Source organism: Chryseobacterium sp. ON_d1, assembly GCF_006829085.1.
In the GTDB taxonomy this organism is placed as follows: domain Bacteria; phylum Bacteroidota; class Bacteroidia; order Flavobacteriales; family Weeksellaceae; genus Chryseobacterium.
In genome coordinates this window covers 1-115,343 of the sequence record NZ_BJTC01000002.1, presented here as the reverse complement: position 1 = coordinate 115,343, position 115,343 = coordinate 1, and the positions used below count along the sequence as shown (strand labels likewise).

The window sequence follows — 115,343 nt, the reverse complement described above, 5'->3', positions numbered from 1 at the left end:
ATATTGCAGCGTTAAAATTATTGTCCCTGAGCATATCAAGCATACTGATTGCCTCTGCTTTCTGCTGCTCTACTGTAAGATCGTTTCTTGAAGGCCAGTTGATATTCGCAACACTCGCAATCCAGGCACCACGGAATTCTCTTTTGATTTCCGGAAGATTGGTCCTGAAACTTTCTTCAGTTGATGCTGTTCCTGTTACTGGTTTTGTCGTTACAGGATTTACTTTTGGTGGGTTTGTATTGTTGGTTGGTTTTGTCGGGTTCTTCGTGGAAGGTGTTTTTACAACATTGTTCTGAACGGAACATGAGGTGGTGTAAGAAGCAAAAACACCCAATAAAACGATAAGTTTTAATTTATTCATTCTCATAGTCACAAAACTACTTTAAAATTTATTTTTTATTTCTCAGAGATTATTATGCCAAAATAAGCATTTTAATGAGTTGGTATAGAAAAAAAGCCTCGAAAATCGAGGCTTTGATTTTATATATAAAATTTTTATTATGCTTTTGCAGATCTCTCTACTCTTTTTCTCTCTTCTTCAGAAAGGATTTTCTTTCTCATTCTGATAAAGTTCGGAGTAACCTCGATCGCTTCATCAGCCTGAATATATTCCATACATTCTTCCAGTGAGAATAAGATTTTCGGAGCAACCCCTGTATCTTTATCTTTTCCAGCCGCACGCATGTTGTTCAACTGTTTTGCTTCCACGATATTCACAACCAGATCTCCAGGTTTGTTTTGTTCTCCAACGATCATTCCAGTGTAGATTTCCTCACCCGGATCAACGAAGAATTTACCTCTATCCTGCAGTTTGTTGATTGAATATTCTGTCGCAGGACCTGTAGTTTTACTGATCAGTACTCCGTTGTTTCTTCCCGGAATAGCTCCTTTGAAAGGCTTGTATTCTGTGAAACGGTGTGCCATGATAGCTTCACCAGCAGTAGCGGTCAACATCTGAGAACGCAATCCGATCAATCCTCTTGAAGGAATTTCGAACTCCATGTGCTGCATTTCTCCTTTAGTTTCCATAATGTGAAGATCTCCTTTTCTTTGTGTAGCCAGGTCGATAACTCTTGAAGCATATTCTTCAGGAACATCTACTACTAAAGATTCGTAAGGCTCACAGCTTACACCATCTATTTCTTTCAGGATAACCTGTGGCTGACCAATGGTCATCTCGTATCCTTCTCTTCTCATAGTTTCGATCAAAACTGACAAGTGAAGAATACCTCTACCGAATACTAAGAAAGTGTTAGCATCATCAGTCTGCTGAACTCTTAAGGCTAAGTTTTTCTCTAATTCTTTTGTTAATCTTTCTTTCAGGTGGTTAGATGTAACATATTTACCATCTTTACCGAAGAAAGGTGAATTGTTGATAGAGAATGTCATGTTCAGGGTAGGCTCATCGATAGCCGTTCTTTCCAATGGTTCAGGATTTTCAAGATCTACGAATGAATCACCGATCTGGAATGCATCGAAACCTACTACAGCACAGATGTCTCCTGCCTGTACTTCAGTTACTTTTTTCTTTCCCAGTCCTTCAAAAACGTAAAGTTCTTTTACTTTTCCTTTTACTATTTTACCATCTGCCTGAGCAAGACCGATCCACTGGGATTCTTTGATCTCTCCTCTTGTCACTTTTCCGATCGCAATTCTTCCTAAGAAAGAAGAGTAATCAAGGGAAGTGATCTGCATCTGAAGGTTTCCTTCCGTTACAGTAGGAGCCGGAACATATTGTAAGATCCCATCTAATAATGGTAAAATATCTTCAGTTTGTTCTAATGAAGTGTTGAACCAACCTTGTTTAGAAGAACCGTAGAATGTTGGAAAATCCAGCTGTTCTTCAGTAGCCTCAAGATTGAAGAATAAATCAAATACCTGATCATGAACTTCGTCTGGACGGCAGTTGGGTTTATCTACTTTATTGATAACGACTAATGGTCTTAATCCTAATTCTAAAGCTTTCTGAAGTACGAATCTTGTTTGTGGCATTGGTCCTTCAAACGCATCCACCAACAAAATAACCCCATCAGCCATTTTCAATACTCTTTCTACTTCTCCACCAAAATCGGCGTGACCAGGAGTATCAATTACGTTAATTTTTGTGTCTTTATAAGTAACAGAAATATTCTTGGATAAGATCGTGATCCCTCTTTCTCTTTCAAGATCGTTATTATCCATAATTAACTCCCCACTCTCCTGATTTTCTCTGAAAATGTTGGTAGCGTGAATGATCTTGTCAACCAAAGTCGTCTTTCCGTGGTCAACGTGTGCGATAATCGCAATATTTCTAATGTTTTGCATAAAAGATTTTTACGGGTGCAAAAGTAGTGATTTTTAATGAAAAAATATTTAGTTATCCAAATATTTAATATTTTGTTTAAAATACGATTGACAAGACCATAAAAAAGAGTGCCCCAAAAGCACTCTCTAAATTATTTATACGCAAGCCTGTATTTCGCATGGATCTACTGCAGGCGGTTCTCCACATATGATGTCAAATGCCGCACAGTTACTGGATGACCCGGTGGCCCATCCCCATCTTACGACACACGTGTCTGCATCTTTACATCTTACCATTCCTTTTACGATTCCTCCCTGAACTGATTTCATTTCGGTTCTGGAGATTTTTCTAAGATTTCTCATGTTGTTTTGTTGTATTTGTTATTAGCATGATAAATTTATAAAAAATACCTAACAAAAACTATTTCATTTCAATATTTAACATTTGAAAACAACATGGTAGTTATGCATATATCAATGCCTCATCAATCGGTAAAACAATACCAGGTCAATCAATACCACCAGTATAAATTTTACCAGAAACGGTTTTTTGGAAACTTTATGATTGAAAATAATCATTCCGGAAGCAGCTCCTAAAATTCCACCCAGAAGAGAAATTCCTAAAAGAGTATTCTCTGAAATTCTCCATTGATGTTTTTTGGCCTGCCATTTATCAAAGCCAAAAGCTCCAAATGTAATCAGATTTGTGATGAACAGAAAAGGTAGCATTCAAAATTAATTTGCTGCAAAAGTAAAATTTAATTTATAAGGTTGTTTAAACTTTTATAATCATTATTTTAACCATAAAAGTCACAAAAGTTTTAGACACTTAAGTCTTTTCAGAACCAGGCCTTGTGCTTTAAGCACACCTAAGTTTTGTGAAAATCTTTGATTTTCATTTTATGTGAACTTTTCTGCGGTATCATTTTAAACTTACTTAAGTGAACTAAAGTATTTTAAAGTGAAACCTTTTGTGACTTTTGTGCTGGGTAAAGTTTAAACAACTTTTTCACATGAAAAATTCCAAAGTTTAATTTGTAGCGCTATCAGAACAGATTTCATAAATTTGCCGTTCCTAAAAAATAAAATCAATGACAGTACAGGACCTGGCAGGAAGCTACTCTATTGAAGGAAGTAACCAGGAAGAGTCTTCCCTGCCCACTTATCACGGTATATTAACCCTAACCATTGATGAAAACAACCGTATCATTGCTCAATGGATGATCGGTGATCATATACAAAATGGCACCGGATTCTACAAAGACCAGATTTTAGTCATTAACTTCAGCTACGAAGGGGAAGATCATAAAATCTATAAAGGCGTTGCCGTATACCGATGTCTAAGCAAGGATATCCTTGATGGATTCTGGTCTGAAAAGCACGGTAATCCTTTGTATCTTGGAAGTGAATATGGTGTAAGGATTCAGACTTCAAAAATTTTGAACTGATTTTTTTGACGTAAAATAAAAAAGCTGCCTTGTATTTAGGCAGCCCAGAGGTATTGAAATTTAAATACCTTATTTTTTAGCTTTCACATCAATAGCAATCTCAATATCCTTGCTGATCATCCATTCTGCAGGATCTGCTTCTGAAGTACCGAATTTGATTCCCCAATCTGCTCTGTTTACAGTGAATTTAGCCTGAATAGCTGCTGAGTTTTCAGTAACATCTACTTTAGCAGGGAAAGTAACATTCATTGTTTTTCCTGATAATGTAAGGTTTCCGCTTACTGTTTTGTTAGCTCCTGCTACAGCATCTTTTGGTGCTTCTTTCAGATCAGTAACACTTGTAATTTTGAAATCTGAAGTAGGGTTTTTCGCTACATCAAAGAAATCTGGGTTTTTAAGGTGAGCCTCAAGATCTGCCGGTTTTTTATCTTTCTCCGTTACTGAAGCCGGATCTACTTTAATAGAATTCATATCGATAATAAAGTTTCCTGCTGCAACCTGACCTGCATCAACACTGATATCTCCTGATTTTACTGTAAGCGTTCCCCAACGAGGTGCCATACCTCCTTTATGGAATGCCTTCCAGTTTACTACAGACCCTGCTGTATCTACAGCAAGTGTTTCACCTTTGCTCTCTGCTACTTTCTGCTCCTGAGCAGTAGCTGCAGATTCTGCCGATTTTTCTTTATTACATGATGCTAAAAGCAATCCTACTCCTACTAATGCAATTACGCTAATTTTTTTCATATTGAACTGTTTAAAAAAGTTTGAATTTTGTCGTTTTCGGGTACAAAAATAGAAAATCCTATCGGGAGGCACCTTACCATACATCAATAAATGTGGTATTTTTATATAAATTATAAATCTTTTTGCAGGGATATTCTTATCTTCGTGATTAGTCACAGCCTATGAAGCCAGGATAGAAGGGTGGTGGCAGTTGTGAATTGCTTTCAAAAATTATTATCTTCGTGATTAGTCACAGCGTCTTTAAAATTCAAAACTCTCGAAGTCCTGTTGTGAATTGCTTTCAAAAATTATTATCTTCGTGATTAGTCACAGCGATCTAGATGAAAATACAATCACACCTGTCGTTGTGAATTGCTTTCAAAAATTATTATCTTCGTGATTAGTCACAGCTTGTATAATTATTAATTAATTAAAGTATTTGTTGTGAATTGCTTTCAAAAATTATTATCTTCGTGATTAGTCACAGCCAATAGCATTTAATGGATCCATCGCTTTAGGTTGTGAATTGCTTTCAAAAATTATTATCTTCGTGATTAGTCACAGCGGCGTTGTAATGGAAAAGGTTTGGATAGCTGTTGTGAATTGCTTTCAAAAATTATTATCTTCGTGATTAGTCACAGCCAGGGTTAGGATTGTTAGTAAATATAAAGGGTTGTGAATTGCTTTCAAAAATTATTATCTTCGTGATTAGTCACAGCGAAGAAGTTCCATCTATGGTTATACCTGTAGTTGTGAATTGCTTTCAAAAATTATTATCTTCGTGATTAGTCACAGCAAAATGAAGATATGCCTAATAGAATATTACGTTGTGAATTGCTTTCAAAAATTATTATCTTCGTGATTAGTCACAGCGTCTTTCCTTCATTAGCTAACGCCATAGTGGTTGTGAATTGCTTTCAAAAATTATTATCTTCGTGATTAGTCACAGCCACGCCACATTCTATCGTACTGCTCTCGTGGTTGTGAATTGCTTTCAAAAATTATTATCTTCGTGATTAGTCACAGCCACCTCCATCACCTTTACGTATCTGCTCTAGTTGTGAATTGCTTTCAAAAATTATTATCTTCGTGATTAGTCACAGCAATACGGCTTGGCAACAATATTACGCCCCGGTTGTGAATTGCTTTCAAAAATTATTATCTTCGTGATTAGTCACAGCTTTCACTTGTAACATCCTCACCTACATGGAGTTGTGAATTGCTTTCAAAAATTATTATCTTCGTGATTAGTCACAGCACTCCTTATTGGATAGTTTGTAAAAACAGGGTTGTGAATTGCTTTCAAAAATTATTATCTTCGTGATTAGTCACAGCTGCAACCCCCTAAATAATATTCCGCTTCCTGTTGTGAATTGCTTTCAAAAATTATTATCTTCGTGATTAGTCACAGCCATTCACTGGTAGGAATACTATACGCCTTAGTTGTGAATTGCTTTCAAAAATTATTATCTTCGTGATTAGTCACAGCTCCAACCATTATTGTTTTCAATTCCATGCAGTTGTGAATTGCTTTCAAAAATTATTATCTTCGTGATTAGTCACAGCTAAAACCCCGGGCGACTGAAATGATCGAGTGTTGTGAATTGCTTTCAAAAATTATTATCTTCGTGATTAGTCACAGCATTTAGCACCACCCGCTGCACCACCATAAAGTTGTGAATTGCTTTCAAAAATTATTATCTTCGTGATTAGTCACAGCCTTCCGTAAGTGGTAGCGCAGTAATAGTGTGTTGTGAATTGCTTTCAAAAATTATTATCTTCGTGATTAGTCACAGCTCAGCCAAATTGCTGACACACGACACGATAGTTGTGAATTGCTTTCAAAAATTATTATCTTCGTGATTAGTCACAGCGAATAGTATTAGCAGGAGCACCTGCAGACTGTTGTGAATTGCTTTCAAAAATTATTATCTTCGTGATTAGTCACAGCTTATTGAAGCTTTACCATAACAGCCGGAGTGTTGTGAATTGCTTTCAAAAATTATTATCTTCGTGATTAGTCACAGCTTACTATGAAAATCTCTTACCTAAGGTTGCGTTGTGAATTGCTTTCAAAAATTATTATCTTCGTGATTAGTCACAGCCTCAAAATTTAATCCACTGAATTTCAGTGGATTTATTATCTAATCAGGATTTAAAAATCAGAATAATTCAAGCTGTTGAAAGGTCGGATGCGGCTCTTCTTTATTCCTGGCAAAGAAGATTTCAATATCTCCAAATTGTTTGTCCGTGATACACATAATGGCGACCTTCCCGGCTTTCGGCAGCATAAATTTCACTCTTTTGATATGAACCTCAGCATTTTCACGACTTGGACAATGACGGACATACATAGAAAACTGAAACAAGGTAAATCCGTCATCAATCAAACTCTTGCGAAAACGATTGGCATCTTTCACATTCGCTTTAGTTTCAGTCGGCAAGTCATATAATACTAAAACCCACATAATTCGGTATGCATTAAACCTTTCGGCGTTCATAACAGTTCAGGATAAGAAATCAATCTTTTTTCGCCGGTATAGCATTTATAAAGCGACGAAGCTGTTGTTTTAACAGCAACCAGCAATGGTCTTGTTTTATCATCAATACTCACATCTTTGGTTGCAATCTGTAAAATATGAGCTTTAAATTCTTTCGTTAACTCTTCTGTATCGGGATGAATCTTTAACCATTGCATTACCAATAAATCAATGAAAGGACGATAAGGTTCCATTATATCGTCTGCCAGGCAATAGGGATTGTATTTATTTTTATGAAAAATTCCAAGAACAGGCAGCAATCCTGTTTCCACTATAGCTCTGGCGACAATACTTCTGAGCACTGCATATCCAAAATTAAAAAACTGATTGGGTGATTCTCCGAAACGCTGTCTCAGGAAATCCAGACTGATCAGATATTTCCAGTAATGCTGAGCTGCAATCCCTTCCATATTGGTTATATCTCCAGACTTTACGTTTCTTTGATAATCAATCATAGGTTCGTAATAGTTTCCCAACTTCATCAGTACATTTTTCTGATTTTCAATTTTACATTCCACCGTTTGTTTCCAAAGCTGTTTTTTAAGCGGCTCACTGGCTTCCAGCTGATCTTTTACCCTGTTGGAATGTTCCGTATGACCATACAGCGGAAGCATTACGCCGTGGGGTAAATGATGTGCATCACAACTAATGACCACCACATTATTCCCCATCATCTTCTGAATCAGATTGTGCGAAATGGTAATCTGGTAATGGTCCAGCATGAGTAAGCCCAAATCTTCCACAGGAACACTTCCCTTTTCCGTTTTGGTTTCCGGACAGAGGATTTTCATCTGCTCATCTTTGAGTTTGAGATAAGCGGGATTACCGATGTAGATGGAACGGGTGATCATGGTTTTAAGTTTGAATTATTTAACTATAATATTCATTAAAAATATACTCCATATCATCAGCGAAACCATAGCCACAATATTCTGACCATTTAACACATTGTTCAGCTCTTGCTTTAAAAGATTGTAAAAGATTATTTCTCTTTAAAAATTCCAGTGCTGCTTTTGACATAATACATTTTTAATCAATTGAAAATATAAATCAAATTCAATACTCTCCTATTTGAATTATTTTTCCCAGATGATTCAAACGGACTTTTAAAATACCTTTTAAACCGCTCAACCCTTCTCTTCTCCAAGTAACATTCTTTAAAGTAGAATTATCTTCGACGGTAGTTTCTAAATGATGTCTAAAAAAATAATCTCTAATTGTAAATTTCTGTACCCTGAAAAGATTTTTTGAAATCAAAATCAGATTTTTACCATCAAATAAATCTACTTCTTTCGGATCAAAATCTTCTGAAGGAAATAAAAACATTTCATTCTGTTTCATTGTAAATAAGAATTTCCAACCTAGCTCAGAATTATATTCTTTGTTAATTATTGGTAAATTTTGATTTACTCTTTCCACGGCTTCATAAAAACTCACAACTTTCTCCTGTAGATTGCCTTTTTCATCTTCATAAATTGCAACGTGATGATTATTTCCTGTACTCACGAAATCAACAGCTATTCTTTGACCGTTTTCATCTAAAATTTCTTTTCCTAAATGATTTTTTTTATAATGTAAAGCTTCGGCATTATTAATTCCTGTAATAGTAACCGTCTTTATTGAAATTCCTTTTGATTTGTTAAGCCAGATCGGATTCTTTTCCAAATCAGAAAAAGCTTCTTTTGAGTTTCCGTTAAATTCTTTTAATCTTTCAGTTAGAATATCACGAATTCCTTTATCAATAACCTTTTCAATATTTTTGAAATCTTTAAAATTATCAGGATTAACAGCTTTTCTAATCGTATAACCTTTTTCATACCAGGCTAAAGTTACGGTTTCAGGTAATTGCTCCTTTTTTTCAGTAGTAAGAAATATTGGATTTTTAGAAATAACATTTTTTCCGGTGAATGCTTTTTTAGAATCTCCGCTAAACTCCTTCAATCTTTTTAGCAGAGCATTTCTATATTTTTCATTTTGAACCTTCTGAATTGTTTCTACATCAAATTTTCCAGATATTTTTTCTTCTTTTGTTTTTAAGAATTGAGCACTTCCGTAAATTGTTTCTTTATGAAGCTGTCCTCTCGGAGTGAGTTCTGTTTTTGCAATTACACTTCCTTTTTTCTTAATTTTATTGATGTTTTTGGTAACTACTTTATTTTTAGCTTTATGAGAAATCAGAACTTCTTCCAATTGTTTTTTGGCTTCAGTACGGAAATTTTGAATCGGTAATTTGAATCTTCTTTCTTTTGATCCATTTTTCTTTTCTACAATTTCTGTAATTGCATTTTCAATAGCAAAGATATTCTGATGTTCTTTATGTTTTTCATCTTTTCTTGCATTCAAATAATTCAGATATTGGATGTGACTGTGGGTGGTAAAAGCAACCGTTAAAGCATCCATTGCGTGATGACGATGGTCGTTCCTTTTTGTCCAGTCTATGATTCTCTGCTTCTCCTCTCCTTTTGAATTGATCACTGTTTCTGTAAGCCTAATTTTCTGTATTTTTCCAGATTAAGTTCCTTCATTGTGTTGACAAGATTCCAGTCTTCTCTAAGCTTATCGGTAATTCTTCCTGAAGTGGAAACAACAGAATTAGTGATTCCAAAAAGTATTTCCTTCGATTTTTTCGCAATATACTGCGTATTTCGTAAATCCCTTTCAATGAACCCCTCTCCTATTTCAGAGCCTTTTTTCTGTAGCTTTTCATATTTTGCTTTGGTAATCGCTCCTTTATCATAAAGATCTTTTATGATATTAAGAAATTTCTCTGATTTTTCCTTTCCTTCATTCTCAAGATAATCGAAAGCCGTAAAATTTCCTTTTTTTAGATTAGCATTTCTTGGAGCTAAAACTTTATTGGAAAAACTGTCATCAAAAAATCGGGATTGTGGAATAATGTGGTCGATATCATATTTATCGGTAAATAAATTTTCCCTTTCAATTTTCGCATCTGTGTATAAATCTTTAAAACCGTTATTTGCCAACTCTAAATATAATTTATAGCGAATGATATCATTTCTTGAAGGACTTTTTATGCCAAATTCTCTTTGCAAAACTTCCACATATTTCTGATGCTGTATGGTAGCTTTGTTAATTTCAGAAGTCATCGTAGCGCGTTCTTCTGCATTAAGTTTGAGTTCTCGCGCCAATTCTATTCTTATTTCATCAGGTTTTCCGTATTCCCTTGAAACTTCATTCACAAGATTAATCATTTGATTTAAAATCTTTTCAACTACAGGATTTCGTAAAGAGTTTTTCGGAAGAATTTCTAAACGCTCCTTTAAAGTGCGGTTTTCTAACTGCTCTCTGGTCAATGAATTTTTAGAATGGTTGTACCCTGCATAGCTACACGCTACACTGTATTTATGCTCTTTAATATAGGGATAAATCTTTCGCATTGCCTTAGAACTCAAACTTCCATAATCCTGAGCAAACCCAATTTCCGCTAATATTTGGGAATGTTCTTTTCTGAAACCAAATTTCTTTTGCAACAATTCATACAATTTTTCGTTTCCTGAAGGAGAATCATCTCCTTCATAGGAATATAGCAAATGCCACAGTTGATAAGAAGCCTGTTTTTCAAAATCACTTCCTTCCAGCTCCGGATTAAAATCCAAAATAGATGTATCAATTCCTAATCCTGAAAACTTTTCTCTAACGAATAATTTTATAATTTCTGCAGAAGCATTTATTTTAGAAACCTTAATTTCGTCATCAATGGTCAATTTAAATTCTTTTAGAAATTCTATTCCTTCATTGGCAATAATCTTTAGAAAAGCAGTATATAAATTTTCATTGGTATAATTTCCTTCAATCTCTTTGAAATTCGTCTTCCATTCTTTTCCTGAATACCCAACAAGATCTAAAACCTCTTTTGCAGAAAGTTTTCCTTTGATATTAACTTCATTAAAAATGGATTGTTTGAAATCTAAATCAATAGGGAAAACTTCTTTTGTTTCTAGATTTTGAAACTGTAAATTATTCAGAACCTGCCAGATTTTAAATTCCTGAAACAAGGGAGAGGATTTCGGTGCTACTTTTAGCCCAACTGTCTTCTTTTTTGTTTTTCCGTTTTCTGTAACTTCAATTTCCCTGTTTTCAAACTCACAGATACTGATTAAACCTTTCTGTGATTTGAGCTTTCTTTGATAGAAAATAACAATATCCCGAATTTCTTCCTTTAATTCTCTTGTCAGTTCTTTATAATACTTTGATTGAGTTTCCCATATATTCTCAAACTCATCTAAATAATCCTGCCTGTAGAAAACCTGATTTTTAAGCTTTGTATGTGGACTCTTTTCTAATTGTTGAAATAAATATTCTCCAACCGTTTGATTATGAAAATAAAGTTCCTTGCTTCGATCGCTAATTGCTCCTAAATAGCCGCTCGAATTATTCAGATTGCTATTGATCTCCTGAAATACAGCAGCCAGACTTTCAAAATCCAATTGTTTCTTTACCGCTTCGCTTCTCCAAAAGTATCTTTCAACTTTCTTTTCCTGCATTGTTCCGGTTTGCTTGATTCCAACGAGAGAAAATGGTTCTTTCAGAATTGTCCAAGTTGCATTTTTATTTTTGCCTTGTAGTTCTTTATAAAGGTCATCGGTTAAGATTTCTGAATAATATTGTTTTTGAAAATTCCATACTTTATCAAATTCAGCCTGTAAATCTGAACGGTAAAAATCAGGCAATTGTTTTTTGCCCTGCTGTAAAAGTTGATATGAGTATTCTCCAGGTGTTGCATTCTCTTCATACAATTTTTTAGCAACAGCCATTCCGTCTACTATCTGTCCTTCATCTTCATTTTTAGCTTTACGGCTGCTTTTATATCCTCTTTTCTTATTGATAAGAAGCAGAACTCTGGCCAATTCAGAAAGTTCTATTTTTTCTTTTGTTGCCTTTGCTCTTAACTCCTGCGTTTGAAATGTTGAATTTTTGCCAACTTCGGCAAGTAAGTCAGATTCTTTAAGAATATTGTTTTTCTTTAAAACATCAATAAGATTGGCTCTTCTTAATTTAAACCTCTGAAGATTTCTTCTCGCACTTCTGGCTAAAGTTCTTCCTGCATTAGTTGTAATGGGTTTTCCTTTTTCAAAATTCAACTGTTCATCAACAGTTAATGGATTTACCCGAACTCCTAATTTGATAATTTTACTGTTTTCTAAATTCTCAGGATTTTCCTGAACGTAAGCCCAGCCAATTGAGGAAACCCCCAAATCCAGTCCAAGTATATTTTTAGTCATCGTTATTAATTTTTGATACCACATAAAAATAGAAAGAAAAAATTTATTAAAAATGAGGTTTCCCGTAAATCAACTTAAGCACTTTTCTTCTATATTTGTATCAATAATTTTGAAAAGCAATTCACAATAAGGATTATTCCGTTGTGAAAACATTCAAGGCGGGGCAACTCGCCTTTTTTCGTTTTAAAACCCTATTTTAGCTATCCGAAAACCGAACAATGACGACCGTAGAATTTATACAGAAGCAGCTCAATATTTCAGAAAAGAGCATCAACAATACATTACAACTATTGGCAGAAGACTGCACTATTCCTTTTATTTCCCGTTACCGGAAAGACAGAACCGGAAATCTTGATGAAACACAGATTGAGCAGATTTCCAAGATCAGCAAACAGTTTGAAGAAATCGTCAAAAGAAAAGAATCTATTTTAAAATCAATAGAAGAACAGAATTCCTTAACGCCTGAACTTCAGCAGAGAATAGAAGAAAGCTTTGATCTCCAGGAACTCGAAGACCTTTACCTGCCTTTCAAGAAGCGCAAGAAAACCAAAGCTGATGCAGCCAAAGAAAAAGGACTGGAACCTTTGGCCAGAATTATCATGAGCCAGAAAAATAATGATGTGCAGTTTCTGGCATCAAAATACCTCAACAGTGAGGTTGCTTCCGAAGAAGAAGCACTTCAGGGAGCCAGAGATATTATGGCGGAGTGGATCAATGAAAACATGTATGTCCGCAAAAACCTCCGCAGGCTGTTCCAGCGTAAAGCAGTGATTACGTCCAAAGTGGTAAAAGCTAAAAAAGAGGAAGAAGATGCACAGAAATTCTCCCAGTATTTTGAATGGGAAGAAAGCCTCAGCAGAACACCATCCCACCGACTTCTGGCTATGTTAAGAGCAGAAGCCGAAGGTTTTGTCAAAACAAATGTAGGAATAGACAAGGAAGAAGCGATTGATTTTATTGAAAAAGCGATTATTAAATCCCGAAATGAAAGCTCAGAGCAAATTGCACTGGCCATAAAAGACAGTTACAAAAGACTTCTGGAACCTGCTATTTCAAATGAAACATTACAGGAGGCCAAAGAAAAAGCAGATAAAAAAGCGATTGAAATTTTCTCTGAGAACCTAAGCCAGCTTCTTCTGGCTCCTCCTTTGGGAGAGAAACGAATCCTGGCAATAGATCCCGGATACCGAAGCGGCTGCAAAGTAGTCTGTCTGGATGAAAAAGGAGACTTACTGCACAATGAAACCCTCTACCCTCACGCTCCACAGAATGAAAGCGGAATGGCCATGAAAAAGATCCGTTCTATGGTGAATGCCTATAATATTGAAGCCATTTCTATCGGGAATGGAACGGCAAGCCGTGAAACAGAATTCTTTATCAAAAAGATTGCTTTTGATAAGCCTTTACAGGTTTTCGTGGTTTCGGAGGCCGGAGCATCAGTTTATTCTGCAAGTAAGATTGCAAGGGATGAGTTTCCTTCCTATGATGTAACGGTACGTGGGGCTGTTTCTATTGGAAGAAGACTTTCTGATCCGTTGGCAGAACTCGTGAAAATTGATGCCAAATCTATTGGTGTGGGCCAGTATCAGCATGATGTAGATCAGACTCAGCTAAAAAACGAACTGGATTCTACTGTGATGAAATGTGTCAACTCTGTGGGAATTAATCTCAATACAGCCAGCAAATCCCTTTTAAGTTATGTTTCAGGAATCGGGGAGAAAATGGCTGAAAATATTGTCAGTTACCGTACTGAAAATGGAGCTTTTGAGGACAGGAAACAGCTTAAAAAAGTTCCAAGACTTGGAGAAAAAGCTTTTCAGCAGGCAGCAGCCTTTGTAAGAATTGCAAATGCCAAAAACCCGCTGGATAACTCGGCTGTACATCCTGAAGCATATGGAATTGTTGAGAAAATGGCAAAAGACCTCGGAATAAAAACTGACGAACTGATTGCCAATAAAGAAAAAATAGCGCTGATAAAACCGGAAAACTACATTACAGGAGAGATTGGGATGCTGGGCATTCAAGATATTTTAAAAGAGCTTGAAAAACCGGGGCTTGATCCAAGAAAAGCCGCAAAAGTATTTGAATTTGACCCCAATGTAAAAAGCATTAAAGATTTAAAAGCAGGCATGATCCTTCCGGGAATTGTCAACAATATTACAGCCTTCGGATGTTTTGTGGATCTGGGAATCAAAGAAAGCGGGCTGGTTCATATTTCCCAGCTCAAAGACGGATTTGTTTCCGATGTCAACGAAGTGGTAAAGCTCCACCAGCATGTCCGTGTGAAGGTAACTGAAGTAGATGAAGCTAGAAAAAGAGTACAGCTGAGCATGATTTTGTAAAATAACTGCTGTAAATTAAAATATAAACACAAAATATTGATTTTGAACACAAAGAATTTAATTTTCGATCTGGACGGAACATTATGGGATTCCAGAGCGACCATCATTAAAATATGGAATGAAGTACTGAGCAGACATCAGTTAATCCAAAGAGAGCTTAAGCCTGAAGATATGAATCAATATATGGGATTATTGGCTCATGATATTATAAAAGATATTATTCCGGATATTTCAGACCTACAGGCTCAGGAACTTCTTTCTGAAATTGTAGCCGAAGAAAATAAAATACTGCACATACAGGGTGGAATTTTATATGAGGGTGTAGAAGAAACTTTAAAGAATCTTGCCAACACCCACTCTCTTTTCATTGTAAGCAATTGCCAGGACGGTTATATAGAATCATTTTTAGACTATTATCAGTTTAATGATCTGTTTGTTGATTTTGAATCTCATGGACGGACCCAAAAGCCAAAAGCTGAGAATATACAGCTCCTTATGGAAAGAAATCAGCTGTCTGTTGAAGATTCTTTTTACATTGGTGACACTCAAACCGATTATAATTCAGCAGATACTAATGGATTGCCCTTTATTTTCTGTAAATACGGATTTGGAAAACTGGCCGATCCACTTTACGAACCAGCAATTCTTACATTTCCTGATTTAAAGGTTCATATTTCTGATAGTGTAAAATAAGATAAGATTGTATATCAAAATCAAGGCTGCCTGTTAGGCAGCCTTGATTTTTTCAAAGAAGAAAAATTATTATTTATAATCCTTAGAACTTCTTCTGGGTTCTTTTACTTCCGGCCATTTTACCGTCTCCCCTTTGTCGTCCTGAGGCATTGCTCTCTTCTCTCTGCTGGTGAATTCCGGATCTTCAGAAGCCATATACGCTAATGCCGCCGTTAAGATCACATTATTTTTTACCTCATCAAAAACAATTTTGTCATAGGTATCTTTTGTCGTGTGCCATGTATATCCGAAATATCCCCAGTTCAGGGAGCCTAAAGAAAATCCCGGTACTCCGGCTGCCACAAAAGAAGCATGGTCCGATCCACCACCGCCAGGCATTCCTGGGAAGTCGGTTTTAATGTGGCCCTTTACTGCTTTAGGAACACCGTCAAGCCATCTTCCGATATAATCATAAGCTTTTACAAATCCCTGACCGCTGATGTTTACCACACGACCGGTTCCGTTATCCTGATTAAAAGCAGCCTGTACTCCTTTTATGATTTGAGGGTTATCTGCTACAAAGCCTCTTGAACCATTCAATCCCTGCTCTTCACTTCCCCAAAGTCCGATGACAATCGTTCTCTTATTATTTGGATAGTATTTTTTCAGGATTCTCATCGCTTCAAGCATTGTGATAGTTCCCGTCCCATTATCTGTAGCTCCCTGAGCGCCGTCCCATGAATCAAGGTGAGCGGAAAGAATAACATATTCATCAGGCTTTTCTTTTCCTTTGATCATACCGATCGTATTAAAGCTTTTAGCTTCAGGAAGTATTTTCGACTGGGCATCAATCTTTATTTTAGGCTTCCCTCCTTTTTCTGCCATTCGGTAAAGCATTCCATAATCTTCCAAATCAATATCAATCATTGGGATTTTATTGGTCTTTGCCCCGAATATTCTGTTAGCCCCCATAATACCCGTCCAGTTTGAGATGGCAATACCAGCCGCTCCTGCTTTTTCCAGCGCATCCGGTAAAGTATTGTTATCATACCCAATATTTTTCACATATGCTGTAAAATCTTTCGCAGCCTGATCTCTTTCAGCTTTCAGTTTTTCATATAATTCCGGGGTAGCAAATTCTTTGATCTGCTCATCAGAACGTCCTATTTTCTGGTATTGTGCCATCAGCACTATTTTTCCTTTCACGGAAGGCAGCCATTGATCAAAATCTGCTTTAGAAGATACTTTTGGGAGAATAATAACTTCCGCCTCAACTGCTTTTTTAGTAGCCGGGCTCCAGGCCAGCTGTGTTGCTGAAAGAGATTTTACGCGTGGATACGTCATATCAACATGCGTAGTACCTCTCTGCCATCCTTTCCAGGTTCCAAACTGCTGAAGATTGGCATCCACTCCCCAGGAACGAAGCTTACCCACACTCCATTCATTGGCGGCAAGCATTTCCGGACTTCCTACAAGACGGGGCCCTATACCATCCAACAATTCATACGCCAGATTTTCCAGCTGGGAATTATTATTGACTTCATCTACAAAACTTTTTACGATAGGGTCTAACCTTTCCTTTGGGTCAACCTTCACCTGAGCCCAGTAAAACTGAGCAGCCAGCAATACTGCAGGCACTGCAAAAAATCTATTTATCCTCATAATATATATTGATTGGTTTAAAGATAACAGAAATTGGGGAAATGATGAAGGATTAGTCCTAAAAAAGAGGTATTCACATGATATTATAAAACATTTTTGTTTAAAAACAATAACAGAAATTGACTAATATCAGTATTTACAGAAAAGATCATCCATAGAATATGATCTTCAGATAAGTTGTATAAAAAAACAATTCAAAAATATATTGTAATCAGACATAAAAAAACCGGCTTCAAAAGCCGGCTAAAGGTGAATTATTTCTTAGCTTCTTCTACAGAAACTTTTCTGAATTCCTTGAACAATTTGCTTAGTTCTAAAGCTGCTTTACGAGCTCTTGTACCAGCTGCCTTGTTTCCTTTTTCCGCTTGTTGGTTTGCCTCAGTTGTGAACGCTTCAAATTCTGCGTTGATTTTTTCAATTAGTTCTTTCATTTATTTAAAAATTTAGGCTGCAAATATAGGTTTTATGGTGATTCCAGCCTAATTGTGTTGAAAAAAAATAGTGGATTTAATTATTTTTTTTAGTCTTTCTTACATTCATTTTAATTTTTAAATTAAAATTGAATTACTGCCGCAAATTAGCCATAGAATTAAACCAAAAACAAAGAACACACTAAATCATTAATTATCAACAAGAAATGAATAAAAAAACAGAAATAGTCTTTTTTAAAAAAACTGTTTACTCAGTGATGTAATGGCATTGATCATCCTGCCGCTACTTTTTATTATTAATGGGTTAAAACAACAGTTCCTGTGCTTTTCTTCCTGCATCTTCCAATAAAGCCATACTTTCAGAAGTAATTCTTTCAGTAAAAATAATCCTGAAATGATAATGGTATTTATCAGTAAACGAAAAGGTATCTCCAGGGGTAAATAAAATCCGGTGCTGATCACAATACTGGTAAAACCTTTTCATATCAATATTTTCCGGAAGCTGCCCCCAAATACTGTAACCTCCCTGCGGCCTGTGAAAATAAGAACCTTCAGGAAAAGAATTTTTTAAAGTGTCTAGGACCTGAGCAGCCTGTTGGTTGAGCTTTTTCCTGAATGACCGAAGATGTCTTTCGTAACTGCTTCCCTGCAGCAGTTTCAGTACCAGTTCCTGGTAGAAAGGAGAAACAGTTCGCCCTAAGACAAACCTTACTCTTTCAGATTGGGCATAGAAATCGCCGGCATACAGCCAGCCCAAGCGGATTCCAGGTGCCAGTGTTTTTGAAAATGACGAATAGATCATCACCCGACCGCTGGCATCAAAACTTTTTATACTGCGGGGCTTTTGTCCTCCAAAATAAAGGTCAGAATACATGTCATTTTCAATAACACATACCTGATAGGCTTCTGAAATGTTCAGAATTTCTTTTTTTGTGTCATCATTCATCAGTATTCCTGTAGGATTGTGAAAATTCGGAGTAGTGACTAAAGCACGGATATTGTTTTCCTGACAGGCTTTCCGGAAATACTCAGTATCGAAACCGCTTTTATAATGGACAGGAATCTCAATGACTTTAAGCTCCAGGTGAGCAATCACTTCCAGTATAGAAAATACACATGGACTATCAACTGCCACCACATCACCTGATTTTGTTACTGATTTTAAAGCAATGGTAAGGGCCTGGAGTGCGCCGTCAGTGATTATTATTTTGTCAGGATTTAAGAAAGAGCCGTAAGCTCCCATCTGCCTGGCAATATGCTTCCTTAATTCTTCCGAACCGTTGGAAGGGTAATACCTGAGAAGTGATGCCCCTTTTTCACGAATAACCTCCTGCATCGTTCTTAGGATAAGCTTCTGCGGAATCAGCAGATCTCCGGGGGCTGCTGCATTGAAAGAGCTGGATTCGGAAGTCCTTTTGGAAGTCAGTATTATATTTTTCATGAATACCTCATCTCTCACGACAGCGGGAAGCTTTGTTCTTGGTTTCGGAATATTTTTCGCCTGAATTCCTGCAACGAAATATCCTGACCGTGGATTACTTCTGACAAGCCCTTTGATCATAAGGTATTCAAATCCGCTTTGTACAGAACTTGTACTCAGTTTGTATTTTTCTTTTATCTCACGAACAGATGGAAGCCTGTCATTTTCCTTCAAAATTCCATTGCGGATCTGTTCCTCTATTGTTTCTGTAAAAACTTCGTACTTATAAGGTTTCATCATATCGTCAACTGTACCGAACAAATTTACAAAAATACCATTCTGTACCGATGATATTTTAACGAACTGTATCCATTTTGAATAGATTAATCTTATAATTTTGAATAAAAAAATTACATGGATATTATTTCAAAATTTACAGTAGGTTCTGAAGAGGGTATTTCTGATCTTATAGCCATTATTGATTCTTCCATTTACAGCTTACATAAAGATTTTGTCAGTGAGGAAGATATCAGAAAATATATTCATAACGGAATAGATCCTAGAAAAATGATCAATGACCTGAATGATCTTTCTAACCAGCTGATCATGACCTATGCAGATCAGAAACCTGTTGGATACAGCATCATCAAAAGCGGCTCTCTGCATCCCGGAATTCCTGAGGGAAAAAGAGCAACAGAAATAAGCTTTGTGATTCTTTCTGAGTTTGATTTCCCGGAAACAAGGCAGTCACTTTGGAAAAAATGCAGATCAGCAGTAAGCTTCACCGATATCATATGGATCAATATGCCGGATCATGATCCCCTTGCAGCGTTTTTAAAAGACTCTGGATTTATTGCTGTAGCTGATTCAAAGGCAGGACCTTTTCAGCTTCCGTCTCATATTTTGGAACTGGAGATTAATAAAAGTTAATTCTTACCACAGGTTTACATAGATGTCTGCACCTGTTAATATAGTTATTGAGTTCTTTTAATGTTGGTGTTATTGAGTCAAACTATCATACTTATTTTTATTATTTCACACAAAATCATCATGATTGAGCAGCAGTTTGCTTATCTTTGATTTTTATAATTTTTCATTATGAGCGATCAGCTGGAAACCATAGAAGATTACTACAGACGTGTCCGAAAAAATCAGATCAAAATGTTTGATTCTGAGGATTTTGAAACCGGAAAATCCCATTTCAATATTTCCATGCGGAGATATTGCAGCTTCAAGAGTCCTTACAACCGACGTGATTATTATAAAATCAGCTTTATCATTGGAAAAGGCACTATTCATTATGGGGCCCACCAGCTGTATATTGACCGTCCTGTTTTATTTTTTCCATCTCCAAGCATCCCTTATTCCTGGGAGTGTGAGAGCGATATACAGGAAGGCTATTTCTGTTTGTTTAATCAGGAATTTTTTAATGGAAATTCTGAATTCAGTCTGTTTAAAAAAACATCAATGTTCAAGGAATGGAGTAAGCCGGTTGTTTTTCTGACAGAGGAACAAACCCAACTCGCAACTCTTTATTTCGAGCAGATTTACAGAATGAATAATTCTGCTTATCCTTTCCGCTGCAGCAGCATCAAAAGCAACCTGGCTTCCGTGATGCATCTGGCTCTTGAAAACCGTGTAGAGGACATCAATCCTAATGAACTTCCTGCAAATGTGCGTCTGTACAAACTATTTGATGAACTGCTCAACAAACAGTTTCCCCTGGACTCTCCCGCTTATCCACTGGCATTAAAGACACCTTCCGACTTTGCAGAACATCTGAATGTACATGTCAATCATTTAAATTCTTCAGTAAAATCCGTCACCAATCTTACAACCACCCAGATCATCAAGGAAAAGATGTTTGAAGAATCCAAAAATCTGCTGAAATATACCAACTGGGATATTGCACAGATAGGTTATACCCTAGGGTTCGATCAGCCTGCCCACTTTAATAACTTCTTTAAAAAGCACGCCCAGACTTCACCGTTGAAATTTAAGAATTTATCTTAATATTTGATTTTTGTAATTTTTACTTTGTCTTTTAAAATTCATTTTTATATTTCCTGACTTATTTTTGCATTGTAAAAAATGTATGAATATGTTGAGAGAAGCATCTGAGCAACGAATCAGATTAATTACCATAATGGCTTTCGTGTCAATCCCGCTTTCGGGGTTTGTCACAGATATTTATCTGCCATCATTCCCCTCTATGGCCAAAGAAATGATGGTTTCTGAAAAAGATATCCAGATTACTTTAACGTCATATCTCCTGAGCTACGGAATTTCACAATTGTTTGTGGGAGGAATCCTGGACAGCATCGGCCGTTACCGCCCCAAACTAATCGCATTATTTCTGCTAATCCTGACGAGTATCTTAATTACCATGACAAACAGCATTTTACTGATCTGTTTGCTCCGTATTCTCCAGGGAGCAGCTGTTTCAGTCCTGGTAGTGGCTACCCGTGCCATTTTCGTGGATATTTATGACGCAGAAAAAGTGAAGCACTATCTGAGCTATTTTACCATTGTATGGTCGTGCGGCCCCATCCTGGCACCTTTCCTCGGAGGATATCTTGAAAAAATGTTTAACTGGCATGCTAACTTTTATTTTCTGGCAGGGTACGCCGGATTTCTTTTCCTTTTTGAATGGTTCTTCAGTGGAGAGAGTCTTCCTCAAAAAAAGAAACTGGATCTTTCAGAGAATATCAGCCTGTACAAAATGATGCTTAAAAACAGAATTTTCATGCTGGGCATCTTTATTCTGGGACTCAGCTATTCGATTGTTATGCTGTTTAATATTACCGGACCTTTTATCATTGAAAATACTTTCCATTTTACACCGGTAGTCATTGGATACTGTACCCTGATCTTAGGATTTTCCTGGATGATCGGAGGCTTTATCGGAAAGCGCAGACTGACCCTTGATTTTAAACCAAGAATTTTACAGCCGATTCTTCTTCAGCTGATCCTTATCGCAGGACTGATTATCACAAGCTATTTTGCAGAAAGTCTTTTCATCATGATACCTTTTGCCTTTTTCATTCATATCTGTTCCGGAATTTTATTTACCTCTTTCTTTACGACAAGTATGCTTTACTTTCCTAAAAATGCAGGTACGGCCGGCGGACTGATGGGAGGATTGGTCTATGTAATCACTTCTATAACAAGTTTTATCATTTCTGTAAGCGGAACCGTAAGTGAACAGAAAGATCTTTCCTGGCGTTATCTGATCATCGCATGTTTCCTTTTCGGAATTATTCTCATCATGAATCAGGCTGTAAAAAAAGAAAAAGCAGAGAACTAACCAGTCTCTGCTTTTTTATTAACGTTATCTTTTTCAGAATAAAAATAAAGTATCAAGGCAGTAAATCCGTGAAGTGGCCTCTCAATGTACTTTTTTTTTCAGCTGTTATTTTTTATCCTATTAGTTTTAATTAAAACTAATTTTCCGTATATTTGTTAGGGTAAGTTATGATTAAAACCGATTCAGAAATACCCTGTTATCTTACGCTATTATAAAATATGCCTGCAAAACAGAATAACATATCAGAACTGGCTCTGGAACTTGGCCTTGCGATGAGTGAAATGAAAAGCCGTCTCCGGCAGAAGATTCATGCTGCCGTTAATGAGTATGATCCGGATCTGTCTTTTGAACTGATTGAAATTCTGGGATTGCTTTCACGTAGTAATGGGATTAACCAGCAGGAAATAGGAAATAAAGTAAGCAAAGACAAATCAAGTATTACCTACCTCATCAACAGTCTTGTAAAAAGGGATCTGGTGGAAAGGGTTGCTTATAAAAATGACAGGAGGAATAAACAGATCTTTTTAACCCCGAAAGGTAAACAGATTGTAGAAACCGTTTATCCCTGGGCACTGGATCTTTATAAGAAGGCTGCTGACGGCATTGATGAAATAGAGATCAGCAAAGCACTGCTATTAGTAAAAAAAATGACAGCAAACCTGGAAGAATCAGGACCAAAACATAATACAATATGAGAACAATCCTTGTACCTGTTGATTTTACATCAACTACAGAAAATGCAGTAAGAGTTGCCGCAGACTGGGCAAAAACCTACGAATATCAAAACATTATCCTGCTGAAAACTGCCGGAGAGTCTGAATTTGATTATCTGCATATTGCAGAAGGGCATTCATTTGTAAATGAAGAAAGTGTCAATAGCTTACTACAGAGAACGGAATCTTTATTTGATCAGCTGAGCAGTATTGTAACCGATAAGTTTCCGGATATTAAGGTTTCCAGAATATTAAGTGACTGGGCGCTTACCAGGAGCATCAATGAACTTTTAAAAGACGAGCCGTCTGTAGAACTGATCGTTCTTGGAAGTGACGACAGGAATTCTTCTACAGAAAGTTTTGTTTCTGATAATATCATCAGCATTGCAAGAACAAGTCCTGTAAAGACCTTAATTGTTCCAAACAGCTATCATTATACTCCTGTTAAGAACATATTTATCCCTTGTGATATAAAAGGAATTAAAAGACTGGAAAGGCTTTTCCATCACAAATCTGTTATTCATAATCAGGATGTACATCTGTCATTTTTAAATATCAATACCAGAGAAACAGAGGATGAGAACAAAAAAAGAGAACTGGAAAACTATATCCGTGAACATTTAACGGAAATCCCAAGCAGCATTCATTACTCTCATGACGAAAATATCATTAATGGGATTCTGACCTTTGCAGCCTCTAATGAAGCTGATCTTATTATTGCTTTACCGGGCAGGCACAGCTTTCTATATTATCTGGCCAGCAGAAGTATTTCCGAAGGAATTTACCAGAATACCCATCAGCCAGTATTAATCCTAAAATAGCAGATCCTGAAAATTAATAGTAAATTTTGGAGCTTTCAATCTTAACCAGTTTCTGTTCCTGCATTTTTTTGACATATCTGATTACCGTTTCCACCCGAAGACCGGTGAGGGTTGCTATCTGCTGCCTGGTATAGGGGATCAGGAATGAATAAGCGTCCTCAAATCCAAAATATTTCTTAAGATGGTCAAAAAGCTTCACCAGCTTTACAATAGGATCTGAAATGGCCAGAAAACTGGAGATCATATACCTGAAATGCAGCCTGTCTGCTGTATATTTATTTATTTCAAGCATTAATTCAGGTTTTTCCAGTAATATTTCAAGAAATCTGGTTTTGGAAATCCTGATAATTTCACAATTGGTGACCGCAACGGCGTTGACCGCGTAATGATGGCTGGTAAATAAGTAACTTTCCCCAAAGCAATGACCATCAAAAGGAAGGCCGTGGACAAATTCCTTTCCGTCTTCTAATAAAGTATTCAGCTTCACAGTACCATATCTGATCTGAAAATAATATTTTGCAGCGGTTCCTTCCTGAAAAATAGTCTCTCCTGCTTCATAACTTTCCAGACTTGCTCCACGGGAAAATAATAACTCTTCACATATGATCATCTTGCCATTATTAATTTGAGTAAAAATACTTAAAGTATAAGCAATGTTGCAACTTATCAAATACCACAGAAAAAGTAATATTTCAATACCAACACGGCTCTTCTTTTATTATGCTGTAATTTTCTTTTTATGTTTTGTTCCCCAATCAGCCAGCGCAGCAATGACATCCTTCAGAGACTCACTATATTCTGTGGGCATATATTCTACCAATACCGGCTTCTGATCTGTAATAACGGTTCTTTCCACCAGGTGATTGACTTCCAGTTTTTTTAATTCGCTGGATAGTACCCTGGCAGATATTCCCTTAATGGTCCTCTGCAATTCATTAAAACGTGTATGGCCTCCCAAAATCGCAATCATTACACGAATGGTCCATCTGCCCCCAAGAACATACAAAGCATCCTCTGTAGCAGACAGGTGATTACTGCATTGCGGCCGTGAATATGTTATTTTTTCTTCTTCCATTGTCTCGTATTTATTGGTTACTAACCTAAATGTTATTACTAACCTTTTGGTAACTACTATATTTTTATTAGTAAATATAAATAATTTTGAAACATCAATTTTAAAAAAAATAAAAAAATGAAACGAGTACTTCATATTATTTCAAGTCCAAGAAGCGAATCATCCATCAGCAAAAAACTGGGCAATGCAATTGTAGAAAAAATTACAGACAAATATCCTGACCGTATATTAAAAAAGCGTGACCTGGCCAATCCTCTTTTCCCTCATTTGGAAGAAGCCCATATCAATGCATTTTTTACCCCGGCTGAACACCGTACTTCAGAACAGATTGAAACTGTAAAATTATCTGACACAGTAGTGGATGAGCTGCATGAAGCGGATATTATTGTTATTGAGGCTCCTCTATACAATTTCAACATCACCTCTACCCTGAAATCATGGCTTGACCATATTGCCAGAGCCGGAAAAACATTCAGCTACAGCGAAAACGGACCGGAAGGTCTGGTGAAAAACAAGAAAGTATATCTTGCTTTTTCAAGTGGCGGTATTTATTCTGAAGGGGAGAGGCAGGCATATGATTTCGTGATTCCTTATCTTCAAAAAACATTAGGATTTATGGGCATGACAGATATTTCTGTTGTCCGCGCAGAAGGGCTTTCTGTTCCCGTTATTCAGGAGACGGCCCTGCAAAAAGGAATCGAGAGTATTGTTGTAGAGTAAAATCTTAAAAATGCTGTTCTTATGAGCAGCATTTTTTACATTCAACCTTATCATTTTCGTAATTTATTACTTAAAAACAGTATTCGTCTCAACATATGTAAAGGTTTTTCCAGTTTTTATCTCTCAATTTTACATCATTAAAAAGAAAAAATTATGGAAATCCACCAACATCCAACACTGATCAATCCTTCAGAATTATTTGATCCTTCTCCTTATGGTTTTTCCCACAGCATTTCTGTAGAATCACCCTTCAGAATGTGTTTTATATCGGGGCAGAGCGGCGGCCAGGGAATTGCCCATGCATTAGCAGATGACTTCAGATCTCAGGTACAGCAGGCTTTGAAAAATGTAAAAACTGTTTTACAAAGTCATTCGATGAGATTTGAGGATATTGTTAAAATCACTTTGCTCATCGTAGATCATAACGAGGAAAAACTCGAGATATGGACAGAGGAAGCTAATAAAGTATGGAAACAGTCATTCCTTCCTACCAGTACTCTTATCCCTGTAACTAAGCTGGCTTTACCCGGAATGTTGTTTGAGATTGATGCCATTGCCGTGAAAAGCTAATTGCTGGTAAGCCGTTCAATAATCAATGATGAAAAGCTTTTTACTCCGGTTCTGATGCTTTCTTCATCCACCTGAAAATTGGGAGCATGATTCATAGCAATCACTCCTTTTTCAAAGTTAGATCCACCCAGGAAAAAATATACTCCTGGAATTTTTTGTTGAAAATAAGAAAAATCATCATTGAAAAAAGGAACTTGCCCATAATCTGCAGCCACAGTATTTTTTCCATAAATATTCTGAAGAATTTCTGTTGCAGACTGGGTAAGCTTTTCGTCATTGATCACTGTTGGATTTCCCTGCACAAATGAAACAGAAAAGAGCTCATTTTTATATCCACTGTCTTCAATAACATTCTGAACTCCAGGAATTATTTTATCTAAATTCGAAGGGTTTGTTTCATACAGGTAGGTTTCAAGAAAAAACTCATTATTTTTAGAATAAGCATTGAATTTTCCGTCTGTAAAAAGATAATCTTTGAAAATGGTATCAGGATTTGTTAATCCGATTGTAGGATCAACGATGGATTGTATTTCCCAAGGTTTACCTTCAGCATGAAGACGGATCAGAAAATTACTGATCTTTTTAGTCAGTCTATTGGTTTCATCTTCAGGTAATCTATTTTTTAACTGAACCCTTATTTTTTTCTGATAAGCAAACATTTCATGGGACTTCACCATGATCTGCCCCACAGGAGTGGCCGTTACATGCAGCCCATATATTTCATCAGGGTGTATGGCGGTAAGCAATCCATTATTCAGCATTTCTTTTGCTCCTTTGAAAGTTTCTTCTTCAGGTTGGAATATAAAATATACGGTTCCTCTCAGGGATTTTTTATTTTTTGCAAGAACCTCTGCAATTCCCAGTCCAACAGCCATATGGATATCATGACCACAACCATGCTGAACTCCTTTTACTTTTGACCTGAAAGCTTCGGGGTCGGCATAATCACTCGGAAGAGCATCCATGTCAGACCTCCAAGCGATCTTTTTCCCCTTTTTTTCTCCTTTCAGAATTCCTATGACACCATAACCATATATATCCGTATTAACTTCCAGTCCAAGATCAAGTAGATATTTTTTAATTTTTTCCTGAGTCTGTTTTTCATTCCCTGCAAGTTCCGGATTTTCATGAAAACTTCTCCTGAGAGCAACCAACTTATCAAATATCCTGTCTGTGTCCTGCTGAACAGATCGATGTACCTGTTGTACTTTTATATTTTGGGAAGAAATGGCTTCTTTTTTACTGTTCAGTCCCTGTGCGGACAATAAAGTGGAAGCGAAGCATAATAAAGTGACTGTAAATCGTTTCATGTTCAATGGTTTTGAGTTTTATCTCGGGTTATGAGTGTATCAAAAGCTTACTCATAATGATAAGACAGTTGCAGGTTCAGTTTCGTTACATCCTGATCATCAGTTTATTTTTTTAAAGATCACTGAAACTGTCCGGCTTTCAGATATCAGTACCACATTATTTAAAATAATTCTAAACAAAGTGAAAACAATATTCACTGAAACTATTATATACAAAGGGTTTATTACAAAAAATTAAAATTGCATCAATATAAATTACGTAGAAATACTGAATCGTATCTGCCGGGATCTGATTAATTTCGGATGAATAAAACTGATAACTATGGATCGCTTGGCATACATTCAATCATTTCAGAAAAAATGTGGTATCTGAAAGCCCGGCAGCTATAGGACAATTGGTGTGATCAACCTCTGTTGAAAGAAATTGAAGATCTCTAATCCAAATTTTAATGTAATGAATATTATTAACAAAATCCTCAACGTCGATGATTATTATTTCGATGTGTTTATGTCTATCTCGGAAGCGCTTGCAGGGTTTACTGTAAACGAATTACAGTCTACCGGCCTGGCAGAAACCTATTACACGTATGTTCTCAAAAGTATTGATGCAGCTACTTTTGCAGAGTTTCTTACTATTTCTAAAAATATACTTGAAAAATCTTCCGGTGAAGAGGAACTGAAAAAGGCCATACAAGCCGAAATTATTGAAAATCCAGGAATGAATGCCATGGCCGGAAAGGTTATGACCATGTGGTACATGGGAACATGGGAAAGTGCCTATGTGAATGATCTTTCTTACAAAGAAGGTCTTGTGTGGAACCTGATGTATTCCCATCCGCCTGGAGCAAAACAACCTGGCTACAAATCATGGAATATCAAACCTGTAAACACCCACTCATGAATCAGACTTCAAACAAAAAAGATGTGATCATCGTAGGAACGGGGATCGCAGGATCATTAATTGCAAAACTGCTGTCCGATCATGTATTTGATGTAGCCAAAGGGAAAATGATCCATCGTGCAGATGCAGGAAAATCCGATCATATCAGGGAAGTATCAATCCTTATGTACGAAGCCGGTCTGGAAGCCGGTGTGGAGCTGGATTCCGTCTCTTCAATGACCACCTATAATGAGTATATACGTACTTTTTACAGGGAAGAAGCCAAAGTTCCCAACTCACCTTATCCGAATCTGAAGCAGGCACCTTCCCCGAATGTCCTTGATATGGAACATATTGTTCAGCCTTATCCTGATAAAAAGGGGTATCTTGTACAGTTTGGACCCATGCCATTTGCCAGCGATGCGATCAGAGTGGGAGGCGGAACTACCCTTCACTGGCTGGGAACCACACCAAGAATGCTTCCGAATGATTTCAGGCTTACTGAAAAGTATAACATTACAACTGAAAAACCTGATACGAAAGAAAAAATATCAATCAACTGGCCAATTGATTATGATGAGCTAAAGCCTTATTATGAAATGGCTGAATTCGAAATCGGGGTTTCGGGAGAAGTTTCCAGACAGGAATATCCTATTTCTGAAAGCAGGGAAAAATATTATGGAGATTATGTTTTCCCGATGGAAGAAATTCCCCAGAGCTATATGGATCACAAAATTATTGAAGGGCTCAAAGGAACGAGCGTAACGCTAAGCTCAGGAGATATTCCTCTGCTGCTGGTACCCTCTCCACAGGGAAGAAACTCCGTTCCGAATCCAAAATACGGGAAAACAAAGATCATTAAAGCTGAATCAAAAGAATCCGGATATAAACTGGTTTTGGACAGTTCTGAAAAAGAAGAATATAAAGCACTTGGTTCAGTCTGGAATCCTTACATGGGAGAACGATGTGAGGGAAATGCTTCCTGCGTTCCGATATGCCCTGTACAGGCGAAATACAACGCTTTAAAAACACTGAAAAAAGCTTTATATAAATTGAATGATAACGAAAACCTCATCCGGAATCCTTACATGCAGGTTCAGGCTCAGAGCGTTGTGTACAGATTAAGTGTTGATCAGAATGATAAGGATAAAATTTCCAGAGTTCATCTGAGAAGATACACTTCAAAAGAAAAAACAGACTTTGTTGAAGAATCAATTGATACGTCGGATGCCATTGTCATTCTTGCTGCTAATGCTTTTGAAAACCCAAAGATTCTACTGAATTCCCAATATACTACCAGCAATGGTGTAAAAACGGTTGCCAACAGCAGTGATCAGGTAGGGAGAAACCTGATGGACCATATGGTAATGCTTACCTGGGGGCTTTTCCCTGAACCGGTTTATCCATACAGAGGTCCGGGGTCTACTACAAACATTTCGTCCTTCCGCGACGGAAGTTTCAGAAGTGAGTTTTCAGCATGGATTTCCCCGCTTGACAATTGGGGTTGGGGCTGGCCTGCATTTTCTCCGGGATCTGATGTTGCAGAATTCATCGGCAAAGGTCTTTTCGGAGCAGAATTAAGAAAAGCACTTACCAACAGGCTTTCGAAACAGGTTTTATTCCATTTTGAAATTGAACAGCTGCCTAATCCCAATAACAGGGTGACCATTAATGACCAATATCTGGATGCCTTGGGTATTCCTCGGCCGGTCATTCATTATGAGCTGACGGAATATGAAATGAAAGCTATGGAACAGGCTAAAAAAGCTTCAGACCAGATGTTTGAAAGATTACATATCGAAGATTTTACAAAATACACCGAAGCAGACAAAAACTCTGTGATCTACAACCATAAGAGATATTCTTATAACGGAGCAGGTCATATTGTAGGAACCCACAGAATGGGGTCCAAAGCAGAAGAATCTGTAACCAACAGCTATTGTAAAGCCTGGGATCATCCTAATTTATACATCGTAGGAGCAGGAAATATGACTACACTGGGCACTTCAAACCCTACTTTAACATTATCAGCATTTACAATCCGTTCTGTGGAGTCTATTCTTGCTGATCTTGAAATTCAATTAAAAAAATAATCACATGAGACAAAGACTTATCCATAAAACAGAACAACCGCAGGAAACATTATCAAAATCTGCAAAAAGAGCCGCAATAGCAGGCAGAAGTGCGGTAGCCATTGCAGACAGTGTTTCGTTACCTTCTTTGCTATTTGATCCATCACTGAGCAAAGAGGACTGGACAGAAGGATTGAAGCATCACAGTACAGTCCTGACAGGCTTTTTGCTGAATGATCAGATCAAAGAGTTCAATGCTTATCTCGAATCACAGTTGGGTTCAGGAATTCCAGAAATTAAAAAAGGGTTGACAGAAATTGATTATAAACCGGTTTTAAAAGATCTTTTACAGACCGCTATTCTTATTGAACATTCTACCATTCCACCCTATCTTACTGCTTTATATTCAATCAAGGACGGAACCAATGCCCTGGCTTCACAAATTATACGAAGCGTTGCTGTGGAGGAAATGCTTCACCTGATCATGGTTTGCAATGTCCTGAATGCAATTGATATCAGGCCTTCTGTCAACCAACAGGAGAACTATCCTACATACCCGATGAAACTGCCGATGAATGTTGATTTCTATGTGGGTCTGGAAACATTCTCTACCAACAGTATTGCAACATTTATTGCAATTGAAAGTCCAAGCAAGCCTTTGGTAAAGGCACCGAAATATGATCATGAAACAGATTCTTCAGCATTATATTCCCAAAGAGCAGCTGTGCAGGAAAATAACTTCTGGACTCTTGAAAATATGAAAGGTTTCATCATGGAAAACGTACATACTATCGGTGAATACTATGATGTCTTATTCTTTTATATCGTTATTTTTCAAATCATTGCTTACTACAAAAAACATGGAACACTTCCGAAGAACTTTGAAGAATTGAATACCGGAGGAATTTTCACAGGAGATTCTGCAAAACAGATCCGTCCCGAGCAATACTATGGAAGCGGCGGTAAACTGCATTCTGTAGAAGCTTTAACAGGAGTAATCGCTGTTTTCCAGGAAATCAAGGGACAGGGCGAAGGTGCTGACGATTCTATTTTTGATATTGATCCCTCACAGTTTGAAGAAGGTGTGGAGCTGGCACACTATTTCAGGTTCAAAGAAGTATTTCATGAGCATTTCTATCTGGGAGGAAACTATGAACCTTTTATGGATGAAAACGGAATGATGCCCGTTACAACGCCACCTACCGGAAAAGAATTGCCTGTAGACTGGAGCCAGGCATATCCTATGAAGCCGAATCCCAAACTGGAAGATTATATCAAAAATAAGGAATTACACGCACAGGCTACTGAGTTTAATAAAACCTACAAACGTTTGTTAGATGCTATTCAAAGTGCAGTGGAAGGAAACCAGAGAGAGCTCGAAAAATCGATCATGTATATGTATGCTCTGAAAGAACAGGCCGTAGGATTAATGAAACAGCCTTATGATGCTCAGTATAATGCAGGCCCTACATTTGAATTTATCAATTTATAACCATAAAAATCAGATATCATGCTTAAAAGAAAAAAAGAGAGTCCCGAATTGGGGGGAGAACAGCTGTTCCGTAAAATGCCAGGCCAAAATGAAGTCAATCTGGCTCAATTAATGGATGGATATTCAAAACTTCTTATTGATGATCCGGTAAGACCCTTCAGAGAAGAGAACCTGCAGGCTATTGAGAATAATGTAGACTACGGAGTTCTTGCTGCTTTAGATGGAACATGGGTAAGCTATAATGTGAATTATAATAAGAATATTACCCAACCTTCATTAGCAAGTGGCATACATACTACGATTATGCCTTCCCCCGGAACTAATCCAGGGACAATACCAGGAAAATTCGCTTTTGACAGTGAAGAATATATCGAAAAATTAACATTTTCAATTGTTCCCGGTGGAGTACGTAACCGTGGTGGAGCCAGTGAGCTTTTCTGTGGAGCCGTTAAATATGAACAAAGTATCAAAAGTGTGAATACTGTAAAGGGTCAGGAAACTTTAAAATACACTCCTATTCATGAAGAAAACGGAATGTATCTATGGCTGAGTGATGTGTATAATCATGCAGCCACGAAGGAATCTATTGAAAGAGACCGAGGTATTCATGCTGTTTCAACCGAAGATGCTGAAAAGTATGGATATACCGGTGAATACAGAGACGAACCTCTTGTAAGAATAACACCGGATGGCGAGGAAAATCCTAAATATATTCTTTTAAGTCAGTTGCAGCCAGGACAGGAATATTATGAAATTATCCCCGCACAGGAAATAAAGCCGGGAGCTGGAGTTGACGGGCCTTATTTTATTCCGGACTATTCTATTTCCCGAAGCGGTGTTATTCCTCATGGGAGTACCATTACTCTACTTGGTGATATTGTTCCTCAGAATATTGCTGATAAAACCTATTATTTAATTAATGGTTCCCCCAAATTTCCTTATGGTAAAGAGGCATGGGATACTAATCATCTTTCGATTTCCCGTACGATGGGAAATGCAGGAGTAACACCTGACAATATTATTGATCTTGACCAACCTGCACCGGCCTGGGTTCATGAGACTTTAGATGATAAAAATGATCAGGGCTCAAACAAAATCTATACCCAGAGAATACTGGCCGATGATTTATATCCTTACTCTGTACGTCCTGATCTGAGGCTCAGGGATACATTGAGAGGCCAGGAGGTCAGCAATTATGTTCATGTAAGAATGTCTTCCAAGATGAAAACCGGGGCACAGGGCGGAATTTTGAATGTTCCTTTTGTCAACCGTTTTGTTCCGACTGTAGAAGTGGACATGAATATGTGGATTGAAACGGTAATTGAGAATGGAAAAGAGATTCTTCAGCTGCAATATGAGCAGATTGTATTCTTTGAGTTTGATTTCGGAAATGACGGAGGTACTACAAGCTGGCCGCATATCCAGGTCAATACCCTTCGTAAATTAGAAGATATCCCTGAGGATCAGAGAAAAGTGATTGAAGAGCAATTTTTTAATTCTGCAGGAAATACTGGTACGGCTTCAGCATGCCCATACCATAAAGGATAATATTCCCTTTCGATTAAACACAAAAAGAGGCATTCATTTGCCTCTTTTTTATACCTTCAACCCTGATCTTTAAATTACAGGTTTTCGTACGTCTGATCTACAATAAAGGATATTGCTTTTTTGATCTTCTCCCGTCCTTCAGGAGTGTTGGTGTCTATACCGCAGAAAAGACTTCCGTTCAGGGAGGCAAACATATTCAGGTAATAGAGCCCTGAAACCATAATGGCCATAATAGAGCGGTACGTATCCATTTTATCTTTGAAACGGGATTCCATCAGTCTCTTAAAAATATATTCCCCATTTTCCTCCTGGGTATCGATCAGTTTTTTTAATGATTTACGAGGTTCAGAAATGGTCCATAACAACAGTTTCTGGGCTTCCTTATTGGTATAGACATAATCAAATTGTGACAGAAGCATTTGTTCAATAAACTCTCTTCCTCCATCTTCAAAATTAGGGTTTGCCTTTTCAACCTCTTCACTTGTTACCTTCACCCAGTAATCCTGTGTACGAACATATTCATCCATCAAACCGTCCATTCCGCCAAAATAGGTATAGATCATTTTTTTATCCACTCCGGCAACAGCAGCAATATCATTAATCTTCAATCCTGCATGCCCTTTTGTTTTCAGAATTTTTCCAACGGCATCCAAAAACTTCTTTTTACTGCGTTCCTTATTCCTAATACTACCTGATGCTGACTTTCTTTCCATGACTAAACATTCAATATACAAGTTTATGAATTTTTTTTATCATTTTAGACACTACTTAGTGTTTAAAATTATCTGTTTGTATATATTTGCACTAATTAAGACGCTTTGATACATAAAGCCCGGTCTGAAGCTGAAAAATTAAAGTGAGCAGATTGTTTTGCTATTTTCCTCATTTTAAAACATTTCGGCTGTCTATAGCTTGTGTAAAAAAATACAACCGACAGGATTATTTAACATAATGATACTGTTTTGATTAAAAAAAATGTTCCAAAAATTAAATAAAATACTTTTCAATAGATATTTTATATAAAAGGATAAAATTTTTACAATAAAAAAATAATATAATGATATACAGCAACTTAAACAAAAACAAAGAAATTTTTATTATTTTACACACTTTGTAGTGTCTTATTTTATATATTTGTACAAACTAAAACCATCTATATATTTTAAAACACTTTTAGGTTGAAAATAAGACAATTCAGATTGTATTATTTTAGTTCCCTCACTTTAAGATAATTTCGAACACGAAACAACTAAGGTAGAAACACAACTTACAGACAGGCCATTAGATTCTAATGGTCTGTTTTTAATATCAGGAGTCTGCATAACCTATAGCTTTTCATAAGTCTGACGTAATAGAAAAGAGATTGCTTTTTTGATTTTATCCCGTCCCTGGGGCGTATTGACATCTATTCCACAAAAAATACTTCCGTTCATGGCTGCATACAGATTCAGATAATAAAGACCAGACACCATAATGGCCATGACAGAGCGGTAGGTATCTATTTTATCTTTGAAACGCGAATCCATCAGTCGGTTAAAAATATATTCTCCGTTTTCCTCCTGGGTATCGGTTAATTTTTTTAATGATCTCCTAGATTCTGACAAACGCCATAGAAGTAATTTTTGTGCTTCCCTGTTGGTATAGACATAGTCAAATTGTAAAAGCAGTATATTTTCTATAAAAGATCTTTCCTCATCCTCTGATTGAGTTTGTATTTTTTTAACATCATCAATGTTTACTTTACTCCAGTAATCCTGTGACTGGATATATTCATCAATCAAACCATCAAATCCTCCAAAATAAGAATAGATCATTTTCTTGTCCACTCCAGCCGTGGCAGCAATACTACTCACTTTCAATGCAGTATAACCTTTTGTCCTCAATATTTTTCCAACTGCATCCAAAAATTTTTTTCTACTGCGTTCTGTGTTGCGGATACTTCCTGCTGCAGGCTTTCTTTCCATGGTAAACTTTCAATCGTACAAGTTTATGAATTTTTTTTCATTTTAGACACTTTTTAGTGTCTAAATTTATATATTTGCATAAACTAATAACCATTTTATATCAACAGACAATCAAAGCTGTGAGAGTTAGAGAGATCAGATTGCACCGTTAGTTCCCTCAGCCTGATTGCTTTATATGCAATGACTGAGGTAAATCATTACCCAAACAGCATCATTATATAATGTTGCTGTTTTTTGTTGATAAAAACATTTTTGACCTCAACCAGACAATAAAAAGCAAATAATTCAGTTTATTTTAAAGTTAAACATCATTTTTCGATTTAAATTTTCGCCTTAAAAAGCTCTTTAGAATAAGGTTTTCATTACTTGAACAAATTTTTATTAATAAATTTTTTATTTTTTTTCAATATTAGACACTTCATAGTGTCTTATTTTGTATATTTGCTTCAAACTAATAACCATTTTATATAGAAGCACTATTGTATTGGAAAATTAAAAATTTCGAAAACAAGCAACTAAGGTAAAAACACTAAATGCAACAGTATCATTAAATCTCTAGTGATACTGTTTTTAAATTAGAGGTGTTTTTGATGTACAGAAAATTGCAGATGCCGACGGTTCGGTATCAAAATAGTTGATATGAAGAGAGACTGTCCAAGGACAGTCTCTAATATTTTAAAAGATCAACCTCTGTTAACCTTTTGCTTTCTGGTCTGTATAAAACTGAAAGCCTGCCTTTTTTTCAATAAGCTGTAAAGGATATAATGCAGGATTATATTCACCGTTCAGCACTTCATTCAAAGCATGCTTTTTAGATTCTCCAAAGGCAATCACCAGAATATTTTCGGCATTATTGATCACAGGTGCCGTCAGCGTAATCCTGAACATTTCCTGAGGTTTCAGATAATAGGCAGATACCCATTTTTCTTTTTCGTCCAACACTGCTTCACCAGGAAACAGAGAGGCAGTATGACCATCATCTCCCATCCCTAAAAGGATAAAATCAAAAATCCCATCCTTACCTAAAACGTTCCTGATCTGTTGTTCATAAGTCTTTGCATAATCCTCAGGAGCTACTCCATCAGCATACATAGGGAAAATATGATTTTTATCAACAGGAACCTGGCTGAGAAGTGTTTCATCCGTCATCCGGAAATTGCTTTTATCATCATGTAAAGGAACCCAACGCTCATCTACCCAAAAAAAGTATACTTTATTCCATTCAACTTTTCCTTTATACTCTGGAGTGGACAATAGTTTGAAAATAGCTTTGGGAGAAGATCCTCCACTCAGGGCCACTACAAAACGGTCATTCTTTTGAATGGACTTTTTGGAAAGATCAACAAATGTGTCTGCTGCTTTTGTATACAGTTTTTCCAGATCGTCAAATACTGTAATATTCATTTTATCTGTTTATATTAATATTATTTTTATACCCAGCTGTGCCCCTGTCTTTCAACCAGGGCATTGCTGTCTTCCGGACCCCAGCTTCCTGCTTTATAATTCGGAAATGACAGATCTTTATTATTTTCCCATGCTTCCTGTATGGTAGTGACAACATCCCATGCTTCTTCTACCTGATCGGAACGCATAAATAGAGTAAGATCTCCTAAAAGGGCATCCTGAAGCAGAGTTTCATACGCTTCCGGAGTATCTTCCTGACAGGCAAAATAATCAAAAATCATTTCTACCGGTTTCAGATCCAGGGTAAGTCCCGGCTTTTTCGTCATAAACTGCAGCCTGATATCCATCATCGGCTGGATATTAATGATCAATCTGTTGGCCGATAAATGGTGCGGCGTATCTGAGAATGTTGAATGCGGAAGCGGTTTAAACTGAATGGTAATATAAGAGTGCTTTTCTTTCATTTTCTTTCCTGTACGAACATAGAAAGGAACTCCCTGCCATCTCTCATTATCCAGATAGAATTTTATTGCTGCGAAAGTTTCTGTATTGGAATCTGCGGCAATACCGTCTTCCTGGCGGTACCCTTTCACCTCAATTCCGTTTATTGTACTTTTTGCATACTGCCCTCTTACGGCATAATGATCCACCTGATCCGGTGATATTCTGCGGATTGACTTCAGGACATCTACTTTACGGTCTCTGATCTCACCGGACTCTACTGAAGCCGGCGGTTCCATGGCTACCATACAGAGAATCTGAAGCAGGTGATTCTGGATCATATCTCTCAGCGCTCCTGTCTGTTCGTAAAAAGCACCTCTTGTTTCAACCCCCACCTCTTCGGCTACCGTAATCTGTACAGATTCTATGTACTTATGATCCCACAAAGGTTCAAAGATTGAATTTCCGAATCTGAATGCCAAAATATTCTGTACGGTTTCTTTTCCAAGATAGTGGTCAATACGGTAGATCTGCTCTTCTTCAAATGTTTTTGCCAAAAGGCTGTTCAGTTCAATGGCAGACTGTTTATTGTGACCAAAAGGCTTTTCAATAATGATCCGGTCTTTTTTCGGATCGGAAGCCAGTGATGTCGTTTTAATATGATTGGATATTGTGGAGATAAAATTAGGGCCGATAGATAAGTAAAATAACCTGTTTGCTCTCATTCCGTAAACAGCATCAAAATCCTGAAGCTTCTGCTGCAGCTTCTGATAAGAATCTTCCTCATCCAGCTGATGCTGAAAGTAAGTAATATGGGCCTGAAAACCTGCCCAATCTTCAGATGTCACTTTCTTTCGGGAGAAACTTTCAAGATTTTCTTTAATGTAGTTTCTGAAATTTTCATCAGTATTTTCTGCTCTTCCTAACGCTATAATATTGAAGCCTTTAGGCATTCTGCCATCGATGTATAAGTTATAAAAAGCCGGAAAAAGTTTTCTTTTTGCCAGATCGCCTGTTGCACCAAAAATAACAATAGTTGTTGGCTGCAAGACTCTATTTTGATTCATTTTTTTCCGAATTTTAATTGTTTGCACTTTGCCAAGAAGTGTGGAAAACACCTTCTCTGTCAATACGTTGATAAGTGTGGGCCCCGAAATAATCACGCTGAGCCTGAATAAGATTTACAGGAAGAGATTCTGTAGTATAAGCATCGAAATACCCCAACGCTGTCTGAATTCCTAAGCTGGAAATTCCGTTTGACACGGCATATCCTGCTGTCTTTCTCAGGGCTTTGATTTTTGATTTTACCAGCTCAGAAATCTCCTGATCCAGAAGAATATTAGAAAGATTAGGATCTTTAGTATAGGCAGAATAGAATTTTTCCAGCAATACGGAACGGATAATACATCCTCCTCTCCAGATCTTCACCACATCTTTCAGCGGAATTTCAAAACCATATTCTTCAGAGGCCTTTACCAGTAAAGATAAACCTTGTGCATAGCTGATCAATGTTGAAAGGAAAAGGGCATCCCCTACTTCTTTAATGAAAAGTTCCGTATCTTCCGGTTTTGTGATCTCATTATCAGCATAGAGCTTGGAAGCCTGGACTCTCTCATTTTTATATGCGGATAAAATTCTAGAGGTTACTGCAATATCGATAGTGGGTATAGAGACCCCGATTTCCATGGCCTGCTCTGAGGTCCATTTGCCGGTGCCTTTTGCTCCCGCTTTATCTAAGATCTGATCAACAAGATAGTTATCAGTCAAAGAGTCTCTTTGAGTGAAAATATCTCTTGTAATTTCAATAAGGAATGAATTCATTTCGCCGTTATTCCATTCTTTAAAGACATGGTACAGCTGATCATTATTTAAGCCGGCTCCTCTTTTTAAAAGATCGTATGCCTCACTGATAAGCTGCATGATTGCATATTCAATACCATTGTGCACCATTTTCACATAGTTTCCGGCAGATCCTTTTCCCATATAGGCCGTACAGGCTTCATGATCAACTTTTGCTGCAATAGCTTCAAGCATTGGCTTCAAAAGTTTAAAAGCTTCAAGATCTCCTCCCGGCATAATGCTGGGTCCCGTTCTGGCTCCTTTTTCACCTCCTGAAACTCCCATTCCCATAAAATGCAGTTTTTTGGATGCCAGATCAGCAACACGTCTGTTGGTGTCTTCGAAATAAGAATTCCCTGCATCAATGACAATATCACCTTCACTTAAAAGCGGGGTAATATTTTCCAGTACTGCATCTACAGGTTTTCCTGCAGGAACCATAAGAATAATTTTTCTCGGAACTTCCAACGCTGATACGAAATCTTCCAAAGAGCCTATCCCTTTTACTTTCATCGCTGCAGCAGCTCCTTCCTCCAATTCTTTAACTTTTTCCTGATCAAGGTCGAATCCTGCGATTGAAAAACCATTGTCAGCGATATTATAAAGCAGATTTCGCCCCATTACTCCAAGGCCAACCATTCCATAACTATATCTTTCCATTATATTGGTATTAATATGAATTTTGTTATACAGAGAATAAAATTACGCAAATGCCTATAAGGAAAAAAATAAAAGGAAAGAAAAAGTTCTTTGGTATGATGTTTTGTACTTATCGATGAGTTGCTAATATTCACATTTTCACATGATTTTGGGCTTAAAGAATAAAATTCAATCATTATTATGGTAATGATCTATTAAAACAGTCTGTTTTTTGGCATAATTAAACTTATATTTGCCAAAATTTATAAAGTAATGAACTATAAACTTGAACTCAACACTCAGGAGCCTAATTCTAAAATCGTTTTTAATAATATCATATTTGATTCGTTCAAGATTAATATAGTTGAAAGATATATCGGGTCCATGAAGGCCCGCCCTACATTATGTGAAGTTTTGTTTAAGGTAAGAACTTTAGATGATGTTATTATCAACAGGAAGGATGGCAATATAAGAGTAAAGATCAAAGGTGATGATTTTGAAACCTATCAGAAATTATCCAGAGATCTGAATTCTTACGAGTACAAAAACAAATTGATTAACAGAAAAGAAGTAGAACAGAATTATGTTCATTTCATTCTGAGTTTAGTCATTGCAAATTATCAGCTTAATTAAGCTGTTCAGGGGATCGTCCCTCTATTGTCGTGGAGGGACAATTCTCAGGAAACAACTATACCAACACCATTTGGTATTTTATGTCAAAAAACACTGCGTTATTAATAAAGGAATTTTGTAGCTCTAGGTGTTACAAGTATATCCATCAATTTTCCTTACTTCAGGAAATTATTTATAATCCTTTTTAATACAGCCACTCTATATCCAATAGACTTTTGATCTTTAGAATATCTGATATCAACAGTTTAAACCTTACAGACTTTAACCGCCAGCTACATCTATTATTACTCATGAGAATTGAGTGACTGGAGTTTTGTAAATTGATTTAAACATATCTTATCTCTGCTCTGCATTGCCATATACAGTATATCAGCTTTAGCTTTTTCATCGTAAAAAACCGTTAAGTTTTCTACATTTGGGGCTTATTCTATTTTACTTGATAAAAAAATATGAAATTTCTTTTGCTTTTATGACCAATCGGTCATATATTTGTATCCTAATTTTTACTCATCATGACAAAAGGTGAAGAAACCAGACAGTTCATTATAGAAAAAGCGGCTCCTATCTTTAATACAAAAGGAATTGCTGCCACTTCTATGAGTGATATTATGGAGGCAACCCAATTGTCAAAAGGCAGCATGTATGTTCATTTTGAGAATAAGGAAGTTCTCGCCTGCGCAGCTGTTGAACATAATATGAAAATGCTGAATGATAAGCTTCAGAAGCACTTAAGCAGATTCAAAACTGCTAAAGAACAATTATTTGCCTATATCGATTTTTTCAGTGATCCCAATCATCCTCCGATAGTCGGAGGCTGTCCGCTGTTAAATTTTGGGACGGAAGCTGACGACACCAATCCTATTGTAAAAGAAAGAGTAAACCGGGGGATCAGACAAGGGGAAGAATTGCTTTCCGGCATTATAGAAAAAGGAATTGTCAATAAAGAATTCAGGGCAGACTGGAATGCTTCAGATTTTGCAACCGTTCTCTTTGCAATGCTTGAAGGTGGACATCTCATGGCAAGAATGTCCGGGAAGAATGCCAAAATAGAAGTTATTGGCCATAATCTTAAAAAAATTATACAGGAGAACAGCCTGTAATTTTTTTAAATAAAAAATGACCGATCGGTCACAATATAAAATACTATCACAACAATTAATTAAAAAACAAAAAAATGTCAAAAACAGTTTTAATTACAGGAGCATCAAAAGGTTTTGGAAAAGCCTGGGCAGAAGCCTTTTTAGCAAAAGGATACAAAGTGGCAGCCACTGCCAGAAATGTAGAAACACTGAATGAACTAAAAGAAAAATACGGAGATTCTGTACTCCCGTTGACTTTAGATGTTGACAAACGGGAAGAATCTTTAGCTGTAGTTCAGAAAGTACATCAATACTTCGGCAGCATTGATATTCTGATCAATAATGCGGGATATGCATTAACAGGTGCTATTGAAGAAACGAACGAGCAGGAAGCCAGAGCACAGTTTGAAACCAATTTCTTCGGAACTTTATGGCTTACCCAGGCAGTACTTCCCATTATGAGAGATCAGAAAAGCGGCCATATTATTCAGGTTTCTTCAATCCTAGGATTGGCGACTTTACCTACCATGGGACTTTACAATGCTTCTAAATTTGCTATTGAAGGCTTGAGTGAAACGCTGGCGGCAGAAGTAAAAGGATTTGGAATTCATGTGACCTTGGTAGAACCTAACGGTTATGCATCCAATATCTGGCATACAGGAATCAATACCCAAAGCAACCCTGTTTATGATGGTGTTAAAAAGGCTTTCGCAGAATCTGAAACTTCTTTTGGAAATGTCGACGCTACAGTTCCCGCAATTATAAAATTAGCAGAAACGGAACATCCTCCATTGCGTTTATTATTGGGAAAAGTAGCTCTTCCATTTGTAAAACACAACTATGAGCAACGGTTAAAAATTTGGGAAGAATGGAACGATGTATCCGTAGAAGCTCACGGATAATTCAAAAATATATTGATAAAAAATAAGCTCTGTTTGTTATAAACAGAGCTTATTTTTTATCTTTTCTGAAACCAGCAGCCAGATTCCTTTCTCAGTTTTCTATTTCATCATTGATCATTTTCCTGTTCACCTCCCTGAATGTCTATTTCGTCATGAAATATGACTGTTCCAGGAAATTACTTATTTCTCAGGATTTTTCCAGAGCATAATTTTGTCTCATCAAAAAAGAAAACAGATTTAAACTCTAATACTACAACGCAATGAAAACAACAATTTCAACAATCCTGTTAGCAGCAACTTTTATCTTAGGAACCCCTGCTATTTCTAAAGCGCAAAATAATAAGGCTGCTGCTCTATCATCAAAACCAGATATCAGTATCCGTCCTTTTCACATCAGTATTCCGCAATCCCAGCTGGATGATCTTAAAAAACGTATTTCAGAAACCCGTTTTCCAGATAAAGAGACCGTAAAAGACGCTTCTCAGGGAATTCAGCTTGAGCAGTTAAAAGAGCTGATGACCTATTGGGCTAATGGATATGACTGGAGAAAAGTGGAAAACAGACTGAATGCTCTCCCGCAGTTTGTAACCAATATCGATGGACTTGATATTCAGTTTATCCATGTACGTTCAAAAGAGCCCAATGCAATGCCGGTGATCCTTACTCATGGCTGGCCAGGGTCTCCTCTGGAATTTATTGATGCTATAGGTCCGTTAACTGATCCGGTAAAATACGGAGGTAAAGCAAGTGATGCATTTGATGTGATCATACCTGCCATCCCGGGATATGGCTTTTCAGAAATTCCCAGAGAACAGGGCTGGAACCCCGACCGTGTTGCCTTTGCCTGGGATGTACTCATGAAAAGGCTTGGTTACAGAAAGTATGTTTCTGAAGGCGGTGACCATGGATCCGTAATATCTGATGCACTGGCCAAACAGGCTCCTTCAGGACTTCTGGGTATCCATCTTACAATGCCGGCTACTATTCCTGCTGAACTCGTAAAACCTATCAATGCCGGTGACCCTGCCCCATCCGGACTTTCAGCTTCGGAAACAAAGGCTTATAATGCCATGAGTACTTTCTTTGGAAGAAATGCAGCGTATGGAGGAATGATGGTAACGCGTCCACAGACAACAGGATATTTACTTTCCGATTCTCCAGGTGCTCTGGCAGCATTCCTATATGAGAAGATCGCCGAATGGAGTGAAAGTGACCTTCATCCTGAAAATGTAATAGGACGTGATGCTATCCTTGATGATATTACCCTTTACTGGCTTACCAATACAGGAGCATCTTCTTCACGTTTCTATTGGGAAAATAATAAAAACAACTTCAGCGCAGAAGCACAAAAGACAAAAGATATTAAGGTTCCTGTAGCCATTTCGGTATTTCCTCATGAAATTTATCAGGCTCCGGAAAGCTGGTCAAAAAGTGCCTATCCAACCTTATATTATTACCATAAAGCACCTAAGGGCGGACATTTTGCAGCCTGGGAGCAGCCACAGATCTTTACGGAAGAGCTTAGGGCCGCTTTCAAAGAGGTAAGAAAAAAGCTTTAATAAAAGTATCAATAAATATCATTCAATCTAAATAATAAAAATATGGAATTAAATACCATTCAGGAAGTAGAAAATACAACCGTAGTGAACATCAGCAAAGTTTTATACTCCGGTAATGTTATTGTAACAGGAGGCCGCAACGGACAGGCAAAAAGCAGTGATGACAAACTGGATATTGAACTGACTTCTCCAGGTTCAAAGGGAAACGGAACCAATCCGGAACAGTTACTAGCAGCCGGATGGTCAGCATGTTTTATCGGAGCTATGCATTTGGGAGCTGTTAAACTGGGAGTCAATCTTCCTTCAGATCTGTCTGTCAATGCCACAATAGATCTGGCAACCCATGATGACGGATTTTTTCTGCAGGCACATTTGCAGATTGTTTTACCTGGTCTGCCGATAGATGAAGCCAGAAAAGTAGTGGAAACTGCCCATGCAACATGTCCTTATTCAAAAGCGACGCGGGGTAATATCAATGTGAAGATTGATGTGGTGGTGTAATGTTCAGAATATTATAATAACATTCTGATTGAAAATCTTCCCTGCCTTTGGGTAAGGAAGGTTTTTTATTTACAGAAGAAAAAGTTTTTGATCCGTTTAATCTGATATCATTAATTTCCAAAATTCACAAAATGCGGAATATCCGTTGCAAAACTGTTCATCGGTAACAGGTTATTCCGGTTACTGTTAAAATCAAAGACTGAATTATTATCAAAAGGAACGCTAGGATAATACATGAAAGAAATCTGAATCCTGTTGAACACCAGATAGGGATTATTGATTAAAACACCGATTCCGATTTTTGTGTTGGTCTTTGTTTTAAATAATTTATCATCAGGCATTCCCAACCATCCGACAGCGGTTGTCAGATAAGGGCTGAAATGGAAATTCTTCCAGGTTTTATTAATAAATAATTGAAGCTGATATCTTAGAACAAGCTTTTTAGTTCCGATATAATCTGAACTGTAAACCGGAAATTCGTCCGGGGATGAAAGGTTTATCCTATCTTTATAAGAGTAATTATGCTGTGGGTTTCCCAGTGCTAACGTTGGGGAAAAGAAATGTCTGGCTTTGGCGAATTTCCAATCCATAAGATTTGTAAAATAAGTTCCGTCAAAGCGGAAAGACTCCCTGTTCTGGCTGTCTTCATTAAAAAACCTTCCAAACTGAGCTTTTACTGTGAAGTATCCCATCTTAGTAAAACGGCCGTAAGATGCAGAAATCCCAACGTATGGATTCACTTCTTTATTTCTTGATAAACCTCCTGCAATAATATTGACCGAGTTACCGTAGGCAACGTCTTCCGGCAAATCATACTGGAAAATATTCTTCTGAACTGAAAAGTTTCTCTGAATAAACCCTATAGACATCAGAAAACTGTTATAGGAACTAAAATATTTATACTGATCGATACCGGGACTGTCCTTGTACTGATAGTTCTGAAACCTTCCTATTATTGCAATATTGCTGGATACTTTTTCACTGGGATCAGAAGAAACGGGAATCTGGTATCCCCCCCATAAATCCTGATTATACACTTTGATCTGAACTTCCGGAAAAGCGGTGTCAGTTTCTATCGGAAGCAAAACATGCCGCATAAAGTATTCAAATGTAAAACCACCTGCCCACCTGGTAAGTGGAGAGAAGAAGTCTCTTCTGAGATTGAAATTAATTCTTTCATTTCTGAAAAAATCTCTTTCTCCCAAAACCTGGGCATTTATATAAGACCCAAAAAGATTATAGGCAGTATAGCTTCCCAAAACGTAATTCTGTTTTTCTTTGGAATCATTTCTGTAAAGGAAATCAAAAGTATGGCCCAGTCCCAGTACATTTTCTTCAGTAACTCCCAAACCCAGCTTGCTTCCGGAATAGCTTAATCTGGGCTTCAGGCTCCAGGAATCCAGAACTTTTACCACCACATCGACAGAATCCTTTCCCGAAGTACTGTCAGAAACACTGATATTCACCCTGTTTATAAAAGGCATTGCTCTCAGCAAACGTTCAGATTCATAAAGTTTCTGGGCATTGTATTCCTCTCCTTTCTGAAAAAGTAAATAATTACTGACTGTGGAAACTTTTGTAACAGCATGCAGGTGATCCGTTACCCAATCATACCATCGGGATATTTCTTTATTATCTTTGGATCCATATCCGAAAGGGTCTATTGTTTCAATCCGGATATTTCGGATATATTTTTTATTATAAGTTTCCTGTGAGAGTTTTTCTGTTCTGGATTTAACAGAAGTGGAATCCGGCTCTCTCCGGAATATAAAACGATGAAGGAATTTGGTAACTTTTCTCTGGTCCGAAAATTTCTCTATTTTGTAATACAGTGAATCTTTCTTTTCCTGTGCGTTTAAAAAGAAAAAGCCACATAAAAAGAAAAGTAAAGTTGCAGTCGATCTAGTCATTAGTCATCAAAATTCAGTACATTTTGTAGTATCAATTTGCAAGCCAACAGTGCACGAAATATACCAGGATCTGAAAATTTTATGCTGCATATTCTGATCTTTCATAGATAAGTTTTCATAATAAAATCAGGACCAGGAGCTATACGGCTTTCAAATCTCTTTAATAACACATTGATTATCAATTATATTTCACTTACAGCTTCATATTGCATATTTCCCAACCTTTCATATTATTTATCAGGCAATTCTTAACATTCCAATTAAATTGAGACATAAAGAAAATAACAGTAATACAAACAATTCTTTTGAAAAAGCACTCTTCTTTTGATACCTGCAATGTATCCAAAAAGATAAACCTAAAAAGAATAATCCTGTTACGCCCCCAAAAACAGTTCTGGTGATAAGAGCCGGAATAAATTCATTTTTTACCATAGTATTCCAACTTTCTTCAGATCCGATCCAAAACTTTGAAACCAGTATCAAACTTAGTAATCCTGATGTATAAATTACAGTTTTCAATAAAAAAAATATCTTTCTTTTATTTGCTTCATTCATATTGATCCTCTATTATACAGCTGGCAATTTAGGAAAATAGGAATTAAAAATTGAATTCATTCTGGTAAATCTTATTATATAATAAAAAAGCATTTTAGCTGCACGGTTTAGAAATATCTGTAGCAGAATAGATACCCGGATTCAGCAGATATCAGTGATAAAAAAAGTCTCCATCAAATTGGGAGACTTTAAAATAGTATAGTGAATTTGTGTTTAGTGTTATCGGAAATTCAGATTATTTTTTATATTCCAACAATCTGGTATTTGCATATAAAAATTATCATTTAAAAATAGCAGTTGTGAAGTAATGACTTCACAACTGCTTATGAGCTTTTATTGCTAAAAATATAGCGCTAAAAAAATGTGATTAGTTTTTAATTATTTTTACAGTGCTTTGTTTTTCTCCGTTATCTAATGTAATGATGTATGCACCAGGAAGTAAAGAGCTTATTTTAATAGATTTAGCCTCTGTATTTCCGGATAATACTACTTTTCCTAAAGCATCCGTAATTTGGTATTTAAACTCCGAACGGGAAGATGACTTAATGCTAATAACGTCTTTTGCCGGATTCGGATACACACTTATATTACTGCTCTCTGCTAATGAAGAATCAACCAATGAAGTAACAGCTGCAGCCGGAGCTATTCTTAGTGTATAATCTTCAACTTGCCCATAATCAAATGTTCCGCAAGAAGAAGCCGGTAATGAGTTGTATTTCAGGATTACTCTCATTCTTACATCTCCGGTAGTAGAAGTCGTTGGAATGGTTATATTTCCGGAGACAGAAGAGGCTATCGTTGCTGCCTGTGACCACGCTAATTCACCCGAATCAGCAAAATCACCGTCACCATTATAATCAATATAAACAGCATAGGCTTCTCCATACGTATAGGTTGGCCAATATGGCGTCACCGTTATAGGATATGTTTTCCCTTTTGTTACGTTGCCGATGACAGAAGTAAAGTTTTCATATCCTGATGTACCCGTTGATGATTTATTAATATTGGCAAATTTAACATTACTGATAGACTCATCCGAAGCAGAGTTTGAAGATGATGTACAATATGATGTATTTCCTCCTCCGGACAGAGTGGTTACGTTTACACTATTACTTGCCGGGGAAATATTTCCTGCCGCATCTTTAGCCTTTACAGTAAAATTATATGATGTTGCCGGCGATAATCCTGTTACAGAATAGGTAGTTGATGTGGTTGAATTTAAAAGCGTATTGTCTTTATACACATCATATCCGGTTACTGCAACATTATCCGCAGCCCCACTCCATGATAATACAGTAGCGTTTTGTGTAGTGGAAGATGCAGACAATTGAGGAGCAGTAGGAGCCTGATTATCAGTGGAATTTCCACCGCCAGAATATGCCTGCCCCAGACCTACTGCATAAAATGCATTTTGAACAGCCTGATGTTCAGCTGAGTCTGCTCCAAAAAGATCTTTTGCTGCCTGAATACCATATGTCAAAGTATTATTGTACGTAGAGTTAGAGGTCAGATAAGAAGTTTCCAGGCGGTATACGATTTTAGCGGCCTTTTCAAACCCTATTCCGCTCACATTAAAACTGTTTCCAATATCATTCGTTCCGGATCCTCCTTTTACTACCAGATAGAACCAATAGTTGATTACACCACTATTCGTGTGAACTCCGCAATAATCATTGTTATCATTAGGGGAACAGTTGCTGCTTGCGTCTTTCCAATAAGTTCCTTTATAAGTATCCGGCTGTTTGGATAACCCTGAATTTGGATTACTCATTGATCTCAGATAGTTAGGAGATACCTTTACAATATCTTCTCCCATCAAAAAGTTTTGTTTTTCGGGCGCATAAGCATTTTCCACTACCGCTCCCCAAATATCAGAAAGACCTTCGTTAAGAGCCCCTGATTCTTTTTGGTATGCCAGGTTAGCTGTTGACTGGCATACTGCATGTCCCAGTTCGTGTGCAGTCACATCAAATGCTCCAAGCGGTTTGAAGGTACTTCCACCATCACCATATACCATTTCACTTCCGGACCAAAAGGCATTTTCGAATGAATTTCCGGCATGAACATAGCTATTAAGTACCGCACCCTGATTATCATAACTGTTTCTGTTGAATGTATCTTTGAAATAGTCATATGTTTTTTCTACCCCCCAATGCACATCCAGTCCGATTTCATTGCTCCAGTTATTATCCGCATCCGTAATATTGTTTTTCACAAGATTGTTTTCACTTCCGTTATTGTTGGTATAGGTATTAACTCCTCCTCCTCTGGTAGCATCTTTCAGCACATATTTTCCATTTACAAGGGTCGTTTCAATAGTCTTTGTTCCACTGTAAAGCGTTTGGGCACTTCCAGAAACAAAAGGCATAAAGCTTTTTTGCGCCTGATTTTCAGCCCCTATAAAAGCCTTTTTACCCAATGTTATCCCGTGTGCATTGTCTCCGGCATGCTTCATAATCAGATCATTAAGCAGAACAGCACCTGATTTGGCATCTACATAGACATGAGATCTTAAAAAAGGTTCTGCTGAGAAAATATCAAATTTATAAGACAGCAAAAGTCTGAATTTTCCGTTGGAAGATTTTACAGGAAGTAAAACCAGTTCCCCTTTAGGCTGATACCCCAGTTCTTTTCCATGTTCTGTAGTATTCATCAAAACTTTTGCCCCTACATACTTTGTGGCAATCTTAAGCGCTGCAGCTTCTGAAAGGTCCGGGTGGATGTTTGTATCATTTGTATCATACACTTCCCCATTCATACTTACAAGATTACCTTTTATATAATGCAGTACATAATTGGCAAACTCCACTTTGATCCCATCATGATAAAGCTGATACTTTTCATCAGAAAAGTCACTGAATAATTTTGCAGATTCAGTTTTCACCAACTTAGATCCCGCAGGAAGATTTAAAATTTCTGAAAAGAATTTTCCCTGATCAGATAACGCCAGATTTTTGGCATCTGTTCCTTTGTTAAATGTAACAAAGATTGACCTGCCATCATCATTGGTAATTTTTTGCTCAATGAATCTTTGAGCGTTGATTGAAATACCACTTACCAAAAGCGGTATAAAAATTGCGAAAGTTAGTTTGTTTTTCATAAAAATATATCTATTTAGTTAGACAGTTAATAGTTATTAAATACTGGACAGAATAAAAGATCTTACTCTGTTTATACTGATTAAAATTGTTATTAACATCCACTTTTTTCTGTAAGCTTAAAAATTAACTTATTGCTCTCTGAATAAAGAAGCTGATGTTGTCAATCAGTTTTAATAATGTTCATTGGTTGTCCAAAAATAGAAAGGCAGATTTGTAATCCGCAATAATTGCTTACGTATAGATACGCTCACAGGAAAAAAAGTGTTTTTTGAATGAATTACAACAGGAATATGTTGCTTTTTAACTTGAAAATACAGATCTTTAGATCTCCTTTATTTCTTTAAAAATTAAAGAAAATTATAAGCTGTATTAAATTGGTAAGATGAATAAAAAACTATACATCTTGAATAGTAATTAAATTTTCTATCAAAAAAAACAGTCAAAATGACAAACCCACCGGCAGGGCTTTAAAACCCTGATGGAAACAGGAATTTTCCATATAATTTTTCTACCATCTGTCAAATATTTAAAACTTAGGATAATCATAAAACCTTATTTCTGATTTAATCATTTGCATCCATTCAATTTTTGATATTCTGATTAAAACGTATTTAATAATTGTCTTAAACATGTGAATTATTTATAAACGAATTTAAATATTAACTTATATTTTTGCGCGAAATAAAGCCATATCCTACGGCTAACAGAAGGATTTACTTATGGATTAAATGCATTGATTCAACAACATTGTATTTGATCATCCGATATTTAATCACTTGCCAATAACCTTTTTGATTTATCATTTTTTTGAAAACATTTCTGCTGCAATGAATTTAGAAGATTACTATTTAAAATTTGTAAAAAGATATCTATTGTTTCTTTTTAGCTTATTTATGTTTTATTCAATTTTTATCCTTTTATATTTTAAAGATATTGTCATATCAATATTTTTAATTTTTCTCAGTTTGCTTTATCTTCTGATAATAAGTGTGGAAAAAATCACGGTATTATTTATAAAGCATCTGAAATCAATGACCTTAGTTTCTTTTCTTTTATTAACATTCACAACAAGTTTCCTTTTTCTTTATACGTATAAACGTGCCGGAGTAGAATACTTTTATCTGTGTTTATTATTCACTATTCCTCTGTTCTTTAACTTAAAGAAGGATTTCTTACTGATATTCTTTATATCTTTTATAATATGTATTAATTTTTCGGTCTGTCTTTTCTGTGACTGTGGGTTTATAATAACAAGCCGTTTTTTAAAAAACTATTATGATTTTAAGCTTCTGAAGCTCATTAATTTTTTCTTTTTACTGGCCATTTTTTTTATAGATATGCTTTTTATTTCTCAAAAAGATATTCTGATTTCAAGTTTAAAAGAAAGCAGACAGGATATGTACGCCGATCTTAAAATGCTTACGAAAGCAAATAAAAAACTTAATAATCAGATAAGTAATATTGCAATTAAGGAAGATGATTTTCACGGTGTTTATAATTTGGCCAAAGACAATTCCCCCTTATTTATGGACAAATTTGATGCGCTATTTCCTCACTTCAGATCTGAATTATTAGCTATATGTCCTTCTCTTATCGATTCTGAACTGCATTTTTGCGCATTGATCAAACTGGGATTGGATGGACAAAAAATCTCTATGTATACCAAAAGTTCTATAAGAGCTGTTGATAGCAGAAAGTACAGAATCCGGAAGAAGCTTAATATTCCTCCCAAAACAAGCCTTAAGGAATTTATAGAAGAACTGCAGAATATGGCAAGTGAAAGTGTTGTATAATTCGTTGAGACAAACTCAATATTACCGAAAACTTATCTTTGTCATTGTAAAACAGGAATCTCAATAAAACTGTCATTAAACCAATGAATAACCAACGGTTCTTTTGCATCGGCAATGGTTTCGGCAGTTACTGTTTTTCCACTTCCATAATTCAGTTCTGAAAAAGGATTTTTATTGACATTGAGTACAACTACCAGCCGGCTTCCCTTCTGCAATTGTTTGCTGATCAGATGAGTATTTTCAAAAGTGATCATCTCTTTTTTACCAGGGGTCAATAATTGTCTTTTAGTATTGTCTTTGGCATAGCTTGCGCGGCCGATGTAGTACGAAAGATGAAAATATTTACCTTCCGGGGTGAGTTCGTAAAGGGTTACTCCAAGATCTACGTCTTTTTTATTAATACTCAGTCTGATATTTCCCAGGAATGATTCGTTTACCAGCATAGCCTTCAGGGGTTCACTTATGAAAATATAACCGTTACCGGATACACTTTCCCGAATGATAGGGTCCGGATAATAATCATTATTGCTGACAGTACGGTCTGCAAAATCTACTTTCTGAACTAAATATGTACTGGATTCAGGTTTATTTTGACTTAGCAGGTATCCTTCATCACTCACTTTAGCTGAGCTTAGATAGAATTTCAAATAGCGGTTGTGCATAGCCTCCAGTGAAGAAGCACTTCGCCATTCATCTGTTCCCATAACCTGATAGTTTATTTTATCTTTCAAAAAAGCTGGTTTTTCAGCTCCTTTCAGTATGTAATTCAGCCATTGGTAGGTATATTCCTTGATCGGAAATAAAGCCTTTTTACTGACTGTATATCCGTTAATGGTCTCCTGTCCTCCCATTTGTGTTCCGAAATGTCCGTAAGGACCAATTACCAGATAAGCCGGTGTCTTGGGACTGTATTTATTGAGCTCGCGCAGATAGTAAATTCCCGAATTCTGAGAATCATTATAATAGCCGTCAAATGCCAGCACAGGAATATTAATCCTGGCAAAATCCTCTTTATAGGGAGCCATATTCTGCCAGTAAGAATCAAAATCGGGATGGCTGATCCAACGCTGAAAAAGGCGGTTCGGTGTACCATCAATACTATCCATCTTATGATAGGCTGCTCCAGCTTCCCACCATTTGAACATCATATTCCGGAATCTTTTCCGGTCATCACCTGTCTTGTTATCCAGATATTTATTGTTGCCTATATAAAAGGACCATTCGTAATTGGGATTGATAAAGATATTATTTTCCATAGGGAGCCCCATCCCCGGGCGATTGGCAACATAAGGAACAATCGTTTTCAACGCAGGATGCAGCTTTTTAGCGGCTGCCCATTGCGTGAAGCCATTGTAGCTTCCTCCATACATTCCTATTTTACCATTACACCATGGCTGTCTGCTGATCCAGTCAATAACATCATAGGCATCATTTCCATCGGTTTCGTACGGATAAATCTCAGATTTGCTGAAGCGCTTCCCTCTTGTATAAGCCATAACTCCTACATATCCTTTATCTGCAGCTTCCTTAAGCGACTGTATATCCCGTCCCTGATCTCTTACATAGATTGTAAACTGCAATATTACAGGTCGTGGAATATTGTCATTTTTTTTTCGCACTACCATTGCGGAAATTTCTGCTCCATCTCCTGTACGGATCATCACACTGTCCTGAATACTGTATATACCCTCTTTTTCCTGCTGACTTCCCCACAATGTTTGCTGAGCATGCACTGGTGATGTCAGCAAAAGATTCAATATAATGAGAATAACTGTATATACTTTCATGAGGTTATTTTGAACAATTACAATTAATACTGTTTTCTGTAAACATATTCATGTCTTTTAATCCATCTCTTTTCTCCGGAAAAAAGTATATCTTTTCGTGTAGAAAATAATGTTTTCCCTAATGTATAAGTCTGCCTGATGGTGGCTTCTTTGCCTTCGTTTCCATCCTTACCTTTTCTCTCAGTGGTGATTTTCATATCTCCATTGGGCAGTTTTATTCTGGAAACCAGCTTTTCCTTACCTATATATTGTCCATCTTTTGAGATGGTAACGGTATCCGTTTTATTCGCACTTTTTTCTTTGGGATAAGTATGAACGAAAAGAAACGTATGGGTTTCCGGAATTCTTTTTATTTCAATATCGGCAGACATTGTATAAGGTTTTCCTGAACTGTAGTCCAGATAGGTTAATTGTCCTGTCCAGTTTCCTTCCACTTTCATAAAATCATTGATAAGCCGGTTCGATTTTTTCTGAGCCTGACAAAGGGATGTGATTAACAGGCAGAAACTCATGATTAGAATATTGGTCAATTGCTTCATATTTTTTTGATTCATCATAGCTTTCAACATTTTTCTGTCTTCAGATAAGAAAACGGGTTATGTGGATACATTTACAGGTAAGACAATTGTCTTTTCAGAAGTATTACATTTTGTTTTTTTAAAGGCTTTTACAGCATAAATACTCCTAATGAACTGAAATTTAAACAGCAGCTTTATAATTTCTTTTATACCAGATCATGAACCCTATCCAGATTGCCAATAATATGGTAATTAAAATCAATTCCTTTTCATGGAGTCCATTTCTGAAAAAATTATTCAGCGAATGAAAACCGGCTACTGCCAGCAATGAATAGGTGCTGCTGTATACTTTTCCAATCCCCCAGGTTCCCAAAAACAGGACACCGAGAAAAATCATATTGGAACCGGTGAATTCAAAGTTCAGGTGCCAGATAAACCATAAAACAGCGATAATAGTTATGCTTTGAAGCTTTGGCAGATCTTTCAGCTGTTCCTGCAAAAATCCACGCCAACCGATCTCTTCCAGTAATCCATACACCAAAACAGTGAAAAGCAGCAAAAAAGGAAATTCAGCTTCCTGAATATAGGTTACTGTTCCAATAAGTACTATTGGAAATATCCAGAAAATGAGCAATGGCAAAAGTATATTCTGATAGTTTCCTTTTAAAGAGAGTTTTAACGGGATATTGAATACCATAGCAGAAGCAAAGGCGCCTAAAGCCGGACCAATTCCACGGAGTAAAATCTGTATCAACTGATTATCAGTAAAATGAAACAGGTTGTTTTTAACAGCCAAATAGCGGAACAAAATGGCGATGGCATAAAAAACAGAGATACTCAGGAATCGTTTTTTCTCTTTCATAAAAGTTTTTATTTGAATATTAGAATATTCAAAACTAGCAATAAGAAAGCGAAATAAAATTGACGATGGGTAAGTTTTACTTTTTTGTAACTCTTTTTCTGAGGCGGCTCAGACTTTCTGCTGTCAATCCAAGGTAAGATGCTATTATTTTCAGAGGTGTACGCTGAAAAATTTCCGGACGCTGGCTGATAAGATTGAGATAACGCTCCTTTGGGCTAAGTGTCAGGAGGTTGATCTGATCCTGTTGTTTTCGTAAGAATAGTATTTCAGGGATCGCTTTACCAATCCTCAATCCTGTTTCATTCCGGGAATACAGCTCATTAAGATCCGGATAGCTGATGGACCATAATGTACAGTCTTCCAATGCCTGTGTTTTTATGCCTGAAGGCTGCTGTTTAAGGAAAGAGAAGTAATCGCTCATAAAGCTCTGCTCATATAAAAGATTGATGCAAATATCCTTTTTCCCATTCCATACAAATAAACCAACAGAACCAGCGGCAACAATATTCAAATATCTTTCTACCCCATCATAATCTTTTATAACATTATTTTTCTCAAATTCTCTGACTGTTATTTTTTCTGAAAAACGCTCCCAAATATTGGTTTCAGCATTATAGTAAGGTGCAAATATTTGCTGGATTTGTTGCGGAGTGGGCATATTAAGCTTTTAATTTCGGTAAAAATAATAAATATATATGGAAGATATTATTCAGATTATAAATATAGGCTACATGCGCTGAAGTATTCGATGGCTGTGATGTTGAAAATAAATAAAAGGACAAATCATAAATGATCTGCCCTTTTTGAATGATTCAGAGATTTGCAAATTCCGATCATCCTTCCTTTTAAAAAAACTCAAATTATTAATCTGCTTTAAGTGTATATTCTTTTATTGTGAATTTTTTCAGTTTTAATACATTTTATTTTCTGCATATTTATAGACGGTCTTTTCATCCCATGCAAATAACTGGACAGAGGTATAGGGAGGGATATCATATTTATAACCAGTCTTTTCTATAATAAACAATTGCGGTTTCTCATAGTGGGTATTTAATATCAGTATTCTTTGTCCCCGGAAACATTCTTTTAATATAAAAGGTTCCGACGGATCCGTACACCTAATAACTAACATTCTATTTTCGGAATCATAAGACTGGACCCCTGGCTGCTGATCAATCATCCCATGGGATAATCTTATTCTGTCGTCTTCATGGGTAATCTCATCATTAAGAAAGGCTAAACTTCCATCCGCAATAAACAACGTATTAGGGTCTTCTTTTTCAGATTTAAAGTTTCCGCTAGCCTTCACTGAACCTTCTACGGTTAACTTATCGGTATCATTGGATGGTCTGCCTATACCAATCCTGTGATCCTTTCTGTTAAAATTAATACCTTCCCAATCATCATAGCCACTTGAATATTTATAATACTCGTCTTTTAACGCTGCTAAATATAATTTATCATTTTCATTATATATACCGGATTCTCCCCCCTGATAGTCGTCAACGATAATTAATCCGTTACCTGTATAATTCGTAAATTGCTGATTTAATATAACAGCATTGGTCAGGTTATTCCAGGTGTTAACATTAGACTGACTGAAATCTTTAGATGTCCATATTTTTCTTTCAGTCATCCATTGCCCATTGTCTGATCTTGTCTGGCTTAAATAAAAATCCTGTTCCGTATTATTATTGTCAGCGGGCCCCATTATTTTCCACGCTTTGTAGGAATCAGTCCAACCCTTAAAAATTAAAGAAGAACTCCAGCCTAATTGCTTTGTAGAATGGAATAATGGCAAGACTTTATGATTAAGTGCCGATATTCCTGAGTTGGGTAAATCAGGTGAACCATTTCCACCCAATCCATTACCCTGTACCCTGGAATCTATTATCCCCATCCCCATTCTTAGTCTGTCGAATGCACTTCCATCCTGTCTATAGAACCTTGTCCAGTCTCCATTCGTGTCATTGAAGTTTAATACATCCGCTAAAGTAAAATTATAAGCCAGATCCCAAAGAGCTATATGTGAAGGGGTTAAATTCTCTTTATCCCATACCTGAATCCAGCCGTAATCACCTCCGGCTTCTACTCTTTTATATCTGAATGAGTTGCCTCCGGTCATTTGAACGGCCATTTCTCCGTAATAGCCGGCAGAATTAGCATGAAGCATTTTAAATCTATACCACCAGTCATCCGTAGGGCACCCTTGTGCTTTTCCGTTCGTATTTATATACCCCGCTACCTGACCGTAAGTGGCATTTGCCAAATCACTTTGTCCTCCTGAATTTGCCATTTTACCAATAATGGTAGGGTTACTCTGCAAACCATTTGATGAATCTATCCAGGTATTCGTTGCATTATTTCCGTTTTTATTTGCTTTGAGATCCAGACTATCATCAAGAGTGGTATTATTCCTTAAATCAAGTACAGGTGTAGATGCATCTTCTCTAAAAAATACAGAATTATCTGTAAGATTGTTTGAAAAGCTTCTTAAAGTGACATCAATATAAATTGGGTTGGATGCCGGATTAAATTTATGTACATTAATATAAGGTCTGCTTTCTGCTGAATCATAAAAAATCTTTGGTTCAACATAGATCCATTGTCTTATGTTACCAAATACCTGGGTTATTTTAGGTTCAAATCCCCAAACCCCTCCGGTATTAATTCCATAAGTAAATTGCATTTCAATGACTCCTATTGCATAACCATCATGGTAAGATGAATTGACTCTGACCGTTACATCGCCTACAGTCCACTCAGGTAAATAGACCCTATTTACCATTGTACCTGTATATGCCGGGCTTTGCCAGAAATACGTTTTCTTTTTATTTTGATTATTATTAGCAGATGTCGTCATTTCAACCCAATCCGTCCAGTAACTTCCACCTATAAAAGCTCTTTTAAAAACTCTATTTGGCTGGGAATCGGAAGCACCTGTACCGTAAGTAGTAGCTGTTTGACTTGCCCATCCTGTATAATGATGCTCACATGTTATAAAAAACCATTCTGTTGTGCCTGTAGGGGAATGGCCTAAACCACTTCCTTTAAAAAATCCGGTTCTTTGTAAATCATTTAAGTCCGTTCCGGATATATCAATAGAGCTGCTTCCGGTACTTAATTTAACGAAGCTATCCGGATTTGATGTACCCCAGGTATTATATAATGCCTTCCATTGATTAATATCCTGCTGGGCAAAGTCCCCTGTATTCCAATAGTCAACAAAAGACTGATATCGGGATACTCCCTGAGAACTTCCCTGCCATTGTCTTAGTCCAAAACCATTTTTATTAAATGTAATAAGGTTTTGATTGCCTCCCGAGCCATCCTGGTACCCTCCAAAATGCAAATAGTCGGCATAAGGATAATTACCATCATTATTCCAGGACGTAAAACCAAATTGTAATTTTTCTGTTAATGCATTTGCCGGTTGTATAATCCTGTTATCCCAATATCCTAAATAATGATTCCAGCCATTAATTTGATTCTGTGTAATATTATACACCGGATGAGTTTTTGGAATATAATTATCAGGGTTAAAATTATGTGAAGTCCATATATTTCCGGGCACTCCATTTTGATAATGCGTCAAACCATATCTGGACTGTAAATTTAAATAGTCCAATCCAGCCGTATTACCAATATACATTGTATCATTAAGTGCTGCAATGATTTGAGAACCATTAAGGGTCTGGCTTAATAAACTATTTGATGATAATACAACATTAGGTACTATTAGATTACCTGTCATGGTATCACCTGATTTGTTTACTTTAGTGTCGGGGTTGAAATTAAGAGAATGCCATACCTCTCTCCATGGACCGTAAGTTCCACCAACATATCCTCTGAATGCCAGACCTGTACCCCAAACGTTAGCAGCAATTTCAGTACCTTCATTAGTACTTCTCATTGCTTTTATGACCGTACCATAATCATAAGGTCTATGTTGTGCATTATCATTAAATGAATAGATACCGGTCTGATATGCTGAATAGGTGTCAAGATCTGAAAGTACAGGTATATTTAATCTGCCTAAACCATAGTTATGATAATCTTCTAAAATTCCTTCATGCCAAACTTTATTATTTTTATACTGAAGCAGACTATCATTAACTACTAAAGCAGTTGCAGGATTCCAGGGTGAATCATCCCAACCAAGATAATGATAGACAAAATCTCCATTTTCGGTCAATGCTCCTATTCCTGCAATTCTATTTCCACTCCCATCCTTGTTCTGCCACCAGACACCTGTAGCATTTCCTCCTGCATTATTCTGCTTTAAAACGATATCTCCATTGGAAGAAATTATTCCGCCTCCTGTTAAAGTTCCTCCACCTAAAGGCAGGTAATTGCCTAATTGTCCTGATAAAGCAAAATCTGAAAGAGATCTATGTCCTCCCCCACCTAATAGTATATAAGAATCATCCGAGCCTGATTTTACATATCCTTTAGCCAATAAATAATTGAAATCAGAATCATCAGTATTTCTAAAATAAAATTGATTTGAATTTCTCAGACTTATAGTTCCTGCATAATTTCCAGGTTGATGAAAACCTATCGCCGGATATAAGCCAGAGCCGTTACCGTTAACCATAATAGCAGATTCTGAATAACTATTTCCAGTAGCCCCATTAAATGTTTTTTTTGCATCAACAGTTTGTTGGGTATTCAATGTAACATAATTATCCAGATCAGCTTTTGCTACCGGATTAGGGAGATTAAAGGTAGTCCAGAAGTCGTAGGCTTCTCCCCATTTGTCTGAATCATAATCCTGTTTTACAAAGCCTATTCTGTTGTTATATTTGGATGAAACAATAGCCGTCGATTTTTTAACATCACTTCCTGTATAAGAAGACATCCATAATACATCGGACCAACCCATATTGGAAAACCCCATCTGAGCAGCTTCCAACATCTGGAGTTTTAATTTTCCTGCTCCAAAATAAGCAGAATTTGGTTTTTCCTGTCCTCCGCTGATATAATCAGCACCCAGATAATTGTTTATATTATACTCTTTATGTTTCCAATCTCCAGAATTACCATCTGCTTCAGAAAACACCCTCCCGTTACTTTGTATAAAAAACTGATGACCCGTAGCGCCTGCATCACCAAAGTGAAAATTAATCCCTTCACCTAAGACATGCCCGCTTCCTTGAAAATAAGATATGCCATAATTATCTGCATTCGCAAATGACCAGATTCTGTTCCTTTCGTTTACTTTGTAGAATCTGTTTTGAAAGCCTTCGTCAGATTGAACAAACCCTCTTGAATGTATTCCATGAGCAGGAATAAATTGGGAATCAGAGTAGGAAGGTGAAGCAAGCAGACCGCCTGATAAAATGACTTGCGCCCCGCTACCATTCAGCCCGGCTATAGGTTTATCTGAATCTAAGGCCCAATATCCTCCAACATCCTTCTTTTCCCAAAATGTATTTCCAGAAATAAGTTCTTCTTTTGTAAGGAGATGCTTTAGGTTAATTTGGACTCTCTTTGTTCCTCCCGGATCCGTACTGTCCGTGATTGAAGTCACTCTGTTTCTTCCCTGGTCTAAACCTCCGTATCCTACTGTTATTTTTGCATCAAACCCTTGCCAGTATCCCATCCCAGGAAACCAAACAGCCAGTTTACCATTGAAGTTTAAGCATATTACATAATTAAAATAATTTAAAGTAGAATAGCCTCCTTCTGATATAATAGTATCATTGTAAATATACCCCTGAATTTTAGCATCTAAAGGTAAATATTGACCATTACTGTACATATTCCCTTTCATTTCCAAAAGGAACTGGTCTCCATATGTTACTGAATAATCAATATCGGTTTCAATGAATGTCCCCTGTGGAAAGTTTCTTCCGGAATGAAACCAGGAATCCTCTTTTTTCCTAGAGTCATAATCATTCCCTCCTCCTGTTAAGAAAAAATTATCAGAAGAACCATTCTTTCTAAAGCCTTCAGCTTTTACATAATCATAATGATTATTGGCTCCCACTCCAAAATGGAATCCATCATTTCTTAAAGTAAGCGCAGAAGATATATATCCTGTTTTCCAGAATGTTATTCCCGGTTCTGAGCCATCATCACTTCTCACCCACAGATTATTGGCATGTTCATCAGGCACACCAGAACTCATAAAAGATTTGTGACCATATACAAACTGATTTGTACTTAAAGTCATAATATCTAAATCAGCAATAATCTCAGCTTTTGTTCTTTGGGATATTTTTTTTGTAGTAGGATTCCAAACCAATACAAAGCCTGCATCGTTTGGAACACTTTTCACAATAATTTCGCCTTCTATGGCGATGTGATTATTAAAATATTCAGGTGCGATCATTAATCAAGTCTTGCGGTTAAAGTAATTCTATATTCGTTCGGAGTAAGAGGTGCCAGAACATCTATTTGCACATCATTTGCTGATGTAGGGACACAGCTTACATTAATTTTTCTGTTATCAGTATTACGGTAACAGATGTAGTCAACATTCCAGGTATTCCAGTTATGAGTAATGGAAAAACTAGCAGAAGAGCCGTCTCCAATATCCCATGTCTTTGATTTGATCTTTGCATCCAAAACAGCTTTTGTCGCTTTCGGAGTCATTGCTTTACTGTTATCAATTCCCGCAACGGCTTCAATATCTGTAGCTATTTGAATGAGTCCTTTCACTGCATCTGTAGCATCTACGATATCAGGAATCCCTTTCTCTATAATCTGATAATTTCCGGGAACATTTGAAGCATTATCCGTATTGGCAATAAGATGGTCACCAATAGAAACAGGTTCATTACCCACCCATCCGTTTGCAGTAATGACCCACACCATACCTGTTTTAATGGCTGCAGATGTAATGGGTGACGGAGCTGCCATTGAGCCTTTAACAGCAGAAGGGATATAGCCTCCCGGCTGATAAATTAATGCTCCTGTAAGGCTTTGTCCTATGAAATTTTCAATATATGATCTGATCTTATTGGAGGACCATGTAAAGGTACCCGACTGAATGGCATCGTTCAGGAAAATAGATACAATATCAGCATTGGTAAGATTTCGGCCTGCTATTTTAATAACATGCCCTGAACTGTTGGTCAGAATCTGACTCAGCAGCAGAAGCCCACTTGTCTGATCTGTCTGAAAGGGATTATTTGTCAGCGGATAATCAGGATGTACATAATTTTGAGCAAGATTAATCCACTGGGAACCGTTCCACTGATGCAGTTCATTTTTATAATCAATGATCCAGCCGGGAAGGGCTTTATCCGTATTGGGAAGTGTATCAAAATATTGAAACCGGGTATGTTGCAGCTCTCCAAAAAAATTGTCCTGATGTGCGTTATTACTTATTACTGCGTTATTATTCATAGCTTTATTTTTTTATGGTTTAACTTTTAAAATGAGAATATTAATTGGATTAACGGGGTCGCTGAACATCTTAACCTCAATGACTTGATTGGTAGCGTAGTCGTCAATATTTATTTTTTTACCTGTAACACTGTCCCGTGCTTGGATGATCACGTTTTCTGTTTCAAGGGTATTGGGAAAAACGGTACTTCCTGTCACCTGCACTATGGCACTTGTAGGAGTCTGTGAGATCAGTAAAACTTTATCGTAAACTTGCTTATTAAACTCCTGTTGATTTTTTGGACTGCCTAACCCACTGTAGTCCAGTAAGAGTTTTACTTTATCTTCCCTTGTCTCTCCTGAGACAGCTTTCAAAGCTTCGATATCATCACGGTTTTTTTTGATGAAATTGACAATTTCCTGAAGTTCATCTAAAGACAGGTCATTGGATAAGAGAATCTCTTTAATTTTTCTTATCTCCAGCTCCAGGTTTTTATCTGCATCTTTCAGTACATTCACAAAACCATCTGTCTGTGTTTTCGTGTACACATTGCCCGATTGATCAGAGCTGTCAACCGTAGCAGCATTGCTGATCCCGAGTTTAGCCTTCCAGCTGCTGATATGGGTCGAGGTTAGATTACCGGCATCAAGTAAAGCCAAATATTCAGAATGAGCCTTTGGATCTGTTAAATGTTCTTGAAATGCTTCCGCACTGGCAAATAAGTGAAAAATTTCTTCAAGCCCTTCAATACTTTTGAATGGGATTGGGTCATCTTTATGATAAAAAGATAAAAATGTTTCTTTAAACTGCGTTTCTGTGGGAAAATCTCCAGTTTCAAACCAACTGAAAATTGTATTTAATGGTGTACTCATTTGATTATTGAAAATTAGTTTTGATAAAATTGATAATTCGGGAAAGGATATAATATTGATAAGCCGATCACCCCAAATGGAATTTTCTACTTTATTGAGTGATTTGATTTTATCCCTCTTATCAGACTATTCTTTAGTGAATTGTTTATAGGGTCATCACCAGGAAATTATGTATGCTGTCGGTAGTCTGTAATTTTATTTTCATATCAACAAAATCACTTATACTTTTTATTATGCTTTTTGCCTGCTTTCTTAGTTTAATACTCTTTGAGTGCAATGACTGTCTACATTCTTCAGAACTCAAATTTCACTTTTCTTTTGTTCTTATAAAAGTTTTCTGACCTCTCTATTCTGTAGTTGCAGTAACCTTTATTTTTTTGAACCGGATGATACTGCCCGTAATTTCAATGTTCAAAATTCATTTTTTTTTAGTTCCTGTGAAAGTTTTTTGGCCTCTCTGTTCGGTAGCTGCAGTATTTTAAAAACAGATGATATTAATTTGTAATTTGAGCGTCAAAATGCTTGGAGAAGAAAAATGTAAAATAAAATGACCCGAAAGGAAAATTAAACATGTACTATGATGATGACAACTATAGGCCCTATGAATATAGCAATAAAAAAGCCCCTGATAAAAGGGGCAATGAGTGACCGCAGAAGGACCGGAAACTTATTTTCAGTACTGATTTCCTATCTTCATGCGGGATAGAAATAGGTTTTCAAATCTTATGGGTAATAAAAAATCCCTCAGGTGAGGGATCATATGTTTTTTATACTATAGGAACGCAATAGCAATTGCAGGCTGCATCTGACTCGGGGCCACAAATACCTGTCGCTTCACAAACCCACATATATTGAGGTTTACAAATACCATCTCTGTTTCCGCCACCGGCAACTTGTTTTAACTGATCTCTTGAGATTTTCTTTAAGTTTTTCATTGTTTTAATTTTAATTAAGCTTTAAATATAAAGAATATTCTCCAATAAGAGATTTAACATAATAAATCTTCTCCTTAATTCTCTGCTAGACAATGAATAAATCACAGGGCAGCAGACAATAAATAATATTCATAAATCATTTCACCATAGTACTTCCCTGCATCATTCCGATATCCCTGCTTAAAGTCTTTGGTAACATCGGCTGTTCCTTTATTATAGGCAATTGCGACATAGATTTGTTCTATCATGGTAAGTTTGTTTTTACCTCTGTAAGAAGGAATTCTGTTTTGTGCAGCTTTTAGTTCGTTAACCGCCATTTCAATCACTTTATCAATATTTCCCCATTCTTTATTAAGGAAAAAACCGGGGTTCGTTTTAAAGAACTGTAGATCATATTGGAAAATACCATACCCGTGACAAAACTTATCCGGCTGAGTGTCATAAAGCTTTTTATAAACAGCTTCCCACCGCCCTACGTTTTTTAAAGCTTCCCGTGCAATAAGAAACATTTTGTCTCCGTCAGTATGGGCTAGCAAAGCTGCTTTATCCTTGGGAAAAGCACTTCTGTTGGGAGCATCGAGTGTATCTCCGGTACAACACATCAATAAATCTGCAAGTGTGGTTTTACCGATCATTTTACTCCATACATAGCCGGTCTCCTGGTAGGCAATTGCCATAATGAGATGAAAATCAAAAGGAGTCCCTGTTAACTTTTCTTTAATTTTCATCTCAAAATTTTGTTTAAACCATATCATGCTCTTTTCAACAGTAGTATATTGCCGTACCTTCAGTGATCTCAGGGTATCTCTGCCCAACGCACCGTCTACTACAAGCCCTTTCATATTTTGATAATTGACAACTGCTTTAGCAGTTTCACTATCGTAGATCTCATTAATAGAACCATGGTACAGATTGAGTTTCGAAAGCTTTTTTTTAGCCTCCTCAACAAGAGCATGTTTCATAGCTGGTGATTTCACATAAAAATTCAATGACGGATAATGATAATCAGCAACTGTTTTTAAATTAGTCTCATAATCAACTCCATTGATCAAAAACCCGTATTCCCATTGTCTTCCCTTAATAGTGCTTTCACAGACGCCTTCTTTTGCACTTTTAGCTTCTACAGTTCCGCCTTTACCATCACTGAAAGCAATATGTCCTATTTTTATTCCTTTGTAACCAGGCGGTCTGAATAAAATAGCGCCATAGGTTTGAGAGGCTTCATTAATGGTTATTTTTCTGCAGAAAGCAGCTGCATCTTTGGCCCAGTATCCCGTGTAGGCTTCTTTACCTCTTATTCCTATTTTAATTCCTGTACCCTGATAGACGATCCAGGAAATAAATTCTGCACAGTCCCATGGGCCTTTATAATCTGAGTTTTCAAATGGTACAATGGCACCATAAACATATTTTTCTCCGATATGATTTCGGGCTGCTTCCAATAGTTGTTTTCCGGTATTCATAGTCTTTTTAAATTAAATATTGATTCTGTTATTTAACTGCTGTACTGATCTTATTAAATGCATATGGTATCACCCCGATTCCCAATGAAAGTAAAACTCCTAACAGTTCATTTAATTTTGGAAATTCATTAGTATCAAAGTGGTTCCACATGGCAAAAGTGGTAAGAACACAGGCCAGCCCCACAGAGACTAACCCACTTATAAAAGCTAAAAAACGACTTACACTTGTATTAGGCTTCTGCTCTGTAGTTGGATCAACGGTATTATTAACTTCAGCAGCTGCGTCCATTAATGCCTTCTGATTTACAAAATCTGCTTTTGCAAAAGCTTTAAGCTTTTCTGTTTGCTGTTCTTGCATCTGTACATTGGCATCTTTATCCAAAAGCAAGTCTTTCAGAGATACCTTGTCTTTTTTCAGTTTTAAAAAAACAATGCATATAATTAACAGAAAGAGTAAAACAGGAGAAATGGCAACCCATTTTTCAACATCTGATATCGGGGTTAGAGGTATTGCAGATGTTGGCACAGGTTTGGGAGCTGGTGTTCCGGAAGTTCCCTGTCCAAAAAGATCAGCTGATATAAACATAGCGATCAGCGACAGAAAAAAAGTTAATGATTTCATCGGTATTAGTTTTGATGGTTAGTATTTATTTTGAAATCGTAAAATGGACATGATTTAAATGAATCTTTTCATTATCTGTGATCCCTCGATTAGGCTCTTCAATAAGTTGACCTTCCTTATTGTAATAATACATGGTCCAGGGTGAAAAAAATTGAGTGATCAGCCCCTGGCTCAAAGCATTTGTGCGCAGCTTTACAAAATAACCAGGCTCACTTTTTGTAACAGTACTGCATACAATCTCTTTTCCAATATTAGGTTGTATAGCGATAATATCAAGTCCTCTCCCATCTTCATGCGGGGAAGTGCCCCCTGTAGAAGGTCTCCACAGGCTGGATAAAATAATTTTCTTAATAAAAATGGTATGATCATTTTCATTAAAATCAAACCTTAAGATCCATAGCAACAAATTGAATGTACCATCCTTTGTATTTTCAAGGACCTGATCAAAAGTATATCCTGCCAGCCGGGCTTTTTCCCATGAACTTGCCGGAAATTCTATTTTGCACTCGTGAATAATATCGTAGTAGATAAAATTCAGTTTACTGGTACAGCTATTATCAGCCAGTACAGTCAGATTTTTAATAATTTCTTCTTTAGCACTCATAATTTTATGATTTAAATTTCACAGGTATTCTCTCAGTAATAATTGGCATAGCCAATATATTATCATTTTTAATTTTTGATTTTTCATCATCATTTTCCTTTTTACCAAACAATTCATCCCAGATATTATCTCTTTTTACCCCATTCTCGAAATCATTTGATTTCCTAACAACCATTATTCTGGCATACCCTTCCGGAAAATGTTTCATTTCTTTATTTTCATGTACTGAAACCGGATTATCCTGAGCAATTCTATAGGTATCATAATATCTTTCAACAGGTAAACCTCCGATATTACTTTCAATAGTAGACAAGATAATGTACCAGTTATGATATTGCAGAAATGTAGTTCCAAATAAATTAAAATCTTCCAGCCTAGGTGGTTTGCTAATATTTACGAAACCATTTTTCCGGACATCACTTCTCCATTGGTCCGGAACAAAAGAGTCTACTGCTTTCAGGAACTGTACCCATTGGGCACCACTCCATTTGCTGGTCATTTTCCTGATCCATTTTTCTTTTTCTTCCAGCTTAAGGCCGGGTTCTTCATTCATTGTATGGAGAGCAGGTGATATTTCACTGCGTACAGCCAGCTTAAACATCGGATAAAACGGATCATTTTTATCTTTATAATCATTCCTGATGTAGGAAGCCAGGCCATTTCCTGAAATCACGAAGGAAGTGGAATTCACCTTTGGATTGGTGGCCACAAAATCGAAAGTAAAACCCAAAGGACCTGTTATATATTGATCATCTACCAAAATAAAATCCTCTATATCATCTGTTATAATGGCTGAAGCATCTTCTTCTTTCCGGCTCACCTTATGAGGTTTTGTTGCGGCTTCACTTAACGTTACATCAAATCCGGCTTCCGGATACTGTTTAAGTTCAAGAAGATCTCCTGATTCTGATGTTATCTTATACGCCGTGTTTTTTATACCCAGTGTAAATTTCTGCGCAAGCCCTGCCTCTCTGTACCAGACATCATCCATGACCAACATTACATCTGCTATATTGAGTAATGAGGTCTCGTTTGCTTCTTTGATAGAGCCTGTAAGTGGAATGTAGAAACGGACGGACGGAGCAGGAAGCTGTTCCTCCCTTCTGGATTTTTTAAGATAGAATTTCCATGGATAGAAAGTACCTTTTTTATCAGCCCTCTCTTCGTTGTCCAATTTTATTTTACTTGTGATAATGTCCTTATCATAAGGTCCTCCCAAAGATTCGTATCTGTTATACAACGTGACCGCGTATTTCAGAAGCATGGCATGATTATCCAATATATTTTTATATTCATGCAGTATATTATCCTTACCTTCTCTTGAAGCCAGAATTTTAGCATAGGATATTACGGAGGTGTCGTGCAGCCGCTCTGAATTCCACCAAGCATCTAATTCCATTGCCTTTGTTATAGTAAGGGTATCATCTGGCATTCTTTTGTCAGGATCAGGATTAATAATTGTCCCAAGCTCTGCAAAGTTAATATTAGGCTGTCTTCCCTGCCAGTCCAGTTTCTGATGCTGCACCTTTATTCTGCTGTAACTTTTATATCTGCCGCTGTTGAGTATAAGCTTTACAGAATCAGACATTTGCACAGCTTCCGAAACTAACTCCTCATTGAAATCCAGAGCTTTCCAAAGATTTTTGTTTGGGTCATCACTGTATGTATTTTGGTAGGCAGTTTCAAAAATGAGGTGCTCGCCGGAAACTTTGTAACAATTAATACTCCGCTCATCACCGGTCCCTTTATTTTCAGCAATCATTACCAATCCGTCTCTTTCCTGTTTCTCTCTATCTGGTATGAAATTTCTTTTCAAATCAAACCTGCATTCACGTGTAGGATTTTCACCATCTTTTCCAAAATATTTTTCATCAATTAAATTGAAAAAAGAGATTTTATAAATTTTCCCCTGAGAAAGGGTAAGGGTATTGTTTATAAAAGAATCATTTTCTCCCCATTTGATGTTAAGCTGTATTTCGTGATTGCTATTGTATTCAATAGTCTGGGGCTGAATAAGATTTGCCGCATCTGATGAATTCAGACTATTTAATACCTCAACCTTCATCCAGATACTATCAGCAACACTGGGATCTAAAAACTCTTCGATATTTTTAGATTCATCTTTGATTTTGTATTTATTGGCATTTATATTATTTCCATTAAATTCCTTCCAGTCAAAAGAATAGCAGTCCCAAAAATCAGTTCTTGGTTTTTTTATTTTTATCGAAAATTCTTTGTTAAATTTTTCACCCAAAATAATAGGTGCTTTAAGATCTGTACGCTTTTTATCTCCTGTACTATCTTTAGTAATTTTATCTTCATTGACTCCAAACAGTTCGTGATAAAGCGGGTTCAGTTCTTTGGGATAATCCTTAGGATAATGGGTTGTTTTATCATCAGGATCTTTTATAATAACAGACGGCGGGCTTACTGCTTTTGTGCGCAAAAAATGGAATGTTTTTGTAAACTCACTGATATCGCCAATAATATCTTTTTTAAATTGATTCAGAACATCACCTTCTCTTAAAGGTTCCGGCAAAACCCCGGAATTCATCACGGCAAATGCAGCAAAATTGTAGTAATAGCCATAGCGCAACGCGTAAGGATTATTGCTATTATTATTATCAGGCAAGAAAAAATCAATAGTAGGCGCTTTATTCTTTTCACTACCTTCTGCAATAAAATCATCTTTACCTAAGCCTTCCAGATTGGCTACCAGTGAAGCACTTTCATTACTGATCTCCAGGAATAGCTGCTGTACATCGTTCTGTTCCGGCAGATAGCTGGGCACAAGAAAAGGCGTTGTAAGTTTATCATCTCCTGTACTCAGTTTTGCTTTGCCCCAGTTATGATATTTCCAGCTTTCATATTTACTGCTGTCATTCACAGCCTGGCTGCGGGTACTTAGCAAAACATAGCCACTGAGTTCATCGGCCAGATCATCAGACTCTTCATCTTTTTTAGGAGCAAGCTGATTAGGTTTTCCGATTTGGATACGGATGGGAAGCTGCTCTGTTGATGGCGTTTTAGGCTCGGCTGTCAATCTGGTTATTTCATCTTTCAGGTAATTGATCAGGACGTCTTCAACAATTGTATTAAACTTGATATCATATGACCTTACATTTTTAATTGGAGAGAAAGGAGACTCATTTTTACTATTATAAACAGCATTTATTAAAAGAGGAAGCTGCTGTAGTATTGTATCAGGAGAAAAATCTTTTAAATCATTTATCAGATATTTCAATAAAGGAATATCATCATCTGTAGAAGCATTATCAAGTAAAAACCGGAAAAAATCCTGGTATATATTGAGAGAGTAAATATTGAGAAGTTTCACTTTCTTCATAGGCCCTGGTATATCTTTTCCCTCCTCTTTTATTTTATTGATCCAGATTTCTGATCCATCAGTACCCAACGAATAATATTCTTCTTTTCCTTTTATTGGCAACAAATCCATTTTATAGTCAAACTGCAGCAGTATAGAAATTAAAGTCTGTACCACCTTTTCATCAGCCAGTTTATTATACAGTTTATAAGATTCAATTTCTTCCTGGCTGCCAAATCCCTCATTTATTTCTAATGAATAGGGAATCAAATTCAGGATTGAGCTTAAAAGTTTTTCTTTCTCGGTTTCTTTTTTTATATAACTGTCTTCTTTTTCATAAAAATCTTTAAACGTCTCATTTACGAGTTTGATAATATCTGCTATCTTATCCTGACTACCATTTCCATTTGCTATTTCAAAATCCAGATACTTTTTTTGGATTGCAGGGAAACAGTCTGAAAGATGAATAAAAGGTGAGAGAAGATAGGATTTAACGACATTAATTTCACGGACAAAGTCAATAGGAACCTTAAACTTTTTATTTTCCGGAGTTCCACAAAAAATAAAGTCTCTGATATCCAAAAGAGCTGCAAGAACATCAGTAAACCCTATTTTCCAGTCATTATCCTGTTCCACTTCGATTTTTACTTTACCGTTGAACTTACCATCTCTTCTTAAAATAACAGTATCATTAACAGGGATTACAGGCTCTGCATCAAAAGTAGGCTGTGGCAGTGGAGGATAATCGGACTTAGGATAATCAGTAGCTTTGGTAAATGCGCAGCACGAGATATGGTTCCTATTTAAAAGCTCTGGTATATTGTATTCAATCCAATAATTACCATTGTTCTCACCCAAGAAATCCGGTTTTGGATACCAAATTGAATTATCATTTGCAGGCGTCACGGGAAAACAAAGAAAACTTATTTTTTTATCTTCTGAAGGAGTAAAAAACCTTAATTCATTTTCTGTACTCAATTCTCGACTTATCAAAAATAAAAAGCTAAGTTTTTCATTAAAAGGAGTCAGTTTTTGTGCCATTTGGGCAATGATAGCCTGAGACTTATTTTCTACTGTGTTTACAGTATAATTTTTATCAACATTTATTATTTCCGCCTCTTCTTTATTAATCGTCAACTTGATATGGTCCGGTGTCCGTAATTGGCTTACAAGACTTTTTTCAAAATAATTTTGGATCATACTGCAGTCTGTGGAATCGACGGCCTGTGGGTCTTCAATTTTAACATCAATCCATTCTAAGGGCTTAAGAATTTTACCATTGGTTATTTTATAGATTCTAATATGGGTAGGTGGGTTGTCCGTTCCTATCCATTTCCATGGAAGTAAATAATCTCTTAAAGTATCAAAATTACCAGCATTAATATCCTGATTAATACTGTATGAATTTCCACTGGACAAAAGTGAAAGCTTTACATCAACAGAAGTTATTTTATCCGGATCATCAGAATGATTTTTATGTACCACAAAATCTATAAAAGAAGAATCATAGCTCAATTGAAGTGTTATAGTATTACTCATAGTGATTAGTTTAAAGAGGTTGCAATTTTTTGGGAATTTTCATTTTTCACACTTTCTGATTTACCCTTAAGAACCATTGTGTAGTCTTTACTGACTGAGATGGTAACGAACCGGCAAATCCTGATCTTCACTTTTACCCTTCCTACTCCATATAATACCGTTCCAACGGCATCGCTCTGGTAATTGATGGATAAACGCAGGCTGAGATAGACTGAAATTAAACCCAGAATATCTACTACTCCGATGATGGCGACAAACATTTCTATTCTTGTACTGCCCTTGTCTGAATAATATTCCACCTCTATTCCTGCCAGTACCATGATACTTCCGGTAATCCATCCTGCAGCAATTGTTAATGCGGCGCTACCGTGAACACTCATGATAAAAGTTACAACGGGCTTTTTACTTACTGACGGATGATAGCTGAAGCTGCAATCAATAAAACCTCCGCCTCCCAGGATAAAAGCCGTGAAATTAAAAGGCAGATCTCTTTTACCCAGGTAGAAACCAAGCCCCATATTAAAATCTAATTTGGCAGGTGTAACGTCTGTATTTAATGCTTTCAGTCGAAAATGTCCTCCAAACGTAAGATTGGAAATAGCGGTAGGACCACCTCCTACTGATAAAGGAGGCAAATCTAATGTTGCTTCTACTCCCATAGGAATTTCTAATTTTGTATTCGGTACAGCGTATTTCAGTATCTGCATTTTGAAAGGTGACTTCTTCTCTTCCCCGGCTGCAGAAGGATCTGAAGCAGGAATATTCTTGGAAGCATCTGTCAGTAATTTTAATAATCCGGGCATTTCCATACGGCTTGGATCAAGATCAAAATCATATTTCCCGTTTTTAAAGCTTACTACAGTTTCTTTAAACAGCATTAATGGCGCTCCTGAAAGTGAAATTTCAAAGGTAGATTTAAGGGTGCCAAAACTATCACTCTTCCGATGCCTGTCAATATCTATAGATTCATAGGCATGGGCTTCTATTTTGGCATTCCGGAGCATCCGCACTTTCAGCGGACCGATGCTCATCAAGGTATTATCATCAGTAAATGTATAATCCAGATCTGCTTTTACCCAGGCTTTCATTGCTTTTTCATCCACTTTGCTCTCTACTTTTACGGCTTTGAAAAAGGCATCGTCACCTTTCAGGAAGGGCAGCAGGTTATCAAATTTAAAACCACCGATATCTTTAAGTAAATTGGACATCGGAAACTGATTTGAAAACGATTTGGCAAAACTGCTGCCCCATTCTTTCATAGGCGCGATAAATTTTTCTTCCAACGCTCCATAAGGAATATTAACCCCGACCGCACTTAAACTATCATTCAGTTTTTCCAGTTTTCCCATCACGGGAGTCATCAGAAGTTTTGGCGCATAGGATTCTTTAAAATTGTAGATCAGCTCTACCGTTTTACGGTTAATTCCAAGGTCTACCGCTTTGATATCCTCCATCACGGAACGGTAATTGAAAAGGGTATTCTGAAGTTCCTTGCCGAGATCTCCGACACTGTTCTGCACATTTTCAAGCTGATAATAAGCTTCTGTTACTTTCCCAGCTGCATGGCCAAAATCCTGATTGATGGCCTGCGAAAGTTTATTGGCTTCTTGGATGAGTTTATCTTTGTCACCAGATCCGATAGCATCTTCAATGGCTTTGTATTCATTGTATAAATCAAGAGCGGGATCAAGGTACTTATCAACGACACTTTGAATATTTGACAGGTCGTTGCTGAGATTCGAATTTATTTTATGAAGCAGTGCATTAAAATCGGCAATGATGTCTTTCATCCATGCATCAACCTTGTTAAACACATGAGCAACGGGTGGAAAAGTAAGATCTGTTTCTTTGTATTTGTTGATTAATAAATCAATCAAGCCTTTGGAAAGGACCTGAATAATCTCATCCTTTTTGTTGAAAAAATTAACATCACAGGCCTCTTTAATTTTAACCTTGTCATTTTCTAAACTATCCAAAATTTGAATTAAACCCTTGCTCTGATCTCCAATCCAGCCATCTATTCCAGTTTTTAATTGCTTTATACTATCCTCTATATCTTCTTTAATCCCTTTTATTTCAGACTCTATAACCGCTAATTCTTTCTGCAGTTCTTCCGGAAGCTTTTTTACCTGATCAATTTCATTGTTTATATGGCTTTTCAATCCATTCAGCACAGCAATAATACTGTCTTTCAATTCATCCACAGGAGAGGTGCCCGGAATTTCCTCTACTTTATCCTTAATAAGTTTTATCAGACTGACATCAGTATATCCCTTAAGCTTTCTTTTTGCTTCTTCTTTTACTTTCTGATGAATACTTAAAGCATCAATCTGATTTTCAATTAATTTCAACAGCTCATTGATCTTCGATGCAGATATTTCTTTAGCCTTGGTTTTAAGTTCCGGAATACTCAATGTATCTGACAGATCTTTCACATCGTCTTCGATCTCAATAATAGATTGATTGATTTGGACAGCGATCTTGTCAAGTTCCTGTTCAAAGGCGTTCAAGTTATCATTAACCCCTTTGTTTTCGTCAATAAAAAACTTTTCCATAAACCCAAGATGCAGGTCGATGAATTTTTCGGCAGAAATGATTTTGCTTTTAAGCTCTTCAACTTCTTTTTTTACTTTTCCCTTTAAATCATCACCTTTAAACTCGTCAATATACTTATGCAGCTCTGTTTTCAGGGTATCAAACATAAGGGTATAATGTTTATCAACAGTACTGATTGTCGCTTCCAGCATACTGACCAGCTGGTTCCAAAGCATAATAGTGGATAGCTCCCACAGAATATCCTCCGATGTTCCAGTATCTTTAGTGCTGATATCACTGTAAAAATCACTATATTTTCTGCCATCTGATGCAGTATACTGGCTCAGATACCTCAAAGCAGGAGCTGCTTTAGCCTGTTCCAGAATTTTAGATACCATATCAATATTGGTCTCATTCTTTTGGAAAAAGGATATAATATGTTCTTTGACTCCTGATTTTAAGTGATTTTTTAAATTATTGATATCTTGCTGTCTTCCAGCCGATAAAAGTCCTTTGTACCCATTGAAATTTTTTACAAGAATTTTATTGCTTTCTTCCAGAAATTTGTCAGCCTTATACCGGTCTTCTATACTTTTTTCTGCCGCCGCGATTGTTTTTCTCTGCATGGTCACTGTACGCAGCTTGGCCGAGATCGTAGATTTATCATTGTAGGCTCCATTCGCAGAAACAGGCATGTCGGACGGTAATACCTTAAACGTAAATCTTTCAAAACCCGGAAGTACTTCGACAGGCGATGGTAAAGGGGCATTGACCAGTTTGGGATCGTTATAATCCAGACAGGGTGGTGCCTGTACATAAATATTGGTAAAAGGCTGGAAAGTAAAGTCTACCCCGGCAATGCTTGGCCAGTCGTTGGTTTCAGCCGTAATTTCTTTTTCCGCCACATGTTCTGTTACATCAGTGTAGAAATATATGTTTTCAGGGTTCTCGATATTGCACAAAACCTCTGCCTGTCCTGATTCCTTAGCTGCCATTACACTCAGCATGATCTGTGGAAAAGGATACACCGAAGATTTCGCATCTTTATTCCAGAGAGGAACTTCCCAGCCAAATGGTTTTTCTTCATTACCAATTGTATGGGTAAGATCCCTTCCCCAGGTTGAGTTAACAGGTATTTTAATAGATTTGAAATGAGTTCCCATTACTGAACCCGCCGCATAGCTTTCGCCTCCAAATTCAGGATATTTTCTTTCGGGTTCTAAAATTTCAATGAATTCTCTTACTTTTCTTACAATGATCCTGCCTTCATTTCCTGTACCTTCAAACTGTTCGGAAGGCACTACAGTTCTTTCATACTCAATAACGTGTTTGGCTTTGTTCCAGAACACCCCAATTCTTCCGATACGTTCTACTGCATAGAAATGGGTTCTTCCCATGCTGGTGGTAGATTTAATGATGGTTTTATCATTCGCAAAGCGGGCTACCTGTTTTCCATAGCCTCCCAAAGAAGAAAAGGCAAGATTTTCTATTTCGCCCGAGGATGAACCTTTCTGCAATCCCTGAGTCATTAATTCATAATACACCGCTTTGGACTCGAATCCCCAATGGAACCCTCCGGATAAGGGATTAACGGGCTTACCTTCCTCAACAGCATCATCTTTATGGTACTTATCTTTAATATCCTTCAGATACTCTGGTGTGTTCTTAAAGGGAAAGCGTAGTTTAGCTCCTTTACCATTCATCAATTTTCTATCTCTCTGGTGCTCTTCCACCCATTTATTTTCATCAATTCTAAAGAAATAATTAACCCCAGAATTAAATTTAGCAGGCTGAAACTTGTCTTTGAAAGCGGACACTTCATAAATAGCCAGTCGGGAAACATAGAGTTTAAGAATCTGGAAAAAAACGGCGTAGGCTCCTTTAAAAGCCTCAGACTGTGGGCCATTGTGCTCCCAGGTGATTGCTCCTCTCGGTGCTTTTACCATTTGCCCCAGCTTATTTTCGAGTTCGGCAATGAAAGCATCTCTATTCTCAAAATGGGCACTCATGCCATAAAGCAGTTCAAACTGGGCTGTCAGCAGTCTCAATCCCGGATTTGAATCTCCGTAGGTTCCGAAAAGATTTCTTAGATTCCAGGGGGCAGTTACCATTTGCCGGTTGAGCTGTTCATTGGCAATATTAATAACAGCAGGTGGACTGAATTTAAAATCCACCAACTTTTCACCATCAGGTTCTTCATGGAAAAGCTCACCTTTAATAGTTTTCCGAAAAGCTTCTCCTATCACCTGAGGAGGGAATGTTAAAGTGATTCCTTCATCATTGGCTTTTTCGTTGAGGATCTCCCAGACATTGCCATCTGCTGAAAGACTGTTTTTACGCGCTATTACCCATTTTCCGTTGTCATACTTTGGACTGGTCCCAAAAGGGGTTTGTACTTTTACAGCTGTCTGCGGTTCGTTGCCAACTACCACAATATCTAATACCGACTGGTCTCCTTTATCTTCCGGGCTACTAAGTAGTTCAGTTGCGAAAAAGAAGTCCTGACCTACGTTAATATTTTCACTGAAAGAAAGCCAATATTTTTGCTTATCCTTTTTAGATATCGGAATAATAAGGGGTTGCTCAGGGCGGAGAGCTCCGGTACTGGCAATAGAAATTCTGTCGTCATCCACAATAAACCGTTCCTGACCTGAAAGATCTGTAGATAAAGGAGTTACAGAATTCACAGGAAGCTTGAAATCTTCGATTGTATAGCAGGGAACAATAGTATCACCGTCTTCAATTTTCTGATAATACTCCCAGATATATAGGGGTTTCTGAGCTTTCTGCAACTGAAGAGAGAAGTAAAATTTCGTCTCAATTTTGCCTCGCTCCTCCAAACCAAAGGCAAATGTACCATCGTTCAATCCCCCTTTGATTCCTGAAAGGACATCTTTGCTTGTAAAGATGTTGAATCCGAATAGAGTACCATTATCACTTTCTCTACCTATTTTGTCTGTACTGAAAGTCAGATTATTAATGATTATCTGAGGTTTCCCGGAAAAGAGTTGCTGCCTTTCAAAATCATTTTTCCTGATATTGGATAAATGGATTTCCAGTTTTTTATTTTTTGAATCAAACTCAAGCTGTGTAATTTTTGCTACACTTACCGGTGGATTAGCAAATATTGCTGCTCCAACAAAAGAAACCTGCATATTTGTAATCGAATGTTCCAATACGATCTGCTTCAGATTATCAAATTCCAGATTTTTAAATGTAGGGCTGATACTTTCCACACCTGCTTTATCTACCTGTATTCTTGCCGCAGCAACATTTCCAATACATTTGTTTACTTCTAAAACTTCCAGCCCTCCGGCAATCCAGGTTAGTATTGACTTTACATTCTGTCCTGCGGAAAACCGGTTAATCTGGAAAAAATACAACAAATTATTGCCTCCCCTTTTTATAAAACGGTCGAGTGTTTTTGTAATTTCATCTTTCTTTACGATTTTAAAAAACGGGAAAAGATTTTTATTTTCCTGTATAAACCATGAATAGAACTTATCAGGCTTTACGATTGCATTATAATCTATATAAGCCAGAGCTTTTGATAAAAATCTGTTTTTCCCTTTATATCCTAAACCAAGTTCTCCATTTTCAAGTTTAAAAGTACCATTACGCTCATTTTCATTTTTATAGGTGGAAAAAATCGTATCATCCAAAAATCCTTTATGGCTCCAAACCAAAGGGCAATCATTTCCTGGTGTTTCATCGTCCTGGTCAGAATTATTAATGGAAAGAAAGATTTTTCCAGACGTTACCCTCATCCCACACCATATATGGAAATCATTTTTACGGCCCGTACTATCGACAATATCACATTCCAGCCCCTCAAATTTCAAGAGTGTTTCCCGGATATCAATAGTGCTTGTTCCAAAAAACCAACCAGATATTTCCTGATTATCTTGAGCTATCGTAAAAGGAACAGCTTCTTTTGAAACAGAAAATTGTCTGCTCTCAAAATTCAAATCAAAATTAATTTCTGTCTGTTTCAAATTTTTATAATCAGCCCAATTTTCTAAATCTGAAGACTGGTTAAAAATTCCAATTTCACAGTTCTGAATTTTTACTGTTTTTTTTTCTTTAAATTGAAATTTGCTATTGAAATCCAAACTGTAAAGACCGTTTGAGCGGGTAAGCGGGAGTATCCAAAGTGAAGTCTCCGACCATTCCGTTCCTTTTGGAATATCCCAGGTCAAGGTTTTAGGGAACTCCTTATCTTTGTCTTTCTGTCCTGCAAAAGCCCCCAAATATTGAGGTTCTGTATTTAATTTGAAAACAAAAAGAGGCTTTAAATTAAATTCACTGAGAATATTTGTATCCATATCTAAAATTTCTAGATGAAAAACTATGCGTAAATACAGGTCGTTATTTTAGCTATAAGACCATCGCTGATACTGATTTCTGGAAAATCAGTTATAAAATCAATCACTGTAAATATTGTTTTAAATAATTACCGGGGGAATTTCTGTATAAATTTAAAATTCATGGTATTATGCATTTGATGGTTTTTATTTTTTGAATGATATCTGTATAGATTAAACAACACAGCTTATCCTTATCACAAATTTTGTAATTATATATTGTCATGTCAATTACCCTTTTGGGTACTATTACTTACAATAAAAGAGGATATAGGCTGAAGAGACGAGTTTTTCAGATGATTTAAAGAGACCGTCGCTGTTTTGATTTTTTGATCAGTACAGGTATCGTAATGTGTATTTATAGTCTTTTGAATGTTGACTGTGCCTGACTTTATGGCAAAGAAACTGATCAGTGCTCCCAAAAAGAGCAACCCGAAATATTAATAGCTGATGTTGATCAGCAAAAGAAATACTGACTTCAGAATTGAAGCTGTTTTGAAATTTTACTAAGGCAGAAGCCATACGATTTACATCGGAGCCGCCCACATTTTCCATACCATCATCCCCCGGATCTTTGACAATGATTCCAGCTTTCATGATATAAGTTTTCTTAAAATTAATCATTTCTTTTGATTATTCTAAGAAAAATATATTCTTTTAGTTAAAATAAAAATAATAACAAGCAATAAACAGAAATAAAGCATTATTAGATTTATTTTAATACTATAGCAGAGACTTTTAATAATTTTGAAAATTTACAATAAGTAGCTACAATTTGATGATAGTTATTGCCATCATAGCTTTTGAGACAAAATAACATCCGGATATTGTATAGGGTTATTAAGAGCCTGAATCCTGATATTGTAATAAATCCGGCACAATCCAGACACTTTGTAGATTCAGCAATAGCTTCCAAGAGTTTAGTGGAAAATAGTATAGAGTCTAATAAATTTCGTCTGCAACCACATCAATGTGTCAAATATTTATAAGCTTCTGTTCAGAAAATCTTTTATCATTGCACCAACTTCCTGATGTACTATTGTTCTGTCAACGCCTGACGGGTCTTCAAAAAAGACAGCCTCAGCAGCTTCGTATTTTTTGATTTTCGGTAGAAAAATATAATGTCCGATATTCCCTTTAAGTATATGAATCTCAGAGGAAGGAATAAACCGTTGATATTTTAAAGCATTGCTTTTTATCGGAGCAATAGTATCAGCCTCAGCCCCTATAATAAGGATCGGAGAATTTACGGTAAACTGTTCCCTGGAAGAAAAACCTAAACCCATAGCCGGTGAAAGCGCAACAAACGCCTTGATTCTCTTATCTTTTAGATGACCGGGCACCTGTTGACAGTCAATCTTATCTATGAGTCCTCTGAGATCACCCATTTCAGGAACAGTAAGTTCTTTTTTTCCTTGTTTACTTTTGGATGCTATTTTCAGCAGAGAGCAGTCTAATCCAGCCCCGGCTAAAGCCAACGATGTATACCCTCCAAGAGAGAAGCCTACTACAGCCAATTTACGATGATCTATTATTGAAGAAAACGCCGGTTCTTTCAGGAGCTTATCGATCACAAATGAAATATCCAGTGGACGTTCCCAATATCTGACAAAATATTCAGGGATCTTATTGTCTGTTGTATTTCCAAAATGATCTACCGACGCTACAATAAAACCTTCACTTGCCAACATTTTTGCTAACCAGATTAAACTGAATCTATTTCCTCCGGTACCATGAGACAATAATACCAATGGATATTTTTGGATACCCGTCGTCTTAGAAAAGCCAGATACCTCTTTTGGATACCAGATCTCCGTAAGCAGAATACGGTCCCCTCTTGAAGTATCAATATATTTTTCGGACATCTGGTTCACGCTTTTAGTTTGCGCGGGTAAATTAGAAAAGATAAAAAATAGTAATAGTAAATGAATAATCCTTTTCATACAATTATAAGTTATATACTATAAACAGCTAAAAACCTGTTTCTATTACATGACTCAAATTGGTCTTAAATCACTGCTTAACCATCATTTTTAGTAAAACATCCATTATGGTTAAAGGCAAATCAGAATTATAAACTTTTATTACTTTCTCTGTTGAGGTATCAGCCATTTTTCTGAGGTCTAAATAATAAGATAACAGCGATAATCCCCAGAAGCATCACAGCACTATACGTAATATAGGCAACAATTTCGCCTGAACTTTCGCTGCCTTTAGGTACTATTTCAATACATAATCCTGTATTATCTTTAAAACCAAACATCCAATGCATTGAATTCCATGCAAAATGCAGACCTGCAGACAATGCTATATTTCCTGTTCTCAAGGTAGCAATTCCGAAAAGCAATGCACCCAATCCTGATCCGATCAAAGAATTTTTTAAAGATAGACCCGCCATCATATGCTCCGCAATGAATATGACTGTAACACAAATCAAACTTAATATTGGACCTATTTTATCCTTCAGTCTCCATAATATATATGTTCTGAAAACAAGCTCTTCTCTAAGAGCCACAAAAAGAAAAAGCGGAATATATAAAGCACATTGACTCCACCTAAACGTGGGTGATCTTTCAAAAATTACAGGGGTTAAAAATGTAATAATCAAAGCCATAACACCTACCATCACAGCTCCGATACAGAGCCCTGTGGCAAATCGTGAAAACCAGTTTTTTTGATAGCCAAGACCTATTTGCATCAGTGAAATTTTGTCCCAACTTATGAATATATAAATTAATCCACTCGTTAAGAATACGGCAAATATCAGTGAAAATAGTTCCGGGAACTTACTGCTATGGAAAATTGCATTTGAAGTAGCAAACAATGCCATACTGCAAAGATAAAATAGGATAACCTTAAAATAGATCAATGTACTCTTCATTTTGTGAAATTTTATATTGCTTTAAAATTACATAAATCCTATAAAATATTGAAGTACAAATAATTACATAAAGCCACTGTGTTTACCTCTGGGTTAATAATTCCAATAAATTTCAAAAAAAAAAGACGGACAAAACATAAAAAAAATGTTTCGTCCGTCCGAGTGACCGCAGAAGGATTCGAACCCTCACTGTCGGAGCCGAAATCCGAAGTTCTATCCATTAAACTATGCAGCCTTATTCATCAGTGATGAATGATAAGTAATGAGATACCTGATTACCTATCATTCACCCTTTAGAAAGTAATTTTCACTCCTCCCAGAATCTGTGCACCTAAGACTTTGTAGCCTTTGTACGTCTGGTATTTTGAGCTAAGAAGATTATTTCCGAGTGCGAAAATACTGAAATTTTTGTGAATTTTATACTCTGCAGAAAGATTTAAATCAGCATACCCCCCAACTTTATCATTTGTGTTCTCCGTAGACTGCAAAATCACGTTGGGAGCTCCCACTGCTTCAATCGCATAAGAGTTTGTCGTTCTGTCACTTGCAAATATTCCTTTGAACCCTAACAGTAGCTTCTTGTCAAGCATGGTATATTTTGCTCCGATGCTCGCATTGAACAATGGAACGTTATAAATATTATCAAAAGTCTTCAAATTGTACTTCGTAAATCTCAATTCTCCGTCTAAAATAAGATTTGCCAATGGGAAATACTGTACACTTCCTTTGATATCACTTACATTTCCATCATCATATACCGCAGAGAATGTATTCGCAAAATTATATGCAGAACGGTTAACAGAGCTGTTGTCAAAAAGGTCATTGGCTTTAAAGAACATAATATCTCTCATCTTACCATAGCCGGCAGAGAAGTCATATTTCAGCGTTTCATCAATATCACCTCTCAACCCTACATAAAAATGATATTTCGTCTCTGTAGGCTTTAAAAACTGGTCAGAAAGGATGAATGGATTGGTTTGTAGCATGTCTCCATAAGTGTTCAGTTTCAGACCACCATCTACCCCTCCATAGAATTTAAATTCATTAGCCGCTGCAAACTGGAACTCAGCCTGCGGGAACCAATAGGTTTTATTGTTCTTTTGCTGTGCCATCTGATCATTGGAATTCTTAGCATTCAGGAAGGAGAATGAAGATCCTAACATCAAATAAGAATCACCTTTTCTGAAAGTCACTTTCGGAGTAAGACTGGTATTAAAAAAGTTGGCAGAGTTTTTATCTCTGATCGCAAAATCTGTCTTTACAGCGTCTACACCTACTCCCAGATCAGCATTCAGGTTGATCCCTGATTTTCCTAATTCAACAGCATGTTTGGAGAAATTAGCCAGAATGGAAACCTGGTTTTCCTGTGCATCAAAATGATCTTTCAGGAAAGATGATTTTACCCTTACATCATTTAGGATTTCGTTGGAATAAAAATCATAGTACCCGTTTACTTTAAACTGATTTACTTTTTGTTTCAGATCAAGTTCACCGGTTGGCTGCATCGCGTAGATTCCGTAGTAATTATAGCTGTCCAGACCATATTCAGCATTAAGATTGAATTTACCCTTTTCGCCGTAAGAATTTAAGAAAGCTCCGATATTGGCTGAGGTCTGTCCGGATTTCCAGTCGTAATCTTTTTTAAGACCATTCGTAGAAAGAACATGAACATCTGCTCCTACTTCTAGCTTATTCTCAAGGGTTTTGGAAACATTTCCATCTACTAAGACTTTCCCGTAGTTCCCCATTCCGAACTGGAAGTAGTTATTCTGAGCGGTCCCGTCAAATTTCGGTGCTACGTCCTCTCCCTGAATCGTTGAAGTTTTAAAATCTGAAACAGCAGGAACATCTGTGATGGTATACTTCACAGGAGTCTGCGATTTCTCTTCCGGCGGATAATTTTTAATTGTCTCCACAGAAGTTTTCTTCTTCTCGATCTTCTTCACTTCCGGTTCTCTCTTTTTGTTAAGAACCAGCTTTTCCTCCTTGATCTGGGAAAACGCCACCGACGAAACCCCTAAAAATAATATGGATAATAATTGAATTTTCTTGTTCATATTTTCTTTATTTGAAAAAAATATATAACGGGCTTTTATTTATTGGAAGCAATATAACTGCCTAATAAAGCTTTCCCTGACTGTTTTGAAAAAGTTCTCCCCAGTCTGAATATATTAAACAGCCAAAGGCTTTGATAAACTTGTAATTTGTATTGATAATTTTTCGTTGTACTGTTCTCAGCTACATCATAACTGTAAGAAATATCATATGGAAATCCTGAAGGCAACAACCCCACTGTAAGCATACTTCCTATCATAGGATTTCCACAAGGAGGTGTACGGGTCAGCATCGGATGCAGTGTGATTTTAGCTGCATGGGTACTGTCTTCTACGATTTCATAAATATCAGAATGTTTTAAAATCTCAAACTCTCTCTTAAGGTCTTTATTCACTACAAAAGCCTTTTGTTTAGGAAAGTCAGCTTTTGCACGGTTATACTCTTTTGGATATGCACTGTACGATGGAATGCAGCTCCATAGTGAAGCCGAAACTAAGAAAGAATAAACAGCAATTTTAAAAACCTTCATGAACTATTTCTTAATCTGTTTTTTAACCTCTTTTGCTTCTGCAACAATTTCAGGGAAGTCCTTATAGTTTGCAATGATCTGATCACAGGTATAACTTGCCTGGTAATTATCTTTCAGGCCGATATAATTTTTCGCCATCAGTACCAATGCTTTTGCTCCCCAAAATTCTTCTGATGCATAGTTATTGGCAAGCTTAAAGATTGTCTCATTAGAAGACTTGAACGCTTTCCCTTTGTTCTGATAGTATGCTTTTGCATACAAAGCTTCCGCAGCTACAGAAGTGTTGGATGATTTTTCAAGAGAAGTATAGGCAGACTGTGCATCTTTATCTTTTCCTGAATTCATAAGACTTCTCGCCTTAATCACTTTGGCAGTTTCAATAACGGCTGCTGAGTTTTTAGAATTGGCGATTACTGCATTGGCTAGTTTTTCCGCTTCAGAGAAGTTATTTTCTTCAGCATAAAGTTTCATCAATTCAACATTTGCATAATTTTTAATGCTGATATTGGAAGAGTTTTTAATGCCTTCAAGGTACTTTTTCGCTTCTGCTGTATTCCCTTGTGCAATAAAGATCTGAGCTAAACGAGTTTGCGCATCATCCTGGTAATCGTTCTGAATTCCAGCTACTTCCTGAAGCACAAGTAAAGCTTTAGTTGAATTATTGGTTTGATAATAACTTTCGCCCAATTCATACTTCGCCTGGTACAATCCTTCACCCGTCGGATTTTGTGTCAGATACTTTTCATAATAAGAAATGGCGTTCTTATAATCTTTCTTGGAGAAATATTGTTTTCCGGTAGACAAGTTGATTTCGTCAATTTCAGCGGTATCTACATTCACCCCAATATTTTGGGCAAATGTTTCATATCCGGAAACATCTCCGTTTTTCGTAAAGATCGGTTTCGCAGCCTGAACAATCTTCTGGGCATATGCCGTATTTTTATAACGATCACCCAAAGATTTCAGTTCAGAAAGCGCTTTATCATTCTGATTCTGATCAATGTAGTTTTGTGCTCTGTAGATAGAAGCGTTCGCAATCAGATCTTTGTCAGAAGACCCTTTGATTACTTTTCCGAAATAATCATTGGAATTGGCAAAGTCATCCTGAGCCGCATAAGCCGTTCCTATTTCATATTGGGCGTCATCATAATATTCGGAATCCGGATATTTCGATAATAGATTTTTAAGATTGTTGATCTTCGCCTGAGTATCTCCTTTAAATCCTAAAGCCATTGCTTTCTGATACAAAGTATAATCCGTTGCATCTTCATTCTTGTCATAAATAGCAATCGCCTCGTTCAGGTCATTATTGGCATAATGAATATCTGCAAGACGAAGTTCTGCATCATTTTTAAACTCTGGTTTCGGATTGGTAAGATATTGTTTGAAATAAGTAGCAGCCTGGTCAAATTTTTTGGATTTAAAATAGGCATATCCCAAATCATATGGCAGCTGCTGCTTTTCAGGGAAATTTTCGTTGAGAAGCTTTTCATAACGAACAATCGCAGATGGATAATTCCCTTTCTGGTAATATACCTGTGCCAGCCAGTACAAAGCTCTGCTGTTGAATTCTTTATTGATATTGAAACCGAGACTTCTTAAGAAATACTTCTCCGCTTCATCATAATTTCCTTTATTGAACTCCTCAGTTCCCAGTAAATAAGAAACTTCCTGATCTACTTTGTTGATTTCAGGAGTCGAACTCTGCAATCGGTCAATAGCGTTAAGAGTTTCTTTATAGTTTCCTGAATAAAGATATGATTTTACCAATAATGACCTCATTTCTGTGGCATTGGCCCCATTCTGATTTTCGTTGATATAACTCTGAATAACCGCAGAAGGGCTTTCAAACGGGTTCCCGATATCGTAACTTAGTTTAGCATACTGCTCGTGAGCCAGCTTTTTCACTTTCGCATCATAATCCATCTGGTAAGAAGAACGGAATGCAGAAAGTGCTTCCTGTTTTTTATCTACTGCCAGATAAGCATTTCCTAACTGATAGTAAGCATTCTGTGCCAAAGCAGAATTACTGTTCAGAAGCTGGTTATAATAGGAAACCGCCTCATCATATTTTTTCAGCTGTGCTGCCACAAATCCCATCTCATACAAATCGTTTTCAGATGGATTCTGCTGCACACTCAGATAATTTTTTAAATGGGGATAAGCAGAATTATAATCATTCTTCATGAAATAACTCTCCCCTATGATCTTGTGGACTTCTGCTTTATAAGAATCTGAAATATTTTCGTTCAATAGCGCATTTCCTTCTGTAATCGCCTGATCGTAGTTCTTATCATTGTAATACATCTGTACATAATAAGGACGTACCAGTTTTGAGAACTTATCCTGATCTTTTATCGAATCAAAATACTGGAAGGCTTTGTCATTTTGCCTGTTGCTGTAATATAAATGTCCCAGCATATAAGCAATATCTCCTTTCTGAGACTGATCTGCTGTTTTATATGCTTCTTCCAGAGCATCCGTTGCTCCTTTGGAATCACCTGTCATGAATTTTGCATATCCAAGCTTCAGAATATACTGTGTATTTTCCTCTTTGGAAAGCTGGTACTGGTTCACTTTCTTAAGGGTCTCCAGCGCTTTGTCAAAGTCTTTTTTTGCCAGATAGTAATCTGCCAGGGGAAGATTGGCCTGAGCAAAATAAGCAGAGTTCGGATATTCTTTCATGAACGCTGTTAGCCCTTCTTCAGCATGATTTTTCTGAAGAATCACACCGATCACATTATCAAAAAACTGCGCAGCTTCTTTCTTCGAACGGGACAGATTCTGATTGTAGAAATACTGTCTTGCATATTCGTATTGTGAAGCATTGTATATTTTGGTCTGATAAAGATTTTCTGCTAGGCTGAACCTGTAATTTTCTTTCTGGGTAAAATATTGGGACTGTTGAGCATCGGAGATTCCGAAATATATTACAGCAGCCGCTAAAAGTATTTTTTTTGATTTCATTCTTCTTGATATAAGAAAATTAGTCTAAATAAGTTAACGAAAATATTAAAAACTTATTGTTTAAGCAAGTTTTAGCAGATTTAATGGTTATAAATAACAATTTAATAACAATGAAAATTTTCTCACTGTTCAATGATAAAATTTACTACTTTCGTCTGATAAAATATAAACAATTTTAGTAAACAGTTATCAAAAACCTATTTTGAGCTGATACTTTTTCAACAGCAGCGAAAAACATACCATAAATACACCAAGACATGAAATTTAAGATACTTTTAGCATTAGTTTTTGTCAACCTGGTGCAGGCACAAAAATTTTATTTCCCAAAGACCGCTGTAACTGACTCTGTTATATTGGAAAAGCAGATACCCGGACTTGCCCAGCAAGTGATTCCCCTACTTCAATCGGCAAAGTACAGACCCGAAAATACCGTTGATCTTATGGATAATCTTTTCCGTTTACAGCTGGTTGCCCAGGATTATAAGAATTCACTCGCTTCTCTTTCTGAAAACCGCAATCTGTTTGCCGATCATAATATGGGAGGATACAGATATATTGGATTTGAACTGTACAGTCTTGCTAAGATGGAACAAAAAGAAAGCAACATTTCTTTTCCCAATGCCCTACAGAAAGTATTTAATCAGAAATATGAAAGTCTTCCGGAAAATTTGATTCCAAGACTAGAGCTCGCTCTGAACGGAGATGTGAAAGAATCCAGAAAATTGTTGAAGACCCTGCTGGATAAGCAAAAAGGCAAGGACAGCATCGATTACAGAACAGCTCTGGCTTTATGTAAAAGTTATCTGAGCTATAAAACCTACTCCAGCATCAAACCTCAGGTCATGCAGCTGCTGGCTTCAAAAGACAAGGAAAAATTCATTACCGAAACGAAAGACCTTAAGATCAATGGGAATACCTTAACGATCACTATTGTCCGCAAAAAGGAAAACACTTCTCCACTTCCTGTTATTTTAACCAATAATATCTATGCAGGTCCCATTGATAATTTCCTTGGAAAGAGAGCTGCTACCTATAATTATGTGGGAGCCGTAGTCAATACCAGGGGTAAGAGAAACAGCAATGATATAAACAATCCCTTTGAGCATGAATCGGAAGATATTTATGAAGTGATAGACTGGGTAAGCAAACAGCCATGGTCCAATGGAACAGTGGGAATGGTAGGAGGAAGTTATTTAGGCTTTAGTCAATGGGCTGCGGTAAAAAAACTTCATCCTGCCTTAAAAACAATTGTTCCTCAGGTAGCAGTAGGAATCGGAATAGATTATCCTGCCCAGAATAATGTCTTCATGAGCTATATGCTGCAGTGGATTCAGTATGTAACCAACAATAAATTTACCGATGAGGCAGATTTTACCAATGCTGTAAAATGGGATTCTATTTTTAGTAAATGGTACAAAAGCGGGAAATCATTCAGATCGTTAGATAAAATAAGCGGGAAACCCAGCAAAATATTCCAGCAATGGCTGGATCATCCGGGATATGATGAGTACTGGCAGAAAATGGTTCCTTACAAAGAAGATTTTTCTAAAATCAATATTCCGATCCTGACCACTACAGGATATTATGATGACGATCAGATTGGCGCGCTGTATTATTTTAAGCAACATCATCTGTACAATAAAAAAGCTGATCATTATCTGGTAATTGGTCCTTATAATCATGGAGGGGCACAAAATTTCGGGTTTACGTATGTGAATGGAAATCCTATTGATCCGGTAGCCAGAATCAGTATTGATGATCTTGCTTTTTCCTGGTTTGATTATATTCTTAAGGGAGGCAAAAAGCCTGAAATACTAAAAGACAGAATCAATTTTCAGGTCATGAATACAAATACATGGAAACATGTTGCCGATCTTGACCAAATGCACAATGCTGCGTTGAAGTTTTACCTTCAGGACAAAAAAAACACCTCTTCAGTATTCAGTAAACCAGAAAGCCAGAGCTTTACAAAGCAAACCGTTGATTTTAAGAACAGAAATCAGAAAGACACCTATTATAAAGTCAGCAAAAAAGACAGTATAAAAACGACCAATTCTATCGCTTTCGAAAGTGAAATTCTTGATAAGGATATCATCATGAGTGGAAACCTCTCAGGAGTTTTCAATGTTTCCATCAATAAAAAAGATTTTGATACGGATACCTATCTGTACCAGATTTCTCCGGATGGAAAATCCTATTTACTATCAACTCATATCGTGAGGGCCAGCTATGCAAAGAACAATGAAAACCGACAGCTTCTTGAACCTTATAAAATGGAACAGATTCCGATTAAGAATTCGTATTTCATGAGTAGAAAGATAGAGAAAGGAAGCAAATTGCTTTTATTGGTGGGGGTTAATAAGAATCCTAACTGGCAGATCAATTATGGGTCCGGTAAAGATGTGAGTGATGAAACAATAAAGGATTCCGGAGAACCTCTGGAGATAAAATGGTATAATGACAGCTATGTGGAAATCCCTGTTTATAAAGACTAAAAACCTTTTCTAAAAACATTTCAGCAGACTTTATGCAATAAAACAACAATGAAATCATTTCATTCTTTACTAATAAAAATTCTTAATTTAGCCCGCTAAAAAAATAACCCATTGAGCAATACGATGATCAAGTACATTTTTTGATGTGATACTTTTTCATCACCAGCTCAAAACATACCATTAATGAAATTTAAGATACTCTTAGCATTATTTTTTGTCAATCTAATGCAGGCCCAGAAGTTTTATTTTCCGAAAGCAGCAACAACAGATTCTGTTATTTTGGAAAAACAAATTCCCGAACTCGCTTTAAAAGTAATTACTGAACATCAGTCTCCTAAGAACAAGCCGAAGTATATACTCACGTTTTTAGATAATCTGTTTCGTTTACAGCTCGCTGCAAAAGATTACAAAAATTCTATTGTAAGTATAACTGATTACCGTAAGGAATATGCAGATCACAACATGGCAGGGAACAAACATCTTGCTCATGAAATCTACAGTATGGCTAAGCTGATGGAAAAGGATAAAAAAATTCCGTTTCCTGATGCTCTTCAAGCCGCCTTTACCACAAGATATGAAAGTTTATCCGAGCCGCTGACTGCCAAAGTAGGGCTTACTCTGGATATTGATTCAGATGTAAGAGATCATAAAAAAAGGCTGAAAGCAGCACTTGACAAACAAAAAGATAAGGATAGTATAGACTATGCTTCCGCTCTGGCTTTATGTAAAAACTATGTCAATTATAAGACCTACTCAAGCATCAAGCCCCAGATTATGCAGCTGTTTAAAGTAAAGGAGCAGGAAAAATTCATCATCGAATCCAAAATCCTTACTTTAAAAAATGGTACAAAACTCACCATTACGATTGTACGAAAAAAAGAAAACACCTCTCCTCTTCCCGTTATACTTACCAATAATATTTATGCCGGAGAATTTGTAGATGCAGGAATGGGGAAAAGAGCAGCTGTTTACAATTATGTAGGAGCCGTGGTTAATACCCGTGGAAAAAGAGACAGCAATGACCCCAATCATCCGTTTGAAGATGAAGCTCAGGATCTTTATGAAGTCATAGACTGGGTAAGCAAACAACCGTGGAGCAATGGTAAAGTAGGGATGATAGGCGGAAGTTATTTAGGATTCAGCCAATGGGCAGCTTCCAAAAAACTGCACCCGGCTTTGAAAACCATTGTACCTCAGGTTTCGGTAGGAATCGGAATAGATTATCCTTCTCAAAATAATGTCTTCAAGGGCTATATGCTCCAGTGGATTCACTATGTCACCAATAATAAGCTGACTGATGAAGCAAGCTTTAATAATGATACAAAATGGGATTCTATCAATACCGCGTGGTACAAAAGCGGCAGATCATTCAGAGCCCTGGATTCTTTAAGCGGAAAGCCCAATAAAATATTCCAAAGATGGCTGGATCATCCCGGTTATGATAAATACTGGCAAAACATGGTTCCTTATAAAAAAGATTTTGCCAAAATAAACATTCCTGTTTTAACAACTACTGGCTATTATGATGCGGATCAGATCGGAGCATTATATTATTATAAAGAACATCACAAATACAATAAAAACCCTAACCACTATTTAGTGATAGGACCTTATGATCATGCAGCAGCTCAAAGCTATGGATACAATTATGTTTATGTTTACGGCTATGGAAACCTACTCATAGATCCTGTAGCCAGAATAAGTATTGATAACCTTGCTTTTTCATGGTTCGATTATATTCTGAAGAATGGCAAAAAACCGGAACTTCTGAAAGATAAAGTCAATTTTCAGATCATGAACAGTAACACATGGAAACATGTTCCTACTCTTGATAAAATGCACTCATCTTCTCTTAAATTTTATCTTCAGGATCGTAAAAACGGTTCTTCAGTTTTTGAGAAACCCAAAACTGAACAATTTACCAAACAGACCATTGACTTTAAAGACAGAAATCCGAAATATCTTTATCATACAGTAAGCAAACAGGATAGTGTGTATGTAACCAATTCTCTTTATTTTGAAAGTGAAATTCTGGAGAAGGATATTACAGTAAGCGGAAATTTATCCGGAATATTCAACGTTTCCATCAACAAGAAGGATTTTGATCCCAAAACCTTATTATATCAGGTACAGCCGGATGGTAAGATATTTTTACTGTCTACACATCTTACCCGAGCCAGCTATGCAAAAAACAATTCCAAACGTCATCTGCTTAAGCCTGGCAAAAAGGAGCAGATCCCGATCAAAAACTCATTTTTCATCAGCAAAAAAATAGAAAAGGGAAGCAAACTGGTCTTATTGGTAGGGGTTAATAAAAATAAGAGCTGGCAGGTCAATTATGGTACAGGGAAAAATGTAAGTGATGAAACCATAAAAGATGCCGGTGAGCCTTTGGAAATAAAATGGTACAACGACAGTTATGTGGAAATACCTGTTTATAAGGATTAAAGATTTTCCGGTCAACTATTTTTATTCAAATGTTCTTAACAACTGTTAACATCAAAATAAAAAATCATTACATTTGCTTTTTTTCAAATCAAATATAGTTATTGAATGAGTCAACTTTTTAGAAGAAAAATCTATTCAGATACAGATACTTCGACGGGACTTTTAAGGGTCTTAGGTGTATGGGACATTGTATTTTTTGGTATTGCGGCTATTATCGGAGCTGGAAGCTTCAGCAGTTTGGGAGAAGCCGTTTTCAGAGGAGGTCCCGGTGTTATCCTTCTATATTTGATTTGTGGTTTTGCCTGTGGGTTTACCGCTTTATGCTATGCTGAATTTGCCAGCAGAATTCCTACGGCGGGATCTGCCTATACATATGCCTATGCCAGTTTTGGAGAATTAATTGCCTGGATCATCGGCTGGGCCCTGATCATGGAATATTCTTTCGGAAATATTTACGTAGCCTTTTCCTGGTCAGATTATTTCACCAGTTTTTTAGGACGCCTCGGAATGCATATCCCTGATTATCTGACCTGCAGCTATACTGAAGCGAGAAAAGCTGTTCAGTACGGTTCAGAAAACAAAGAATTATTAAATGCCTGGAAAACAGCTCCCCTAATCGGAAGTTTGAAGTTCATTGTAGATATTCCGGCGTTAGTCATCAATGGCTTAATTACATGGCTTTGTTATGTAGGAGTAAAAGAAAGTAAAAACTTTAACAACTCTCTGGTAATTTTAAAACTGGGAGTCATTCTACTGGTTATTCTGGTGGGTTTTGCATACATCAATACTGAAAACTGGACTCCTGTAAGCCCAGCAACAGGAACACCTTCCTTCATGCCTAATGGATTTGCCGGAGTAATGAGTGCTGTTTCCGGAGTATTTTTTGCCTATATTGGATTTGATGCTTTAAGCGTACTTTCTGAAGAAACCAAAGATCCGCAGAAGACCTTACCGAAAGGAATGATCATCTCTCTTGTATTGTGTACCGTAATTTATATTGCTTTAACATTGGTATTAACAGGAATGGTGGATTATAAGAAATTTGATGGTGTAGGAGATCCGCTTTCATTCATATTCGAAAAAACAAATGCTAACGTAGCCTGGATGGAACTGGTTGTTTCTTTCGTTGCCATCGTTGCCATTACTACCGTATTATTGGTTTTTCAGATGGGGCAGCCGAGAATCTGGTATGCCATGAGCCGTGACGGACTGATGCCTGCAAGATTTCAGAAGATACATCCTAAATATAAAACACCATCGTATGCAACTGTTGTCACGGGGATTGTAGTGGGAATTCCTATTCTTTTTACAGATAAAACCTTTATCCTTGACTTTACAAGTATCGGAACTATTTTTGCCTTTGTATTAGTATGTGCCGGGGTACTTCTTCTTCCTGCCAAGGAAAAGATCAAAGGCAGATTCCACCTGCCTTACGTGAACGGTAAAATCATTTTTCCTGTGGTTTTTATTGGCGGATTAATTGTTTTTTATAAATGGCAGCCGGAGTTTTTTGACAATCTAATGAACTGGTCAGATCCTAATGAAGGAGAATTCAGAGCTTCTATTTTCTTTTTTATCATCATTAACCTGATCTTATGCGTTGTTGCATTTGTAAAGAATTTATCATTGATTCCATTGGTTGGACTGAGCTCATGTCTGTATCTTCTTACAGGAATGAGCCACGAGAACTGGTTCTGGTTCGGAATGTGGTTCCTGATCGGAATGGTCATTTATTTCTGCTATGGATATAAAAACAGCAAACTGGGAAAAGAATTAAGAAATAGCTAAGCAATAGCAATACACAAAATTCCGAAAAGGCAAAATGGCAAAAAGGTTGCATAAACTGATTTGCGATTTTGCTTTTTTGATTTTTTTACTATCTTATAAAAATCGGCAGAATTATTGCTTTAGCTTCATAAGAACCCATAAACTAACCGCCATGGCTGAAAGAATCAAAACATACAGAGAGTTTTATCAGTTTTACCTTACAGAACACCGTAAAACAGGAACCCGCATTTTTCATTTTATCGGAACGCTTCTCGTATTTTTCGTTATTGGATATGTTATCAGTTCAGGAAAAGAAAGATTTCTATGGTACATTCCCATCGTAGGTTACGGATTTGCCTGGTTCAGTCATGCCGTGATTGAGAGAAATAAGCCGGCGACTTTTAAATATCCTTTATGGTCTCTGATCTCAGATTTCAGACTGTTTTTTGAATTGCTGATTGGTAAGCAGAAATTCTTTACATCCAGTAGTGAAACTCAAAATCAGGAGCCTTAAAATTTTCCCCATACTTTTTATACTAAAAATGTTAAGTGTTGGGAACCCAAAAGTTCAAAAAATTTTTATACGTGATATATTTTAAGGCGCAAGAAAATCGAATATAAATCCTTGTGTCTTACATACATATAGTTTGTAAGAAGCTTAGCAGCTTTTCTTTTTCCAGCTTTCTGCTTATGAATAATGTTGAGATTGCTTCACCTTCGGTTCGCAATAACCATAATTTAGTGGGCATTTGGATAAAGCTTCTTCCCTATCATATATCCCGATGATGGCAGAATAAATGATAATATGACAGGAGCTATCAATGCCAGACCAGAACCATCAAGAACTACAGTCAAAGGAAAAAGATATCCGTTATAAACAAGAAGAGCCAGTGAAAAAAGGAAACTGTCACTGTTACCCGTGGAAAGGATATTAAAATTACTTCCAAACTGATCAAACACCCCGGAACAGATAAATAATAACACATTTACAAAAAACATCCATAAAACCGTTCTGTAGATCATTCCTTTTTTTGCGTTCAGATATCCTGCAAAGATGAGCAAAAGGGATAAAATTCCGGAAACTGCATAATCAAGGCCGCCCACTGCAACCTCACTTCCAATTCTTCCAAAGAAATACATGGCATATAATACCAGATTCAGGAAATAAATTGCCGTTACATAGTTCATAAATCAGAGGTTTAATGATTATCAATATTGTTTTTCGAGTATGTCGTAGTGAACGGTGTTCACTATTTTTTCAGCGAGCGCATCTCCTTCTACCTTTGTCTGTTTAGGAATATAACTTGAAAAGGTTATTGTATGATCTTTATTGATTGTCACCTCCACTTCTTCAAGGATATTATGATCATCCACATAAAACTGGATTCTGTTGTCTACCAGTCTCCAGAAAGAAAGTCTTGGTTCGGATGGGCTGCAGTTTCCCACACTTCCTTCTGCATAATTATAAATAGCAAAACCATCTTCTCTGATGGCATAATTTCTCATCAGACGGCAGTTATCGAATTCTTTTACAACTTTCTTTTTACCTTCATAAAATCCAGCTTCCTTCAGTTTCCAAAACCCTATAACATTTTCTTTATTTAATTTTTGCGCATTGACCCAAGAAGAAACAACTATAAAAGAGCCAAGTAAAAACAGTTTGTACATCAAAAAGTTTGTGTTTTTATATGATTTAAACAAATATACAATGATCAGAATAAAGATTCAGCGGGCGGCTCCGCCGCCCGCTGAATCTTAAATTTCAAATCCTAATCTTTAAATTGTGAATATAAAATTCGGTTTCTATTTGAATTTTTTCTTAAAACTGAATTTAAGTTGGTTCATGAGCCCTGGTTCAATAATATCAATTCCCAGCCCGTAATTACTGTCGGCAATGGTATGATGATCTGTTCTGAACTGCTCAAATTCATTCTGAGGAATTTCAATATTGATCAGAGGACTATATTCAATGTATACACTTGCCCCGTTCTTATGCACTTTTTTACGGCTTTTATAATCAAAATACGGATTGCTAATGGTACTTTCCTGGACGGTATATTTTTCTTCAGTATCAATTTTATGATCGGTATGCAGATTGATCTCATATTTCTCACTGTCGAAATTATGCCAGAATGGTAAATCTTTATGCATGAAATCCCTTGCACTTGCCTTCACTACATTTCTGTCAAAATACATCAGGAAACGGTTCTTCTGCGGATCTACAAAGTATGGATTCTCAATAACAGCGGAATATTGAATTTTGACTTCATTCAGTCTTTTATCATCGCTTACCACATCAATGGCAGCGTCATTGAAAACATTTCGCACATCTGTACCATTCCTGTCTCCCGAATAATTAAGTGCATAGAAAAGAAAGCTGTTCCAGCTGTCTATGATTTCCCTTTTATTGGTACTTTTAAAATACCTTCTCATGGCATTTGCCCTGTTTCCTTTATAGGTAGTTGACAAAGTGAGCTTTCCGGTATTGCCTTTTGCAGTGAAATCTACTTTTTCATCAATACAGAAATAAGGGTATTTATAAGGTTTCCTTACCTGCAGCTCCTGATCTTTCTTCACTTCCAGATAATGCATGAAATACATGAATCCTCTGTTCTCTATCAGCCCGAATTCATCGCGGATGGTAGCATCAATAAAATATTCCTGGCCTTTGTAGTTCACTTTTACCACCACATGATTGAAGCTTAGCAGGGATGGCAGGTAATATTTGATATAATAATCTGTATTAAAGTTTACCAGAATGACGGATGCATCCACTCCGATATAATCAAGGATCACTTTTAATAAAACTGATTTTGCCTTACAGTCGCCCTGCTTGTTTTCATACGTGATTGATGGCTCCTGCGGTTTATGCCCGTTCATTTCATCAGCATTGAAAATATAATAGATATGGTTCTGAACATATTCTATGGCAAACTGGAGCTTGTCATCCTGATCAGCAATGGCATCCAGTTTTTCAATCAGGTTTGGAGCAAAATCTTTTAAGGAAGCTTTATTAAAAATCTCTTCATAAATAGGCACAATATAATTGGACAGCTCTTTCCAGTTACTTTCTGTAGCAAAATCTACATAAGGGAAAATCTCACGCCCGGAATCTACAGGATTGATATAATTCTCTTCTTCGATCACGAATCGCTCTCCTTTTTTTAAATGATTTATCTGGGGTTCAAGAACATTGCCCTGTTCATCTCTGAAAAAAGTTTTTTTGTAAGCAATTGTTTGTTCACGTTCATTGATAAATGTGAATTTAAAACTGCCATAAGCCCAGTAATTATCGGGACTCACCCAAACATATTTGGAGAATTCTTTTCTCAGAAAATCACGGTCTGTGAATTCTTTAATCCTTGAGTCCTCTAAAATCAGTACATCATAAAGTCTGAGATCTTTAATCGTAATATTGATCTTTTTATTACTGCTCAAAACACCTCCGCTGCTCTGGTTTTCACTGTCAAGGACTTTTATTTTAGTATCCGGAATCTTATCGATCAGGACACCGTCTCTCAGAACGCTGATCCTGTGAATCTGGTATACCTCATTCTCTTCCACAATGACATCGGAAACAGAGGCTCTTTCGAGGTTCCCAGGTTCGTTCAGCGTATAGGCCATGCAGACATACTCACTGTTTTCCGTATTGCTTGTATAATATTTTTTATCTAAAAAGTAGCAGTAATCCCTGCCCTCATCGATTTGTTTTTTGGCAAATTCTGAATCTTTGATTCGGCTTATTATTTCCTCATCTCCGATATTTCCTGCCCATATTTCAGGTTTTTGAATCCTGTAATTTTCAACTTGCATTTGATTATCCATATTTTATAAGAATTATATTTTGGTTAGTGTCTTAAGAAATTCAAATTAAAAGAATAAAAAAGTAAAAAACAATAGCAGAAGTACTACAAATTCAGGAAAACCGATTTCGGCATGGTAATTGTGAGGTATGGGAGAAAAATCAAGTTTATGAAAAGTATAGCAACAATTCTAAAAGGGGCAGCTCCCGTATTAGCATTATTCGCAATGACGCAATGTACAACAACAGCCAATGCATCTGCAGGTGATGAAAAAACATTCATCGTAGGACCACAGACAGCAGATTGTACAGGTGTAGCTCCTATGAAATGTCTGCAGGTAAAAGAAAACGCTTCCGGAAACTGGACCAATTTCTACAGCAATATCGAAGGATTTACTTATGAGCCGGGATATGAATATGTTTTAAAAGTAAAAACGGAAAAAATTGCCAATCCGCCAGCTGATGGATCTTCCATAAAATACACTTTGGTAAAGCAGGTTTCTAAAACGAAAAAAGCAGAAATGGCAGCCAATGAAAAAACCATTATCGTAGGTCCACAAACCGTAGAGTGTTCTGCCGGAGCCGGCCGTATGCAATGCATGCAGGTAAAAGAAAGCACTTCTGCAGCCTGGACGAATTTCTACAGCCACATTGAAGGCTTCACCTATGAGCCGGGTTACGAATATGTTTTAAAAGTAAAAACAGAAAAAATCGAAAATCCTCCGGCAGATGCTTCTTCCATCAAATATATATTGGTAGAACAGGTTTCCAAAACGAAGAAATAATAAAAAACCGCTTCTGAATTTTCAGAAGCGGTTTTTTATTTTGCGGGAAGAAAGAAGTCAGAAGTTATTTTTGGGTCAATCCGGAAAAGTTAACCATTATATCTTCATTTTCCTTTTTATTTTAAAACCCAGTCTCTTTTTGTGGTGGATCAGGATATTTTCCTTTAGTAGCTTCTCCTACTGTATTTGCAGTAGTCATTGCTACCACTAGATCATTCAGCATTCCACTTGCTGCCGTAGGTGAATTGGGAAGAAGTACAAGATTACTTCTATTGCTTGCTCCTACAGAATGTAAAGTATCATAGTGCTGTGTCACCACAATAAGTGCTGATGCTTCATGGGAATTAATATCCACATTATTCAACATTCTTACGGATTCTTCAAGTCCTTTGGCAATTTCTCTTCGTTGGTCAGCAATCCCCTGCCCTTGTAACTTTTTAGATTCTGCTTCTGCTTTTGCTACTGCTACAATACGGATTCTCTGGGCTTCAGATTCATATTCTGCAGCGGTTTTTTCTCTTTCTGCAGCATTAATCCTGTTCATCGCATGCTTTACCTGTTCGTCCGGATCAATATCAGTAACCAAAGCCTTGATAATATCATAACCGTAACTGTTCATGGCTTCCTGAAGCTCGCTCTTTACGGCCACTGCAATATCATCCTTCCTTACAAAAACATCATCGAGTTTCAGCTTCGGAACCTCAGCACGTACCACATCGAATACAAAAGAGGTTATCTGGTTCTCAGGATTTTCCAGACGATAATAAGCATCTCCTACCTGGTTTCTGATGACCTGATACTGAACAGAAATTTTCATCTTGATGAAAACATTATCCAGTGTTTTGGTATCAATCATTACATCCAGCTGCTGGATTCTCAGATTCAGTCTTTTGGCAATCTGATCTATAACTGGCAGTTTAAGATGAAGACCGGAATGTTTTACAGCCTGGAATTTTCCAAAGCGTTCGATAATCGCTGCTGTTTCCTGTTTTACCACAAAAAACGAAGCGAATAAAATAATAAGCCCGAAGAAAATAACGGGCGCTAAATATATACCCATAGTTTTAATTTTTTAATGTGTCGTGATAAATCCCGTTTTGTTAAAAACAATCTTTTACCTGTACTCTTTAAATATAGGAAAAATAAATTTAAGCCATAAAGCATAATCCATTGTAAATCAACCTCGGGAATTATTCATCATTTTTAAATCAAAATTATCCTGAAAAAACTTACTTTTGAATATTCTTATACATCATGGTCAATTCCAAAGAAATATTAAAGGATCATATCTCCAAATTTACTTCTCTTACAGAAGAGCAATTTGATTATGTTTTTGAACATTTTAATCTGATAACATTAAAAAAAGGACAAAGTCTGATTGCAGAAGGTGATTTTGTAAACCATGAATATTTTGTTCTGGAGGGCTGCTTAAAAGCTTTTTATCTTAATGACCATATGAAAATGTTTATTCTTCAGTTTGCCATGCCTACCTGGTGGGTAACAGATTTTGATGCTCTTTACAGCAAAACAAGGGCTACCATTAATGTGGACTGCATTACACATGCAGCAATTCTATCCATTTCCAATGAAGACAGGGAAAAAATATGTAATGAAATTCGTGAGGTTGAATATTTTTTCAGATGGCGAACCAATAAAGGATATGTAGCTGCGCAGAAACGCCTGCTTTCTTTTATGAATAATGATGCAAAATTCAGATATCAGGAGCTTTTAACCATGTATCCTCAGCTGTACAATCTCGTTCCCAAGCATCTGATCGCCTCCTATCTTGGTGTGACAAGGGAAACTCTAAGCAGGCTCCATCAATAATCTGCATCTTTAAACCATTATACTCTCATCTTCATTTTGTGAGGTACATCACGTAAGTATTTCTTTCGATCGGCTGAACTTTGTATCCATATTTAAACCCAATAAAAATGGACACAAAAAATTTTAAAATCAATACCGAAAACAGCACTATAGACTGGATCGGAAGAAAAGTAACCGGAGCTCACAACGGAACCATTGATGTGAAAAATGGAAACTTTACATTAGAAGAAGGAAAGCTTCTGTCCGGAAAGTTTGTCATTGATACCCGCTCCATCAAAATCCTTGATATTGAGGATGCTGAAACCAATGCACAGTTTGCCAGTCATCTGGCTTCTGATGATTTCTTCAATGCTGAACAATTCCCTGAAGCCTATTTTGAGATTATTCATGCAGAACCAGGTGATACGAATCTTTACAACGTACAAGGAAATCTTACCGTAAAAGGCATTACACACCCTATCGACACCAGCCTCCATATTGTAATAACAGAGAATTTGGCTGTTCTAAAAACTACGATCATAGTAGACAGGACAAAATTCAATATTAAATTCAGGTCCTCCAATTTCTTCACCAATCTTGGTGATACATTGATCTACAACAATTTTGATTTAAACATTCATCTTGTTGCAGAAACTTATTAATTCATTAACCTTAACAATTTACCATTATGCCATTTATCAAAGTAGATGTGCTTCGCGAAGACCTTAACCGCGAAACAAAACAACAGTTAATCAGAAAAATCAGTGAAGCTGTAACCTCAGTTTTAAATAAAGATCCCCATTTAACCCATATTGTCATCAACGAGATTGAAGATGATAACTGGGGGTATGCCGGAGAACAGGTTTCAGTGTTAAAAGAACAGGGATTTTCAACAGAAAAAAAATAAACAGAAAATGAGAAAGCAAACCGTAATCGTAACAGGAGCCTCTTCAGGAATAGGATTGGAAACTGCCCGCTATTTCTTAAACCAATGTGATAACGTCATCATCAATTCGCAGACAGCATCCAAATTAGAAAAAGTGTATCATGAACTGGGAGCCGGAGAAAATCTGGTAATGGTTCCCGGAAACATTTCAGACAAAACTACAGGGGAAGCCTTGGTTCAAAAAGCTTTAGAAAAATTCGGATCTGCTGATGTTCTGATCAACAATGCCGGAATTTACGAGAACAAACCTTTTCTGGATGTTACCGAAGACTATCTTGACCGTTTTTTAACCACTAATTTAAAAGGAACATTTTTTACCACACAGGCAGTCATTCCTCAGATGATCAGGCAAAAAGACGGAGTGATTGTTAATGTGGGAACGCCATTAGTGTATCACGCCATTGCCCAGTCTCCTTCTACAGCACCTATTTCAAGCAAAGGAGCTATTCATGCCCTTACTTTACAGCTTGCTGCAGAGTTTGGAAAAGACAATATCAGGGTCAATACGGTTGCACCAGGATTGATCAGAACTCCGATGCATGGTGCAGACCTTGATCACAATGCAGGCATGCATCTGATCAACCGTATCGGGGAACCGGAAGAAGTCGCTCAGATGATTTATGCTATTGCTAAAAATAAATTAATTTCCGGAGCCATCATCAATGTTGACGGAGGAATGGGTGCCGGACATCATCTGTCATGAAACTATCATTAATTATAGCATGGCTGTTCATCTTTCCGTTGAGCAGCTATGCACAAAATCTAAAGAATATGAAAACCAGACAGACATCAGAAACCGAAATAAGAAATGTTATAGAGAATTATTATTTCAAAGGGATTTATGAAGGGAATACTGAACTTTTGAAAACGGCTTTCCATAAAGATGCCATACTTTTCGGAGACATCAATGGAGCTCCTTATTTCAAAACAGCAGAACAATATATGGAAGGAGTGGAAAGCCGGATAAGCCCGGAAAAATCAGGAAAATATTTTAAAGCTGAAATTATTTCAATTGACGTCATCAATTCAATTGCTGTAGTAAAATTAAATGTAAAAATGTATGATTTCAATTATTATAATTTCATAACTTTCAATCACATAGACGGAAAATGGCTTATTATCAACAAAACGCTGACCAACGTACAACCTTAATTCAAACTTTTAATGAAACCCGAAAAAATTATGTGGAATAAAAACAGAATTACAGAATTATTGGGAATTGAATATCCTATTTTCCAGGGACCTTTTGGCGGAAACTTTTCTACTGTTGAGCTCACCGCTACAGTGAGCAATCTTGGAGGACTGGGAGGCTTTGGAGCTTATACCATGTCACCTCAGGAAATCTATGACATTCATCAAAAAATACAGTCGAAAACGGGTAAACCCTACAACCTTAATCTATGGGTAAACGATCATGATATCATTGACGAAAAACATACAAAAGAACAATATCAGAAGGCAGTTGAAACTTTCAAACCTTATTTTGACCTTTTGGATATAGATATTCCGGCACCTCCACCCTCTTTTGAGTCAAGGTTTCAAAACCAGCTGGAAATTATCTTTGACATTAAACCTAAAGTTTTCAGCTTTATGTTTGGCCTGATGAATGAAAATGACATTGAAGATCTTCATCGGCAGGGAACAATAGTACTTGGGAATGCAACAACACTGGATGAAGCTATTGCTTTAGAAAAAAACGGGGTGGATATCATTATCGCCTCCGGATTCGAAAGTGGCGGCCACAGACCTTCATTTCTGGACAGCTCTGAACTTTCTACAACGGGAACTTTTGCTTTGATTCAGCTGATCTCTGATAGGGTAAAAATTCCGGTGGTAGCTGCCGGAGGAATTTCCAACGGCCGTGGAATTGCAGCTGCTTTCCGGCTGGGAGCTGAAGCGGTACAGATTGGAACGGCTTTTCTTGCCACTGAAGAATCCGGAGCGCTACCTATTCATAAGGAATTGTTATTTTCCGATGCTGCAAAATCCACCACCCTCACCAGAGCATACACAGGAAGATTGGGCCGGGGAATCACTACAAAAATTACAAGAGATATACTGACTGCAGCAGACAAAATTCTGCCCTTTCCTTTACAGACTCAGTTTATGGGAGCATTGAGAAAAGCTGCTTTGGAGCAGCAAAAGAATGATCTGGTGTTCTTCTGGTCCGGTCAGACTGCCCCGCTTTTAAAGCACAAAAAAGCCTCCACTTTAATGAAGTCATTAATCGAAGAGGCTTCTGAATTATTATAAGTGAATAGAACCTACACGGTCATTCCGATGTCTATCCCTTTAATCTTTCTATACAAATCAGTAGCATAATTATCTGTCATACCTGAAACGAAATCAATGACCCCGAGCACTTTCTGATAATCGGTCCCGTCACTGTAAATAAATTGCTTTGGAATTAATTTCAAAGCTTTTTCATCATAAGACTTTCTTTTCTCATCAGGTTTCAGAATGGAAGGAATAAAATGATCCAGCAATTCATACATTACATTATATCCTGCATTTTCAATCTCAACTACTGCTTTATGATTATAAATTTTTTCCACAGAAAAACCCGCAATATCCTGTAATGCTTTATTTTCTTTTTTATAGATATCCAGTAAACCATTCCCAAGATTTCCTTCAAGAATCGTTTCAAAGTTGTGCTTATACATCTCAATCGACTTATTAATTAAGGCATTGATTACTTTTGCTCTTAAATAAGAAATCTGTTCATTTTCGTTGGAGATAGAACTTAGCTTTGTCTCAATTCTCTGAATATCATCTGTTTCAGATTTTACCAGCTCGAAAAATAAATTCTTACAGTCTGCTGTTGAAACAATTCCCAGCCTGTGCGCATCTTCCATGTCAATAATATTGTAGCAGATATCATCTGCAGCTTCTACCAGCCATACGAACGGATGCCTTTTGAAAATATGAGGCTCTTCACTTTCAGCAATAAGCTGAGTACCTCTGGCTATTTCCAGGAATATATCTTTTTCATTCTGGAAAAATCCGAATTTCTTCCTGTGAATGATTCCTTTTTTCTTTGCTATAGCCTCACACGGATATTTTGCAATACTTGCCAGCGTTGAAAAAGTAAGCTGAATACCTCCTGCATCTTTCCCCTGCTGCTGCTGAGCCAGCACTCTGATCGCATTGGCATTTCCTTCAAAATTAACCAGATCTGCCCATTCCTTTTCATTGAACTTTGATTTCAGCTCTTTCTCATTTCTTTCAAAGTAACTTGCAATAGCATCTTCTCCGGAATGTCCGAAAGCAGGATTTCCCACATCATGGCATAAACATGCAGCAGCTATTACATTTCCTAAATTGTGGAGATAAAAGTTTTTTGAATCTTCAGTCAGCTCATTTTTAAAATCTTCAGCAATAAATTCACCTACAATACTTCCCAAACTTCTTCCTACAGACGATACCTCTAGCGAATGCGTAAGTCTGTTGTGCACAAAAACACTTCCGGGAAGAGGAAAAACCTGAGTTTTATTCTGCAGTCTTCTGAAAGCAGAAGAGAAGATAATTCGGTCGAAATCCCTTTGAAAATCAGTTCTTGAAGCTTTGGTCTGTGGATTATTTCCTGTACGTTGATTGGTGAAAATCTGGTTTAAATTCATCATTTTTCAAAATTAGTTCAAATTTTAATTGTACGGAATAGTATTTAGATTTTTATTAAACAGATCTGTCATACAAAAAATCTATTGCAGTAACCATTTTTAGAGATCAGAAAGCTAGATAAAATATTCTACATTTGATGCAGCTAATACAACTGAAGAACACTTTTGGTTCTTCTTCATTCAAATTTTAAATTCTTTTATCATGAAGAACAATACATGGCTCAACAGATGGGATGAAAGGTACAGCAGCGAAGAGCTTGCATATGGAACAGAACCTAATAATTATCTGCGGGAGCAACTTAGTAAATTAAAACACGGCACTATACTTTTCCCTGCGGAAGGCGAAGGAAGAAATGCAGTTTTTGCAGCAGCACAGGGATGGCAGGTTTCAGCTTTCGATATCAGTGCTAATGGCAGAAACAAAGCTTTACAGCTTGCTGAGCAACTGGGTACCGCCATTGATTATCAGGTAGGAGAACTCTCTGATTTGAATTATCATCCGGAACAGTTTGATGCCATTGCTCTTGTCTATGCGCATTTTCCGGCTGCTGTTAAATCTTCCATCCATCAGATGCTGAATCAATACCTTCGCAAAGGCGGATTCATTATTTTCGAAGCTTTCAGTAAAAATCATCTGGAATATATTGCAAAGAATGAGAAGGTAGGCGGACCAAAAGATGTTGAATCCTTATTTTCTATTGAAGAGATCAAAGCTGATTTCCCGGATTATGAGATTATAGAATTGGCAGAAACAGAAATCGAACTGAATGAAGGGCTGTTTCACAACGGAACAGGTTCTGTTATCCGCTTTGTGGGGCAAAAACAAAGCTGATATGATTAATCTTTAAGCAGGATGGTTTAGAATACAGATTCAGATAATGGAATACTATTTGAATCTGTATTTTTAAAACAAACTTATGCCTGAAGGTCCGTCCATCATATTAATGAAAGAAAGCCTGCAGCCATTTGCAGGCCAGCAAGTGACAGAAGTTTCAGGGAATGCCCAATTTGACAAAGACTCTTTTATCGGGCAAACCCTTCTTGAAATCCGTACTTTTGGAAAGCAGACTTACCTTGTTTTTGAAAAATCGGCCATCCGGATTCATCTGCTGATGTTTGGTTCCTATAGTATTGATGAGCAGACCAAACCGGATAAAAGTCTGCGCCTGGCACTGTTTTTCCCAACCGGAAGTATCTATTTTTATACCTGTTCCGTAAAACCCGTAGATCTTGATTTTCTTTCCACCATTGACTGGGAAGCTGACGTTATGAGTGATCAATGGAATCCCAAAAAAGCTGAAGAAAAACTAAAATCGAATCCGAAAATGATGGTGTGTGATGCCTTAATGAACCAGGATATTTTTTCAGGTGTAGGAAATATTATTAAAAATGAGGTTCTCTTCAGAATTGGAGTACAGCCTGAAAGCCTTTTAGGTAATCTTCCTGCTAAAAAAAGAAAGGAACTTATTGCTGAAGCCAGAAATTACAGTTTTGATTTTCTGAAATGGAAAAGGGAGTTTGTTTTGAAAAAACACTGGCTGGTTCATACGAAATCTGTGTGCCCGATTTGCGAACAAAAATTGGTTAAGAAACAAACCGGAGTTGGAAAAAGAAGGAGCTTTTTCTGTGAAAAAGATCAGAAGTTGTATTAAGGCCAGGGTTTGATGTATTTAAAACAGGCTAAAACTAATTCCTGATTGAATAATTTTCTAACGGCAGATCCCACGGATTTACACAGATGAATATGAATATTCTTTTTTTGTATCACAACCTTAATTATTAAACCACTCATTGCCAAGCACTTACTACTCATCCATCAGTCTGAGTTGAGAAGTCCTCCGGCAAATCTTGTAAAAAATTCTGATCTGTATACTTCCCCGAGCGGAATCTCTGTGTCTTCGATGTATATATTATGATTGTCAAACGAATCAATATAGTTCATGTTAACAACATAAGATTTGCTGACCCTTATGAAAGTTTCACCTGAGATTTTCTGATGAATGGTTTTCAGGTTCATAGCGGTAATCAGTTTCTGCTGCTGGGTATGGATCACGACATAATCTTTGAGTCCTTCTATAAATTTGATATCTGAGAAATTGATTTTATAGAATCTGCGGTCAGCTTTGATGAATAAAAAGTCAGCAGTATTAGATTCTACCGTATTTTTTACCGTGCCTTTAGACAGCAACTCTGTGTAAAGTACAGCTTTATCAATCGCTTTTTCCAGTCTCTGGGGATCAACAGGTTTCAACAGATAGTCTACTGCTTCCAGCTCATAGCTTTTTAAAGCATACTGGGCATAAGCGGTCGTAAAAATAATCAGTGATTTTTTCGGAAGCATTTCTGCGAATTCAAGGCCAGTTACCATGGGCATTTCTATATCCAGAAAAATAAGATCTGCATCATTATTCTTAAGATATTCAAGGGCAGATGGAGCGTTCGAAAATTCCCCAAGGATATCAATATTCGAAACCTCGGAAATCAGTGATCTCATTTCTGATCTTGCCAGAGGTTCATCATCAACAATAATACAATTCATCACACGGGAATTTTTAAATTTACAATATATTCTTTATCTCCTGATTCTATCTGCAGTTCAAAGGCATCACCATAAAGAAGTTCAAGCCTCCTTGTAATATTGGCAAGGCCAAGTCCGCTGTTTTTTTTGTCTGAAATAATATAGTCAGCACTTCTTGAGTTTATACATAAAAAATAAAGCTGTTTATTTTCAATACTGATTTCTGTCTTCACATAAGACTCTCTCCCACTGATATCTATACTGTGTTTAACTGCATTTTCTACAAAAGTGGTAAACAGATTCGGCGGAATAAAAATACTGTTAACGGTTCTTCTATCCATATGGATCTGAATATCAAAAGAGAAATGATCACGCCTTATTTTTTCAAGATTTAAAAAATTGGACAGAAAATCTATTTCTGAAGTCAGCAATGCTTTTTCCTCACTGTTTTCATACAGCTGATATCTGAGAAACTCGGAAAGCTTTACAATCACCACTGAAGCTTTCTCAGGATCTGTCCTGATCAGTGCTTTAACATTATTAAGCATATTAAAAAGGAAATGCGGATTGATCTGATTTCGGAGCTCATTCAATTCCATATTCAGGGTAAGGTTGCTCAGTTCATTGATTCTTTTACTATCATTGATCCATTTCTGCAGAAGTTTTATCGTTGTGGTTGTCAGAATAATCGGAATACACATCAGAATACCTTCATAGACTCCTCCTCTTTCACTTTCTCTGATAATATTTTTAACCCTGAAGTCCTCAAAGAACAATCTGAAACCATATCCTATAAAGTTAAGTCCTACTACCCCCATCAGAACCAGCAAAACAAGATATGTGACATATTTTGTCTTAAAGAAAAAACGGGGAACCAATACATATATATTAATATAGACCATAGTGATCAGAACGGCATATACAAAGAATAAAACATAATACTGATACATTCCCGAATACCAGTGCCAAAACCTGGCACTGTACATCAAAAAGAAAAAGAAGATCAGAAACAGCAGGTGCCTCCGGAATCCATACTTCGCTTCCACCAGGAAATCCATTACAAAGGTTTCTTCAAATTTCCACGGGCTGTATTTCATAGGGCAGGCTCATTTTATCATTTACAAAAATAGCTAATAACGAAAATTACAACTATTTTATTATACAAAACCTGAATTTTATTATACCAATTATAAAGTCTGTAGATTTTGTATAAAATACCGGCCCTTTTGTATAAAAACAGATTCCTGCTACACTTTTCTCTATTCCTTTGTACTGTAAAATGAACAAATATGGAATTAAAAGCTTTTCACGAACTGACTCAGGAAATATCATCAGAATGTTTTTTCATGACAGAATCTCAACAGGAAGAAAAAGTAATACAGCTTATTGATCTGCATCATTTTGTAGAATGTTTTGATCCTACTATAAAAATTCTCAGTTATCTGTACCATCCTATTAATATTGTGGAATACCATGGGCATAAAACGGGGATTTTGTTTTGTGATCTGAAGCATTCTATGGTCCCTGACAGTAATGCTTCTGAAGAGTTCAGGAGGAGGTATGACCTTTCTGAGCTGTGGTTCGTTTTTGTAGAGGAAACCTATATTACAGATATGGCCGCATATACGGATGCCATTATTGAAAACAGCCTGGATATCTTTTATGACAGGATCTTTACGTTCAGCTTTTTTCAGTCCATCATTCAACGCTTAAAATAATGCCCCATGAAAACATTGAGAAGAGCACTTATTCCGCTGGCTCTGCTGTCATTAAAAAGTGCAGCATACAGCCAGAAAAAAGACAGTATTCCTTTGAAGGTCCGTGCTTTTTTCGCTGATAAAATTCCGCAGGCACGAAACTTTAATCTTGAGTATACCCTGGTAACACCTTCCTCTTTCAGTTCTCAGCTTCAGGGAAAGGATTTACCGGATAATAAAGTTAAAAGCTTTCAACAGATGAAGGCAAATGCCAATATCTACTTCATCAAGAATAAAAGCTGGCTTTTGAGTACGGCTTTACAATACCGTTACACCTCAATCATGAATGAGGCCCCTGTTATTCCCAGAACTGAATCTGAAAAAAACTTCCATTACCATTCAGAAGCTCTTAATCTAACCTATTTTTCAAAGTTATTCAAAAAAACAGCCATATATTCAGCCAATATTTCTACCGATGGAAGCGACCGGCATTTTGAACGCGTCAGAGGAATGCTGACGGCTTCCCTGATCCTAAAAGCAACCCCAAAAGTTAAAATGAGTGTAGGGATCGCCGGTATTATTGACCCAAGCACCCAGATCCCTGTCCTTCCTGTCTTTACATATGAAAACAGATTCAGTAACAGCTGGGTACTGGATATTCTGCTTCCCAAAAAAGTGTTGATGAGAAAAGACGTTTTTTCAAACGGAAGAATCTCGCTGGGAACTGAAATGGATAATACCTCGTTCTATATTTACCGTGACAGCAATACCTATGAATTCAGACAGGTTGTCATCAATTCTGGGGTAATCTATGAACATAATCTGGGTGGAAATTTCATAGGAACATTTAAAACAGGACTCAGAACCAATATTAATTCCAGAGCTTTCAATAAGCAGGATTCTTTTAATGATTATATATGGAAAGGAACTTATCGTCCTTCAGTTTATTTCAATGCAGGAATCTCTTATAATCCTTTTGAAAAACGAAGAACAAATCAATAAGAACGGATCTTTTCCATACTTACTTTCAATTTTCGCAATATCCGAATAAATTGTTAAAGTTCTTTAATCCCCAAATTAAAAAAAAATTAAAATTATCACTCTTTACTATTTAACTATTCCTATAAAATATAATCAAAAACTAAGCTGAACATAAGCTGTTTTTCAAATTCAGGGATTGCTCTTCTCCTTATGAAAAATCTTATTGCCGCATGTACATATCTGATGAAAATGATTTTAAAGATTTATATAAGCATAACTAAAAAATAGAATATGGCTGTACCCAAACAGATATTTCAGACTTTTATAACTAAAAAACTTCCTCTGATTACGCGCTATCATATCTGGAATATGAAACGAAAGAATCCGGAATATAAATATTACTTTTATGATGATCAGGATATCGAAAATTTTCTCAAAGAAGAATTTCCCCCCAACTATATTGAAACCTATCGCAAACTGAGGATTGGTGCTTCAAAAGCTGATTTTTTCAGATATGCTGTTTTATATAAGAAAGGTGGGGTATATCTGGATGTTGACAGCAGTATTATCAAGCCATTCAGAAAATTGATTAAAGATCATGACGAAGCTGTAATCAGTGTAGAAAGACATGAAAATCTGTATGTTCAATGGGCACTTATTTTCAATAAAAATCATCCTTTCCTAAAGAAAACACTGGAACTGATGATTGATAATATCAACAGTCACCGTTATCCGCATGATATACATTCTACGACAGGACCTACTGTATTCAGTAATGGAATCAGACAGTCATTAGAAGAAAATCCGACAATCCCATTTACATTATTTGACGGTATTGAATTCCGCGGATATTTAAAGTTCAAATATAAACTGGGAAAGTTTTTCTTATACAAAACAAGATCTAAACATTGGAAACAGATGCAAAAGCACCAGGAGATTATTTTTTAATGAGTTCCCATTTTTGAAAATACATTAATAATAATCACCCCGAGTACGATCAGGGCAATACCAATTATAGCTGGAAGGTCCGGAATCTGTTTGAATGCAATGACTCCAATCATGGTTATAAAGACAATTCCTACTCCTGACCAGATGGCATAGGTAATTCCTACAGGTATCTGACGAAGAGTGAGGCTTAGAAAATAAAAAGCACAGGCATATCCGATGACCGTTACAACAGATGGCCAAAATTTAGAAAACTCCTCAGATTTTTTAAGGAAAGAAGTAGCGATAATCTCAAATACAATTGCCAGAGCAAGAAAAATATAACTGCGTCCCATACATTCATTCTTTGTACAAAAATAGAGAAAGCATCCGGGTAATACCAAATGACAACAGTATTACAGTTTTTATTTTAACACCGTTTGCATTTTTCTGCGTTCGGCGAAAACCATGGTTTTTTAAAACCTCAATAAGCAATACTACTTTCTAAAGGCACTTAAATTACTTATGTGCCTTATTTTTAATTGTTTTCATTTTCCTATGACACTTGACTGATCCAGAAAAATGTGCCATCGGGTCTCATTATTGTTCAGCAATGACATAAAATCAGTATCTCCCTATGTCTTGAAATGTCACAACTGACAAAAATTCCAGCACAAAAAAATCTTACTAAAAATAAATTTTCTTAACATAAAAATCTATTACAGGTGAAAAAATCCATCCCGGAAAATTTACTTTAACCCAATATTATGCTTCGCATTATTTATTATTTGTTTTATCAACTCCAATATAGAAGTCAGCAAACGATTAACACTTTCGTATATTTTTACAGATAGAACAATAAAAGTATTAATAAATTCTCAATAATACATTAATTAATTGTAAACAAAAATTAACCGAAACATGAACCAAAACAACCCTAATACACTGATAAACATCATAGTATTTTACTTTGGCACATGATTTGAAAGTAGTAATATTGCAATTGAAAAATTGATAAAATAAAGTCAAATAATTAAAAATAATACAAAATGATAACTTATATCGGTATCGCAACAGGTTTAGTAGTAATCACTTCATATTTTATGACAGTAAGAAGAGAAAGAAACTAATTTAAAATAAAACAAGCCTATAGAATATCTATACTTATTATATTGTTTTATGTTTTTAGTCTGAGTGATCAGATTGCTCTTTTACTCACAGGGTAAAAGGGCCCAAAAACATAAACATAAAGATCTTAGTTTCATAACAAATTTTAATATCCAAATGAATAAAGCCAGCCGTAAGTCTGGCTTTATTTTTTTGAAAATTTTTAAATACAGACTCTCAGATTTTCACAGATATTAAAAAACACCCTTTATATTTCTTCATAGAAATCCGAAATACATATTACAATATTTATAATATAATATCTGCTCTTCTCTGGCCCATCTGTTTATTATATTTCAGGATTCCTTTTGACACTTAATAAAGCTTTATCTTTGTCTATTCAATAATTCATTTATCATCATGAATCTGTATAACCTTATTATTCAAGATAAAGAACAGGTAAACCTTAAAGAAGTATTTCTGAATACAAAAAACAGAGAGCAGCTTGTACAGCTTATCAAAGAGCACACTTATGTTAAAGAACTGCAGGAATACGGTCTTCCGGTTAATCACAAGATTTTATTGGAGGGGAGCTCCGGATGCGGAAAAACCATGACCGCAAAAGCCATTGCCAATGCTCTGGGAAAAAATATCATTATTTTAAATCTAAGCAACATTGTTTCTTCGCGCATCGGAGAAACGTCGCAGAATATTAAAATGATTTTTGATAAAGCCGCAAGAGAAAGATCTGTGCTTTTTCTGGACGAACTGGACCAGATCGGGAAAGCAAGAGGAAGTGATGACAAAGATGTAGGCGAAATGAGAAGATTGGTAAACACTTTGATTCAGTTGATTGACTATTACCCTGAGAATGCGCTTTTAATCTGCGCCACCAATCATCCTGAGATTATTGATACTGCTCTTTTAAGGCGTTTCCAGCTAAAGATCAACTACGAAATGCCTTCTGCTGAGATTCTGGATACCTTCTACGATCAGTTATTAGCACAGTTTCCTGAAGATATGAGAACTGTTGAAAGAAAGTATTCTATTTCCTTTGCTGAAGCGAAAGATTATGCTTTAACAGCTGTTAAAGCTGTTTTAATTAAAAAACTGGAAGCGAAAGAAACCCTATCATCATGAAAAACAATATCCTCTACAACCTCTCTATTATCAATGAAAGGATAAAAAAGGCCTGTGAAAAATCCGGAAGAAACAGTGATGAGGTCAGACTATTATTGGCAGTCAAAACGGTTTCTGCAGACCGTATCAAAATCGCTTTAGAAAACGGACAAACCTTAATTGCAGAAAATAAAGTGCAGGAGCTGAAAGAGAAGTATGAGGATCTAAAGAACACACCCCATGAAAACCATTTTATAGGTCACCTTCAGAGCAATAAAATCAAAGATATTCTGAAATATGATGTTACCTGTGTTCAATCTCTGGACCGTCTGGAACTGGCTGAGAAAATTCATCAAAAGCTTTTAGCTGAAAACAGAACAATGGATGTTTTGATTCAGGTGAATACGTCTAATGAAGAGAGCAAATTTGGAGTTGATCCCAGCAAAGCGATCGAGCTTACCAAAAAAATTTCCCGTTTTTCTACACTGAAAATAAAAGGTCTGATGACGATTGGTCTGTTCAGTGCGGAAACCGATAAAGTAAGGGAATGTTTTAAAATCCTCAAAAATATTCAGCAGGATATCATCTGCGAAAATATTCCCAATGTAGAAATGAAAGAGCTTTCTATGGGGATGAGCGGAGACCTGGAAACAGCCATAGAAGAGGGCGCAACCATTGTACGGGTGGGAACTGCTGTTTTTGGAGCAAGAATCTATCCGGACAGCTATTATTGGGATGAAGGAAAAACAAATAACGAAGCTTAAAACTAGATTTCTTTAGGAAGCTCCTTCCTCTTTTTGCCTTATCATCGATCATTTGTTTTACTATTTTGAAAGCCGGGGATTAATCAAATAAGTTTCTCATAAAATTAATTACCTTCCATAATCTTACTCTCCTATCCATTTACCGATAGCTAAAAGCAATCAAAGAATTCCTGAAACACTACGTTTTTAAAGTCTACAAATCCGGTATACTTTTTGCTATAAATATTTAATAACCAAATAAATACATTTATGAATAAAAAATTACTATCGGTATGTCTTTTTATGACATTATTATTCTTTTTTTCATGTGAAAAAGAAAATACACAGATGAAAAGTGGAATTTCCATTGAAACTATTTCAATTATTACCTGCGTTACTATGGGGCTAGCTATTTTATTAGCATATAGCTTCAAAAGAAGATAATCAGCCGGAAGATAAATACTAAGGCACCTCTCAATTTTGGGAGGTGATTTTTTTTTCAAAAAAGTCATTCTTAAAAAATAAAATATTTAATCTTTGAGTTTACATTAAAATCCTATATATTCATCATTCCTTTTACTACTAATAATTTCATGAAAAAAGCATTCTTATCAGTAATTGCATCTTTGTTTATTTTTAGCTGCACTCAAAGGCAGGAGCCTAAAAAAGAAGAGACAGTTCAAATTCAACACACTGACAAAGAAACTGTAAAGCCTAAAGCCCTTATTCCATTTGAATATCTTGGGGATTACCCGGCAATCAAAGACTCTTCGAAGTTTATTCAAAATCTCCGTCAGGCTTTTGATCTTGATATCCATGAAAGCCCGTCTCAACAGGAAAGTGAAAAAATAACAGTATTCAGGAAGGTCAAAATCAATGGTTCAGATCAGGACTATTATTTTATTGAGTATGACTGGAAGGCTGGCTCTACCTCACAATACCCCTGGAAATATCAGCTGCTGTTAACGAAGGAAGGAAAGCTGGTCAAAACATTAGCCGCTGACCGATATGAATTTATTTCCGTTTTGCCAAAAGAAAATCCATTTTTACTGGCAACTATTGTAACAGGACATGGGAATGGCGGGCATGAACTTTATAAAGTATCAGCAGATTCTCTGGAAAATATATATGAAGGATATTATGACTATAATCTAAGAACCTATGATGCTCATGAAGACAACAAAGTGTATGAACCGTATGAATTACAGTTAAAGATCAAAGACTATAATAATGACGGGGTCAACGATATTGCTTTCAAAGGAAAATCAGTATTGGTCCGTGGGCGGACTCCGGATGGTGACTGGTATGATTATACAACAATAAATGGGAAGCAGGTTTCTTATTCTGCTGATCATCCTTTTCAAAAAATCCCTGTGGAATATATTTTTCTGTACGACAAAAAAACAGGGCATTTTAAGGCAAAAGAAGATTATGCGGAAAAATATAAAATATATGAATAGAAAATTGGGATTGCTTCGCGTTGCTCGCAATGACTATAAAAAACAAAAATCCCTCTCATTAGACTGCACCCAAAAGTTTAGACAAAATTAAACAATATTATTATATGAAAGAGTTCGGTACTGTACCGGACTCTTTCCTTTTAGATTAAGTCTTATCCTGTCGTTATTGTAATAATTGATATACTTCTTTATTTCTTTTTTGAGCTCATCAACGGTTTTAAATTTCTTAGTATAGAACATTTCAGATTTTAAAGTTCCAAAGAAGTTTTCTATTACTGCATTATCCAGACAGTTTCCTTTGCGGGACATACTTTGGATAATGCCTTTTTCTTTTAA

General features: G+C 36.6%; 88 protein-coding genes, 1 tRNA gene, 1 pseudogene and 1 CRISPR repeat array (1 of these 91 running past the window's edge). Of the genes and pseudogenes, 39 read left to right on the top strand and 51 right to left on the bottom strand.

Going from position 1 to position 115,343, the window contains the following annotated elements; translation table 11 throughout:
* From CRS_RS03860 to CRS_RS03845, 4 genes are all read right to left on the bottom strand, one after another.
* On the bottom strand, positions 1 to 367 hold the 5' end (the start) of the coding sequence (locus tag CRS_RS03860; protein ID WP_142722777.1) for a glycoside hydrolase family 10 protein. The gene continues 1,247 nt to the left of window position 1, outside the view; 367 of the gene's 1,614 nt are visible here — the first part of the coding sequence; the start codon lies at positions 365 to 367; its stop codon lies off the left edge, out of view.
* A gap of 131 nt (positions 368 to 498) precedes the next feature.
* Positions 499 to 2,304, bottom strand: a complete 1,806-nt coding sequence (gene typA, locus CRS_RS03855; protein WP_142722776.1) for a translational GTPase TypA — start codon at positions 2,302 to 2,304, stop codon at positions 499 to 501.
* A gap of 135 nt (positions 2,305 to 2,439) precedes the next feature.
* Complete coding sequence (locus tag CRS_RS03850) at positions 2,440 to 2,646, bottom strand: hypothetical protein (RefSeq protein WP_142722775.1); 207 nt, start codon at positions 2,644 to 2,646, stop codon at positions 2,440 to 2,442.
* Between the two features lie 111 nt (positions 2,647 to 2,757).
* A complete protein-coding gene (locus tag CRS_RS03845; RefSeq protein ID WP_142722774.1) occupies positions 2,758 to 3,012 on the bottom strand; it encodes a DUF1294 domain-containing protein in 255 nt (84 codons plus the stop codon).
* A gap of 362 nt (positions 3,013 to 3,374) precedes the next feature.
* Here CRS_RS03845 and CRS_RS03840 point away from each other — a divergent pair, with 362 nt between their 5' ends.
* Positions 3,375 to 3,731: a hypothetical protein gene (locus CRS_RS03840; protein ID WP_142722773.1), complete on the top strand. Its 357-nt coding sequence runs from the start codon at positions 3,375 to 3,377 to the stop codon at positions 3,729 to 3,731.
* Between the two features lie 69 nt (positions 3,732 to 3,800).
* On the opposite strand, the gene CRS_RS03835 is transcribed toward CRS_RS03840, so the two are convergent.
* The 5 genes and pseudogenes from CRS_RS03835 to cas9 all read right to left on the bottom strand — a co-directional run bounded on the left by CRS_RS03835 (position 3,801) and on the right by cas9 (position 12,240).
* On the bottom strand, positions 3,801 to 4,478 hold the full coding sequence (locus CRS_RS03835; RefSeq protein WP_142722772.1) for a YceI family protein: 678 nt from the start codon (positions 4,476 to 4,478) through the stop codon (positions 3,801 to 3,803).
* A 343-nt stretch (positions 4,479 to 4,821) separates the two neighbouring features.
* A CRISPR array of direct repeats spans positions 4,822 to 6,562; the repeat unit is 47 nt; unit sequence GTTGTGAATTGCTTTCAAAAATTATTATCTTCGTGATTAGTCACAGC.
* Between the two features lie 57 nt (positions 6,563 to 6,619).
* Positions 6,620 to 6,958, bottom strand: coding sequence for a CRISPR-associated endonuclease Cas2 (gene cas2, locus CRS_RS03830; protein ID WP_142722771.1), 339 nt, complete (start codon positions 6,956 to 6,958; stop codon positions 6,620 to 6,622).
* Entirely contained in the window at positions 6,955 to 7,848 is an 894-nt protein-coding gene (gene cas1 / locus CRS_RS03825) for a type II CRISPR-associated endonuclease Cas1 (RefSeq protein ID WP_142722770.1), read from the bottom strand. The genes cas2 and cas1 overlap by 4 nt, the downstream gene beginning before the upstream one ends.
* A gap of 19 nt (positions 7,849 to 7,867) precedes the next feature.
* Positions 7,868 to 8,017, bottom strand: a complete 150-nt coding sequence (locus CRS_RS24325; RefSeq protein WP_172616995.1) for a hypothetical protein — start codon at positions 8,015 to 8,017, stop codon at positions 7,868 to 7,870.
* Positions 8,018 to 8,053: 36 nt separating this feature from the next.
* A pseudogene (gene cas9 / locus CRS_RS03820) lies at positions 8,054 to 12,240 on the bottom strand (type II CRISPR RNA-guided endonuclease Cas9).
* Between the two features lie 218 nt (positions 12,241 to 12,458).
* On the opposite strand from cas9, the gene CRS_RS03815 reads away from it, so the two are divergent.
* Together CRS_RS03815 and CRS_RS03810 are read left to right on the top strand one after the other, a co-directional pair.
* Positions 12,459 to 14,582, top strand: coding sequence for a Tex family protein (locus CRS_RS03815; RefSeq protein WP_142722769.1), 2,124 nt, complete (start codon positions 12,459 to 12,461; stop codon positions 14,580 to 14,582).
* Between the two features lie 42 nt (positions 14,583 to 14,624).
* Positions 14,625 to 15,275, top strand: a complete 651-nt coding sequence (locus CRS_RS03810) for an HAD family hydrolase (RefSeq protein WP_172616994.1) — start codon at positions 14,625 to 14,627, stop codon at positions 15,273 to 15,275.
* A 69-nt stretch (positions 15,276 to 15,344) separates the two neighbouring features.
* On the opposite strand, the gene CRS_RS03805 is transcribed toward CRS_RS03810, so the two are convergent.
* The 3 genes from CRS_RS03805 to CRS_RS03795 form a co-directional block, all read right to left on the bottom strand.
* Positions 15,345 to 16,916 (bottom strand): M20/M25/M40 family metallo-hydrolase, encoded by a 1,572-nt coding sequence (locus CRS_RS03805; RefSeq protein WP_142722767.1) that lies wholly within the window; start codon positions 16,914 to 16,916, stop codon positions 15,345 to 15,347.
* A 254-nt stretch (positions 16,917 to 17,170) separates the two neighbouring features.
* A complete protein-coding gene (locus CRS_RS03800; protein WP_002978882.1) occupies positions 17,171 to 17,347 on the bottom strand; it encodes a histone H1 in 177 nt (58 codons plus the stop codon).
* Between the two features lie 304 nt (positions 17,348 to 17,651).
* Entirely contained in the window at positions 17,652 to 19,067 is a 1,416-nt protein-coding gene (locus CRS_RS03795; protein WP_142722766.1) for a PLP-dependent aminotransferase family protein, read from the bottom strand.
* A gap of 114 nt (positions 19,068 to 19,181) precedes the next feature.
* Between CRS_RS03795 and CRS_RS03790 the strand changes: the two genes are divergently transcribed.
* The 5 genes from CRS_RS03790 to CRS_RS03770 all read left to right on the top strand — a co-directional run bounded on the left by CRS_RS03790 (position 19,182) and on the right by CRS_RS03770 (position 23,608).
* Positions 19,182 to 19,697 carry a hypothetical protein gene (locus CRS_RS03790; RefSeq protein WP_142722762.1) on the top strand — a complete coding sequence of 172 codons (516 nt, stop codon included), beginning with the start codon at positions 19,182 to 19,184 and terminating at the stop codon, positions 19,695 to 19,697.
* A gap of 168 nt (positions 19,698 to 19,865) precedes the next feature.
* On the top strand, positions 19,866 to 20,780 hold the full coding sequence (locus CRS_RS03785; RefSeq protein ID WP_142722761.1) for an AraC family transcriptional regulator: 915 nt from the start codon (positions 19,866 to 19,868) through the stop codon (positions 20,778 to 20,780).
* An 88-nt stretch (positions 20,781 to 20,868) separates the two neighbouring features.
* Positions 20,869 to 22,074 carry an MFS transporter gene (locus CRS_RS03780; RefSeq protein ID WP_142722760.1) on the top strand — a complete coding sequence of 402 codons (1,206 nt, stop codon included), beginning with the start codon at positions 20,869 to 20,871 and terminating at the stop codon, positions 22,072 to 22,074.
* Positions 22,075 to 22,292: 218 nt separating this feature from the next.
* Positions 22,293 to 22,769, top strand: coding sequence for a MarR family winged helix-turn-helix transcriptional regulator (locus CRS_RS03775; protein ID WP_142722759.1), 477 nt, complete (start codon positions 22,293 to 22,295; stop codon positions 22,767 to 22,769).
* Positions 22,766 to 23,608 (top strand): universal stress protein, encoded by an 843-nt coding sequence (locus tag CRS_RS03770; RefSeq protein ID WP_142722758.1) that lies wholly within the window; start codon positions 22,766 to 22,768, stop codon positions 23,606 to 23,608. The genes CRS_RS03775 and CRS_RS03770 overlap by 4 nt, the downstream gene beginning before the upstream one ends.
* Positions 23,609 to 23,621: 13 nt before the next feature.
* Here CRS_RS03770 and CRS_RS03765 read toward each other — a convergent pair whose 3' ends face one another.
* Positions 23,622 to 24,218 carry a Crp/Fnr family transcriptional regulator gene (locus CRS_RS03765; RefSeq protein WP_142722757.1) on the bottom strand — a complete coding sequence of 199 codons (597 nt, stop codon included), beginning with the start codon at positions 24,216 to 24,218 and terminating at the stop codon, positions 23,622 to 23,624.
* Positions 24,219 to 24,326: 108 nt separating this feature from the next.
* Positions 24,327 to 24,683, bottom strand: coding sequence for a helix-turn-helix domain-containing protein (locus CRS_RS03760; RefSeq protein ID WP_142722756.1), 357 nt, complete (start codon positions 24,681 to 24,683; stop codon positions 24,327 to 24,329).
* Between the two features lie 117 nt (positions 24,684 to 24,800).
* On the opposite strand from CRS_RS03760, the gene CRS_RS03755 reads away from it, so the two are divergent.
* Entirely contained in the window at positions 24,801 to 25,403 is a 603-nt protein-coding gene (locus tag CRS_RS03755) for an FMN-dependent NADH-azoreductase (protein ID WP_142722755.1), read from the top strand.
* A 153-nt stretch (positions 25,404 to 25,556) separates the two neighbouring features.
* Entirely contained in the window at positions 25,557 to 25,973 is a 417-nt protein-coding gene (locus CRS_RS03750) for a RidA family protein (protein ID WP_142722754.1), read from the top strand.
* Here the strand turns inward: CRS_RS03750 and CRS_RS03745 are convergent.
* Complete coding sequence (locus CRS_RS03745) at positions 25,970 to 27,283, bottom strand: M20 family metallopeptidase (protein ID WP_142722753.1); 1,314 nt, start codon at positions 27,281 to 27,283, stop codon at positions 25,970 to 25,972. The genes CRS_RS03750 and CRS_RS03745 overlap by 4 nt on opposite strands.
* Before the next feature lie 454 nt (positions 27,284 to 27,737).
* Here CRS_RS03745 and CRS_RS03740 point away from each other — a divergent pair, with 454 nt between their 5' ends.
* From CRS_RS03740 to CRS_RS03725, 4 genes are read left to right on the top strand one after another with little or no spacing between them, the layout of a single operon-like run.
* A complete protein-coding gene (locus CRS_RS03740) occupies positions 27,738 to 28,184 on the top strand; it encodes a hypothetical protein (RefSeq protein WP_142722752.1) in 447 nt (148 codons plus the stop codon).
* Positions 28,181 to 30,256 carry a GMC oxidoreductase gene (locus CRS_RS03735; protein ID WP_172616993.1) on the top strand — a complete coding sequence of 692 codons (2,076 nt, stop codon included), beginning with the start codon at positions 28,181 to 28,183 and terminating at the stop codon, positions 30,254 to 30,256. Before CRS_RS03740 ends, CRS_RS03735 begins: the two co-directional genes overlap by 4 nt.
* A gap of 4 nt (positions 30,257 to 30,260) precedes the next feature.
* Positions 30,261 to 31,727 (top strand): ferritin-like protein, encoded by a 1,467-nt coding sequence (locus tag CRS_RS03730; RefSeq protein WP_142722750.1) that lies wholly within the window; start codon positions 30,261 to 30,263, stop codon positions 31,725 to 31,727.
* 18 nt (positions 31,728 to 31,745) lie between these two features.
* Positions 31,746 to 33,275, top strand: a complete 1,530-nt coding sequence (locus tag CRS_RS03725; protein WP_142722749.1) for a peroxidase, FMP-type — start codon at positions 31,746 to 31,748, stop codon at positions 33,273 to 33,275.
* Positions 33,276 to 33,349: 74 nt separating this feature from the next.
* Here CRS_RS03725 and CRS_RS03720 read toward each other — a convergent pair whose 3' ends face one another.
* From CRS_RS03720 to gndA, 5 genes are all read right to left on the bottom strand, one after another.
* Positions 33,350 to 33,988, bottom strand: coding sequence for a TetR/AcrR family transcriptional regulator (locus CRS_RS03720; protein WP_142722748.1), 639 nt, complete (start codon positions 33,986 to 33,988; stop codon positions 33,350 to 33,352).
* Between the two features lie 612 nt (positions 33,989 to 34,600).
* The gene (locus CRS_RS03715; protein ID WP_142722747.1) at positions 34,601 to 35,239 is read right to left on the bottom strand and encodes a TetR/AcrR family transcriptional regulator; all 639 of its coding nucleotides are present in this window, start codon (positions 35,237 to 35,239) and stop codon (positions 34,601 to 34,603) included.
* 693 nt (positions 35,240 to 35,932) lie between these two features.
* The gene (gene pgl, locus CRS_RS03710; protein ID WP_142722746.1) at positions 35,933 to 36,643 is read right to left on the bottom strand and encodes a 6-phosphogluconolactonase; all 711 of its coding nucleotides are present in this window, start codon (positions 36,641 to 36,643) and stop codon (positions 35,933 to 35,935) included.
* 26 nt (positions 36,644 to 36,669) lie between these two features.
* Positions 36,670 to 38,151, bottom strand: coding sequence for a glucose-6-phosphate dehydrogenase (zwf, locus tag CRS_RS03705; RefSeq protein WP_142722745.1), 1,482 nt, complete (start codon positions 38,149 to 38,151; stop codon positions 36,670 to 36,672).
* 13 nt (positions 38,152 to 38,164) lie between these two features.
* The gene (gndA, locus tag CRS_RS03700; RefSeq protein ID WP_142722744.1) at positions 38,165 to 39,583 is read right to left on the bottom strand and encodes an NADP-dependent phosphogluconate dehydrogenase; all 1,419 of its coding nucleotides are present in this window, start codon (positions 39,581 to 39,583) and stop codon (positions 38,165 to 38,167) included.
* A gap of 252 nt (positions 39,584 to 39,835) precedes the next feature.
* Here gndA and CRS_RS03695 point away from each other — a divergent pair, with 252 nt between their 5' ends.
* The 5 genes from CRS_RS03695 to CRS_RS03675 all read left to right on the top strand — a co-directional run bounded on the left by CRS_RS03695 (position 39,836) and on the right by CRS_RS03675 (position 44,236).
* Positions 39,836 to 40,195 carry a prevent-host-death protein gene (locus CRS_RS03695; RefSeq protein WP_142722743.1) on the top strand — a complete coding sequence of 120 codons (360 nt, stop codon included), beginning with the start codon at positions 39,836 to 39,838 and terminating at the stop codon, positions 40,193 to 40,195.
* Positions 40,196 to 40,707: 512 nt separating this feature from the next.
* On the top strand, positions 40,708 to 41,295 hold the full coding sequence (locus tag CRS_RS03690; RefSeq protein ID WP_142722742.1) for a TetR/AcrR family transcriptional regulator: 588 nt from the start codon (positions 40,708 to 40,710) through the stop codon (positions 41,293 to 41,295).
* A 74-nt stretch (positions 41,296 to 41,369) separates the two neighbouring features.
* On the top strand, positions 41,370 to 42,176 hold the full coding sequence (locus CRS_RS03685; protein WP_142722741.1) for an SDR family NAD(P)-dependent oxidoreductase: 807 nt from the start codon (positions 41,370 to 41,372) through the stop codon (positions 42,174 to 42,176).
* Positions 42,177 to 42,436: 260 nt separating this feature from the next.
* The gene (locus tag CRS_RS03680; protein WP_142722740.1) at positions 42,437 to 43,735 is read left to right on the top strand and encodes an epoxide hydrolase family protein; all 1,299 of its coding nucleotides are present in this window, start codon (positions 42,437 to 42,439) and stop codon (positions 43,733 to 43,735) included.
* A gap of 42 nt (positions 43,736 to 43,777) precedes the next feature.
* Positions 43,778 to 44,236, top strand: a complete 459-nt coding sequence (locus CRS_RS03675; protein WP_142722739.1) for an organic hydroperoxide resistance protein — start codon at positions 43,778 to 43,780, stop codon at positions 44,234 to 44,236.
* A 110-nt stretch (positions 44,237 to 44,346) separates the two neighbouring features.
* On the opposite strand, the gene CRS_RS03670 is transcribed toward CRS_RS03675, so the two are convergent.
* Together CRS_RS03670 and CRS_RS03665 are read right to left on the bottom strand one after the other, a co-directional pair.
* Complete coding sequence (locus CRS_RS03670; RefSeq protein ID WP_142722738.1) at positions 44,347 to 46,146, bottom strand: hypothetical protein; 1,800 nt, start codon at positions 46,144 to 46,146, stop codon at positions 44,347 to 44,349.
* A gap of 922 nt (positions 46,147 to 47,068) precedes the next feature.
* Entirely contained in the window at positions 47,069 to 49,801 is a 2,733-nt protein-coding gene (locus tag CRS_RS03665; RefSeq protein WP_142722737.1) for a M4 family metallopeptidase, read from the bottom strand.
* A gap of 1,338 nt (positions 49,802 to 51,139) precedes the next feature.
* Here CRS_RS03665 and CRS_RS03660 point away from each other — a divergent pair.
* A complete protein-coding gene (locus CRS_RS03660; RefSeq protein ID WP_142722736.1) occupies positions 51,140 to 51,595 on the top strand; it encodes a hypothetical protein in 456 nt (151 codons plus the stop codon).
* Between the two features lie 41 nt (positions 51,596 to 51,636).
* Here CRS_RS03660 and CRS_RS03655 read toward each other — a convergent pair whose 3' ends face one another.
* The 20 genes from CRS_RS03655 to CRS_RS03565 form a co-directional block, all read right to left on the bottom strand.
* Complete coding sequence (locus CRS_RS03655) at positions 51,637 to 53,382, bottom strand: CocE/NonD family hydrolase (protein WP_142722735.1); 1,746 nt, start codon at positions 53,380 to 53,382, stop codon at positions 51,637 to 51,639.
* A gap of 23 nt (positions 53,383 to 53,405) precedes the next feature.
* On the bottom strand, positions 53,406 to 53,939 hold the full coding sequence (locus CRS_RS03650; protein ID WP_142722734.1) for a hypothetical protein: 534 nt from the start codon (positions 53,937 to 53,939) through the stop codon (positions 53,406 to 53,408).
* 142 nt (positions 53,940 to 54,081) lie between these two features.
* A complete protein-coding gene (locus CRS_RS03645) occupies positions 54,082 to 54,762 on the bottom strand; it encodes a CPBP family intramembrane glutamic endopeptidase (RefSeq protein ID WP_142722733.1) in 681 nt (226 codons plus the stop codon).
* Positions 54,763 to 54,838: 76 nt separating this feature from the next.
* Positions 54,839 to 55,420: a Crp/Fnr family transcriptional regulator gene (locus tag CRS_RS03640; protein WP_142722732.1), complete on the bottom strand. Its 582-nt coding sequence runs from the start codon at positions 55,418 to 55,420 to the stop codon at positions 54,839 to 54,841.
* 252 nt (positions 55,421 to 55,672) lie between these two features.
* The gene (locus CRS_RS03635) at positions 55,673 to 61,099 is read right to left on the bottom strand and encodes a pyocin knob domain-containing protein (RefSeq protein WP_142722731.1); all 5,427 of its coding nucleotides are present in this window, start codon (positions 61,097 to 61,099) and stop codon (positions 55,673 to 55,675) included.
* Complete coding sequence (locus CRS_RS03630) at positions 61,099 to 62,118, bottom strand: hypothetical protein (RefSeq protein WP_142722730.1); 1,020 nt, start codon at positions 62,116 to 62,118, stop codon at positions 61,099 to 61,101. The genes CRS_RS03635 and CRS_RS03630 overlap by 1 nt, the downstream gene beginning before the upstream one ends.
* 12 nt (positions 62,119 to 62,130) lie before the next feature.
* A complete protein-coding gene (locus CRS_RS03625; RefSeq protein WP_142722729.1) occupies positions 62,131 to 62,970 on the bottom strand; it encodes a hypothetical protein in 840 nt (279 codons plus the stop codon).
* Positions 62,971 to 63,737: 767 nt separating this feature from the next.
* Complete coding sequence (locus CRS_RS24320; protein WP_172616992.1) at positions 63,738 to 63,905, bottom strand: hypothetical protein; 168 nt, start codon at positions 63,903 to 63,905, stop codon at positions 63,738 to 63,740.
* Positions 63,906 to 64,006: 101 nt separating this feature from the next.
* Positions 64,007 to 65,368: a peptidoglycan-binding protein gene (locus CRS_RS03620; RefSeq protein ID WP_142722728.1), complete on the bottom strand. Its 1,362-nt coding sequence runs from the start codon at positions 65,366 to 65,368 to the stop codon at positions 64,007 to 64,009.
* 28 nt (positions 65,369 to 65,396) lie between these two features.
* Positions 65,397 to 65,990 (bottom strand): hypothetical protein, encoded by a 594-nt coding sequence (locus tag CRS_RS03615; protein WP_142722727.1) that lies wholly within the window; start codon positions 65,988 to 65,990, stop codon positions 65,397 to 65,399.
* A 25-nt stretch (positions 65,991 to 66,015) separates the two neighbouring features.
* Complete coding sequence (locus tag CRS_RS03610; RefSeq protein ID WP_142722726.1) at positions 66,016 to 66,594, bottom strand: hypothetical protein; 579 nt, start codon at positions 66,592 to 66,594, stop codon at positions 66,016 to 66,018.
* A gap of 4 nt (positions 66,595 to 66,598) precedes the next feature.
* Positions 66,599 to 71,458 carry a hypothetical protein gene (locus tag CRS_RS03605; protein ID WP_142722725.1) on the bottom strand — a complete coding sequence of 1,620 codons (4,860 nt, stop codon included), beginning with the start codon at positions 71,456 to 71,458 and terminating at the stop codon, positions 66,599 to 66,601.
* Positions 71,459 to 71,463: 5 nt separating this feature from the next.
* Entirely contained in the window at positions 71,464 to 78,318 is a 6,855-nt protein-coding gene (locus CRS_RS03600) for a hypothetical protein (RefSeq protein WP_142722724.1), read from the bottom strand.
* A 372-nt stretch (positions 78,319 to 78,690) separates the two neighbouring features.
* Positions 78,691 to 78,954, bottom strand: coding sequence for a hypothetical protein (locus CRS_RS03595; protein WP_142722723.1), 264 nt, complete (start codon positions 78,952 to 78,954; stop codon positions 78,691 to 78,693).
* A gap of 386 nt (positions 78,955 to 79,340) precedes the next feature.
* On the bottom strand, positions 79,341 to 80,222 hold the full coding sequence (locus CRS_RS03590) for a dienelactone hydrolase (protein WP_172616991.1): 882 nt from the start codon (positions 80,220 to 80,222) through the stop codon (positions 79,341 to 79,343).
* Between the two features lie 239 nt (positions 80,223 to 80,461).
* Complete coding sequence (locus CRS_RS03585; protein ID WP_228451170.1) at positions 80,462 to 81,055, bottom strand: CPBP family intramembrane glutamic endopeptidase; 594 nt, start codon at positions 81,053 to 81,055, stop codon at positions 80,462 to 80,464.
* 346 nt (positions 81,056 to 81,401) lie between these two features.
* Positions 81,402 to 81,473, bottom strand: a tRNA-Arg gene (locus CRS_RS03580).
* A gap of 58 nt (positions 81,474 to 81,531) precedes the next feature.
* Entirely contained in the window at positions 81,532 to 83,295 is a 1,764-nt protein-coding gene (locus CRS_RS03575) for a TonB-dependent receptor (protein WP_142722720.1), read from the bottom strand.
* 35 nt (positions 83,296 to 83,330) lie between these two features.
* Positions 83,331 to 83,822 carry a hypothetical protein gene (locus CRS_RS03570; protein WP_142722719.1) on the bottom strand — a complete coding sequence of 164 codons (492 nt, stop codon included), beginning with the start codon at positions 83,820 to 83,822 and terminating at the stop codon, positions 83,331 to 83,333.
* A 3-nt stretch (positions 83,823 to 83,825) separates the two neighbouring features.
* A complete protein-coding gene (locus tag CRS_RS03565) occupies positions 83,826 to 86,789 on the bottom strand; it encodes a tetratricopeptide repeat protein (protein ID WP_142722718.1) in 2,964 nt (987 codons plus the stop codon).
* A gap of 257 nt (positions 86,790 to 87,046) precedes the next feature.
* Between CRS_RS03565 and CRS_RS03560 the strand changes: the two genes are divergently transcribed.
* From CRS_RS03560 to CRS_RS03545, 4 genes are all read left to right on the top strand, one after another.
* Entirely contained in the window at positions 87,047 to 89,284 is a 2,238-nt protein-coding gene (locus tag CRS_RS03560) for a CocE/NonD family hydrolase (protein ID WP_142722717.1), read from the top strand.
* Positions 89,285 to 89,467: 183 nt separating this feature from the next.
* A complete protein-coding gene (locus CRS_RS03555) occupies positions 89,468 to 91,732 on the top strand; it encodes a CocE/NonD family hydrolase (RefSeq protein ID WP_142722716.1) in 2,265 nt (754 codons plus the stop codon).
* Positions 91,733 to 91,837: 105 nt separating this feature from the next.
* The gene (locus CRS_RS03550; protein ID WP_142722715.1) at positions 91,838 to 93,520 is read left to right on the top strand and encodes an APC family permease; all 1,683 of its coding nucleotides are present in this window, start codon (positions 91,838 to 91,840) and stop codon (positions 93,518 to 93,520) included.
* Positions 93,521 to 93,671: 151 nt separating this feature from the next.
* Entirely contained in the window at positions 93,672 to 94,013 is a 342-nt protein-coding gene (locus CRS_RS03545) for a DUF962 domain-containing protein (RefSeq protein ID WP_142722714.1), read from the top strand.
* 224 nt (positions 94,014 to 94,237) lie between these two features.
* Here CRS_RS03545 and CRS_RS03540 read toward each other — a convergent pair whose 3' ends face one another.
* The 3 genes from CRS_RS03540 to CRS_RS03530 all read right to left on the bottom strand — a co-directional run bounded on the left by CRS_RS03540 (position 94,238) and on the right by CRS_RS03530 (position 97,324).
* On the bottom strand, positions 94,238 to 94,687 hold the full coding sequence (locus tag CRS_RS03540; RefSeq protein WP_142722713.1) for a hypothetical protein: 450 nt from the start codon (positions 94,685 to 94,687) through the stop codon (positions 94,238 to 94,240).
* Positions 94,688 to 94,708: 21 nt separating this feature from the next.
* Positions 94,709 to 95,167 (bottom strand): lipocalin family protein, encoded by a 459-nt coding sequence (locus CRS_RS03535; RefSeq protein ID WP_142722712.1) that lies wholly within the window; start codon positions 95,165 to 95,167, stop codon positions 94,709 to 94,711.
* Between the two features lie 135 nt (positions 95,168 to 95,302).
* The gene (locus tag CRS_RS03530; RefSeq protein ID WP_142722711.1) at positions 95,303 to 97,324 is read right to left on the bottom strand and encodes a hypothetical protein; all 2,022 of its coding nucleotides are present in this window, start codon (positions 97,322 to 97,324) and stop codon (positions 95,303 to 95,305) included.
* Positions 97,325 to 97,471: 147 nt separating this feature from the next.
* On the opposite strand from CRS_RS03530, the gene CRS_RS24645 reads away from it, so the two are divergent.
* A complete protein-coding gene (locus CRS_RS24645) occupies positions 97,472 to 98,086 on the top strand; it encodes a DUF4377 domain-containing protein (protein ID WP_228451169.1) in 615 nt (204 codons plus the stop codon).
* 121 nt (positions 98,087 to 98,207) lie between these two features.
* On the opposite strand, the gene CRS_RS03515 is transcribed toward CRS_RS24645, so the two are convergent.
* Positions 98,208 to 99,146, bottom strand: coding sequence for an SPFH domain-containing protein (locus tag CRS_RS03515; RefSeq protein WP_142722710.1), 939 nt, complete (start codon positions 99,144 to 99,146; stop codon positions 98,208 to 98,210).
* A 194-nt stretch (positions 99,147 to 99,340) separates the two neighbouring features.
* Between CRS_RS03515 and CRS_RS03510 the strand changes: the two genes are divergently transcribed.
* The 6 genes from CRS_RS03510 to CRS_RS03485 all read left to right on the top strand — a co-directional run bounded on the left by CRS_RS03510 (position 99,341) and on the right by CRS_RS03485 (position 103,091).
* Positions 99,341 to 99,913, top strand: a complete 573-nt coding sequence (locus tag CRS_RS03510) for a Crp/Fnr family transcriptional regulator (protein ID WP_142722709.1) — start codon at positions 99,341 to 99,343, stop codon at positions 99,911 to 99,913.
* Between the two features lie 107 nt (positions 99,914 to 100,020).
* Complete coding sequence (locus CRS_RS03505) at positions 100,021 to 100,554, top strand: YceI family protein (RefSeq protein WP_142722708.1); 534 nt, start codon at positions 100,021 to 100,023, stop codon at positions 100,552 to 100,554.
* Positions 100,555 to 100,580: 26 nt separating this feature from the next.
* A complete protein-coding gene (locus CRS_RS03500) occupies positions 100,581 to 100,799 on the top strand; it encodes a 4-oxalocrotonate tautomerase family protein (RefSeq protein WP_047377560.1) in 219 nt (72 codons plus the stop codon).
* Positions 100,800 to 100,806: 7 nt separating this feature from the next.
* Positions 100,807 to 101,541 (top strand): SDR family NAD(P)-dependent oxidoreductase, encoded by a 735-nt coding sequence (locus tag CRS_RS03495; RefSeq protein ID WP_142722707.1) that lies wholly within the window; start codon positions 100,807 to 100,809, stop codon positions 101,539 to 101,541.
* A complete protein-coding gene (locus CRS_RS03490) occupies positions 101,538 to 101,990 on the top strand; it encodes a nuclear transport factor 2 family protein (protein WP_142722706.1) in 453 nt (150 codons plus the stop codon). Before CRS_RS03495 ends, CRS_RS03490 begins: the two co-directional genes overlap by 4 nt.
* 12 nt (positions 101,991 to 102,002) lie before the next feature.
* On the top strand, positions 102,003 to 103,091 hold the full coding sequence (locus CRS_RS03485; RefSeq protein WP_228451168.1) for a nitronate monooxygenase family protein: 1,089 nt from the start codon (positions 102,003 to 102,005) through the stop codon (positions 103,089 to 103,091).
* An 11-nt stretch (positions 103,092 to 103,102) separates the two neighbouring features.
* On the opposite strand, the gene CRS_RS03480 is transcribed toward CRS_RS03485, so the two are convergent.
* Positions 103,103 to 104,458: a deoxyguanosinetriphosphate triphosphohydrolase gene (locus tag CRS_RS03480; protein ID WP_142723063.1), complete on the bottom strand. Its 1,356-nt coding sequence runs from the start codon at positions 104,456 to 104,458 to the stop codon at positions 103,103 to 103,105.
* 202 nt (positions 104,459 to 104,660) lie between these two features.
* Between CRS_RS03480 and CRS_RS03475 the strand changes: the two genes are divergently transcribed.
* A complete protein-coding gene (locus tag CRS_RS03475; RefSeq protein ID WP_142722705.1) occupies positions 104,661 to 105,290 on the top strand; it encodes a bifunctional 2-polyprenyl-6-hydroxyphenol methylase/3-demethylubiquinol 3-O-methyltransferase UbiG in 630 nt (209 codons plus the stop codon).
* Between the two features lie 85 nt (positions 105,291 to 105,375).
* Positions 105,376 to 106,110, top strand: coding sequence for a DNA-formamidopyrimidine glycosylase family protein (locus CRS_RS03470; RefSeq protein WP_142722704.1), 735 nt, complete (start codon positions 105,376 to 105,378; stop codon positions 106,108 to 106,110).
* 164 nt (positions 106,111 to 106,274) lie between these two features.
* Here CRS_RS03470 and CRS_RS03465 read toward each other — a convergent pair whose 3' ends face one another.
* On the bottom strand, positions 106,275 to 106,997 hold the full coding sequence (locus CRS_RS03465; RefSeq protein ID WP_142722703.1) for a LytTR family DNA-binding domain-containing protein: 723 nt from the start codon (positions 106,995 to 106,997) through the stop codon (positions 106,275 to 106,277).
* Positions 106,997 to 108,073, bottom strand: coding sequence for a sensor histidine kinase (locus tag CRS_RS03460; RefSeq protein WP_142722702.1), 1,077 nt, complete (start codon positions 108,071 to 108,073; stop codon positions 106,997 to 106,999). The genes CRS_RS03465 and CRS_RS03460 overlap by 1 nt, the downstream gene beginning before the upstream one ends.
* Before the next feature lie 192 nt (positions 108,074 to 108,265).
* Here CRS_RS03460 and CRS_RS03455 point away from each other — a divergent pair, with 192 nt between their 5' ends.
* From CRS_RS03455 to CRS_RS03445, 3 genes are all read left to right on the top strand, one after another.
* Positions 108,266 to 108,694 (top strand): hypothetical protein, encoded by a 429-nt coding sequence (locus CRS_RS03455; RefSeq protein ID WP_142722701.1) that lies wholly within the window; start codon positions 108,266 to 108,268, stop codon positions 108,692 to 108,694.
* Positions 108,695 to 108,700: 6 nt separating this feature from the next.
* The gene (locus CRS_RS03450) at positions 108,701 to 109,675 is read left to right on the top strand and encodes a hypothetical protein (RefSeq protein ID WP_142722700.1); all 975 of its coding nucleotides are present in this window, start codon (positions 108,701 to 108,703) and stop codon (positions 109,673 to 109,675) included.
* Positions 109,676 to 109,945: 270 nt separating this feature from the next.
* Entirely contained in the window at positions 109,946 to 110,602 is a 657-nt protein-coding gene (locus CRS_RS03445; RefSeq protein ID WP_142722699.1) for a glycosyltransferase family 32 protein, read from the top strand.
* Here the strand turns inward: CRS_RS03445 and CRS_RS03440 are convergent.
* Complete coding sequence (locus tag CRS_RS03440) at positions 110,599 to 110,934, bottom strand: multidrug efflux SMR transporter (RefSeq protein WP_142722698.1); 336 nt, start codon at positions 110,932 to 110,934, stop codon at positions 110,599 to 110,601. The genes CRS_RS03445 and CRS_RS03440 overlap by 4 nt on opposite strands.
* Positions 110,935 to 112,105: 1,171 nt before the next feature.
* Here CRS_RS03440 and CRS_RS03435 point away from each other — a divergent pair.
* From CRS_RS03435 to CRS_RS03425, 3 genes are all read left to right on the top strand, one after another.
* Positions 112,106 to 112,825, top strand: a complete 720-nt coding sequence (locus CRS_RS03435; RefSeq protein ID WP_142722697.1) for an AAA family ATPase — start codon at positions 112,106 to 112,108, stop codon at positions 112,823 to 112,825.
* Entirely contained in the window at positions 112,822 to 113,568 is a 747-nt protein-coding gene (locus tag CRS_RS03430; protein WP_142722696.1) for a YggS family pyridoxal phosphate-dependent enzyme, read from the top strand. The genes CRS_RS03435 and CRS_RS03430 overlap by 4 nt, the downstream gene beginning before the upstream one ends.
* 572 nt (positions 113,569 to 114,140) lie before the next feature.
* Positions 114,141 to 115,007, top strand: coding sequence for a hypothetical protein (locus CRS_RS03425; RefSeq protein ID WP_142722695.1), 867 nt, complete (start codon positions 114,141 to 114,143; stop codon positions 115,005 to 115,007).
* Positions 115,008 to 115,094: 87 nt separating this feature from the next.
* Here the strand turns inward: CRS_RS03425 and CRS_RS03420 are convergent.
* Positions 115,095 to 115,343 (bottom strand): IS3 family transposase (locus CRS_RS03420; protein WP_142722694.1); only part of this gene is annotated, 249 nt, incomplete at its 5' end.

What these genes read in the sequence shown, in the direction of transcription:
- CRS_RS03690 (WP_142722742.1), top strand. Translation starts at nt 40,708, where the DNA reads ATGACAAAAGGTGAAGAAACCAGACAGTTCATTATAGAAAAAGCGGCT.
- CRS_RS03840 (WP_142722773.1), top strand. Translation starts at nt 3,375, where the DNA reads ATGACAGTACAGGACCTGGCAGGAAGCTACTCTATTGAAGGAAGTAAC.
- CRS_RS03765 (WP_142722757.1), bottom strand. Translation starts at nt 24,218, where the DNA reads ATGATCATATGTGAAGAGTTATTATTTTCCCGTGGAGCAAGTCTGGAA.
- CRS_RS03640 (WP_142722732.1), bottom strand. Translation starts at nt 55,420, where the DNA reads ATGCCCACTCCGCAACAAATCCAGCAAATATTTGCACCTTACTATAAT.
- CRS_RS03510 (WP_142722709.1), top strand. Translation starts at nt 99,341, where the DNA reads ATGGTCAATTCCAAAGAAATATTAAAGGATCATATCTCCAAATTTACT.
- CRS_RS03545 (WP_142722714.1), top strand. Translation starts at nt 93,672, where the DNA reads ATGGCTGAAAGAATCAAAACATACAGAGAGTTTTATCAGTTTTACCTT.
- CRS_RS03730 (WP_142722750.1), top strand. Translation starts at nt 30,261, where the DNA reads ATGAGACAAAGACTTATCCATAAAACAGAACAACCGCAGGAAACATTA.
- CRS_RS03600 (WP_142722724.1), bottom strand. Translation starts at nt 78,318, where the DNA reads ATGGATACAAATATTCTCAGTGAATTTAATTTAAAGCCTCTTTTTGTT.
- CRS_RS03735 (WP_172616993.1), top strand. Translation starts at nt 28,181, where the DNA reads ATGAATCAGACTTCAAACAAAAAAGATGTGATCATCGTAGGAACGGGG.
- CRS_RS03695 (WP_142722743.1), top strand. Translation starts at nt 39,836, where the DNA reads ATGAACTATAAACTTGAACTCAACACTCAGGAGCCTAATTCTAAAATC.
- CRS_RS03645 (WP_142722733.1), bottom strand. Translation starts at nt 54,762, where the DNA reads ATGAAAGAGAAAAAACGATTCCTGAGTATCTCTGTTTTTTATGCCATC.
- CRS_RS03550 (WP_142722715.1), top strand. Translation starts at nt 91,838, where the DNA reads ATGAGTCAACTTTTTAGAAGAAAAATCTATTCAGATACAGATACTTCG.
- CRS_RS03675 (WP_142722739.1), top strand. Translation starts at nt 43,778, where the DNA reads ATGGAATTAAATACCATTCAGGAAGTAGAAAATACAACCGTAGTGAAC.
- CRS_RS03795 (WP_142722766.1), bottom strand. Translation starts at nt 19,067, where the DNA reads ATGATGAAACCTTATAAGTACGAAGTTTTTACAGAAACAATAGAGGAA.
- CRS_RS03460 (WP_142722702.1), bottom strand. Translation starts at nt 108,073, where the DNA reads ATGAAATACAGCCCGTGGAAATTTGAAGAAACCTTTGTAATGGATTTC.
- CRS_RS03660 (WP_142722736.1), top strand. Translation starts at nt 51,140, where the DNA reads ATGCTTTTTATTTCTCAAAAAGATATTCTGATTTCAAGTTTAAAAGAA.
- CRS_RS03670 (WP_142722738.1), bottom strand. Translation starts at nt 46,146, where the DNA reads ATGACTAGATCGACTGCAACTTTACTTTTCTTTTTATGTGGCTTTTTC.
- CRS_RS03685 (WP_142722741.1), top strand. Translation starts at nt 41,370, where the DNA reads ATGTCAAAAACAGTTTTAATTACAGGAGCATCAAAAGGTTTTGGAAAA.
- CRS_RS03605 (WP_142722725.1), bottom strand. Translation starts at nt 71,458, where the DNA reads ATGAGTAATACTATAACACTTCAATTGAGCTATGATTCTTCTTTTATA.
- CRS_RS03845 (WP_142722774.1), bottom strand. Translation starts at nt 3,012, where the DNA reads ATGCTACCTTTTCTGTTCATCACAAATCTGATTACATTTGGAGCTTTT.
- CRS_RS24325 (WP_172616995.1), bottom strand. Translation starts at nt 8,017, where the DNA reads ATGTCAAAAGCAGCACTGGAATTTTTAAAGAGAAATAATCTTTTACAA.
- CRS_RS03775 (WP_142722759.1), top strand. Translation starts at nt 22,293, where the DNA reads ATGCCTGCAAAACAGAATAACATATCAGAACTGGCTCTGGAACTTGGC.
- gndA (WP_142722744.1), bottom strand. Translation starts at nt 39,583, where the DNA reads ATGGAAAGATATAGTTATGGAATGGTTGGCCTTGGAGTAATGGGGCGA.
- CRS_RS03625 (WP_142722729.1), bottom strand. Translation starts at nt 62,970, where the DNA reads ATGAGTACACCATTAAATACAATTTTCAGTTGGTTTGAAACTGGAGAT.
- pgl (WP_142722746.1), bottom strand. Translation starts at nt 36,643, where the DNA reads ATGAATATTACAGTATTTGACGATCTGGAAAAACTGTATACAAAAGCA.
- CRS_RS03755 (WP_142722755.1), top strand. Translation starts at nt 24,801, where the DNA reads ATGAAACGAGTACTTCATATTATTTCAAGTCCAAGAAGCGAATCATCC.
- CRS_RS03655 (WP_142722735.1), bottom strand. Translation starts at nt 53,382, where the DNA reads ATGAAAGTATATACAGTTATTCTCATTATATTGAATCTTTTGCTGACA.
- CRS_RS03480 (WP_142723063.1), bottom strand. Translation starts at nt 104,458, where the DNA reads ATGAATTTAAACCAGATTTTCACCAATCAACGTACAGGAAATAATCCA.
- CRS_RS03590 (WP_172616991.1), bottom strand. Translation starts at nt 80,222, where the DNA reads ATGTCCGAAAAATATATTGATACTTCAAGAGGGGACCGTATTCTGCTT.
- CRS_RS03790 (WP_142722762.1), top strand. Translation starts at nt 19,182, where the DNA reads ATGGATATTATTTCAAAATTTACAGTAGGTTCTGAAGAGGGTATTTCT.
- CRS_RS03635 (WP_142722731.1), bottom strand. Translation starts at nt 61,099, where the DNA reads ATGATCGCACCTGAATATTTTAATAATCACATCGCCATAGAAGGCGAA.
- CRS_RS03485 (WP_228451168.1), top strand. Translation starts at nt 102,003, where the DNA reads ATGAAACCCGAAAAAATTATGTGGAATAAAAACAGAATTACAGAATTA.
- CRS_RS03715 (WP_142722747.1), bottom strand. Translation starts at nt 35,239, where the DNA reads ATGGAAAGAAAGCCTGCAGCAGGAAGTATCCGCAACACAGAACGCAGT.
- CRS_RS03785 (WP_142722761.1), top strand. Translation starts at nt 19,866, where the DNA reads ATGAGCGATCAGCTGGAAACCATAGAAGATTACTACAGACGTGTCCGA.
- typA (WP_142722776.1), bottom strand. Translation starts at nt 2,304, where the DNA reads ATGCAAAACATTAGAAATATTGCGATTATCGCACACGTTGACCACGGA.
- CRS_RS03650 (WP_142722734.1), bottom strand. Translation starts at nt 53,939, where the DNA reads ATGATGAATCAAAAAAATATGAAGCAATTGACCAATATTCTAATCATG.
- CRS_RS03560 (WP_142722717.1), top strand. Translation starts at nt 87,047, where the DNA reads ATGAAATTTAAGATACTTTTAGCATTAGTTTTTGTCAACCTGGTGCAG.
- CRS_RS03490 (WP_142722706.1), top strand. Translation starts at nt 101,538, where the DNA reads ATGAAACTATCATTAATTATAGCATGGCTGTTCATCTTTCCGTTGAGC.
- CRS_RS03475 (WP_142722705.1), top strand. Translation starts at nt 104,661, where the DNA reads ATGAAGAACAATACATGGCTCAACAGATGGGATGAAAGGTACAGCAGC.
- CRS_RS03470 (WP_142722704.1), top strand. Translation starts at nt 105,376, where the DNA reads ATGCCTGAAGGTCCGTCCATCATATTAATGAAAGAAAGCCTGCAGCCA.
- CRS_RS03570 (WP_142722719.1), bottom strand. Translation starts at nt 83,822, where the DNA reads ATGAAGGTTTTTAAAATTGCTGTTTATTCTTTCTTAGTTTCGGCTTCA.
- CRS_RS03555 (WP_142722716.1), top strand. Translation starts at nt 89,468, where the DNA reads ATGAAATTTAAGATACTCTTAGCATTATTTTTTGTCAATCTAATGCAG.
- CRS_RS03445 (WP_142722699.1), top strand. Translation starts at nt 109,946, where the DNA reads ATGGCTGTACCCAAACAGATATTTCAGACTTTTATAACTAAAAAACTT.
- CRS_RS03780 (WP_142722760.1), top strand. Translation starts at nt 20,869, where the DNA reads ATGTTGAGAGAAGCATCTGAGCAACGAATCAGATTAATTACCATAATG.
- CRS_RS24645 (WP_228451169.1), top strand. Translation starts at nt 97,472, where the DNA reads ATGAAAAGTATAGCAACAATTCTAAAAGGGGCAGCTCCCGTATTAGCA.
- CRS_RS03770 (WP_142722758.1), top strand. Translation starts at nt 22,766, where the DNA reads ATGAGAACAATCCTTGTACCTGTTGATTTTACATCAACTACAGAAAAT.
- CRS_RS03815 (WP_142722769.1), top strand. Translation starts at nt 12,459, where the DNA reads ATGACGACCGTAGAATTTATACAGAAGCAGCTCAATATTTCAGAAAAG.
- CRS_RS03435 (WP_142722697.1), top strand. Translation starts at nt 112,106, where the DNA reads ATGAATCTGTATAACCTTATTATTCAAGATAAAGAACAGGTAAACCTT.
- CRS_RS03610 (WP_142722726.1), bottom strand. Translation starts at nt 66,594, where the DNA reads ATGAGTGCTAAAGAAGAAATTATTAAAAATCTGACTGTACTGGCTGAT.
- CRS_RS03530 (WP_142722711.1), bottom strand. Translation starts at nt 97,324, where the DNA reads ATGGATAATCAAATGCAAGTTGAAAATTACAGGATTCAAAAACCTGAA.
- CRS_RS03495 (WP_142722707.1), top strand. Translation starts at nt 100,807, where the DNA reads ATGAGAAAGCAAACCGTAATCGTAACAGGAGCCTCTTCAGGAATAGGA.
- CRS_RS03615 (WP_142722727.1), bottom strand. Translation starts at nt 65,990, where the DNA reads ATGAAATCATTAACTTTTTTTCTGTCGCTGATCGCTATGTTTATATCA.
- CRS_RS03850 (WP_142722775.1), bottom strand. Translation starts at nt 2,646, where the DNA reads ATGAGAAATCTTAGAAAAATCTCCAGAACCGAAATGAAATCAGTTCAG.
- CRS_RS03805 (WP_142722767.1), bottom strand. Translation starts at nt 16,916, where the DNA reads ATGAGGATAAATAGATTTTTTGCAGTGCCTGCAGTATTGCTGGCTGCT.
- cas1 (WP_142722770.1), bottom strand. Translation starts at nt 7,848, where the DNA reads ATGATCACCCGTTCCATCTACATCGGTAATCCCGCTTATCTCAAACTC.
- CRS_RS03720 (WP_142722748.1), bottom strand. Translation starts at nt 33,988, where the DNA reads ATGGAAAGAAAGTCAGCATCAGGTAGTATTAGGAATAAGGAACGCAGT.
- CRS_RS03800 (WP_002978882.1), bottom strand. Translation starts at nt 17,347, where the DNA reads ATGAAAGAACTAATTGAAAAAATCAACGCAGAATTTGAAGCGTTCACA.
- CRS_RS03595 (WP_142722723.1), bottom strand. Translation starts at nt 78,954, where the DNA reads ATGAAAGCTGGAATCATTGTCAAAGATCCGGGGGATGATGGTATGGAA.
- CRS_RS03760 (WP_142722756.1), bottom strand. Translation starts at nt 24,683, where the DNA reads ATGGAAGAAGAAAAAATAACATATTCACGGCCGCAATGCAGTAATCAC.
- CRS_RS03540 (WP_142722713.1), bottom strand. Translation starts at nt 94,687, where the DNA reads ATGAACTATGTAACGGCAATTTATTTCCTGAATCTGGTATTATATGCC.
- CRS_RS03620 (WP_142722728.1), bottom strand. Translation starts at nt 65,368, where the DNA reads ATGAATACCGGAAAACAACTATTGGAAGCAGCCCGAAATCATATCGGA.
- CRS_RS03725 (WP_142722749.1), top strand. Translation starts at nt 31,746, where the DNA reads ATGCTTAAAAGAAAAAAAGAGAGTCCCGAATTGGGGGGAGAACAGCTG.
- CRS_RS03585 (WP_228451170.1), bottom strand. Translation starts at nt 81,055, where the DNA reads ATGCAAATAGGTCTTGGCTATCAAAAAAACTGGTTTTCACGATTTGCC.
- CRS_RS24320 (WP_172616992.1), bottom strand. Translation starts at nt 63,905, where the DNA reads ATGAAAAACTTAAAGAAAATCTCAAGAGATCAGTTAAAACAAGTTGCC.
- CRS_RS03565 (WP_142722718.1), bottom strand. Translation starts at nt 86,789, where the DNA reads ATGAAATCAAAAAAAATACTTTTAGCGGCTGCTGTAATATATTTCGGA.
- CRS_RS03430 (WP_142722696.1), top strand. Translation starts at nt 112,822, where the DNA reads ATGAAAAACAATATCCTCTACAACCTCTCTATTATCAATGAAAGGATA.
- CRS_RS03745 (WP_142722753.1), bottom strand. Translation starts at nt 27,283, where the DNA reads ATGAAACGATTTACAGTCACTTTATTATGCTTCGCTTCCACTTTATTG.
- CRS_RS03750 (WP_142722754.1), top strand. Translation starts at nt 25,557, where the DNA reads ATGGAAATCCACCAACATCCAACACTGATCAATCCTTCAGAATTATTT.
- CRS_RS03440 (WP_142722698.1), bottom strand. Translation starts at nt 110,934, where the DNA reads ATGGGACGCAGTTATATTTTTCTTGCTCTGGCAATTGTATTTGAGATT.
- CRS_RS03535 (WP_142722712.1), bottom strand. Translation starts at nt 95,167, where the DNA reads ATGTACAAACTGTTTTTACTTGGCTCTTTTATAGTTGTTTCTTCTTGG.
- CRS_RS03465 (WP_142722703.1), bottom strand. Translation starts at nt 106,997, where the DNA reads ATGAATTGTATTATTGTTGATGATGAACCTCTGGCAAGATCAGAAATG.
- CRS_RS03425 (WP_142722695.1), top strand. Translation starts at nt 114,141, where the DNA reads ATGAAAAAAGCATTCTTATCAGTAATTGCATCTTTGTTTATTTTTAGC.
- CRS_RS03450 (WP_142722700.1), top strand. Translation starts at nt 108,701, where the DNA reads ATGAAAACATTGAGAAGAGCACTTATTCCGCTGGCTCTGCTGTCATTA.
- CRS_RS03630 (WP_142722730.1), bottom strand. Translation starts at nt 62,118, where the DNA reads ATGAATAATAACGCAGTAATAAGTAATAACGCACATCAGGACAATTTT.
- zwf (WP_142722745.1), bottom strand. Translation starts at nt 38,151, where the DNA reads ATGAATCAAAATAGAGTCTTGCAGCCAACAACTATTGTTATTTTTGGT.
- CRS_RS03455 (WP_142722701.1), top strand. Translation starts at nt 108,266, where the DNA reads ATGGAATTAAAAGCTTTTCACGAACTGACTCAGGAAATATCATCAGAA.
- CRS_RS03835 (WP_142722772.1), bottom strand. Translation starts at nt 4,478, where the DNA reads ATGAAAAAAATTAGCGTAATTGCATTAGTAGGAGTAGGATTGCTTTTA.
- CRS_RS03680 (WP_142722740.1), top strand. Translation starts at nt 42,437, where the DNA reads ATGAAAACAACAATTTCAACAATCCTGTTAGCAGCAACTTTTATCTTA.
- CRS_RS03500 (WP_047377560.1), top strand. Translation starts at nt 100,581, where the DNA reads ATGCCATTTATCAAAGTAGATGTGCTTCGCGAAGACCTTAACCGCGAA.
- CRS_RS03515 (WP_142722710.1), bottom strand. Translation starts at nt 99,146, where the DNA reads ATGGGTATATATTTAGCGCCCGTTATTTTCTTCGGGCTTATTATTTTA.
- cas2 (WP_142722771.1), bottom strand. Translation starts at nt 6,958, where the DNA reads ATGAACGCCGAAAGGTTTAATGCATACCGAATTATGTGGGTTTTAGTA.
- CRS_RS03665 (WP_142722737.1), bottom strand. Translation starts at nt 49,801, where the DNA reads ATGAAAAACAAACTAACTTTCGCAATTTTTATACCGCTTTTGGTAAGT.
- CRS_RS03505 (WP_142722708.1), top strand. Translation starts at nt 100,021, where the DNA reads ATGGACACAAAAAATTTTAAAATCAATACCGAAAACAGCACTATAGAC.
- CRS_RS03575 (WP_142722720.1), bottom strand. Translation starts at nt 83,295, where the DNA reads ATGAACAAGAAAATTCAATTATTATCCATATTATTTTTAGGGGTTTCG.
- CRS_RS03740 (WP_142722752.1), top strand. Translation starts at nt 27,738, where the DNA reads ATGAATATTATTAACAAAATCCTCAACGTCGATGATTATTATTTCGAT.